General features: G+C 56.2%; 103 protein-coding genes and 1 pseudogene (1 of these 104 only partly in view). 50 read left to right on the top strand and 54 right to left on the bottom strand.

Annotated features, from left to right (window positions below; genetic code table 11):
- The first annotated feature begins 194 nt into the window (after positions 1-194).
- Complete coding sequence (fumA, locus tag KOSB73_RS17735; RefSeq protein ID WP_024357995.1) at positions 195-1,841, top strand: class I fumarate hydratase FumA; 1,647 nt, start codon at positions 195-197, stop codon at positions 1,839-1,841.
- 142 nt (positions 1,842-1,983) lie between these two features.
- Positions 1,984-3,384, top strand: coding sequence for a class II fumarate hydratase (fumC, locus tag KOSB73_RS17730; protein ID WP_098140756.1), 1,401 nt, complete (start codon positions 1,984-1,986; stop codon positions 3,382-3,384).
- Here the strand turns inward: fumC and tus are convergent.
- From tus to iraM, 5 genes are all read right to left on the bottom strand, one after another.
- Positions 3,374-4,306: a DNA replication terminus site-binding protein gene (tus, locus tag KOSB73_RS17725; protein ID WP_049088919.1), complete on the bottom strand. Its 933-nt coding sequence runs from the start codon at positions 4,304-4,306 to the stop codon at positions 3,374-3,376. The genes fumC and tus overlap by 11 nt on opposite strands.
- Positions 4,307-4,380: 74 nt before the next feature.
- On the bottom strand, positions 4,381-5,682 hold the full coding sequence (gene rstB, locus KOSB73_RS17720) for a two-component system sensor histidine kinase RstB (protein WP_098140755.1): 1,302 nt from the start codon (positions 5,680-5,682) through the stop codon (positions 4,381-4,383).
- A gap of 479 nt (positions 5,683-6,161) precedes the next feature.
- Positions 6,162-7,934, bottom strand: coding sequence for a bifunctional diguanylate cyclase/phosphodiesterase (locus tag KOSB73_RS17715; RefSeq protein WP_098140754.1), 1,773 nt, complete (start codon positions 7,932-7,934; stop codon positions 6,162-6,164).
- A 251-nt stretch (positions 7,935-8,185) separates the two neighbouring features.
- Positions 8,186-8,902, bottom strand: a complete 717-nt coding sequence (rstA, locus tag KOSB73_RS17710; RefSeq protein ID WP_004134406.1) for a two-component system response regulator RstA — start codon at positions 8,900-8,902, stop codon at positions 8,186-8,188.
- A gap of 337 nt (positions 8,903-9,239) precedes the next feature.
- Positions 9,240-9,587, bottom strand: a complete 348-nt coding sequence (gene iraM / locus KOSB73_RS17700; protein ID WP_049085423.1) for an anti-adapter protein IraM — start codon at positions 9,585-9,587, stop codon at positions 9,240-9,242.
- Between the two features lie 992 nt (positions 9,588-10,579).
- Here iraM and KOSB73_RS17695 point away from each other — a divergent pair.
- Positions 10,580-10,915, top strand: a complete 336-nt coding sequence (locus KOSB73_RS17695; RefSeq protein WP_004119621.1) for a GlpM family protein — start codon at positions 10,580-10,582, stop codon at positions 10,913-10,915.
- Here KOSB73_RS17695 and folM read toward each other — a convergent pair.
- The 3 genes from folM to ydgH form a co-directional block, all read right to left on the bottom strand.
- Positions 10,912-11,637: a dihydromonapterin reductase gene (folM, locus tag KOSB73_RS17690; protein ID WP_004134410.1), complete on the bottom strand. Its 726-nt coding sequence runs from the start codon at positions 11,635-11,637 to the stop codon at positions 10,912-10,914. The genes KOSB73_RS17695 and folM overlap by 4 nt on opposite strands.
- A 36-nt stretch (positions 11,638-11,673) precedes the next feature.
- The gene (locus KOSB73_RS17685; protein ID WP_004134411.1) at positions 11,674-13,056 is read right to left on the bottom strand and encodes an amino acid permease; all 1,383 of its coding nucleotides are present in this window, start codon (positions 13,054-13,056) and stop codon (positions 11,674-11,676) included.
- Positions 13,057-13,235: 179 nt separating this feature from the next.
- Positions 13,236-14,186, bottom strand: coding sequence for a DUF1471 family protein YdgH (gene ydgH, locus KOSB73_RS17675; RefSeq protein WP_024358001.1), 951 nt, complete (start codon positions 14,184-14,186; stop codon positions 13,236-13,238).
- A gap of 522 nt (positions 14,187-14,708) precedes the next feature.
- On the opposite strand from ydgH, the gene pntA reads away from it, so the two are divergent.
- From pntA to KOSB73_RS17655, 3 genes are all read left to right on the top strand, one after another.
- Complete coding sequence (pntA, locus tag KOSB73_RS17665; RefSeq protein ID WP_004119626.1) at positions 14,709-16,238, top strand: Re/Si-specific NAD(P)(+) transhydrogenase subunit alpha; 1,530 nt, start codon at positions 14,709-14,711, stop codon at positions 16,236-16,238.
- Positions 16,239-16,248: 10 nt separating this feature from the next.
- Positions 16,249-17,637, top strand: a complete 1,389-nt coding sequence (gene pntB, locus KOSB73_RS17660) for a Re/Si-specific NAD(P)(+) transhydrogenase subunit beta (RefSeq protein ID WP_098140753.1) — start codon at positions 16,249-16,251, stop codon at positions 17,635-17,637.
- Positions 17,638-17,782: 145 nt separating this feature from the next.
- Entirely contained in the window at positions 17,783-17,971 is a 189-nt protein-coding gene (locus KOSB73_RS17655) for a YdiH family protein (RefSeq protein ID WP_004102581.1), read from the top strand.
- Positions 17,972-18,098: 127 nt separating this feature from the next.
- Here the strand turns inward: KOSB73_RS17655 and uspE are convergent, their stop codons facing one another.
- The 6 genes from uspE to KOSB73_RS17620 all read right to left on the bottom strand — a co-directional run bounded on the left by uspE (position 18,099) and on the right by KOSB73_RS17620 (position 25,482).
- The gene (uspE, locus tag KOSB73_RS17650; RefSeq protein ID WP_024358004.1) at positions 18,099-19,049 is read right to left on the bottom strand and encodes a universal stress protein UspE; all 951 of its coding nucleotides are present in this window, start codon (positions 19,047-19,049) and stop codon (positions 18,099-18,101) included.
- 138 nt (positions 19,050-19,187) lie between these two features.
- Positions 19,188-19,940: a fumarate/nitrate reduction transcriptional regulator Fnr gene (fnr, locus tag KOSB73_RS17645; RefSeq protein WP_004102577.1), complete on the bottom strand. Its 753-nt coding sequence runs from the start codon at positions 19,938-19,940 to the stop codon at positions 19,188-19,190.
- Between the two features lie 193 nt (positions 19,941-20,133).
- Positions 20,134-20,649 carry a methylated-DNA--[protein]-cysteine S-methyltransferase gene (ogt, locus tag KOSB73_RS17640; protein ID WP_064342792.1) on the bottom strand — a complete coding sequence of 172 codons (516 nt, stop codon included), beginning with the start codon at positions 20,647-20,649 and terminating at the stop codon, positions 20,134-20,136.
- A gap of 439 nt (positions 20,650-21,088) precedes the next feature.
- Positions 21,089-22,615, bottom strand: a complete 1,527-nt coding sequence (gene abgT, locus KOSB73_RS17630; RefSeq protein ID WP_049085797.1) for a p-aminobenzoyl-glutamate transporter — start codon at positions 22,613-22,615, stop codon at positions 21,089-21,091.
- A gap of 111 nt (positions 22,616-22,726) precedes the next feature.
- Positions 22,727-24,172, bottom strand: a complete 1,446-nt coding sequence (locus KOSB73_RS17625) for a M20 family metallopeptidase (protein ID WP_098140751.1) — start codon at positions 24,170-24,172, stop codon at positions 22,727-22,729.
- The gene (locus KOSB73_RS17620) at positions 24,172-25,482 is read right to left on the bottom strand and encodes a M20 family metallo-hydrolase (protein ID WP_049131885.1); all 1,311 of its coding nucleotides are present in this window, start codon (positions 25,480-25,482) and stop codon (positions 24,172-24,174) included. The genes KOSB73_RS17625 and KOSB73_RS17620 overlap by 1 nt, the downstream gene beginning before the upstream one ends.
- A gap of 166 nt (positions 25,483-25,648) precedes the next feature.
- Between KOSB73_RS17620 and KOSB73_RS17615 the strand changes: the two genes are divergently transcribed.
- Both KOSB73_RS17615 and smrA read left to right on the top strand, forming a co-directional pair.
- Positions 25,649-26,557: a LysR family transcriptional regulator gene (locus KOSB73_RS17615; RefSeq protein WP_098140750.1), complete on the top strand. Its 909-nt coding sequence runs from the start codon at positions 25,649-25,651 to the stop codon at positions 26,555-26,557.
- Positions 26,558-26,658: 101 nt separating this feature from the next.
- Complete coding sequence (smrA, locus tag KOSB73_RS17610) at positions 26,659-27,222, top strand: DNA endonuclease SmrA (protein ID WP_004135568.1); 564 nt, start codon at positions 26,659-26,661, stop codon at positions 27,220-27,222.
- On the opposite strand, the gene KOSB73_RS17605 is transcribed toward smrA, so the two are convergent.
- Positions 27,219-28,025: an IclR family transcriptional regulator domain-containing protein gene (locus tag KOSB73_RS17605; protein WP_004135569.1), complete on the bottom strand. Its 807-nt coding sequence runs from the start codon at positions 28,023-28,025 to the stop codon at positions 27,219-27,221. The two genes, smrA and KOSB73_RS17605, sit on opposite strands and share 4 nt — an antisense overlap.
- Before the next feature lie 167 nt (positions 28,026-28,192).
- Between KOSB73_RS17605 and KOSB73_RS17600 the strand changes: the two genes are divergently transcribed.
- Genes KOSB73_RS17600 through pcaC form a run of 6 tightly spaced genes read left to right on the top strand, consistent with a single transcriptional unit; the run spans position 28,193 to position 33,251 of the window.
- Positions 28,193-28,879 (top strand): 3-oxoacid CoA-transferase subunit A, encoded by a 687-nt coding sequence (locus KOSB73_RS17600; RefSeq protein WP_024358011.1) that lies wholly within the window; start codon positions 28,193-28,195, stop codon positions 28,877-28,879.
- Positions 28,880-28,889: 10 nt separating this feature from the next.
- Entirely contained in the window at positions 28,890-29,546 is a 657-nt protein-coding gene (locus KOSB73_RS17595) for a 3-oxoacid CoA-transferase subunit B (protein WP_064411761.1), read from the top strand.
- Between the two features lie 10 nt (positions 29,547-29,556).
- A complete protein-coding gene (gene pcaF / locus KOSB73_RS17590) occupies positions 29,557-30,759 on the top strand; it encodes a 3-oxoadipyl-CoA thiolase (protein ID WP_098140749.1) in 1,203 nt (400 codons plus the stop codon).
- A 9-nt stretch (positions 30,760-30,768) separates the two neighbouring features.
- Positions 30,769-32,121: a 3-carboxy-cis,cis-muconate cycloisomerase gene (locus tag KOSB73_RS17585; RefSeq protein WP_098065843.1), complete on the top strand. Its 1,353-nt coding sequence runs from the start codon at positions 30,769-30,771 to the stop codon at positions 32,119-32,121.
- Complete coding sequence (gene pcaD / locus KOSB73_RS17580; RefSeq protein ID WP_024358014.1) at positions 32,111-32,878, top strand: 3-oxoadipate enol-lactonase; 768 nt, start codon at positions 32,111-32,113, stop codon at positions 32,876-32,878. The genes KOSB73_RS17585 and pcaD overlap by 11 nt, the downstream gene beginning before the upstream one ends.
- Complete coding sequence (gene pcaC / locus KOSB73_RS17575) at positions 32,868-33,251, top strand: 4-carboxymuconolactone decarboxylase (RefSeq protein ID WP_004135574.1); 384 nt, start codon at positions 32,868-32,870, stop codon at positions 33,249-33,251. The genes pcaD and pcaC overlap by 11 nt, the downstream gene beginning before the upstream one ends.
- Before the next feature lie 83 nt (positions 33,252-33,334).
- Here the strand turns inward: pcaC and fumA (KOSB73_RS17570) are convergent, their stop codons facing one another.
- Together fumA (KOSB73_RS17570) and KOSB73_RS17565 are read right to left on the bottom strand one after the other, a co-directional pair.
- Positions 33,335-34,990 carry a class I fumarate hydratase FumA gene (fumA, locus tag KOSB73_RS17570; RefSeq protein WP_064342768.1) on the bottom strand — a complete coding sequence of 552 codons (1,656 nt, stop codon included), beginning with the start codon at positions 34,988-34,990 and terminating at the stop codon, positions 33,335-33,337.
- A gap of 52 nt (positions 34,991-35,042) precedes the next feature.
- On the bottom strand, positions 35,043-36,548 hold the full coding sequence (locus KOSB73_RS17565) for an anion permease (RefSeq protein ID WP_024358016.1): 1,506 nt from the start codon (positions 36,546-36,548) through the stop codon (positions 35,043-35,045).
- 627 nt (positions 36,549-37,175) lie between these two features.
- Here KOSB73_RS17565 and KOSB73_RS17555 point away from each other — a divergent pair.
- Together KOSB73_RS17555 and KOSB73_RS17550 are read left to right on the top strand one after the other, a co-directional pair.
- Positions 37,176-39,953, top strand: a complete 2,778-nt coding sequence (locus KOSB73_RS17555; RefSeq protein ID WP_049088950.1) for a flavocytochrome c — start codon at positions 37,176-37,178, stop codon at positions 39,951-39,953.
- Positions 39,954-40,020: 67 nt separating this feature from the next.
- Complete coding sequence (locus KOSB73_RS17550; RefSeq protein ID WP_024358018.1) at positions 40,021-40,971, top strand: FAD:protein FMN transferase; 951 nt, start codon at positions 40,021-40,023, stop codon at positions 40,969-40,971.
- Here the strand turns inward: KOSB73_RS17550 and dcuR are convergent.
- The 3 genes from dcuR to KOSB73_RS17535 all read right to left on the bottom strand — a co-directional run bounded on the left by dcuR (position 40,952) and on the right by KOSB73_RS17535 (position 44,291).
- A complete protein-coding gene (gene dcuR / locus KOSB73_RS17545) occupies positions 40,952-41,671 on the bottom strand; it encodes a two-component system response regulator DcuR (RefSeq protein ID WP_004119659.1) in 720 nt (239 codons plus the stop codon). The two genes, KOSB73_RS17550 and dcuR, sit on opposite strands and share 20 nt — an antisense overlap.
- Entirely contained in the window at positions 41,668-43,287 is a 1,620-nt protein-coding gene (locus KOSB73_RS17540) for a sensor histidine kinase (protein ID WP_049086138.1), read from the bottom strand. The genes dcuR and KOSB73_RS17540 overlap by 4 nt, the downstream gene beginning before the upstream one ends.
- A gap of 107 nt (positions 43,288-43,394) precedes the next feature.
- Positions 43,395-44,291: a LysR family transcriptional regulator gene (locus KOSB73_RS17535; protein ID WP_024358020.1), complete on the bottom strand. Its 897-nt coding sequence runs from the start codon at positions 44,289-44,291 to the stop codon at positions 43,395-43,397.
- 107 nt (positions 44,292-44,398) lie between these two features.
- On the opposite strand from KOSB73_RS17535, the gene KOSB73_RS17530 reads away from it, so the two are divergent.
- From KOSB73_RS17530 to KOSB73_RS17515, 4 genes are all read left to right on the top strand, one after another.
- Positions 44,399-45,139 (top strand): SDR family oxidoreductase, encoded by a 741-nt coding sequence (locus KOSB73_RS17530; RefSeq protein ID WP_049088930.1) that lies wholly within the window; start codon positions 44,399-44,401, stop codon positions 45,137-45,139.
- 222 nt (positions 45,140-45,361) lie between these two features.
- The gene (locus KOSB73_RS17525; RefSeq protein ID WP_082237099.1) at positions 45,362-46,267 is read left to right on the top strand and encodes an N-acetylmuramic acid 6-phosphate etherase; all 906 of its coding nucleotides are present in this window, start codon (positions 45,362-45,364) and stop codon (positions 46,265-46,267) included.
- A gap of 286 nt (positions 46,268-46,553) precedes the next feature.
- The gene (mqo, locus tag KOSB73_RS17520) at positions 46,554-48,209 is read left to right on the top strand and encodes a malate dehydrogenase (quinone) (protein ID WP_004135591.1); all 1,656 of its coding nucleotides are present in this window, start codon (positions 46,554-46,556) and stop codon (positions 48,207-48,209) included.
- A gap of 215 nt (positions 48,210-48,424) precedes the next feature.
- Positions 48,425-49,351: a LysR family transcriptional regulator gene (locus tag KOSB73_RS17515; protein WP_004135593.1), complete on the top strand. Its 927-nt coding sequence runs from the start codon at positions 48,425-48,427 to the stop codon at positions 49,349-49,351.
- On the opposite strand, the gene mdcH is transcribed toward KOSB73_RS17515, so the two are convergent.
- The 9 genes from mdcH to KOSB73_RS17470 all read right to left on the bottom strand — a co-directional run bounded on the left by mdcH (position 49,341) and on the right by KOSB73_RS17470 (position 57,864).
- The gene (mdcH, locus tag KOSB73_RS17510; RefSeq protein WP_098140748.1) at positions 49,341-50,243 is read right to left on the bottom strand and encodes a malonate decarboxylase subunit epsilon; all 903 of its coding nucleotides are present in this window, start codon (positions 50,241-50,243) and stop codon (positions 49,341-49,343) included. The two genes, KOSB73_RS17515 and mdcH, sit on opposite strands and share 11 nt — an antisense overlap.
- A complete protein-coding gene (locus tag KOSB73_RS17505; protein WP_049086384.1) occupies positions 50,240-50,860 on the bottom strand; it encodes a malonate decarboxylase holo-ACP synthase in 621 nt (206 codons plus the stop codon). The genes mdcH and KOSB73_RS17505 overlap by 4 nt, the downstream gene beginning before the upstream one ends.
- Before the next feature lie 2 nt (positions 50,861-50,862).
- Positions 50,863-51,822 (bottom strand): AEC family transporter, encoded by a 960-nt coding sequence (locus tag KOSB73_RS17500; protein ID WP_024358025.1) that lies wholly within the window; start codon positions 51,820-51,822, stop codon positions 50,863-50,865.
- Positions 51,823-51,951: 129 nt separating this feature from the next.
- A complete protein-coding gene (gene mdcE / locus KOSB73_RS17495) occupies positions 51,952-52,752 on the bottom strand; it encodes a biotin-independent malonate decarboxylase subunit gamma (protein WP_049086383.1) in 801 nt (266 codons plus the stop codon).
- The gene (locus KOSB73_RS17490) at positions 52,752-53,585 is read right to left on the bottom strand and encodes a biotin-independent malonate decarboxylase subunit beta (RefSeq protein ID WP_024358027.1); all 834 of its coding nucleotides are present in this window, start codon (positions 53,583-53,585) and stop codon (positions 52,752-52,754) included. The genes mdcE and KOSB73_RS17490 overlap by 1 nt, the downstream gene beginning before the upstream one ends.
- Entirely contained in the window at positions 53,578-53,877 is a 300-nt protein-coding gene (gene mdcC / locus KOSB73_RS17485) for a malonate decarboxylase acyl carrier protein (RefSeq protein WP_004135606.1), read from the bottom strand. The genes KOSB73_RS17490 and mdcC overlap by 8 nt, the downstream gene beginning before the upstream one ends.
- 17 nt (positions 53,878-53,894) lie before the next feature.
- Positions 53,895-54,737, bottom strand: coding sequence for a triphosphoribosyl-dephospho-CoA synthase (locus KOSB73_RS17480; RefSeq protein WP_098140747.1), 843 nt, complete (start codon positions 54,735-54,737; stop codon positions 53,895-53,897).
- Positions 54,737-56,392, bottom strand: a complete 1,656-nt coding sequence (gene mdcA / locus KOSB73_RS17475) for a malonate decarboxylase subunit alpha (RefSeq protein ID WP_004135607.1) — start codon at positions 56,390-56,392, stop codon at positions 54,737-54,739. Before mdcA ends, KOSB73_RS17480 begins: the two co-directional genes overlap by 1 nt.
- A 437-nt stretch (positions 56,393-56,829) precedes the next feature.
- Positions 56,830-57,864, bottom strand: a complete 1,035-nt coding sequence (locus tag KOSB73_RS17470) for an AI-2E family transporter (RefSeq protein WP_004135610.1) — start codon at positions 57,862-57,864, stop codon at positions 56,830-56,832.
- Positions 57,865-58,086: 222 nt separating this feature from the next.
- Between KOSB73_RS17470 and KOSB73_RS31575 the strand changes: the two genes are divergently transcribed.
- The 4 genes from KOSB73_RS31575 (at position 58,087) to KOSB73_RS17450 (ending at position 61,330) form a co-directional block, all read left to right on the top strand.
- Positions 58,087-58,272, top strand: coding sequence for a protein YdgV (locus KOSB73_RS31575; RefSeq protein WP_071830662.1), 186 nt, complete (start codon positions 58,087-58,089; stop codon positions 58,270-58,272).
- Positions 58,273-58,389: 117 nt separating this feature from the next.
- Positions 58,390-58,752: a multidrug/spermidine efflux SMR transporter subunit MdtJ gene (gene mdtJ / locus KOSB73_RS17460; protein WP_004135616.1), complete on the top strand. Its 363-nt coding sequence runs from the start codon at positions 58,390-58,392 to the stop codon at positions 58,750-58,752.
- Complete coding sequence (gene mdtI, locus KOSB73_RS17455; protein WP_004119685.1) at positions 58,739-59,068, top strand: multidrug/spermidine efflux SMR transporter subunit MdtI; 330 nt, start codon at positions 58,739-58,741, stop codon at positions 59,066-59,068. The genes mdtJ and mdtI overlap by 14 nt, the downstream gene beginning before the upstream one ends.
- A gap of 105 nt (positions 59,069-59,173) precedes the next feature.
- On the top strand, positions 59,174-61,330 hold the full coding sequence (locus tag KOSB73_RS17450) for a putative bifunctional diguanylate cyclase/phosphodiesterase (protein WP_064342757.1): 2,157 nt from the start codon (positions 59,174-59,176) through the stop codon (positions 61,328-61,330).
- A gap of 4 nt (positions 61,331-61,334) precedes the next feature.
- Here the strand turns inward: KOSB73_RS17450 and KOSB73_RS17445 are convergent, their stop codons facing one another.
- The gene (locus KOSB73_RS17445; RefSeq protein WP_004135618.1) at positions 61,335-62,147 is read right to left on the bottom strand and encodes a trypsin-like serine peptidase; all 813 of its coding nucleotides are present in this window, start codon (positions 62,145-62,147) and stop codon (positions 61,335-61,337) included.
- Positions 62,148-62,724: 577 nt separating this feature from the next.
- Complete coding sequence (locus tag KOSB73_RS17440; protein WP_224231483.1) at positions 62,725-62,898, bottom strand: hypothetical protein; 174 nt, start codon at positions 62,896-62,898, stop codon at positions 62,725-62,727.
- Between KOSB73_RS17440 and KOSB73_RS17435 the strand changes: the two genes are divergently transcribed.
- The gene (locus tag KOSB73_RS17435) at positions 62,882-63,193 is read left to right on the top strand and encodes a hypothetical protein (protein ID WP_224253814.1); all 312 of its coding nucleotides are present in this window, start codon (positions 62,882-62,884) and stop codon (positions 63,191-63,193) included. The two genes, KOSB73_RS17440 and KOSB73_RS17435, sit on opposite strands and share 17 nt — an antisense overlap.
- Here the strand turns inward: KOSB73_RS17435 and ydgU are convergent.
- The 3 genes from ydgU to KOSB73_RS17420 form a co-directional block, all read right to left on the bottom strand.
- Positions 63,190-63,273, bottom strand: a complete 84-nt coding sequence (gene ydgU, locus KOSB73_RS31570; RefSeq protein ID WP_049250231.1) for a small membrane protein YdgU — start codon at positions 63,271-63,273, stop codon at positions 63,190-63,192. The genes KOSB73_RS17435 and ydgU overlap by 4 nt on opposite strands.
- Positions 63,274-63,342: 69 nt before the next feature.
- On the bottom strand, positions 63,343-63,711 hold the full coding sequence (asr, locus tag KOSB73_RS17425) for an acid resistance repetitive basic protein Asr (RefSeq protein WP_098140746.1): 369 nt from the start codon (positions 63,709-63,711) through the stop codon (positions 63,343-63,345).
- Between the two features lie 176 nt (positions 63,712-63,887).
- Positions 63,888-65,375, bottom strand: coding sequence for a carboxypeptidase M32 (locus KOSB73_RS17420; RefSeq protein WP_004135623.1), 1,488 nt, complete (start codon positions 65,373-65,375; stop codon positions 63,888-63,890).
- Between the two features lie 291 nt (positions 65,376-65,666).
- On the opposite strand from KOSB73_RS17420, the gene KOSB73_RS31165 reads away from it, so the two are divergent.
- Positions 65,667-65,759: a KPN_01571 family protein gene (locus tag KOSB73_RS31165; protein ID WP_004119695.1), complete on the top strand. Its 93-nt coding sequence runs from the start codon at positions 65,667-65,669 to the stop codon at positions 65,757-65,759.
- A gap of 35 nt (positions 65,760-65,794) precedes the next feature.
- Here the strand turns inward: KOSB73_RS31165 and KOSB73_RS17415 are convergent, their stop codons facing one another.
- Positions 65,795-67,045: an MFS transporter gene (locus KOSB73_RS17415; protein ID WP_004135626.1), complete on the bottom strand. Its 1,251-nt coding sequence runs from the start codon at positions 67,043-67,045 to the stop codon at positions 65,795-65,797.
- Between the two features lie 118 nt (positions 67,046-67,163).
- Here KOSB73_RS17415 and KOSB73_RS17410 point away from each other — a divergent pair, with 118 nt between their 5' ends.
- The 3 genes from KOSB73_RS17410 (at position 67,164) to bioD (ending at position 70,234) form a co-directional block, all read left to right on the top strand.
- Entirely contained in the window at positions 67,164-68,057 is an 894-nt protein-coding gene (locus KOSB73_RS17410) for a LysR family transcriptional regulator (protein WP_004135628.1), read from the top strand.
- 133 nt (positions 68,058-68,190) lie between these two features.
- The gene (mlc, locus tag KOSB73_RS17405; RefSeq protein ID WP_004135633.1) at positions 68,191-69,411 is read left to right on the top strand and encodes a sugar metabolism global transcriptional regulator Mlc; all 1,221 of its coding nucleotides are present in this window, start codon (positions 68,191-68,193) and stop codon (positions 69,409-69,411) included.
- Positions 69,412-69,538: 127 nt separating this feature from the next.
- On the top strand, positions 69,539-70,234 hold the full coding sequence (gene bioD, locus KOSB73_RS17400) for a dethiobiotin synthase (RefSeq protein ID WP_024358032.1): 696 nt from the start codon (positions 69,539-69,541) through the stop codon (positions 70,232-70,234).
- Here bioD and clcB read toward each other — a convergent pair.
- The 6 genes and pseudogenes from clcB to KOSB73_RS17370 form a co-directional block, all read right to left on the bottom strand.
- Entirely contained in the window at positions 70,187-71,482 is a 1,296-nt protein-coding gene (clcB, locus tag KOSB73_RS17395; RefSeq protein ID WP_024358033.1) for a voltage-gated ClC-type chloride channel ClcB, read from the bottom strand. The two genes, bioD and clcB, sit on opposite strands and share 48 nt — an antisense overlap.
- Before the next feature lie 139 nt (positions 71,483-71,621).
- Positions 71,622-72,230: a Tat proofreading chaperone DmsD gene (gene dmsD / locus KOSB73_RS17390; RefSeq protein ID WP_004135636.1), complete on the bottom strand. Its 609-nt coding sequence runs from the start codon at positions 72,228-72,230 to the stop codon at positions 71,622-71,624.
- 41 nt (positions 72,231-72,271) lie between these two features.
- On the bottom strand, positions 72,272-73,129 hold the full coding sequence (locus KOSB73_RS17385) for a DmsC/YnfH family molybdoenzyme membrane anchor subunit (protein ID WP_098140745.1): 858 nt from the start codon (positions 73,127-73,129) through the stop codon (positions 72,272-72,274).
- A gap of 1 nt (position 73,130) precedes the next feature.
- On the bottom strand, positions 73,131-73,748 hold the full coding sequence (locus KOSB73_RS17380; RefSeq protein ID WP_049103351.1) for a DMSO/selenate family reductase complex B subunit: 618 nt from the start codon (positions 73,746-73,748) through the stop codon (positions 73,131-73,133).
- A 10-nt stretch (positions 73,749-73,758) separates the two neighbouring features.
- Positions 73,759-76,193 (bottom strand): annotated as a pseudogene (ynfE, locus tag KOSB73_RS17375) (selenate/tellurate reductase subunit YnfE).
- Positions 76,194-76,341: 148 nt separating this feature from the next.
- Positions 76,342-76,593, bottom strand: a complete 252-nt coding sequence (locus KOSB73_RS17370; RefSeq protein WP_004135639.1) for a DUF1161 domain-containing protein — start codon at positions 76,591-76,593, stop codon at positions 76,342-76,344.
- A gap of 102 nt (positions 76,594-76,695) precedes the next feature.
- Here KOSB73_RS17370 and KOSB73_RS17365 point away from each other — a divergent pair, with 102 nt between their 5' ends.
- The gene (locus KOSB73_RS17365; RefSeq protein ID WP_098140744.1) at positions 76,696-77,406 is read left to right on the top strand and encodes a YnfC family lipoprotein; all 711 of its coding nucleotides are present in this window, start codon (positions 76,696-76,698) and stop codon (positions 77,404-77,406) included.
- Here KOSB73_RS17365 and speG read toward each other — a convergent pair.
- The gene (gene speG / locus KOSB73_RS17360; protein ID WP_024358037.1) at positions 77,400-77,960 is read right to left on the bottom strand and encodes a spermidine N1-acetyltransferase; all 561 of its coding nucleotides are present in this window, start codon (positions 77,958-77,960) and stop codon (positions 77,400-77,402) included. The genes KOSB73_RS17365 and speG overlap by 7 nt on opposite strands.
- A gap of 60 nt (positions 77,961-78,020) precedes the next feature.
- Positions 78,021-78,362 (bottom strand): DUF1283 family protein, encoded by a 342-nt coding sequence (locus tag KOSB73_RS17355; protein ID WP_004135642.1) that lies wholly within the window; start codon positions 78,360-78,362, stop codon positions 78,021-78,023.
- 136 nt (positions 78,363-78,498) lie between these two features.
- Here KOSB73_RS17355 and KOSB73_RS17350 point away from each other — a divergent pair, with 136 nt between their 5' ends.
- The 6 genes from KOSB73_RS17350 to KOSB73_RS17325 all read left to right on the top strand — a co-directional run bounded on the left by KOSB73_RS17350 (position 78,499) and on the right by KOSB73_RS17325 (position 85,097).
- Positions 78,499-78,825, top strand: a complete 327-nt coding sequence (locus KOSB73_RS17350; protein ID WP_098140743.1) for a YnfA family protein — start codon at positions 78,499-78,501, stop codon at positions 78,823-78,825.
- A gap of 208 nt (positions 78,826-79,033) precedes the next feature.
- Positions 79,034-80,248: a starvation-sensing protein RspA gene (gene rspA / locus KOSB73_RS17345; RefSeq protein ID WP_098140742.1), complete on the top strand. Its 1,215-nt coding sequence runs from the start codon at positions 79,034-79,036 to the stop codon at positions 80,246-80,248.
- Between the two features lie 14 nt (positions 80,249-80,262).
- The gene (locus KOSB73_RS17340) at positions 80,263-81,279 is read left to right on the top strand and encodes a Zn-dependent oxidoreductase (protein ID WP_024358039.1); all 1,017 of its coding nucleotides are present in this window, start codon (positions 80,263-80,265) and stop codon (positions 81,277-81,279) included.
- Positions 81,280-81,325: 46 nt separating this feature from the next.
- On the top strand, positions 81,326-82,702 hold the full coding sequence (locus tag KOSB73_RS17335; RefSeq protein WP_098140741.1) for an MFS transporter: 1,377 nt from the start codon (positions 81,326-81,328) through the stop codon (positions 82,700-82,702).
- Between the two features lie 223 nt (positions 82,703-82,925).
- Entirely contained in the window at positions 82,926-84,389 is a 1,464-nt protein-coding gene (locus KOSB73_RS17330) for a mannitol dehydrogenase family protein (protein ID WP_024358040.1), read from the top strand.
- Between the two features lie 276 nt (positions 84,390-84,665).
- Positions 84,666-85,097, top strand: coding sequence for a universal stress protein (locus KOSB73_RS17325; protein ID WP_004119728.1), 432 nt, complete (start codon positions 84,666-84,668; stop codon positions 85,095-85,097).
- Positions 85,098-85,148: 51 nt separating this feature from the next.
- Here KOSB73_RS17325 and KOSB73_RS17320 read toward each other — a convergent pair whose 3' ends face one another.
- Positions 85,149-85,835 (bottom strand): GntR family transcriptional regulator, encoded by a 687-nt coding sequence (locus KOSB73_RS17320; protein ID WP_004136262.1) that lies wholly within the window; start codon positions 85,833-85,835, stop codon positions 85,149-85,151.
- A 90-nt stretch (positions 85,836-85,925) separates the two neighbouring features.
- Positions 85,926-86,675 carry a bifunctional NADP-dependent 3-hydroxy acid dehydrogenase/3-hydroxypropionate dehydrogenase YdfG gene (ydfG, locus tag KOSB73_RS17315; RefSeq protein WP_004119732.1) on the bottom strand — a complete coding sequence of 250 codons (750 nt, stop codon included), beginning with the start codon at positions 86,673-86,675 and terminating at the stop codon, positions 85,926-85,928.
- 172 nt (positions 86,676-86,847) lie between these two features.
- On the opposite strand from ydfG, the gene dcp reads away from it, so the two are divergent.
- Positions 86,848-88,890: a peptidyl-dipeptidase Dcp gene (gene dcp / locus KOSB73_RS17310; protein WP_098140740.1), complete on the top strand. Its 2,043-nt coding sequence runs from the start codon at positions 86,848-86,850 to the stop codon at positions 88,888-88,890.
- Positions 88,891-89,319: 429 nt separating this feature from the next.
- Here the strand turns inward: dcp and KOSB73_RS17305 are convergent, their stop codons facing one another.
- The 3 genes from KOSB73_RS17305 to KOSB73_RS17295 all read right to left on the bottom strand — a co-directional run bounded on the left by KOSB73_RS17305 (position 89,320) and on the right by KOSB73_RS17295 (position 91,387).
- Complete coding sequence (locus tag KOSB73_RS17305) at positions 89,320-89,931, bottom strand: transporter (protein ID WP_098140739.1); 612 nt, start codon at positions 89,929-89,931, stop codon at positions 89,320-89,322.
- Between the two features lie 325 nt (positions 89,932-90,256).
- Positions 90,257-90,733 (bottom strand): cold-shock protein, encoded by a 477-nt coding sequence (locus KOSB73_RS17300; protein ID WP_004136265.1) that lies wholly within the window; start codon positions 90,731-90,733, stop codon positions 90,257-90,259.
- Between the two features lie 114 nt (positions 90,734-90,847).
- The gene (locus KOSB73_RS17295; RefSeq protein WP_004136266.1) at positions 90,848-91,387 is read right to left on the bottom strand and encodes a DUF2058 domain-containing protein; all 540 of its coding nucleotides are present in this window, start codon (positions 91,385-91,387) and stop codon (positions 90,848-90,850) included.
- Between the two features lie 163 nt (positions 91,388-91,550).
- Here KOSB73_RS17295 and KOSB73_RS17290 point away from each other — a divergent pair, with 163 nt between their 5' ends.
- On the top strand, positions 91,551-91,862 hold the full coding sequence (locus KOSB73_RS17290) for a hypothetical protein (protein WP_098140738.1): 312 nt from the start codon (positions 91,551-91,553) through the stop codon (positions 91,860-91,862).
- 62 nt (positions 91,863-91,924) lie between these two features.
- Here KOSB73_RS17290 and KOSB73_RS17285 read toward each other — a convergent pair whose 3' ends face one another.
- Positions 91,925-92,197, bottom strand: a complete 273-nt coding sequence (locus tag KOSB73_RS17285; RefSeq protein ID WP_004136268.1) for an ElaB/YgaM/YqjD family protein — start codon at positions 92,195-92,197, stop codon at positions 91,925-91,927.
- A 380-nt stretch (positions 92,198-92,577) separates the two neighbouring features.
- On the opposite strand from KOSB73_RS17285, the gene KOSB73_RS17280 reads away from it, so the two are divergent.
- The 3 genes from KOSB73_RS17280 (at position 92,578) to KOSB73_RS17270 (ending at position 94,312) form a co-directional block, all read left to right on the top strand.
- On the top strand, positions 92,578-92,832 hold the full coding sequence (locus KOSB73_RS17280; RefSeq protein WP_004136271.1) for a hypothetical protein: 255 nt from the start codon (positions 92,578-92,580) through the stop codon (positions 92,830-92,832).
- A 28-nt stretch (positions 92,833-92,860) separates the two neighbouring features.
- Complete coding sequence (locus tag KOSB73_RS17275) at positions 92,861-93,121, top strand: hypothetical protein (protein WP_004136273.1); 261 nt, start codon at positions 92,861-92,863, stop codon at positions 93,119-93,121.
- 102 nt (positions 93,122-93,223) lie between these two features.
- Positions 93,224-94,312: an AAA family ATPase gene (locus tag KOSB73_RS17270; RefSeq protein WP_049086495.1), complete on the top strand. Its 1,089-nt coding sequence runs from the start codon at positions 93,224-93,226 to the stop codon at positions 94,310-94,312.
- A gap of 62 nt (positions 94,313-94,374) precedes the next feature.
- On the opposite strand, the gene KOSB73_RS17265 is transcribed toward KOSB73_RS17270, so the two are convergent.
- Positions 94,375-95,625: an MFS transporter gene (locus KOSB73_RS17265; protein ID WP_024358042.1), complete on the bottom strand. Its 1,251-nt coding sequence runs from the start codon at positions 95,623-95,625 to the stop codon at positions 94,375-94,377.
- Between the two features lie 55 nt (positions 95,626-95,680).
- Positions 95,681-98,788 carry a beta-galactosidase gene (locus KOSB73_RS17260; RefSeq protein ID WP_098140737.1) on the bottom strand — a complete coding sequence of 1,036 codons (3,108 nt, stop codon included), beginning with the start codon at positions 98,786-98,788 and terminating at the stop codon, positions 95,681-95,683.
- Between the two features lie 209 nt (positions 98,789-98,997).
- Between KOSB73_RS17260 and KOSB73_RS17255 the strand changes: the two genes are divergently transcribed.
- The 3 genes from KOSB73_RS17255 (at position 98,998) to KOSB73_RS17245 (ending at position 102,246) form a co-directional block, all read left to right on the top strand.
- Positions 98,998-100,068, top strand: a complete 1,071-nt coding sequence (locus KOSB73_RS17255) for a LacI family DNA-binding transcriptional regulator (RefSeq protein ID WP_024358044.1) — start codon at positions 98,998-99,000, stop codon at positions 100,066-100,068.
- Between the two features lie 386 nt (positions 100,069-100,454).
- Positions 100,455-100,889: a GNAT family N-acetyltransferase gene (locus KOSB73_RS17250; protein WP_004136283.1), complete on the top strand. Its 435-nt coding sequence runs from the start codon at positions 100,455-100,457 to the stop codon at positions 100,887-100,889.
- Between the two features lie 139 nt (positions 100,890-101,028).
- Positions 101,029-102,246: a diguanylate phosphodiesterase gene (locus KOSB73_RS17245; RefSeq protein WP_098140736.1), complete on the top strand. Its 1,218-nt coding sequence runs from the start codon at positions 101,029-101,031 to the stop codon at positions 102,244-102,246.
- A 195-nt stretch (positions 102,247-102,441) separates the two neighbouring features.
- Here the strand turns inward: KOSB73_RS17245 and iraP are convergent, their stop codons facing one another.
- Positions 102,442-102,753 carry an anti-adapter protein IraP gene (gene iraP / locus KOSB73_RS17240; protein WP_004136287.1) on the bottom strand — a complete coding sequence of 104 codons (312 nt, stop codon included), beginning with the start codon at positions 102,751-102,753 and terminating at the stop codon, positions 102,442-102,444.
- Between the two features lie 593 nt (positions 102,754-103,346).
- On the opposite strand from iraP, the gene KOSB73_RS17235 reads away from it, so the two are divergent.
- Together KOSB73_RS17235 and KOSB73_RS17230 are read left to right on the top strand one after the other, a co-directional pair.
- Positions 103,347-104,324, top strand: coding sequence for a DUF1852 domain-containing protein (locus KOSB73_RS17235; protein ID WP_049085583.1), 978 nt, complete (start codon positions 103,347-103,349; stop codon positions 104,322-104,324).
- A gap of 27 nt (positions 104,325-104,351) precedes the next feature.
- Entirely contained in the window at positions 104,352-105,383 is a 1,032-nt protein-coding gene (locus tag KOSB73_RS17230; protein WP_004136288.1) for a methionine synthase, read from the top strand.
- Positions 105,384-105,528: 145 nt separating this feature from the next.
- Here KOSB73_RS17230 and KOSB73_RS17225 read toward each other — a convergent pair whose 3' ends face one another.
- Positions 105,529-105,807: a hypothetical protein gene (locus tag KOSB73_RS17225; RefSeq protein ID WP_049087272.1), complete on the bottom strand. Its 279-nt coding sequence runs from the start codon at positions 105,805-105,807 to the stop codon at positions 105,529-105,531.
- Between the two features lie 144 nt (positions 105,808-105,951).
- Positions 105,952-106,440, bottom strand: coding sequence for a DinB family protein (locus tag KOSB73_RS17220; RefSeq protein WP_004136292.1), 489 nt, complete (start codon positions 106,438-106,440; stop codon positions 105,952-105,954).
- A gap of 413 nt (positions 106,441-106,853) precedes the next feature.
- Between KOSB73_RS17220 and KOSB73_RS17215 the strand changes: the two genes are divergently transcribed.
- The 4 genes from KOSB73_RS17215 to KOSB73_RS17200 all read left to right on the top strand — a co-directional run.
- Positions 106,854-108,530, top strand: coding sequence for a ShlB/FhaC/HecB family hemolysin secretion/activation protein (locus KOSB73_RS17215; RefSeq protein WP_049087271.1), 1,677 nt, complete (start codon positions 106,854-106,856; stop codon positions 108,528-108,530).
- A 53-nt stretch (positions 108,531-108,583) separates the two neighbouring features.
- Complete coding sequence (locus KOSB73_RS17210) at positions 108,584-113,704, top strand: DUF637 domain-containing protein (protein ID WP_098140735.1); 5,121 nt, start codon at positions 108,584-108,586, stop codon at positions 113,702-113,704.
- A 48-nt stretch (positions 113,705-113,752) separates the two neighbouring features.
- Positions 113,753-114,085: a hypothetical protein gene (locus tag KOSB73_RS17205; protein ID WP_074168743.1), complete on the top strand. Its 333-nt coding sequence runs from the start codon at positions 113,753-113,755 to the stop codon at positions 114,083-114,085.
- Between the two features lie 88 nt (positions 114,086-114,173).
- On the top strand, positions 114,174-114,406 hold the 5' portion of the coding sequence (locus KOSB73_RS17200; RefSeq protein WP_004136297.1) for a hypothetical protein. Its footprint extends 103 nt past the window's final position; only the first 233 of its 336 coding nucleotides appear in the window; the start codon lies at positions 114,174-114,176; its stop codon lies off the right edge, out of view.

Raw genomic sequence — 114,406 nt, 5'->3', positions numbered from 1 at the left:
CAATCCCTGTTTCCACTTAATAGTCATGGCACTATTAAACCAGCAATCGACCGATAAGCAACCGGCGCGAAGAAAAAGTCGTCCTTGTCTCAGTTTTTGTTAAAAAATTGTGTAAAATCGATCGACTCGCTTTTCCACGGGCAAATGGAGTGTCTGCCTGAAATATAATCAGCTAAGCAGTAAGTGAGAGCACAATGTCGAATAAACCGTTTGTATATCAGGATCCTTTTCCACTGAAAAAGGACGATACCGAGTATTACCTCCTCAGCAGTGATTACGTCTCCGTCGCCGAATTCGCCGGCCAGGAAGTGCTGAAAGTTGAACCTCAGGCGCTAACTTTACTGGCACAACACGCTTTCCACGACGCCTCCTTTATGCTTCGCCCGGCGCATCAGCAGCAGGTCGCCGATATTCTCAACGACCCGGAAGCCAGCGAAAACGATAAGTACGTGGCGCTACAGTTCCTGCGTAACTCGGATATTGCCGCTAAAGGCGTGCTGCCGACCTGCCAGGATACCGGCACGGCGATTATTACCGGCAAGAAAGGCCAGCGCGTGTGGACCGGCGGCGGCGATGAAGCCGCGCTGGCGCAGGGCGTTTATAACACCTATATCCAGGATAACCTGCGCTATTCGCAGAATGCGCCGCTGGATATGTATAAAGAGGTCAACACCGGCACTAACCTGCCTGCGCAAATCGACCTCTACGCTACCGACGGCGAGGAGTACAAATTCCTCTGCATCGCCAAGGGCGGCGGCTCGGCGAATAAAACCTATCTGTACCAGGAAACCAAAGCATTAATTACGCCGGCGAAGCTGAAAAACTACCTCGTCGAGAAGATGCGCACTTTGGGAACCGCCGCCTGCCCGCCGTACCATATTGCGTTCGTCATTGGCGGCACTTCGGCGGAGTCCACCCTGAAAACCGTTAAGCTGGCCTCAACCAAGTATTACGACGGCCTGCCGACCGAAGGCAACGAGCACGGCCAGGCCTTTCGCGATATTCAGCTAGAGCAGGAACTGCTGGTGGAGGCGCAAAACCTCGGTCTTGGGGCGCAGTTCGGCGGCAAATACTTCGCCCACGATATCCGCGTTATCCGCCTGCCGCGCCACGGCGCGTCGTGCCCGGTGGGCATGGGCGTCTCCTGCTCGGCGGATCGTAATATCAAAGCCAAGATCAACCGCGAAGGGATCTGGCTGGAGAAACTGGAGAGCAACCCGGGCAAGTATATTCCCGAACATCTGCGTCAGGCCGGTGAGGGCGAGGCGGTCAAGGTCAACCTCAACCAGCCGATGAGCGATATTCTGGCGCTGCTGTCGCAGTACCCGGTGTCGACGCGTCTGTCGCTGAGCGGTACGATTATCGTGGCCCGCGATATTGCTCACGCGAAGCTGAAAGAGCTTATCGATAGCGGTGAAGAACTGCCGCAGTACGTCAAAGATCACCCGATCTACTACGCGGGTCCGGCGAAAACGCCTGACGGTTACGCTTCCGGCTCTCTTGGTCCCACCACCGCTGGCCGTATGGACTCCTACGTCGATTTACTGCAATCCCACGGCGCAAGCATGGTGATGCTGGCCAAAGGCAACCGCAGCCAGCAGGTCACCGACGCCTGCCATAAGCACGGCGGTTTCTACCTCGGCAGCATCGGCGGTCCGGCGGCGGTACTGGCGCAGCAGAGTATCCGTAGCCTGGAGTGCGTGGCGTATCCGGAGCTGGGGATGGAAGCTATCTGGAAAATCGAAGTGGAAGACTTCCCGGCGTTTATCCTTGTGGATGACAAGGGCAACGATTTCTTCCAGCAAATCCAAAGCTCGCAGTGCGCCCGCTGCGTGAAATAATCCCAGCCGCCCTTCGGGGCGGTTTTTTTATGCCGCTTAGCGGCACGAACGACTAAAACAACATATAAATCTGACCCATACTTTACGCTTTAAGCAGGTGAGCTTTGTCGCGATTTCGCACTTTGAATCCAAGGAGACAGTCATGACAACGTATCGCAGTGAAAAAGACTCAATGGGCGCCATCGACGTGCCTGCTGACAAGCTATGGGGCGCGCAAACCCAGCGCTCGCTGGAACATTTCCGCATTTCGACGGAAAAAATGCCGGTCGAGCTTATCCACGCGCTGGCGCTGACCAAGCGCGCGGCGGCGAAGGTGAATAACGATCTCGGCCTGCTGGCCGCGGAGAAAGCGCAGGCGATTATTCAGGCCGCGGATGAAGTGCTGGCAGGCCAACATCCGGACGCCTTTCCGCTGGCTATCTGGCAAACCGGCTCCGGCACGCAAAGCAATATGAATATGAATGAGGTGCTGGCCAACCGCGCGAGTGAGCTGCTGGGCGGGGCGCGCGGGATGGAGCGTAAGGTGCACCCGAACGATGATGTCAACAAGAGCCAGAGCTCTAACGACGTTTTCCCGACGGCGATGCACGTGGCGGCGATAATTGCCCTGCGGGAGAAGCTGATTCCGCAGCTCAACGTGCTAAAGCAGACCCTGAACGATAAAGCCGTTGCCTTCAGCGACATCGTCAAAATCGGCCGCACCCACCTGCAGGACGCCACGCCGCTGACCCTCGGCCAGGAGATCTCCGGCTGGGTAGCGATGCTGGAGCATAATTTAAAACATATCGACCATAGCCTGCCGCATCTGGCGGAGCTGGCGCTGGGCGGGACGGCGGTGGGAACCGGGCTCAACACTCATCCGCAATACGCGGTACGCGTCGCCGCCGAGCTCGCGGCCTTAAGCGGCCAGCCGTTTGTCACCGCGCCGAATAAATTTGAAGCGCTGGCGACCGTGGATGCCCTGGTGCACGCCCACGGGGCGCTGAAAGGCCTGGCCGCCTCGCTGATGAAAATCGCCAACGATGTACGCTGGCTGGCTTCCGGCCCGCGCTGCGGGATTGGCGAAATTGCGATCCCGGAAAATGAACCGGGATCGTCGATTATGCCCGGCAAAGTCAACCCGACCCAGTGCGAAGCCCTGACTATGCTGTGCTGCCAGGTGATGGGTAACGATGTCGCGGTAAATATTGGCGGCGCATCGGGCAACTTTGAGCTCAACGTCTACCGCCCGCTGGTGATCCACAACTTCCTGCAATCGGTGCGGCTGCTGGCGGATGGGATGGAGAGCTTTAACGAGCACTGCGCGGTGGGGATTGAACCGAATCGTGAACGCATCAGCCAGCTGCTCAATGAGTCGCTGATGCTGGTCACCGCGCTGAACACCCATATTGGCTATGACAAAGCGGCGGAAATTGCCAAAAAGGCGCACAAAGAGAGGGTGACCCTGAAGGCATCCGCGCTGGCGCTCGGCTACCTGACGGAGGACGAGTTTGACCGGTGGGTTCGCCCGCAAGAGATGGTGGGCAGTCTGCCTACTCGCTAGCCAGCCACAGGTGCAGCCGCGGGATCAGAAGCCTGAGCGACTGCGCCTGCGGTTTATAGCGATACTGTACGTTCTCGGCGTCATAGTTCAGTAACTCACCGAGGTCCGGCACGCTGACCCCCTTCGTGCCGGATATCAGCGCAATCATCGGTCCCGGACAGGCGTATTGCACCTGTTTTTGTTCGCCGCTGTACCAGACCCGGGCGATGGGCTGCACCTTCACCGGCCGCTTTATCTTCAGCTTTGCCCGCTGCGGCAGGGCGGCAATATCCTGATACTCTCGCTCCAGCTTGCTTTGCCACTGCTCGCGCGTCCACGGCGGCACCGCCCGCGGCGACTGCAGGCTTTTTTCCAGCTGCATCAGCACCCGGTCACGGGTGAGGTTTTTAATCACGTGCTTATTGGCCCAGCCAAAGCGAATGGTGCTCGGATCGAGCAGCGGGGTCAGGGTACGGTAGGCGCTAAGCGTGATAAGCCCCGGCAGGTGGCGATGGACCCACTCAAACCGCGCGGCGGCAGGCAGGCCGGAATCGACGGTAATAATCTTCTCAAAGGTTGCTTTGAGGGCGTTGATATGGGCGATTTTGCCTGCCAGCTCAGCCTGTTGGTTGGCGTCAGTTTGCAGGCAAATCGCGCCGGGCAAGCGCACGGCGGCCTTACTGCTGCGGGTTTCCGACTGCTGCTGGATAAACAGATGGCTGTAGTGCCTGAGCGCCATCTCCAGCGCGGTTTTGCCGGTATGCTGAACCACATTGATGCTGTCGAGCGGCTGGTGTTCCGCATCCTTGCTTACCGGCGGCAGCTCAAAGACGCGGGCGGCCAGCAGGCGGCATTGGCTCAGGGACTGTTTCAGCTCTTGCAGTTCGCGCTCGAGCTGGCGAAAGGTGCCGTTCAGACGTTCAACGAGGTCATAGCTGGCCATATTTCCCACCTTAGTTACAACATGCTTGACGTTTTTTTAACTATAGCAGACCTCAGCATCTGCGCAAAGGCTCGTCAGGCGGAGGTAAAATTCGGCAGCTGATGATACACCGGCCAGCTAAAGCAAAAACAGGCTCCGCCCAGCGCGCTCTCTTCGCAATGGACTTCCCCGGCCATAGCCTGGGCGATACTGTGAACGATAGCTAAACCGAGGCCACAGCCGCCGGTGGCGCGATCGCGGCTGGGGTCGAGGCGTACGAAAGGCTCGAAAACTCTCTCGCGCTCAGCAGGCGCGATACCGGGACCATCATCTTCGACCCGCAGCGTCGCCCGCGAACCCTGCAGCGTCAGGCCGACCTGAATACGCCGATTGCTGTAGCGCAGGGCGTTGTTCACCAGATTATCCAGCACCCGTTCCATCAGGCGCATATCCAGCGCGCCGTAATTGCCGGCCAAAATGTCGCCTGGCGCGACCTCGCGCTGGGGATTAACCGTTTGAATATCTTCCACATGATCGCGGATCCACGCCGGGAAATCGGGGGTCGTCAGCTTCAGTTCGTTCTGCGGACGGTCAAGCCGCGCGTAGGTCAGCAGCTCTTCAATCAGCGCTTCCAGCTGGCCGATGTCGCGGTTCAACGCCAGAGATTCGGCTTCGGTGAGGTTCTCGCTCATCTCGAGACGATAGCGCAGACGCACCAGCGGGGTTCGCAGCTCATGGGCGATACCATCGATCAGCTGTTTTTTGCTGGCGATAAGCGCGTTGATATTATCGGCCATCTGATTAAACGCCACGCCCAGCCGTTCGAAGCTGGACATGCTGTCGAAATGAATGCGTTCGCTAAGATGTCCGTCGCCGAAGCGCTGGGCGGCGGTCTCAATACGCAGCATGTCCTGCCAGTGCGGACGCATCCAGATAAATACCGGGAAGGCCAGCGAGATGGCGATAAAAGCCATCAGGGCCAGATCGAGCAGGCGCATCTCGTGCAAAAAATAGAGATAGGGCACCGGGCCGACGGAAAGCACGTAGTGGCTGCGCGGGATGCGCTGGATAAAGGTGTACTGATCGTCGAGAGCGACGATATCCCCGGCACGCAGATGCTGCATCGAGTTCTCCGACAGCTTGAATTTGCTGATGGGTTCGATATGCAGATCGAAAGAGAGATTGAGATCCAGCTCTTTAAGCGTTTTGCTCCAGTCGCGCGGCGGGATCTCCCGCAGCTCGCTGCGCATCAGATAGAGCGAGCTTTTCATTAAATCGTCCAGAGACTGACGCCCGGCGCGTTCGGCGGTGAATTTGTACACCAGGCCAACCATCATAGTCATCACCAGGAAGCAGACGAACAGCAGCAGGTAAAACTGCACAAACAGCTTTTTCATTAAATCTCACTTAAAAAAGGTTAAATGCCTTTCTCATACCCTCAGAGGCATCATGAGGGCATTTTCCCCGGCAGAAACTTCGTGAAAACCCCTTTCTGCATTTTCATCCGCCGCTGGATTCGCTATGAAAGCAGGGTTCGCACCGGCTGACAACATCCGCTCTGCATAAGTTATGCGGCGGGCAGTCGACACACCCGGCAATCTTGATTGCGCACACTCGAGGAGCCCATAGCAAGCGAGTGCTGACGCCGTCGCGTAAGCTTGTCAAAAAACCATTATAAGAAAGTGGTTATAGGTGAGGAGGGTTCAACTTGATATAACACCTTTTCTCATCTCTGCTGGACGTTATATGGCAATTTCGGCTAGAAACCAGCTGGCTGGTACGGTTAGCGCGACTGAACGTGGGGCATTTTGGTCAGCAAGAACCTTGCGTAACCGCCGATGCGTCCGATCATTTGCTACGAAAACGGCGATGCCCTTCAGGGGTTTATTTCCGGCGCTGCGTTTCTGGCGCGGGACCATGCTGCAAAATCTGCAGAAACCATTGGCCTGGCATAGAAATAGCCCTGAACCTCATCGCAGCCGAGGCTTCGCAAGATCTCGACCGTTTTGCGATCCTCGACGCCTTCGGCCAGGACGATGTAATCGAGCTGCTTGAGAAGCTTGATAACGTTACGCACAATAATGCGGCTGGCTTTTTCGTCGACAATATGACTCACAATAGACCGGTCGAGTTTGATGATGTCCAGGGGCATTTGCCGCAGGTAATTAATGTTGCTGTATCCCGAACCAAAGTCATCCAGAGAAATTTTAAATCCACGTTTTTTAAGCATGTTCAACCCGTTAAGCGCGGCCGGACTTTCAAGCATCTTCTCGGTTTCCAGACACTCCAATCCCAGCAGCGCCGGCTCAAGAGACGCATTCCGCAGTTTCTGTTCAAGCTCCTCAGCGAAATCGGGCCGAGAAAAGTCACTGGCGGCCAGATTAATTGACACCGGCAGAGTCAGTCCCTGGTCCCGCCACTCGCTCAGCTGCGCGATAGTGCGATCGATAACCCAGGCCGTGAGCTCACGCATCAGGCTGGTCTTTTCGACCAGCGGGATAAATTCGCCGGGCAGGATTTCGCCGTTTGTCGGATGCTTCCATCTGACCAGCGCTTCAGCACCCGTCACGCGCCCGGTCGCCAGCGAGATTTTCGGCTGATAGACCAGATATAAGCCCTGGTTTCCCTGCAGCGTTTGTCTGAGTTCGGTCAGCAGGCTGAAATCCCTCTTTTTGCGGGTATCCAGGGCGTCATTATAGGTGGTAAAACGGTGCCCCTGGCTTATCGCCTCATGCAAGGCGCTCACCGCACGACGCAGAATTTCATTCGGCGTCAGGGTGCTGTCGCACAGCCCGGAGTCACCCATGTGAATATCCAAATCCAGGGGAACTTCCGGGCCAATCCTGGCCTGGGTTCCCTGAAGGTTTTGGGCAATGTTTTCCAGCGACAGAGCCGTTGGCTCAGGCGTTAAAAAAGCAAATCGTCCGACCGCCACGGCGTAAAGCTGGCCCGCGAGAGGCAGACGTGCCTGCAGCTGAGCGGTCATGTCGCGAAGTAAGTTTTCTACGGCAATCATCCCCAATGAGCGGGCCATCTCGTAGGCAAAGGGCATATCAATGCAGTCAATGATGACCAGCCGGAAAGCGCTCACCGCCGACACCTCAATGTCCTTCAGCAGGCGCTGACGATTGGGTAATAGCGTGACGACGTCGGTATAGCCTACCGAGTGCCAGGAGGCTAAGAAGTCCGATACCAGCTCGGCCAGCGTGTTAAAGATAGCGACCTGCTCGTCGGAAAGTTCCCTGGGTTGCGTATCAAGGATACTCAAGGTACCCACGGCCACCCCATCCCGGGTTGTCAGCGGGCATCCCGCATAAAAACGAATGAACGGCGCTTCTCTGACGGCGCGATCGCGCTGAAAAACCGGGTGCTGATGCGTATCACGACAAATGAACGTTTTACCCTGTTTCAAGGTCTGTTCGCAAAATGCGTCGCCCAGGCGGGTTTCCGTGGCGGCGATATTCTGAGCGGATTTGATATATTGCTTTTCATCATCCAGCACCGAGACAAAACTCATCGGCATTTTCAGCAACTGGCAGACCAGATGCGTATACTTCTTTAATGCTTCGTCCCGTCCCTCGTCGGGATTTTTTAACAGGTCAATCGCCGCGCGTCTTTTACTTTCATCGTTGCTGAGATCGCTCAACATTTAAATACCCCCGTACAGTAGATATTTCGGTCATCCCAACCCACTCATGGTGTGAAGCTCTATACTCGCGGCGGGTATCGATAGTGGCACAATCGCCATGGTTACCACCACATTAGAATGTTTTGCGCCGATCGGTTCCGGATTCGCCAGTTTTGCATTAAGCGCAACGCTTGTTTTAAGAATAGTTAATCATTAACAGGAGGGTGCAGTGACTGTGGCGACTTAACCTGCACTCACAGCTGACCCGTGAATTAATTGTCCCAGGCGTGGGGGGCGAACAGATAGCCTTTATTGCGTACCGTTTTGATGCGATAGGGCTCGGTCGCATTGTCGAGAAGCTTTTTGCGCAGCCGCGAAATGGCAACGTCGACGCTGCGGTCCATACCATCGTAGCTGACGCCGCGCAGGTTTTTTAATAACGCGTCGCGATCCATAATTTGTCCGGCGTGCGTCGCCAGCTCCCACAGCAGATCGAAATCCGCGGTGGATAACGCGACGCTTTCGCCGCTGAGCATGACCTGGCGATTGACCGGATCGATGCTCAGGGAGCCAAAGGTGATGGCTTTATGCGGGGTGAGGGAGGAGGGGACGCTACCTTCCGGCACGGCGACGTGCTGACGCAAATGCAGGCGCAGGCGGGCTAACAGCACCGCGGGCGGCGTGGTTTTCAGGATATAATCGCTGGCGCCCATTTCGAGAGAGAGAATATGGTTCATATCGCTGTCCAGCGAAGTGAGCAGGACGATGGGGCCCTGCCATTGGCCGCGCAAATCGCGGCACAGCGTCATACCGTCTTTACCCGGCAGCATGATATCCAGCAGCACCAGATCGGGCTTTTCGCGCGCGATAACCTCTTCCGCCCGGTCGCCGCGCGGTTCTACCACCACGTCCATATCGTGTTTGCCAAGGTAGGCGGCAATCAGTGCGCCGACCTCGGCATCGTCCTCAACGAAAACAATTTTATTCATATTGTGTATGCTTGTACTCATCTATCATCGTTTGAATCGCTTTGCCAGAATCGCGGCTGAGACGGCGCATGAGGCATCATAAGGTCAGCAGCCCATTCATCGCTATCGCCATTGTAAACCATTCGGGCATTAATATGAGCTATGTATTGGTGACGAAATTCGCTATGCTTCCCGGACTTGTGGTTCAGAGCTATGCTTTCACGTGACCAGACAATGATTGCGTTAATGATGAAAGCTCTGCGTATTATGCTCACGGGGTGCGGCAAAGGTGGGCAGCGTCTGTCAGAACAGCCTCTGCCCGTAGAGAAATAGGCTGAGCTTGAGCCAGGAGAGAGCCTTATTCTGGCCTCTTTTGCCTCGCACCGTAGGGGCACAAGGCGAATTTGCAGAGACTTCTTCGATGGCAGATGAGCAACATAGGATCCTCATTGCCCGGACAATCGATATACCGGGCAAACGTTGACCACAGGATTTCCGTATAGGGGAAAGCGTGAATAACCTGTAAATCGCCGGGCTCGCCGTTAATGAGCACTTCATTTTGAGTGATGTTAATAACCGAACCAGTGTTCAAAAAATAATCACCATTATACCATATGATTAATTTGAGATTTTTAGCACTTGCCGCAACTGAAAATCCTGTTCCGGTTACAGGACATACAAGGCTATTTTCAATATTCCACTGCATGCTTAATGCGCTCCAGTAATTTATGAGCATTTTCGCGTTGATGTATATAGTTTGATAAGGTTTAAGGGGCTTTTTATTGTGCCTGAAGCGGGTCCAAACATGGAGGTTCCTTTAGCTGACGCTGACTTAGTTTAATATGGGATAATTGCACTTACATGAGTGTCTAATACTGATATTGATAATAGCAACAAGTAAAAGATTCGAAAAACCGACCGGAGATGAACTAATAAGCTGCATTGTTGGTTGTGAATAGAATAAAATTCCGCGCTGGATATCAAGATTAGATCGAAAGATCGTAAAATCATATAATTACGATCATATCTACTACGCTGCATGTCATTAATGGCAAAGTATGCTTCTTTATGAAATCGGTTTTATTTTGATATAAATCAATATAACGGACTTTATTCTGCTGTTTTTCTAAAAAGTGTCTACGCGCGCTTATTGCGAATGAGTGCAGAAAGAATAGATTTAAAGTCATCAGTTATGCTAAAAACCGCCTATATCAATTAACCGTTGTCAGGCTATTTTATCAGTATTGATTTGCATCACTTACTGCGGATTAATGGTGCGAGTAAACTGATGAGATTATTGAGTTAACATCTGCTAAATATCATTCAGGCGTTCATGTTGCGCTTTAAAATATGTGTAAACCCTTAAAGGTGATGTGCAGGAAAAATATACTGTGGTGATAACGTCAAAAATAACGATATAAAAAATGTTATACGTATAACCAGGTAATTAGAGCATGCAGATGCTTTTCGCAGTAAAAACAAATGCGTTTGTGCAAAAGATGTTCAAAATAGGGTTGATTGATTTCAAATAGCACGGTCTTTGTCAGGGGATATCATCACCTGCCATAACCACCGTTATGGAGTAGTCAAATAGGTCTTTCGCCTGTTCAGTCTGCTCGCCGTTTTTGCGCATTTATAAATTCCCGCGCTTCCGTTATGCTGCGAATACATGTTGTTTAAATGTTAAGGCAAAAAGGAATGGGGCTGTTGATAAAAGCGCTGCTCGGGGCACTGGTTGTCGTCCTGATCGGCGTGCTGTCCAAAACGAAAAATTACTATATCGCCGGGTTAATTCCGCTTTTTCCCACTTTCGCCCTGATTGCGCACTACATCGTCGCCAGCGAGCGGGGTATCGAAGCGCTACGCACCACCATCGTCTTTGGGATGTGGTCTATCATTCCGTACTTTATCTACTTGCTTTCGCTATGGTATTTCACCGGCGTTATGCGCCTGCCGTTTGCCCTGGCAGGCGCAGTGGTGTGCTGGAGCTTATGCGCGTGGCTACTCATTATTGGCTGGAGCCGTTTCCACTAGCGCAGATGGCGGCCGCCGTCGACGGCAAATGAGCGCCCGGTCACGTAGCTACTGCTGAACAGGTATTCAGTCAGGTCAATGATCTCTTTTTCGCCTGGGGCGATTTTCATCAGCGATTTATCGAGCGCCTGCCTGCGGTACTCCGCGTCATCCCCTTCATTAAATAAAATCAGCGAGGGGGCGATGGCGTTAACCTTAATTTCCGGCGCCAGCTTGCGGGCGAACGAGCGGCTCATATTATCCAGCGCCGCTTTGCTGGCGGCGTAGGCGATATGTTTGTCGCTGCCGCGCTCCACGACGTAGTCGGTGATATGGATAATATCACTGGCGGCATGACCGTGGCCGCGCAGCAGGCTCTCCAGGGCATGGTTGAGCAGGTAGGGGGCGTTGACGTGAATTTGCATCATGCTGGCGAGCACCGTGGTTAACGGGATCCCGGGCTTTTCCGCCATCCAGCCGCTGGCGTTATGAATGATGGCGCGCAGACCGCCGCTGGCGTGCGCTTCCACCTCTGCGGCGAACGCCAGAATGCTTTCATCCGTGCTGAAATCCGCGTGCAGGCAAACGGCTCCCGCTTCACGCAGCGCGTCGATGGCCGGATACCAGGTGCGATAGCTGATGATAACGGGCTGCTGGCGGGCCACAAAATGGCGGGCCAGGGCGAGGCCGATGCGACGGCCCCCGCCGGTAATCAGGATCGGGCGAGGCTGGATGTCAGCCATGGAGATCTCCTTTGAGTTCAGCGGCAGGGTAACCGCTTACCCTACCAACATCCACGTTGCCGGTACGGCGGCAACCAGCAAAAAACCAATTAATGCCAGGTCACGGCGTTTGAGCGGGCGATCGTGCTGGTGTGTACGACGGGCATACAGGAAAACCAGAAGACCCGGAGCGTAAAGTATCACCGACAACAATAAATGCACAGGGCCGGACGCATATAATAACCATAAGCCATAAATGCAGGCGCCGACACCGACCGCCTTGTGCAGCGGGCGCCGGGCAATCTTCAGCAGAAAGGCGCCGACGAGAAAGTAGGGGACCAGGATCATCTCTGAGGCGATGGTTAGCAGCGTGCTGTAATCTGAGCCGGTAAGCCAAATCAACACCAGCGAAGCCTGTACGCTGATATTGGTGAGCCACAGCGAAGACGACGGCGCGTTGTTTTTATTGGTTCGGGCAAACAGGCGCGGGAATGCTTTATGCGTCGCTGCCAGATAGGGCACCTCCGCCGCCATAATCGTCCAGCTCAGATACGCGCCGCAGACGGAGATAATCAGCCCGGCAGCGATCACAATTTCGCCCCAGGAGCCCATCATGTTGACCATCAGGCCGGCCATTGACGGGTTGCGGATTTCCGCCAGTTCGCTACGCGGCACAACCCCTAACGAGAGAAGCGTCACCAGCAAATAGACCGCCAGCGCGGAGAGTACCGCCAGCAGCGTCGCGCGCCCGACATCCTGTTTATTACGCGCGCGGGCGGAAACCACGACCGCGCCTTCGACGCCGATAAACACCCACAGGGTGATCAGCATGGTGTTTTTCACCTGCTCCCATACCGGTACGCCCAGCGCCAGGCCGCTAAAATCGAGGCGAAATGTCTCCATACGAAACGCCATAGCGGCCAGCGCGATAAACGCCCCGAGAGGCAGCAGCTTGGCCAGCGTCGCGGCCAGGTTGATACCGGCCGCCGTTTGAACGCCGCGCAGAACCAGGAAATGGACAATCCACAGCAGGACCGAGGCGCCGATGATGGATTGCCAGGTATTGCCATCGCCGAACAGGCGCAGTTCGGGCGTATCGGTAAAGAAGCTGAGCGCCGAGAAGACGATAACCAGGTAGGAGACGTTGGCGACAACCGCGCACAGCCAGTAGCCCCAGGCGGAGCAGAAGCCAATCAGCTCGCCGAAACCTTCCCGGGCGTAGGTGAAAATACCGCCGTCGAGGTCGGGGCGAATCCGCGTGAGCAGCAGCATGGCAAAGGCGAGGAACAGGATCCCCACGCCGGTGATGCCCCAGCCGATAAGCAGCGCGGAAGGGCTGGCAACGGCTGCCATGTTCTGCGGCAGACTGAATACACCCGCCCCCAGCATCGAGCTAAGTACCAGCGCGGTCAGGGCGCTAAGGCCCAGTTTCTTTTCCATTGCATTCCCGAGGTGATAATCATCAAGCTAAGAATATTTATTTGGCGAAATCGCATAAAAATGGAGGATTGCGCTAAGGCGCGGGATTTTACGGAGTGTTTTGTATGCATGCAATGGAGAGAAATGAAAAAAAGAAAAAAGGCGACTAATCGCCGCCTTTTTGTTCAGCTCAGCTACCGTTATTTATACAGGTCGGCGCTGATGGTGATGTTGCCGCCTCGTTCCTGCCACTGACGGGTAATGTGGTAGTACTTCGCGCCTTTCTTCGCGGCGCGCTTAGCCGTCTGGTAGGAGATTTCCGTCATGTTACCGTAGTTACCGGTGAACTTGATGCTGTCGTAAGGAACCATCTGCGCGGCGGTGATTTTATTCACTTCCTCGACCCTGGTGCCGTCCGGCAGCGTGACGGTGTAACGCCCGCCTTTAGACGATTGCGTTTCAAAGAAACGGCCTACGCCGGTGCCGGAACCGACCGCTGCGGTCGTTGCCACGCCAGGAATTTCAACTTTCTTAGCAGCCTCTCCGCCTTCGGCCAGCGCTGCGCGACCGGCTTCTGAATCTGCCGGGATCGCATCCGGGCTTTGCAGAACGCGTTTTTTGGCATCCGCTTTGTAGATATAGGCGGTGATGCGCTGGTTGCCGCCCTGGTTGGCATCAACCTGGCGTACGATAAAGAAAGAGGCTGCGCCCTTGGCTTTCGCGGCTTTGGTAATGGCGTCGTTGACTTCCGGCTGGCTGCGGTAGAAGCCCTGTACGGTGACGGTATCAAACGGCTCCAGCTCAACGGCCTGATCCTTCGGTAATTCCATTATGCCGTTGATAATGCGGTTTTTTGGCGCGTCGGCCTGCGGGGCATTTTCTTTATAAAAATCGGCCGTTACGCGCAGGTTGCCGCCGCTGCCAAAATCGGAGGTGTCGACAACATAAAAGGAAGCTGCGCCTTCTTTGTCCGCTTTACGGGAAACTGCCTGCACCGCATCGCCAATGGCGTTAAAACGACCGGTCACCTCAACGCGATCGTAGGGCTTCAGCGCTGCCGCCTGCTCCGGAGTCAGCTCGGTCGCTGCATGGGCAGACAACGCGGTGGTAGCCAGAAGAGCAGACGCCAGGAGTGAGTTCTTAAGCTTCATAAAAATAATCCTTTGCCTTGCGCAAACCATGTACGGGTATTGTTGTTGACTGAAAACATTTGATTATTGCATTTATCGTGAGTGACTGTCTGCGTCAATTTTCACTTGCCGCTCTAAACGTATACTGCAGAAATATAACATTTTTCGATATGTTGAAAAAACAGCCGCTTGACCAGCAAAATCGATAATCGATATCACTTTCATAAGTTAACATAATGTTAACGTGCTGATCCAGACGGCGATAAATGGTGAATTAACCCTTCTGCCAAGCGGATTATCAGGCGCTGGCATAAAAATAAGGTAAATATTGCTGCCTGACACGGTAAGCCGGGCGTTTTACCAATAAAATCAAAATTTCTGTTTTATTGCTGTAGATCACAATCGGTATTTTCAGTAGGTTATAAAAAGTTTGTTACTGTTTTATTTTTTCAGACATATGTTGGGGGGCGCGTTCATCCGCCTTTGCGACGGTCGCTTGTAAGAAAAGTAAACCATCATCAAAAACCGATGGAAGGGAAAACTATGCGTATTGGTGTACCAAAAGAGAGACTCGCCCAGGAAACCCGGGCCGCCGCCACGCCGAAAACGGTGGAGCAGCTGCTAAAGCTTGGGTTCAGCGTCGCGGTAGAAAGCGGTGCCGGTAAGTTGGCCAGTTTCGACGATGAAGCCTTCGTTCAGGCTGGAGCGGAGATCGTGAGCGGTGATGACGTATGGCAGTCTGACGTCATTCTGAAAGTGAACGCGCCCGATGACGATGAAATCCTGCTGCTTAATCCCGGCACGACGCTTATCAGCTTTATCTGGCCGGCGCAAAACCCGCAGCTGATGGAAAAACTGGCGGCGCGCAACATCAACGTGATGGCGATGGATTCGGTGCCGCGTATTTCGCGCGCGCAGTCGCTGGATGCGTTAAGTTCAATGGCTAACATCGCCGGCTACCGCGCGATCGTGGAAGCCGCCCACGAGTTTGGCCGTTTCTTCACCGGGCAGATCACCGCGGCAGGTAAGGTACCGCCCGCGAAGGTGATGGTGATCGGCGCCGGGGTTGCTGGTCTGGCGGCCATCGGCGCGGCCAATAGCCTCGGGGCAATCGTCCGCGCGTTTGATACCCGTCCGGAAGTGAAAGAACAGGTGCAGAGTATGGGCGCCGAGTTCCTTGAGCTGGATTTTAAAGAGGAAGCGGGCAGCGGCGACGGCTATGCCAAAGTCATGTCTGAAGCCTTTATTAAAGCCGAGATGGCGCTCTTTGCCGCCCAGGCGAAAGATGTCGACATCATCGTCACCACCGCGCTGATTCCGGGTAAACCGGCGCCGAAGCTGATTACCCGCGAAATGGTCGACTCCATGAAGCCCGGCAGCGTGGTGGTTGATCTGGCGTCGCAAAACGGCGGCAACTGTGAATACACCGTGCCGGGTCAGGTAGTCACCACCGCCAACGGCGTGAAGATTATCGGTTATACAGATCTCCCTGGCCGTCTGCCAACGCAGTCTTCGCAGCTGTACGGTACCAATCTGGTCAACCTGCTCAAGCTGCTGTGCAAAGAGAAAGACGGCAATGTCGTTATCGATTTTGATGATGTCGTTATCCGCGGCGTTACCGTGGTTCGCGAGGGTGAAATCACCTGGCCCGCGCCACCCATTCAGGTATCTGCTCAGCCGCAGGCGGCAGCGAAAAAGGTTGAAGCGCCAAAAGCAGAGGCGAAACCGAGCTCGCCGCTGCGCAAGTATGCGCTGATGGCGCTGGCGATTATTCTGTTTGGCTGGCTGGCCAGCGTGGCGCCAAAAGAGTTCCTCGGCCACTTTACCGTCTTTGCGCTCTCCTGCGTGGTCGGTTACTACGTCGTCTGGAACGTATCCCACGCGCTGCATACGCCGCTGATGTCGGTCACTAACGCCATTTCCGGCATTATTGTGGTCGGGGCATTGTTACAGATAGGCCACGGCGGCTGGGTCAGCTTTCTGAGCTTTATCGCGGTGCTGATCGCCAGCATTAATATTTTTGGTGGTTTCACCGTCACTCAGCGCATGCTGAAAATGTTCCGCAAAGGATAAGGGGTAACAAATGTCTGGTGGATTAGTTACAGCTGCATACATTGTTGCCGCGATTCTATTTATTTTTAGCCTGGCGGGGCTTTCCAAACACGAAACCTCGCAACAGGGAAACTACTACGGTATTGCCGGGATGGCGATTGCCCTGGTGGCGACCATTCTGGGGCCGGACAGCAGCAACGTCGCGTGGATCCTGCTGGCGATGGTTATCGGCGGCGCTATCGGTATTCGTCTGGCGAAGAAAGTTGAAATGACCGAAATGCCGGAGCTGGTGGCGATTCTGCACAGCTTCGTGGGCCTGGCGGCGGTGCTGGTAGGCTTTAACAGCTATCTGCAGCATGAAACAGAGATGGAACAGATTCTGGTCAATATTCATCTGACCGAAGTGTTCCTCGGCATCTTCATCGGTGCGGTGACCTTCACCGGCTCCGTCGTGGCGTTTGGCAAACTGTGCGGCAAGATGTCTTCAAAACCGCTGATGCTGCCGAACCGTCATAAGCTGAACCTGGCGGCGCTGGTGGTTTCTTTCCTGCTGCTGATCGTTTTCGTACGTACCGACAGCATCGGCATGCAGGTACTGTGCCTGCTGGTGATGACCGTTATCGCCCTGGCGTTTGGCTGGCACCTGGTGGCCTCCATCGGCGGCGCGGATATGCCGGTCGTGGTGTCAATGCTGAACTCCTACTCCGGTTGGGCGGCGGCAGCAGCGGGCTTTATGCTCAGCAACGACCTGCTTATCGTAACTGGCGCGCTGGTAGGTTCTTCCGGTGCGATTCTGTCGTACATCATGTGTAAGGCGATGAACCGTTCGTTCTTCAGCGTGATTGCCGGTGGCTTTGGTTCTGACGGCACGGCCTCCACGGCGGATGAAGAAGTGGGCGAGCACCGTGAAATCAGCGCCGAAGAAACCGCAGAGATGCTGAAAGGTTCGCAGTCGGTGATCATCACCCCGGGCTACGGCATGGCGGTGGCGCAGGCCCAGTATCCGGTCGCGGAAATCACCGAGCGACTGCGCGCGCGCGGAATCAAAGTGCGTTTCGGTATTCACCCGGTTGCCGGGCGTCTGCCGGGCCATATGAACGTACTGCTGGCGGAAGCGAAAGTCCCGTATGACATCGTGCTGGAGATGGATGAGATCAACGATGATTTCTCCGATACCGACACCGTGCTGGTGATCGGCGCTAACGACACCGTTAACCCGGCCGCGCAGGACGATCCGGGCAGCCCGATCGCCGGTATGCCGGTGCTGGAAGTGTGGAAAGCGCAGAATGTGATTGTATTTAAGCGTTCGATGAACACTGGCTACGCCGGCGTACAGAACCCGCTGTTCTTTAAAGAGAACACCCACATGCTGTTTGGCGATGCCAAAGCCAGCGTCGATGCGATTCTGAAAGCACTGTAGAGCCTGGTCTTTTAAAACCTGTGCTTCTTAAGCCGTCTCCTGTGAGACGGCTTTTTTATATAGGTTATCAAGTGATTATTTGCTCATAAAATAATCAGGCGAGGGTGTTATAATAAGCCCGTTTTTCACTCAAACTGAGGATATTATGGATACCGAGTTAACCCCCACGCAACTGGCCATCGAATTTCTGCGCCGTGACCCCGCTGCTTTAACCCCCGCGCAGTATCTGAAAAAGCTGAAACTACTGGAACTTGAGTTTGCTGACTTAATGGCGCTTTCGTCCATGGAGCTGAAAGAAGAGATCGATCACGCCTGGCGTTTAGGTATCCACTAACGTTTTCGTTACCGATAAAGCGATAGAAGATAAGGGCCGGGCGGCCCTTTATTTTGTTTATAAAATGCAAAAAAATCCCCCGCGCTGGCGGGGGATGAAGTTTTTTACTCTTACTGAAGGCGAGTGACTAATCGTCTTCTTCGTCGTCCAGCTCAACCGGCGTCTGGTATTGATCCGGCTTCAGCGCCAGCAGGTCGCAGCGCAGGTGGTCAATCACCTGCTCGGCGGTATTGCCGAGGAAGGCCGCCGATAGGCCGGTACGACCCACGGTGCCCAGCACCACGATGCCCGCCTGCAGATGTTCAGACAGATCGGGGATCACCTCTTCAGGAAGACCTTTTTCAACGTGGGTGCGGCCTTCATCGATGCCGAATTTCTGCCGCAGCGCTTTCATGGCCAGCAAATGCTGACCGCGAATGGCGTCGTTATAAACGCTGGGGTCAAAATCAGGGAGCTCAATCGCGATATTGATGGGCGTGACGGGATAGGCGCCCACCAGATGGACCTCGGTATGGTTAACCTGTTCCGCCAGCTCAATCGCTTCGCGTACCAGCTTTTCATTGAGCGCGTTGTGGTAGTTCTCTTCGCTGGCGAGATTGACCGCCACCAGCGCTTTACCCCCTTCCGGCCACGGCTGATCTTTGACCATCCATACCGGGCACGGGCATTTGCGCAGCAGGTGCCAGTCCGTTGGGGTGAAAATCACCGCTTCCAGCTTGTCGTGCTGGTGCGCCATTTTCAGCACTAAATCATGCTTGTCGCTAATGATTTCCTGGATAATGGCTTCGAAGGGACGATTGTGCCACACCACTTTGATATCAATGGGCACGCCGGATTCAATATAAAATTTTGCCTGCTCGCGGATCCAGGCGGTACGCTGGCCGATGACGCCCTGGCGCATGGCCGTGCGTTCGTCAGGAGACAGCAGGGTGGTCATTTCATAAGAAAAATCATAGATCGGCAAAAAGGCTTTGATGCGTCCACCAATCCGTTGGTGCAGATACACCGCGCGCCGCAATGCAGGCTGGTCGTCCTGATTGGGGTCGATTACTACCAGCATGTTCTGATACTTCGCCATACAGGGTCTCCTTACAACTGTAACTACAGTTTGTCCTTAAAAAGATAACCTATATGGATGAAATGAAACAGGGGAGGAGCCTGGCCAGATCAACAAATTAGAAAAAAATTCGCGATCCGGCCGGATACAGAGGGACTATCAGGCGACGTTGCGGGCCTGGCCAGCAAGCTGCGCCAGCAGGTCGCTGTTTTCAATGGTGATATATTTACCTTTAACCGCCAGCATACCGCTTTTCTGGAAACGCCCCAGCAGGCGGCTGATGGTTTCCACCGTCAGGCCCAGATAGTTGCCGATATCGCCACGGGTCATGGTGAGGCGGAACTCACGCGGAGAGAAGCCGCGCTGCGCAAAACGGCGGGACAGGTTGTAGATAAAGGCCGCCAGGCGCTCCTCTGCGTTCTTTTTGGAAAGCAGCAGGATCATATCCTGATCGCCTTTAATCTCGCCGCTCATCAGACGCATCATCTGCTGACGCAGATTCGGCATCTTACCGGAGAGATCGTCCAGCGTTTCAAAAGGAATCTCGCAGACCATTGAGGTTTCCAGCGCCTGGGCAAAGCTTGGGTGGTGGCCGGTGCCGATGGCGTCAAAGCCGACCAGATCGCCCGCCAGATGAAAACCGGTGATTTGCTCATCGCCCTGTTCGGTGATGGTGTAGCTTTTAATGGTGCCAGAACGAATTGCATACAGCGATTTCAGCTCATCACCGGCTTTGAACAAGGTTTGTCCTTTCTGGATAGGCTTTTTCCGCTCGATAATGTTATCAAGCTGATCAAGCTCATGCTCGTTCAGAGTAAAAGGGATGCAAAGCTGGCTAATGCTGCAATCCTGGCAATGGATTGCACAACCGCCAGACTGAATGCGTCGTATAATTCGCTTTTCCGGGATCATAAGTCTGCTCAGGCTTTAATTGATATTGGTCAATTTTAACATCTTTTTGGTGAGCAGGTAAGTCTCGAACCCCTGAAACACGTAATATTAAAAGGGTAAATCAGTTACTTGATTTATCCAATTGATTATAATAGGTTTATCTGGCGAGAAATGATTGTAAAATTACCGGAAGATTCCAAAAAAGCACTTACAGTCAAAGGAGCAGATAGCCTTCGTGGCGCAACAGCCACTCTTTACGCTGCACGCCGCCGGCATAACCGGTCATGGTGCCGTTACGCCCGATCACGCGATGGCAGGGCACCACAATACTGACCGGATTTGAACCGTTGGCGGCACCCACGGCGCGCGCGGCGCCCGGACGCCCCAGCGTCTCCGCGAGCTGACCGTAGTGCATGACCTGGCCGCAGGGGATGGTGCGCAGCGCTTGCCAGACCTGCCGCTGAAATGGCGTGCCGCCAGTGGCGGTCGGTAAGGTGTCGATAATGGCGAGATCCCCGGCGAAGTAATCGCTGAGCTTACTGCTCAGCCCTCCCGGGTTACTGGAATCAACGCGTTCGTAGCCTTCACTCCGATAATGGATATCCAGCAGTTGCTCCATGCGGTCGCGGTGCTGATCCCACTCAACGGCCCGCAGGTTGAACTGCTCATCACAAATTACCCACAGCGGCCCCAGCGGGGTGTCAATTTTATCCTGCAACAGCGTCAGCATCGGTAATCCTTCATCGCGGTTATATTGGCAGGGCATCACCATACCACGACGCGAGGTTAGCAAACTATACCCCGAAAAGGTCAACAAACCGGGCCAGCATGGACTATTAATTATGGAGTGGGGTAGCGATGTTTATTTTTGTATTCACTCGCAGGCGCGGCGGCAAAGCGATTTTGCTACCTTCAACCGGCGGCGAATTCAGCGGTAAGCATCCGACGCCGCAGATAACTTGAGTCAATGATTTCCCGGCGTTGCTGTGCGGGTTCTTACCAACAAAGGTGGTGATATGCAATATATGATGACTGGCGTTGTAATCGTGATTATCAGCGGCTTAGTGATTCATCTGGTCTCTTTGGCGATTGAAGGGTTGTATAAAAAGATCAGTAACCGAACGACATGGCGTTAACGGTTTCATGGCCTTCCCTGGCCGGTGGCGACATTATGGTAATCGTGGATAAATACCCGGCCCGATAGGCAGCCCCACCAGATACCAGCCCACCAGCAACAGTAGCCAGACGGCCAGGAATATTAACGGATAAGGCAAGACCAGCGAGTAGTAGGTTCCCAGTTTAGCCTCGGGCCGGTAGCGCTGTAAGAAGCCGAGAAACAGCGGCACAAACGGCGATACCGGCGCCAGCGGCAGCACCGATGAATCGGCGATACGGAACAGAATCTGCGCAAATGCCGGGTGAAAGCCCAGCAGCATAAACATCGGCACGAAAATCGGCGCCAGAATCGACCAGATTGCCGAGCCGCTGGCGATAAACATGCACAAAAAGGCGGATAGCAGCGCGAGGCCGACAAACGCCGGTACGCCGTTCATTCCCGCGCTCTCCAGCAGATCCGTCAAGCCGACGGCCATAAATTTCCCCATGTTGCTCCAGTTAAACATGGCGACGAACTGGGCCAGCGGGAAGACCATCACGATAAAGCCTGCCATCTCCTTCATCGGCTCAATCATCAGCTGCGGCAGATCGGCCTGACGGCGAATTTTGCCGGTGGCAATGCCGTAAGCCAGTGAAACGACAAAGAAGAAAAAGATAATGAGCGGGACGATCCCTTTTATAAACGGCGAAGGCATCACGGTATGCTTGATGGGATCGCGCAGGATACCGTTTTCCGGTATGACCATCAGCGCGATAACCGCCACGAATAACAGCGCGGCCACACCGGCCACGCGCAGGCCGAAGCGCTGTTCAGCCGTCAACGTCTGCAGCGTTTCATCGCTGCCGCCTTGCCACTGACCTAATCGCGGTTCCACCAGTTTATCGGTAATCAATCCGCCAACCAGCGTGAGAACGATCACCGAGGTTGCCATAAAATACCAGTTATCAATCACGCTGACGTGGAGCGAGGCGTCAAGGGTTTTGGCTGCTTCGGTGCTGATGCCGGAGAGCAGGACATCGGTGGTGACGATGAGCAGATTGGCCGTGAAGCCGCAGCCGACGCCGGCGATGGCCGCCAGCAGCCCGGCAACCGGGTGGCGGCCGACGGCGAGAAACATCAGGGCGCCCAGCGGCGGCATAATCACCAGCGCGGCATCGGAGGAGATGTGGCTGAAGAAGGCGATAAACAGCACCATATAGCTGGCGTAACGGGCGCTAACGTGCGATGACATTTTCACCATCAGCGAAGGCAGCAGGCCCACGCGTTCCGCAAATCCGGCCCCCAGCACCAGCGCCAGAATGGCCCCCAGCGGCGCGAAACCGCTGAAGTTCTTAATGACGTTCGGCAAAAACCAGTGCAACCCTTCGACGCTAAGCAAATTTTTCACCACCACTCGCGAGCCATCGGTGGGGTTCTGTACGCCAACGTTCAGCGCCGACAGGATGGCGGTGGCGGCCATCAACGCCACAATCAGGTAGATAAACAGTAAAAACGGATGCGGGACCTTGTTACCTATTTTTTCAACCCAGCCATAGAGCTTACCGCTGGGGGAAGGCGAGGGTATGGATGACATACTCATGGGCGTTCCTCAGTTGTCGTTGTTGTGTTGGTTGTCTCTTGACCCCAGGGCGTGTCAGCCATTGTTTTTTGGCGATGACCGCGTTGCTGTACTCCGTCCAAAGGGCTTTTATTATTTTAAAATCGAAGGCTTGACGTCCTGCGGGATGGGGCACCGGTAGGGCCTTTCGGCTAAGACCTGCGCCAGTTCCCGCCGGCTGGCTGTCAGTAACGGTCTGTCGCTGAACAAACGAATGGCCGTTGCCGCCAGTATTTTCCCGGCCAGAAGCATCCCTTTGTGAGCGATGGAGGTTCTGCCCTGGCTCACCAGTTGCCAGCTATGCAGCGGCGTCCCGACGGCAAAGCAGGGGCTGAAGCATTGGGCTACGGGAGCTTTCCAGCTTACGTCGCCGACGTCGGTAGAGCCCGCAAGGATGTTATCGGTAGCCGACCAGGGCGCCACTTCATCGATCAGGATCGTCTCGCGGTGGCGGCGGGCGAACGCTTTCCCTTCTTCGTCACCGGTGCCGGCAATGTTTTTCAGGCCGTTATTGATATCGTTCGCGCTCAGGGTGGCGCGAATTTCGGCGGCGAAAGCGCGCTCTTCCTCGCTCCAGTGCGGCGTGCCGTAATGGCATACCGCCTGATACATCGCCGCTTCCAGCGTGCGGTTGGGGAGATAGCTGGAACAGGCCTTTTCGAAGCGGCAGCTAACGCTGGTCTCGGTCATCAACGCGGCGCCCTGGGCGATTTTTTCGATCCGGGCGAAGATTTGCTGGGCGTCGGCCATTTCCGGGGCGCGAATGAGATACAGCACTTCCGCCTGCGCCTGGACAACGTTAGGAGAGACGCCGCCGGTATCGGTGATGGCGTAGTGCACCCGCGCCTTTTCGATAATATGTTCGTTAAGGAAGTTGCTGCCGGTGGTCATCAGCGTCACGGCATCCAGCGCGCTGCGGCCCAAATGCGGCGAGTTCGCCGCGTGCGCCGCGGTGCCGGTAAACCGCCATGCCGCCTGAATGTTGGCAAGGGTGCTGGTGCTGAACATCCCGGCCCAGGCTTCCGGGTGCCAGGTCAGGGCGGCATCGACGTCGTCGAATAATCCCTCGCGAACCATAAAGGTCTTGCCGGAGCCGCCTTCCTCACCGGGACAACCGTAGAAGCGCAGGGTGCCGGTGCCGCCGTGCTGCTGCAGCCAGTTCCTGGCGGCGACCGCGGCGGCGAACGCCGCCGTACCGAGCAGATTATGCCCGCACCCGTGGCCGTTTTCCCCCGGCGTTGGAGACGCGGGCGCTGCGCAGTGAGCCTGCTGGCTGAGCCCCGCCAGGGCGTCAAATTCGCCGAGCAGGGCAATCACCGGCTGGCCTGCGCCGAAGCTGGCGATAAAGGCGTTGGGGATCCCGCCGGCATTGCGGGTCAATTGAAAACCTTCCGCTTCCAGCGCATCGGCCAAACGCGCGGCGGACCAGAACTCCTGGAAGCGGGTTTCCGGATGATCCCAGATATCATCGGCAATGGCGCAAAAATCGTTGCGCCGCCCCTCAATAACGTCATCGACAAATTGATAAACCTGTTCCATTACACACCTCGCTGCCAGGGAAAGTTCATGGCGATGCGCGCTAACGTGGCGACGGCCTGGGTCATCACGCTTTCGTCGAAATCGAATTTTTCGTTGTGGTGGCCGGCGCTCAGTTCGGTGCCGAAAATCATGTATGAAGCGAGACCGCCGCGTTCCTGGACCCGGGCCATCATCAGGGTGGCATCCTCGGAGCCCGCCGGGGCAGCGATACGATCGACGGCCTGTTTAACGCCGGGGACCTGGGCCGTCTGCTGGCGCAGATAGTCCACCCACGCCGGCGACGGGGCGCTGGAGGTGGCTGCGCCCATCAGGTGCAGCTGGTAGCTGGCTTCATACATCGTCGCCGCGCCGGCGATCGCCTGTTTGGCCCGCTCAAAGACGTACTGGTTAATAGCGTCGGTTTCGCCCCTGGTTTCGACTTTTAATAGCGCGGAAGAGGGAACCACGTTACGCCCGGTACCGGCCTGCATGACCCCGACGTTAACCCTTGACGCCCCGGCGCTGTGCGGCGCGATGGCATGCAGGGCAAGGGCGGCCTGGGCCGCTGCCAGCAGCGCATTACGTCCATCTTCAGGTTTACCGCCAGCGTGGGCGGCGACGCCGCTGAACTGCACATCGAATTTGGTGGTGGCCATAAAGTTATCGCCACCGCAAACGACGGTGCCGGCAGGGACGCCGGTACCGATATGAATGGCGGTGAAGTAGTCCACGTCATCAAGTACGCCCGCAGCCACCATGGCGCGCGCGCCGCGGGTACCTTCTTCAGCCGGCTGGAAAATCAGCTTGATCGTCCCGTTGAGCTGCGCGGCATATTCCTTGAGCACGTGCGCCAGCCCCAGGCCGATTGCGGTATGACCGTCGTGGCCGCAGGCATGCATCATGCCTTCGTTGCAGGAGGCAAAACGATCGCGATGCGGACGGTGACTATCGTCATGCTGCTCGTTGAGATCGAGCGCATCCATATCGACGCGAAACGCCAGCGTCGGCCCCGGCCGCCCGCTGTCGAGCGTCGCCACTACCCCGGCGAAGCCCCCTTCAAACGCCGGCAGCCAGCGCTCCGGCGCACCCTGCGCGCGGGCGCGCTGGAACGCCTGCGCCAGGGTCTCTTCATCAGGCAGGCCCATACGGCTATCGGCATCGATAACGTCGCGACCCAGCGCCAGTTGATAACCCAGATCGTCAAGTATCTCCGCCACCTTGCTGGCGGTGCGGAACTCCAGCCAGCCGGATTCCGCATGCAGGTGAAAATCGCGACGCCATTCGGTCATTTTTGGCGCCAGCTGGTTGATGAAATCATAAAGTTGCGGCATAACCTTTCCTGTCATAATCAAAAACTGTGATGGTGTTCACGAAGTGATAGCTTTTACTTATCACTGCCGTATTTCATGCGCTCTCATCCTTAACCTGCCACAGCACGATCGATTACAGTAGATGTCATTTTCTTCTGTCTGATAAACACTGGTTATCACTTGCGATATGTCATTTCAGATCAAATTTCATCACATTCGCGCCTTCGTTGAGGTTGCGCGTGAAGGGAGCATTCGTGGCGCCAGCCGGGCGTTGGCGATTTCGCAGCCGGCGTTGGCCAAAGCGATCAAAGAGCTGGAAGAGGGCCTCTCCGCGCAGCTGTTTGTGCGCCGTAGCCAGGGGGTGGCGCTGACTGAAAACGGCGAAAGCTTTTATCAACATGCGAGCCTGATCCTCGAAGAGCTGCGGGCGGCGCAGGATGAATTGCTGCAGCGTCAGGGCGAGCAGGCGGGGCAGATTAATATCGGTCTTGGCGCCAGCGTAGCGCGCTCGCTGATGCCGTCGGTCATTTGCCGCTTTCACCAGCAGCATCCGCTGGTGAAGGTGCGGATTATGGAAGGACAACTGCTGGCGATGATTAATGAACTGCGCCAGGGTGAGCTGGATTTCACCATCAATACTTACTATCCCGGCCCGTACGATCATGAATTCAGTTTTGAAAAGCTATTTGAGAAACCCTTCGCGGTATTCGCCCGCGCCGGTCACCCGGCGGCAAAAGCCACTTCACTGACGGCATTGCTCGATCGCCACTGGACGATGCCGACGCCGCGCGGCAGCTACTTCAAACAGCTGCAGGAGATGTTTAACCAGGCCGGACTGGCGCCAAAGGTGGATATCGTTTGCGAGACCTTCTCTTCGTGTATTAGCCTGGTGGTGAAAAGTGATTTTCTCAGCATTTTGCCGGTCGAACTTGGCAATGACCCGATGATGGCGGATAAGCTGGTGATGATCCCCATTCGCGAAGCGTTACCCAAAGCCACCTATTATCTGATTCAGCGCCGCGATACGCGGCAGACGCCCTTAACGGCGTCATTAATCACGCTGTTTCGTCGTCAAAGCCGTCAACTGTTTCCCTGATCGCGTCGACGCCCGATTTACCGGCGGAAGGTGTTAAACGCGTTGAGGGGTAAGCGCGAGGCGGCTATAGTAACTTCCCGGTTGTAGCTGGAGGAGCGCGCATGAACCTTGACGACAAATCCCTATTTCTTGGCGCCATGGAGGACGTTCAGCCTCTGAAACGTCATAACGACGTTCACTGGCATCCCGAGCGCAAGACCCGCGCCGTGCAGCGGGTTGACACCCTGCAGCTTGATAACTTCCTGACCACCGGCTATCTCGATATCGTGCCGCTGGCAACCGCCCTGGAATTCAAGCGCGAAGGCCTGCAAAGCGGCGTGCTGGAGAAACTCCGGCGCGGCAAGTACGGCCAGCAGGCAAGCCTCAATCTGCTGCGCCAGCCGGTCGAAAAGTGCCGACAAATGCTGTTTGCTTTTGTGGTTCAGGCGCGAAAGGAGGGGCTGCGCAATGTGCTGATCGTTCATGGCAAAGGGCGCGACGATAACGCCCACGCCAATATTATTCGCAGCTACCTGGCGCGCTGGCTGGTGGAACTCCCGGAAGTCCAGGCGTTCTGCGCAGCGTTACCGCACCACGGCGGCAGCGGCGCCTGCTACGTGGCGCTGCGTAAATCGGCGGAGGCTAAGCAGGAAAACTGGGAGCGCCACGCTAAACATAGCCGCTAGCGCATCAGCAGCGTCAGTTCCCGGGCTGCTTTTTGTAGCTCGGGTAACACCCGCGCCAGCATCTCTTGCGCGGAAACCTGTCCGGCATGCACGCCGACGTTAAGCGCCGCCTGAATCTGCCCCTGGGGATTAAACAGCGGCACCGCCAGCGAGCGCAGCCCCATCTCCAGCTCCTGATCGTTAAGCGCGTACCCCTGCTGATGGACGCGTTTAAGCTCGGCGCGCAGCTTCGCGACGGAATCGACGGTTTGCGGGGTATAGCGAATCATGGTGACCCGGCCCAGCATATCGTTCAGCTTCTCCTCCGGCTGATAGCTCAGCAGTACGCGCCCCATCGAGGTCGCCCAGGCGGGCAGACGGCTGCCGATATCGAGATCGATGGTCATAATGCGCGAGCTGGATGCGCGAGCGATATAAAGAATATCGTCGCCGTCGAGAGTGGCGATTGAGCAAGACTCATTGAGCATTTCGCTTAAATGCTTCAGCACCGGCTGCGCCGAGCGCGCCAGCGGCGTGGAGGCCAGCCACGCGTGGCCCAGCGCCAGAATTTTCGGCCGCAGCTGGAAATTTTTACCATCTTCGGCGTACACAAAGCCCAGTTTGCTCAGCGTATACAGGCAGCGGCGCACCGCCGCGCGCGGAATGCCGGTCTTTTGGCTGATTTGCGAAATAGAGAGCAGCGGGCGCTGCGGCGTAAACGCCTGGATCACCTCCAGCCCGCGCGCCAGCGAAGCCATAAAGTTCGGATCGCCCTTAAACGGATCGCTATCGCCCGTCAGTAAATCGTCTGGATGTTTCTCCATGCTCTTCTCCATATTTGCCGCCGATCACATTCTTTCGCTAAACATACACGATGTTCGATTATCGCACCATATTTCGATTATCGCCCTTGACCGACATCGTTAAGCGGGTCACATTTTGTGCGAACAACGAATAAAAGTGCGATTACCGCACATACAGGAGCGACCTGATGATTGATAAAAGCGTGTCGACGCTACGTGATGCCATCGCTGGGATCCACGACGGAGCGACCATAATGATTGGCGGTTTTGGCCCCGCCGGGCAGCCGACGTACCTGATAGATGCTCTGATAGAACAGGGGGCCCGCGATTTAACCATTATCAACAACAATGCGGGCAACGGCGAAGTTGGCCTGGCGGCGCTGCTGAAGGCCGGGCGGGTGCGCAAAATGATCTGCTCGTTCCCGCGTCAGGTCGACTCGCAGATTTTCGACGATCTCTATCGCCGCGGCAAAGTCGAGCTGGAGCTGGTTCCGCAGGGCAACCTCGCCGCGCGTATTCAGGCGGCAGGGGCTGGCCTTGGCGCGGTTTTCACTCCAACCGGCTACGGTACGCCGCTGGCGGAAGGGAAAGAGACCCGCGAGATCGACGGGCGTCACTATGTGCTCGAATATCCTATCAAGGCCGACTTTGCGTTGATCAAAGCCCATCAAGGCGACCGCTGGGGAAACCTGGTATACCGCAAGGCGGCGCGCAACTTCGGCCCGATTATGGCGACCGCCGCGAAAACCACTATCGTGGAAGTCTCGCAGCTGGTGCCCCTCGGTAGCCTTGACCCGGAGAGCATCATTACCCCGGGCATTTTTGTTCAGCGCGTCTTCTCCCTGGAAAACCTGATTGCCGCTAAAAGCGCCTGAGGACCCCATTATGCAAAAACTGACTCGCGATGAGATGGCCCAGCGCGTGGCTCGCGATATACCTGAAGGCGCTTATGTCAATCTGGGGATCGGCTTGCCTACCCGCATTGCTAACTATCTTCCCGCTGATAAAGAAATCTTTCTGCACAGCGAAAATGGCCTGCTGGGAATGGGGCCAAAGCCACGGCCTGGCGAAGAGGACCCGGAGCTGATTAACGCCGGAAAAGAGTATGTGACTTTGCTTGAGGGGGGCTGCTATTTCCACCACGGCGACTCCTTCGCCATGATGCGCGGCGGCCATCTCGATATCTGCGTGCTCGGCGCCTATCAGGTTTCCGCCAGCGGCGATCTGGCGAACTGGAGCACCGGCGCGCCCGACGCGATTCCGGCGGTTGGCGGGGCGATGGATCTGGCCATTGGCGCTCGTCAGGTCTTCGTGATGATGGATCACCTGACCCGCGACGGGGAATGCAAGCTGGTAGAGCACTGCACCTATCCGCTGACCGGCGTTGGCTGCGTCAGCCGGATTTACACCGACCTGGCGGTCATCGATATCAGCGAAAGCGGCCCGGTGGTGCGGGAAATCTTCAACGGCCTCTCTTTTGAGGAACTGCAGCGCATCACTCCGGTGGCGCTGACTTTTGCACAACTGGCGGAAAGCGCGTAAGGAACCTATGATGAATCAGGCATTTATCTGTGATGCGGTGCGCACGCCGTTCGGTCGCTTTGGCGGTACCCTGGCCACCCTGCGCGCCGACGATCTGGCGGCGCTGCCGCTGAAAGCGCTGCTGGAACGCAACCCGGGACTCGATCCGGCGCGTATTGATGATGTGATTTACGGCTGCGCCAACCAGGCGGGGGAAGATAACCGCAACGTCGCGCGTATGGCGCTGCTGCTGGCCGGACTGCCGGAAAGCGTACCGGGCAGTACCGTTAACCGCCTGTGCGGTTCCAGCCTTGATGCGATCGGCATCGCAGCGCGCGCGATTAAAAGCGGCGAAACTCAACTGATGATCGCCGGCGGCGTGGAGAGCATGTCGCGGGCGCCATTTGTGATGGGCAAGGCCGAAAGCGCCTTTAGCCGCACGATGCGGATGGAAGATACCACCATCGGCTGGCGCTTCATTAACCCGCAGATGAAAGCGCTGTACGGCGTGGATTCGATGCCGGAAACGGCGGAAAACGTGGCGGACGATTTCGCCATTTCGCGGACGGATCAGGATGCGTTTGCGCTGCGTAGCCAGCAGCGTACGGCGGCGGCGCAGGAGGCGGGGCGTTTTGCCGACGAGCTGATCGCCGTCTCGGTGCCGCAGCGCAAGGGCGAACCGCTGCTCTTTAGCCGCGATGAGCATCCGCGCAGCACCACGGCGGATGCGCTGGCCAGGCTTCGCGGCGTGGTTCGCCCCGACGGTACGGTGACGGCGGGTAACGCCTCCGGGGTTAACGACGGCGCCTGTGCGCTGCTGCTCGCCAGCGAGCAGGCGCTGGCCGCCAATGATTTACAGCCGCTGGCGCGCGTAGTGGGCGTCGCGACGGCAGGCGTTGCGCCGCGAATTATGGGATTTGGCCCGGCGCCGGCGGTACGTAAGGTGCTGGCGCAAACCGGGCTAACGCTTGGGCAGATGGACGTCATTGAACTGAATGAAGCCTTTGCCGCTCAGGCGCTGGCGGTGACGCGCGATCTGGGCCTGCCCGACGATGCGGCGTACGTCAACCCTAACGGCGGCGCGATTGCCCTCGGGCATCCGCTGGGGGCTTCCGGCGGTCGTCTGGCAATGACCGCAGCGTATCAGCTGCGCCGTACCGGCGGGCGCTATGCGCTGTGCACCATGTGTATCGGCGTCGGTCAGGGGATCGCGCTGATTATTGAACGCGTTTAAGGAGCCACAATGAGTTTGTTGACCCCGATGATGCGCACCAGTCCGCTGACCGCCTGGTTCAGCGACGCGCAGCGGGTGCAGGGGATGCTGGATTTTGAAGCCGCGCTGGCGCGCGCCCAGGTCGAATGTGGCCTGGTGCCGCAGGCGGCCCTGACCCCGATTCTTGAGACTTGCCGGCACGAAAACATCGATTTTGCCGCGCTGGGGCAGGCCGCCGCCAGCGCGGGAAATCTGGCGATCCCGCTGGTCAAACAGCTGACCGCGCGGGTCAGGGAACGGGATGAAGCGGCGGCGCGCTACCTTCACTGGGGGGCGACCAGCCAGGACGCTATCGATACCGGCTTTATCCTGCAGCTGCGCGGGGCGCTGGCGGAAACGGAGTCCCTGCTGCAGCGTCTGCTCGACGCGTTGGCCAGCCAGGCACAGCGATATCAGGATACGGTGATGCCGGGCCGGACCTGGATGCAGCACGCGCTACCGGTGACCTTTGGCCTTAAGCTTGCCGGGACGCTGGATGCGCTGCTGCGCTGGCAGACGCGCCTGCGGGAGATGCGCTCGCGGGTGCTGGCCCTGCAGTTTGGCGGCGCGGCGGGTACCCTGGACTCCCTTAAAACCCAGGCGCCGCAGGTCGCCATCGCGCTGGCGAAAACCCTCGACCTGCAGCTGCCGGACACACCCTGGCACAGTCAGCGTGACCGGCTGCTGGAGGTGGGAGCGTGGTACGCGGGGGTCTGCGGCACGCTGGGTAAATTCGCCAATGATTTTTCGCTGCTGATGCAAAGCGAAGTGGCGGAAGTGGCGGAGCCGGTCGCTGAAGGGCGCGGCGGGTCGTCCACCATGCCGCACAAACGCAATCCCATCGCCTGCGCCGCTATTTTGACCGCCGCCCAGCGTACGCCGGGGCTGGTGGCGACGCTATATACCGGGCAGATCCAGCAGCATGAGCGGGCGCTGGGCGGCTGGCAGGCGGAGTGGGAAACGCTGCCGGAGCTGATGACCCTCGTCGGCGGCGCGCTGGCGCAGAGCGAAGCGCTGGTGCGCGATATGCAGGTCTTCCCGCCTAAAATGCGCGCCGACCTTGAGATCACCCATGGCCTGATTATGGCGGAGGCCGTGACCCTGGCGCTGGCGGAGTTTATCGGCAAAGCCGATGCTCATCATCGCATTGAGGCGCTGTGTCGTCAGGCGCTGGATACGTCATGTTCGCTGCAGAGCGTACTGGAAAACGATCCGCAGGTCAGTGAACATCTCTCCGCCGACCGCTTAACCCAACTGCTGGATCCGACGACGGCGACCGGCAGCTCGGCACTCTTCGTGCGCCAGGTTGTGGCGCGCTATAAGGAACAACTTCATGAATGTTGATTATCAGATTGATGGGCCGCAAGACGCGCCGGTCATCGTGCTCTCCAACTCGCTGGGCACCACCCGGGCGATGTGGCAGCCGCAGCTTGAGGCGTTGACGCAGCATTTTCGCGTGCTGCGCTACGATACCCACGGTCATGGCGCCACGCGTAAAAACGGTAAAGTGACGCTGGCGCAGCTCGGCGAAGATGTGGTTGCGCTACTCGATCATCTTAATATTGCCAAAGCCTGGTTTTGCGGAATTTCTATGGGCGGTCTGACCGGTCTGTGGCTGGGACGCTTTGCTCCGGAACGTTTTTACGGGCTGGTCGTCGCCAACACCGCCGCGCGTATTGGCGACCAGGCAAGCTGGCTGTCGCGCGCCCGCGCGGTGCGTCAGGAAGGTATGGAAGTGGTGGCCGCAGGCGCGGCGGATCGCTGGTTTACCCACGCGTTTCGTCAGAAGACGCCGGAAGTGGTGGCCGCGCTCTGTCACCAGTTGACCCATATCGATGCGGAAGGCTATGCGGCCTGCTGTGAAGCGCTGGCCGCCGCCGATCTGCGCGCAGAAGTCGCGCAGATCCCGATTCCGGTGCTGATTGTCGCCGGGGAAAGTGACCCTGTCACAACGGTGGCGGATGCCGATTTTCTGCATCAGCAGATCCCGGTCTCTGAAGTGGTTGTACTGGCGGCATCGCATCTATCGAATATCGAAGCGCCGAAAGCGTTTAGCTCGGCGCTGCTGGGTTTTGTTCAGGGGGAAAAGCATGGACGATAAGCAGCGTTATCAGCGGGGAATGGAGGTACGGCGCAAGGTGCTCGGCGATGCCCATGTCGATAAGACGCTGCAAAAGCTGACGCCGCTGAATGAAGAGTTCCAGGATTTCATTACCCGCTACGCCTGGGGAGAGACCTGGACCCGGCCGGGGCTCGATCACCATACTCGCAGCATGATCACCATCGCCATGCTGATCGCCCTGAACCGCGAAGCTGAGCTAAAAATGCACCTGCGCGCGGCGTTTAACAACGGCGTCACCCGCGATGAGCTAAAAGAGCTGATTATGCACTCCGCGCTCTACTGCGGCCTGCCCGCCGCCAACGCCACGATGCACCTGGCGCAGCAGGTATTTGATGAGATGGATGCTGTTTAGCCGCCACCCGGCAGGTTTGTCGCTCATCTCAGGCCGTCATGCGACGGCCTTCGACAGTGACCCGCCGCCAGGGGCGGTTAATATCACCCTCTTTGCTGTGAACAGCCCGCGCACTGCTTATTCTGGATCTGTTGGAAGAAGTCATTGCCTTTGTCATCCACGAGGATAAACGCCGGGAAGTTTTCCACTTCGATTTTCCAGATGGCTTCCATCCCCAGTTCAGGATAGGCCACGCACTCCAGGCTCTTGATGCTCTGCTGCGCCAGCACCGCCGCCGGGCCGCCGATGCTGCCGAGGTAAAAACCGCCGTGCTTATGGCAGGCGTCGGTGACCTGCTGGCTGCGGTTGCCTTTGGCCAGCATCACCATGCTTGCGCCGTGGGATTGCAGCAAATCGACGTAAGAGTCCATGCGGCCAGCGGTGGTGGGGCCAAGGGAGCCGGACGCATAGCCTTCCGGGGTTTTCGCCGGACCCGCGTAGTAGATCGGGTGATCTTTGACGTACTGCGGCAGTTCCTCACCGTTATCGATAAGTTCCTTCAGCTTCGCATGGGCGATATCGCGGGCCACAATAATGGTGCCGTTGAGGGTCAGACGCGTCGAGACCGGGTGGGCGGAAAGCTGGGCCAGAATCTCGCTCATCGGCTGATTAAGATTGATGCTGACGACCCTGCCTTCACCCTGCTGGCGCAGGTGTTCAGGGATATACTGTCCCGGGTTGCTCTCCAGTTTCTCAATCCAGATACCGTGGCGGTTGATTTTGGCTTTGATATTGCGATCCGCCGAGCAGGAGACGCCCATGCCCACCGGGCACGACGCGCCGTGGCGCGGCAGGCGGATGACGCGGATATCGTGCGCGAAGTATTTGCCGCCGAACTGCGCCCCAAGACCGAGGTTTTGCGCCTCCGCCAGCAGTTCCTGCTCCAGCTGAATATCGCGGAAGGCCTGACCGTGCTCGTTACCTTCGGTCGGCAGTTCGTCGTAATAGTGGGTAGAGGCCAGCTTAACCGTTTTCAGGGTGGACTCCGCCGAAGTGCCGCCAATGACGAACGCGATATGGTACGGCGGGCAGGCGGCGGTTCCCAGGGTGCGCATCTTCTCGACGAGGTAGTTTTTCAGCTTCGCCGGCGTAATTAATGCTTTGGTTTCCTGGTACAGATAGGTTTTATTCGCCGAGCCGCCGCCCTTGGCGATGCAGAGGAATTTGTACTCCTCGCCGTCGGTAGCGTAGAGGTCGATTTGCGCAGGCAGGTTAGTGCCGGTGTTGACCTCTTTATACATATCCAGCGGCGCATTCTGCGAATAGCGCAGGTTGTCCTCGGTATAGGTGTTATAGACGCCGCGGGCGAGGGCCGCTTCATCGCCGCCGCCGGTCCACACGCGCTGGCCTTTCTTGCCCATAATAATCGCCGTGCCGGTATCCTGGCAGGTGGGCAGCACGCCTTTGGCGGCGATGTCAGAGTTGCGCAGGAACTGCAGCGCCACATACTTATCGTTATCGCTGGCTTCAGGGTCGAGAAGGATCTGCGCGACCTGTTTCTGGTGGGACACGCGCAGCATAAACGCCGCATCGTGGAAAGCCTGCTGCGCCAGCAGGGTAAGGGCCTGAGGGTCTACTTTGAGGATCTCCTGGCCTTCGAATTCGGCGATGGAGACGTGCTCTTTGCTTAGCAGATAGTATTCAGTCTTATCTTTTGCCAGCGGAAACGCTTCCTGATAGACAAACGGTTTAGTCGACATTGCTTTGCTCCCTAAGAGTAAAACCGCCGGGGTTCAGCCCGACGGTTATGAATCAGAACATCATGGACATCCACGGATAGCCAATCAGCAGCAGGGCGGCCAGGAAGATGGCGCCGAAAATCGTGCCGAGACGCCAGTAGTCTTTGGTCGGCAGATAGCCGCTGCCGTAGTAAATTGGGCTGGGGCCGGTGCCGTAAGGGGTGATGATCCCCATCACGCCGAGCGAAGTCACCATCAGCAGCACGAAGACCTGCATATTCATCCCCGGAATGGTGGAGGCGATAGTCAGCATCGCCGGCAGCAGTGCGGTGGTGTGCGCGGTGGTGCTGGCAAACAGATAATGCAGCAGATAGAACGCCAGCAGCAGGACGACGGTCGCGACGCCCGGGGAGATGCCGCTCATCAGCGCGCCGCCCTCTTTACCCAGCCAGGCGATAAAACCGGTGGAGGAGAGGCCGTCGGCCAGCGCCACCAGAGTGGCGAACCAGGCAAAGGTATTCCACGCCGCTTTGTTGCTGGTGATATCGTTCCACGAGAGCACGCCGGTCCACAGCATCAGCACGATAACCAGCAGGGCGGCCAGCGCTGGTTCAATCCATTCGGCGGCGAAGATCCACATCATCAGCGCGAAGCAGACGAAGACCAGCAGCAGGATTTCATTGCGCGACAGGCGGCCCAGTTTTTCCAGCTCGCGGGCGGCCCACAGCGGCACTTCATCGTTGACCTTTACTTCCGGCGGGTAGAACCAGTAGGCCAGCAGCGGCATCGTCAGAATCAGCAGGATACCCAGCGGCAGGAAGGCGATAAACCAGGTGCCCCAGGAGATATTAATGCCGACGATGCTTTTCACCAGCGCCAGCGCCAGCAGGTTCGGCGCGAGCGCAGAGAGAAACATCGAACTGGTGATACAGGCGGCGGTGATCGCCACCCACATCAGGTAGGAGCCGATGCGGCGCGCGCTTGGGTCGTTAGGTTTAGAGCCGTACAGCGGCGGCAGGTTAGCGATAATCGGGTAGATGGTCCCGCCGCTGCGCGCGGTATTGGACGGCGTGAACGGCGCCAGCAGCAGGTCGGCGAAGGTAATGGCGTAGCCCAGCGTCAGGCTGCGGCGGCCGAGATATTTCACCAGAATCAGCGCCAGACGGCGGCCAAACTGGGTTTTATCGTAGCCGGCGGCAAACATGAAAGCACCGAAGATAAGCCATACGGTGGAGTTACCGAAACCGCTCACCGCCCATTTGAAGGAGGCGCCGGCAAGCTTAAAGTTCGGCGCGGCCAGCTGTTCAGGGCTAAAGAGTAGCCATTGGCTGCACAGGGCGATGACCACGACGCCGGTAATACCAATCACCGCGCCGGGCAGCGGTTCGAAGATCAGACCGACGATCACGCCGACGAAAATGGCAAAGTAGTGCCAGGCGTAAGGGGGGAGCCCTTCAGGCACCGGGACGAATAAGAGTAAAACGGCAACGATAATGGGCATCGCCATCATCAGCAGACGTTTATAAGCAGCATTTTTTGCTGCACCGGCAGGCGGTATGGTTGTCTTTTTCTCTTTCATAATGAGTATCTGCAAGTAGTTAAAAATAAGGTTTTGTCACCGGTTAACCGTCCGATTTCTTTAGTTTCGAAAGTTTCTTTAATTATTAATTGTCGGTTGTGGTTATTGCGCTGACCGTTATTTAACGCAGTTTACTGAGCGCTAAATTAAAATATTTGGTTATTTATATATTGCGCTTTCATGCGCCGTTGCAATTGATTGAGATCAAGAAAAGCGGGTTGTCAGACACTTTTTTATTATTGCGGATAACCCTGTTTAGTGAGGTGTTAATTTGTGGGAAATATGACTAAATGTTAAATTTTAATTGATTTGCATAATGAGTTTTAATTTTATCTATTTGAATTGTAATATTTTTATTTCCTTTTGCTTGAACTGGATGTGTTAACAATGGTTTCCGGTTTGTTATCGTTTATCTCTGTTGTGTGAATAAAATATTTTTAATTAATAATACAAAGGAGGTAGTGATGTTATTGCTGGTATTAAATAGTTTTTTAACTAACGTAATTACTTTGGTAACTAAAAATAGCGTTATATTATTGGCATGACTTAAGGGATTACTAAATACAAGTATAAATAATTCCGTCACCCAATTCTGAATTTTCAATATTTAAAATCTGGAGCGTCATGATGACCAGTAACCAACGAATTTTACACCCTTTTACTTTACCGAACGGCACCGAGCTAAAAAACCGCCTGTTGATGGCGCCGATGACCACCTGCACCGGTTATTTTGACGGTACCGTGACCAGTGAACTGGTGGAGTACTACCGCGCTCGCGCCGGCAGCATCGGCGCCATTATCGTTGAATGCTGCTTTATCGATGATTACGGTCTGGCGTTCCCCGGCGCTATCGGTATCGATAATGATGAGAAAGTGGCCGGTCTGGCGAAAATCGCCGCGGCGATCAAGGCCGAAGGCTCAAAAGCGATTCTGCAGATCTACCACGGCGGCCGGATGGTCGACCCGCAGCTTATCGGCGGACGCCAGCCGGTCGCCCCGAGCGCAATTGCCGCGCCGCGCGATGGCGCAGCCACGCCGCGTGCTCTGAGCGGGGAAGAAGTTGAAGGTATGATCGCGAAGTTTGGCGAAGGCGTACGCCGCGCCATTCAGGCCGGTTTTGACGGCGTCGAAATTCACGGCGCGAACACCTATCTGATCCAGCAGTTTTATTCACCAAACTCTAACCAGCGCGACGACGAGTGGGGCGGCAGCCGCGATAATCGCGCCAGGTTCCCGCTGGCGGTGCTCGACATCACCCACAAAATGGCCCGCCAGTACGCCGATGACGCCTTTATTATCGGCTACCGTTTCTCCCCGGAAGAGATGGAAGTCCCCGGCATCCGTTTTGCTGACACCATGTACCTGCTGGAAAAACTGGCCGCCCGCGGCGTGGACTATCTCCACTTCTCGGTTGGCGCCACGCTGCGCCCCTCTATCGTGGATACCAGCGATCCCACGCCGCTGATTGAAAAATACTGCGCCATGCGCTCTGAAACCCTGGCGCAGGTGCCGGTGATGGGCGTGGGCGGCGTGGTTAACGCGGCCGATGCCGGGCAGGGGCTGGATCACGGCTACGACCTGATGGCGGTTGGCCGAGCCTGTATCGCGTATCCTGACTGGACCGCGCGCATTGCCGCTGGCGAAGAGCTGGAACTATTTATTGACAGCACCCAGCGCGAAGCGCTGAACATTCCGGAACCGCTGTGGCGCTTCTCGCTGGTGGAGGCGATGATCCGCGATATGAGCATGGGCGACGCCAAATTCAAACCGGGGATGTTCGTCGAAACCGTTCAGGACGACGCCAACGAACTGGTGATCAACGTCAGCCTGGAAAACGACCGCATCGCCGATATCGCCCTGGCGGCGAGCCCGGTACAGACCATCGAGTTCACCACCAGCTTTGAAGAGATCCGCGAGCGGATCCTCAGCGCCAACACCCCGCATGTGGATGCGATTTCCGGCGCGACCAGCCAGAGCGAAGCGGTGAAAAAGGCGGTTTCCAAAGCGATGCTGAAGTCCAGTAAAGCGCTGGCCGCCGAAGAGGGCGCGGGCGATGCGGCGCCGAAAAGCTACGATGTGGTGGTGGTCGGCAGCGGCGGAGCCGGTTTGGCGGCGGCGATCCAGGCGCACGATGAAGGCGCGAGCGTTCTGATCGTTGAAAAAATGCCGACCATCGGCGGCAACACCATCAAAGCCTCTGCCGGGATGAATGCCGCAGAAACCCGCTTCCAGCGCGTAAAAGGCATCGAGGACAGCAAAGAGCTGTTCTACCAGGAAACGCTGAAAGGCGGCAAAAACAAAAACGACCCGCAGCTGCTGCGCCGCTTCGTGGAGAATGCGCCGGAAGCCATTGAGTGGCTGGCGCGTCGCGGCATTATGCTTAACGATATCACCACCACCGGCGGGATGAGCATCGACCGTACCCACCGTCCGCGCGACGGGTCGGCGGTCGGCGGCTACCTGATCAGCGGCCTGGTGCGTAATATCACCAAACGCGGTATCGATGTCCTGCTGGATACGTCGGTGGAAGAGATCCTGATGAGCGGCGATGAGGTCAGCGGCGTGCGCCTGCTCACCGATGAAAACGAATCGGTTGTGGTACAGACGAAGAGCATTGTGGTGGCCACCGGCGGCTTCAGCGCCAACAGCGCGATGGTGGTGAAATACCGCCCGGATCTGGCGGGTTTTGTGACCACCAACCATAAAGGGGCCACCGGCGGCGGTATCGCGCTGCTTGAACGCATCGGCGCGGGCACCGTGGATATGGGCGAAATCCAGATCCACCCGACCGTCGAGCAGCAAACCTCGTATCTGATTTCCGAATCGATTCGCGGCGGCGGGGCGATTCTGGTGAACCCGCAGGGCAACCGCTTCTTCAACGAAATGGAGACCCGCGATAAGGTCTCCGCCGCGATTATCGCGCTGCCTGAACACTTCGCGTATATCGTCTTTGACGAGCACGTGCGGGCGAAAAACAAAGCCGCCGACGAGTACATCGCCAAAGGTTTCGTCACCAGCGCCAGCTCGCCGCGCCAGCTGGCGGAGAAACTGGGGATGGATTACCATGCTTTCCTCAATACGCTGGAGCGCTACAACGGCTTCGTTGAAAAACAGCATGACGATGACTTTGGCCGTACCACCGCGCTGCGCGCGCCGATCAATGAAGGCCCTTACCATGCGATTCGTATCGCGCCGGGGGTTCACCACACCATGGGCGGCGTGACCGTTAACACCGATACCGCGGTGCTAAACGCCGGTCATCAGGTGATTGCGGGCGCTTTTGCCGCGGGCGAAGTGGTGGGCGGCATTCACGGCGGTAACCGCATCGGCGGCAACGCGGTGGCCGATATCATTATCTTCGGGACCCTCGCGGGCCATCAGGCGGCGAAACGCGCCAGAAGTTAAGCGTCAGCGACCCCCGCCGGGCTGGCAAATTGACGGCCCGGCTTCTTATCTCTCTGAGGAGGGCGATATGTCCGACAACCGCGTCTACAGCTACTCCGCCGTACTGATGGGGTCGCCCATTCTCCTCAAGCTCTACGTTCACGATGAACCGCTCGCCTCCCGCGTCTTTCAGCTGATTAAAGGCTATGAAGATCTTTTCACCGTTAACCGCGCGCAGTCCCAGGTGATGGATATCAACCATGCCGCCGGGCGGCATCCGGTGACGGTGAGCCGCCCGGTGTATGCGCTGATTAAATGCGCCAAAGCCGCTAGCATGGTACGGGACAGCGCCTTTAACCTGGCGATCGGTCCGCTGGTGAAGCTGTGGCGCATCGGCTTCCAGGGGCAGAGCGTGCCCGCCGCACAGGACATTGCCGCTCGCCTGACGTTAACGCGTCCGCAGGATGTGATCCTCGATGACGCCGCCGGCAGCGTCTATCTTGCCCGCGCGGGAATGGAGATTGACCTGGGGGCCATCGCGAAAGGCTATATCGCCGACCGGGTGCGCGATTATTTGCGGCAACAGGGCGTGAGCGCCGCGCTGATTAATCTCGGCGGCAACGTCCACACGCTGGGCGAATGGTCTATCGGGTTGAAAAAACCGTACTCGGCGGCGGATGCGCTGATTGGCAGCATTGCGGTGGCGGGGCAATCGGTGGTGACCTCGGGCATTTACGAACGCTACTTTGAGCAGGACGGCAAACGCTGGCACCATATTCTCGACCCGCGCAGCGGCTACCCGCTGGATAACGAGCTGGAAAGCGTAACGATTATTTCCGCCGACTCGCTGGACGGCGATATCTGGACCACCCTGATCTACGGCCTCGGCGTAGAGAAGGGATGCGCGGCGCTGCGCCAGCGCGAGGATATCGAAGCGATTTTCGTCACCAAAAACCGCGACGTTATCCTCTCTTCACAGCGCCGTTTCCGCTTTCAACTGCTGGATGACGGCTACCGGCTTACTGGCTGTACTGCTTAAGCAGGCCGTACTGCTCGGCTATCAGGTGGTAGCGATACACCGGGCGTCCGGTGGCGCCATAGTGAATGCTGGTATAAAGAATGTTAATTTGCGCCAGCCAAATCAGGTATTTACGGCATGATACCCGGGATATATTTACCGCTGCCGCCAGCTCGTCGGTGGAGAACTCCACATCCGGATGGGCATCAATCCACTGACAGAGGGTACGCAGCGTCTGCGGCGTCAGGCCTTTTGGTAACTTGCGCGAATCGGCGGCTTCCGGCACGCCGCCGTGGAGCAGCCGGTCGACGTCCGCTTGTTCATAATAGGGTTGACCGGTCATCAGCTTGCGTTTTTCGCGCCAGGCGGTCAGCGCCTCTTCAAAACGCGGAAACTGGAAGGGTTTGATCAGATAGTCCACCACGCCGTAGCGCATGGAAGCCTGAACCGTCGCGGCGTCGGCGGCAGAGGTAATCATTATCACGTCGATAGCCCGCCCGGAAGCGCGAATGGCGGGCAGCAGATCGAGACCGCTATCCTGCTGCATGTAGACATCCAGCAGCACCAGATCGATCTCCAGATCCTTGTCGTTAACCATCTCCCTGGCTTTACTCAGCGTCGACGCCGTGCCGCTGCAGCGGAAGCCGCTGACTCGCCCCACGTACAGGCGGTTCAGTTCGGCAACCATGGCATCATCGTCAACAATTAATACATTTATCACGCACTTTTCCTTTTACTGTCCCACGGGAGATGAACGAAAAATTGGGTAAACACGCCGGGTTCGGATTCTACGGCCAGCGACCCGCCGAGTTCGCGAAGCTGCTGGCTGGCGAGAAACAGCCCGACGCCGCGGTTTTCGCCTTTAGTCGAGAAGCCCTTATTAAAAATATCATCGATAAAGGCTTCCGGGATACCGGGACCATCATCGCTGACTTCGCCGCTTAGCCAGCCGTTCTGATAGTGCAGCAGCAGGCTGACCTCGCCTTCGGCCTGGCCGCTCATGGCATCCAGCGCGTTCTCGATTAAATTGCCCAGTACCGTGACCAGCACGGTGATCTGTTTTTCATTCGGGCAGTCGGGCACCAGGCTCTCTTCGGCGAGAGTGAGGGTAAAACCCCGCTCCTTAGCGCGCTGAATTTTGCCGATCAAAAAGCCGGCCACCACCGGTGATTTAATCCGGTGCTGGATTTCGCCGATATCCGCCTGATAGGTGTGGGCGGTCTGCAGCACGTACTCCTCCAGCTTGTCGTAGCTTTTCATATTCAACAGGCCGAGAATCACGTGCAGCTTATTCATAAATTCATGCGACGTGGTGCGCAGGGCATCGACATAGTTCACCATCCCGTCGAGCCGCTGCAGCAGCTGGCTAACTTCGGTTTTGTCACGAAAGGTGCTGATCGCGCCGACCACGTCATCCTCGTCGCGAACGGGAACCGTGTTGCTGATCAGCAGCAGACCGTTGCACCCCAGCTCGCGATCGTAAATCGGCTCGCCGGTTTGCAGAACCTCCTGCAAATCCGCCAGCAGCGGCGTTTGCGCGATGTCGCTATCGGGGCCGCTGAACAGGATATCGCGCGCGGCGGGGTTAATCAGCGTCACCTGGCCGTCGGCGTCCACCGCCACCACGCCCTCTTTTAAAGAGTGCAGCATCGCCTGGCGCTGCTGGAACTGCGTTGAGATCTCCTGCGGCTCGAGGCCCAGCAGAACACGCTTCAGGCCGCGGACCAGGCTCCAGGTGCCGACGGCGCACACAACCGCGCTGAACAGCACGGTCAGGATCACGTCCCAGCGGCTGGCGGCGATCTGTGTATCCACTTTGCTCAGCGAAATGCCAATCGCCACCACGCCGATTTGCCGGCGGCTGTCGTCAAACACCGGGGTGAAGACCCGCAGCGCCGGAGCCAGCACGCCGTGGTTGACGGCGACGTTCTCCTTGCCCGCCAGCGTGGGCCGGATGTCCTCGCCGATAAAGGGTTTGCCGATAATCTGGCTATTGGGATGCGAGTAGCGAATACCGTCCATATTGGTGACGACGGCAAACAGCAGGCCATTGCGTCTGGCGACGGCCAGCGCCAGCGGCTGGATAATACCGCTCTCCGGCGGCAGCGTCAGGCCGCGCTTGACTTCCGGGGCGTCGGCCAGCGTCCGCGCCACCGCCAGCGCCGTATCTTTGACGCCGTCGCGGGTTGCGCCGCTAATCTGCATAAACCACAGGGCATAGACCAGAATCAGTACTGAACCGATGACGCTGCCGATCATTAAGGTCACGGCGGTGCTCAGCTTCATACTCATTGCGCGTTTACGCGCGGGCGATGCCGGCTGCGCGAATTCATTCATACCCACCCCAGGACAAAACGTTTAGACAGGTATTATCGCTGAACCAGCACCTTTCATAAAGCCGTGTAATAAAAGCAAAATCAGCCTGATCGCCAAGCAGGCGGTCGCTATCTGCCGCCGACGGCCAGCAGATAGTCGATAAACGCCCGCAGCGGCGATGCCATTTGCCTACGGCTGGGGTAGTAAACGTAAAAACCGGGGAAAGCCGGGGTCCACTCTTTTAATCGCTGAACCAGCTGGCCCGTCGCCAGCCAGGGATCAACCTGATGGGCAAACTGATACGCAACGCCTGCGCCTGCGAGCGCCAATGGCGTCAGCATGGCCGGCTCATCGACCACGATGGGGCCTTTGACCGCAATCTCGCAGCTTTCGCCGTCGCGCTGAAACTCCCAGCGATACACGCTGGCGTCGCTTGGCCTTCGATAGGTCAGGCAGGGATGCTGCAGCAAATCCTGCGGTTTATGAAGCTGCGGCGCCTGCGCCAGGTAGCGCGGCGAGGCGACGACTTTCATTTCGAGGTCACCGCTCAGCCTGACGGCAACCATATCCTGATGGAGCTTTTCACCGAGACGAATTCCGGCATCGAAACCTGCCGAAACGATATCGACCAAAGCGTCATCAGTGACGATATCCAGCTCAATTTTGGGGTAGCGCTGCATAAAGCCCCCCAGTACCGGCGCCAGATAATGAATCGCGGCGATGCGCGAAACATTGAGGCGCAGGCGGCCCGCAGGCGCGCTGGCCGTCTGGGCATCGGTCACCGCGTCTTCCAGTGCCGCCAGCGCAGGGGCCAGCCGCTGCATCATGCGTTTACCGGCCTCGCTCGGCGCGACGCTGCGCGTGGTTCGGTGTAATAAACGTACGCCGATGCGCTCCTCAAGTCGGCGGATGGTTGCGCTTAAGGTGGAGGTCGTAACGCCGAGGTGCGCCGCCGCCCGGGTAAAGCTGCCTTGCTCAACGACCATCGCGAAGGCTTTTAATTCCGCAAAATCACTTCCCCGCATTATGGCGATTTCCCCAAACAGTCTTGTTGATAATAGGCATATTATCAAATAGTCCCCCGCTGGTTACCATCCTGATGAATATCATTTAACGGACAGGGGAAACGACGATGGCGAGATTTAGCGCAAAAAGAGTTCTTATCACCGGCGCGACCAGCGGGATCGGGCTTGCCGGAGCACAGCGTATCGATCGCGAAGGCGGTTGGGTGATTGCTACCGGGCGCGATCCCCGGCGGCTGGCGCTGCTACGCCGACAGCTCTCGGATCGGGCCAGGGTCATCGACAACGATGCCAGCGATCCCCTGACCGGCGCGGCGCTGGCCGAGGAAATTCACGCCTCCGGCGGGCTTGATGGTCTGTGGCTCAATGCTGGATATGCCGCCGTTGGGGAGCTATCGCAGATTGATGCCGCGGCCTTTGATCACATGATGGCGACCAACGTGCGCGGGCCGGTTCTTCAGATGGCGGCGCTCGCCGGGAAGCTTAATCCGGGGGCCTCGGTGGTGGTGACGGCATCCACTTCCGCTTATGAGGGGGCCGCGGCGGCGAGCCTCTATTCGGCGACAAAAGGGGCGCTGATTTCATTAACCCGCTGCTGGGCATCGGCGTTAGGGGAAAAAAATATCCGCGTCAACGCCCTGGTTCCCGGTCCGATTGATACCGATTTTCGTCATTTTATGCGCGATGAGGCGCGCCGCGAGTTTGAAGCCTCGGTGGTCAGTCGCCTGGCGCTTCACCGTCAGGGGACGGCGGCTGAAGCGGCTGAAGTGGCGCTGTTTCTGCTTTCCGACGCGGCGTCATTCGTCAGCGGAGGCCAGTACGCCGTTGATGGCGGGCTGACCCTGCGCTAATTCATCCTTGACGTCTTAGCTTAACCTCGTCGCGCCTGTGGTTGGATAACGACCAATCGGCAGCTGAATGGCTTCAGGGGGGCGAAAACTGTGACTTCGGTGGCGGTAAAGCGCGTCGCTTAAGCTTTACACTGCCATTAATAGCCATGGTCAATGAAAGGGTTTGCCTCAGGCCTGCGCTTTCGTCCCAGAAGGTTCTTTCGCGTTTAAATGGAGGTTTTTATGAGCAGTAAGCCAACCGCTTCAATGATGGAACGACGCCACCCTGAAACCACCCATATTGATAGTCTTGCCACCCTCGATATGCTGACGCTGCTGCACAAGGATGATAAGCGGATTGCCGATGCCATTGAGGCCTGTTTGCCGGCGATCGCGCGCCTGATTGATAACGCGACGGCGACGCTCAGCCGGGGAGGGCGGCTGGTGATTGTGGGGGCCGGGGCATCGGGCCATGCCGCCGTGCAGGCGGTGAGTGAATTTACCCCGGAGGGAAAACATTCGCTGGTCGGGCTGATTGCCGGCGGGCCGACCGCCGCCCGCCAGGAGCGGGACGCCGCGGCGAATAACTACAACCTTGGGGCTTTTGAACTTCAGGCGCTGCAGTTCAGCAACCAGGATATGCTGCTGGCGCTGACGGTCAGCGGTAAAACGCCATGGGTCTGGGGCGCGATGCGCCACGCCTGGTCGCTGGGCGCGCCGATTGCGGTTGTGACGCAGCAGGCCGCGAGCGAAGCCGCGCAGCTGGCGGATATCATCATCGCCCCGCAAACCGGGCCGGAGGCGGTGGCGGGCTTTGGTAATCCGAAAGCGCAAATCGCGCAGCGGCAGATCCTTAACATGCTGACCACCGGGCTGGCGATTCGCGCGGGACGGGTATATCAAAATCTGCGGGTCGATCTGCAGGCCAGTACCCCGCACGAGGCCGAGCGGCAGATAGCCATCGTGATGGCGGCGACGGCGTGCTCGCGCAGCGAGGCCAAAGCCGCGCTGGCCAGCTGCAATCAGCACTGCCGGACGGCGATATTCATGTTACTCAGCGGGCTGGATGCCTGGCAGGCGCGCGAGCGGCTGGCAGAGCATAACGACCATCTGCGGATTGCGCTGCGCGCGGCGCAGACGGTCGCCTGAATGAACGCACCCGGCGCGTATTCGCGCCGGGTGATAATTTAATTCGCCTATAGCGCTGGCGTTATTCCCCACCTTTTATCCTTTTATTTTTTTTATTCCTGCGCGGGTAAATCGCTATTGCTTTCCCTATTCTCCATGTCGGCGTTGTTTTTACTTTTTTAAGTTAAAAAACCAGGTTAATGGTAATTAGCTATGTGTGCGAAAGTGTAAATGATATTTTAAAATAAAGTAAAAGTGCGTTAATATGTCCGCTCTTATTACACTTGTGCTATGTGATATTTCTATTATGCCTGCAATTAAAAATACGATTATATCTATGACCGCATTAGCGATGTTCGTCAGTACGGCGACTTTCGCAAACGACGATACCTCGAAAAAAACCGATTTCCTGCTGATTGGCGGCGGCATTATGAGCGCGTCGCTGGGGACCTGGCTGCATGAACTCCAGCCGGACTGGAAGCAGGTCATGGTTGAGAAGCTGGATGGCGTCGCGCTGGAGTCCTCTAACGGCTGGAACAACGCCGGTACCGGACACTCGGCGAATATGGAGCTGAACTATACGCCGGAACGCCCGGACGGCACCATTGACGTCAGCAAAGCGCTGGATATTAACGAACAGTTTATGATCTCCCGCCAGTTCTGGACGGCGCAGGTCAAACGCGGCATTTTGCACGATCCGCACTCCTTTATTAACTCCACCCCGCACATGAGTTTCGTCTGGGGAGATAACGTCGATTATCTGCAAAAACGCTACGCTGCGCTGCAGCAGACTACGTTATTCCAGGGGATGAAATTCTCTACCGACCACGCGCAAATAAAAGAGTGGGCGCCGCTGGTGATGGAAGGGCGCGATCCGCAGCAGCGCGTTGCGGCGACCTGGACCCCGGTGGGTACCGACGTTAACTATGGGGAAATAACCCGCCAGCTGATCGGTAGCCTGAAGAAAAATAACAACTTCACGCTGCAAACTTCTTCAGAAGTCACCGATTTTAAACGCAACGCCGATAATTCCTGGCACGTCACGATTAAAAACGTGAATAGCGGCGAGGAGCAGGCGATCGATGCGAAATACGTATTTATCGGCGCCGGCGGCGGCGCGCTGAAATTACTGCAAAAAACCGGTATTCCGGAAGCGGATAATTACGCCGGCTTCCCGGTAGGCGGTTCCTTCCTGATGACCGAAAACCCGGCGGTGACCAAAGCGCACCAGCAAAAAGTTTACGGTCAGGCCTCGGTGGGCGCGCCGCCGATGTCGGTTCCGCACCTTGATGCCCGTTTCCTCGACGGCAAGCGCGTGGTGCTGTTTGGGCCATTCGCCACCTTCTCGACCAAATTCCTGAAAAACGGTTCGTTCCTTGACCTGCTGAGCACCACCACCACCGATAACGTGCTGCCGATGACCCACGTGGGTCTGGACAACTTCGATCTGGTGAAATACCTCATCAGCCAGGTGATGCTGAGCGACGACGATCGTTTTGCGGCGCTGAAAGAGTATTACCCAAGCGCGCGTAAAGAGGACTGGAAGCTGATTCAGGCCGGTCAGCGCGTACAGATCATCAAAAAAGACGCAGAGAAGGGCGGCGTGCTGAAGCTGGGCACCGAAGTGGTGGTCGACGAGCAGAAAACCATCTCCGCGCTGCTGGGCGCTTCGCCGGGGGCTTCTACCGCCGCGCCGATTACCCTGAACGTGATTAAGCAGATGTTCCCTGAGCAGTTTAATTCGGCGGAATGGCAGCGCCGTATTCACGATATCGTACCGAGCTACGGTCAGAAGCTGAACGGCAACGTCGCGCTGACCCAGCAGGTTTGGGATGACACCGCGGCTGCGCTGCAGCTGACCAAACCGCCGGTAATTGAGATGAACGCCACCGCGCCGGTGATGACCGCCAAACCGGCAGAGCCGAAGGCGGAAACGTCGCCGCAGCACGATATGGCGCTGTAAGCCCGCGCCGTTGACATTGCCCGGTGGCGGCTGATGCCTCACCGGGCCCACGGGCCTCCCTTCGCCGTCCCGGCGAAAACGATACATTGTCATTATCCCTCTCCTCGCGCTGATATCCCCCTTCCGGCTAATCCTTCATTCGTTAATTGCGGTTATACTGTCTTGAAATTACGAAAGAAAATGCAGGTGAAGACCGAAATGCGGAGCGCAGGGCAATGAAAGACGACATTAATCAGGACATCACCTTCCGCAAGCTGTCGGTATTTATGATGTTTATGGCTAAGGGCAATATCGCCAGAACCGCTGAAGCTATGCAGCTGAGCGGCGTTAGCGTTCACCGGGCGCTGCATACCCTGGAAGAGGGCGTCGGCTGTCCGCTGTTTATTCATAAAGGGCGCAATCTGCTGCCGCTGCCGGCGGCGTGGACGCTGCTGGAGTACTGCCAGGATGTGATGAGCCTGATGACCCGCGGGCTGGAGGCGACGCGCAAAGTAGCCGGCGTCGGGCAGGGGCGGCTGCGGATCGGTACGCTGTACTCGCTGACCCTTGAAACCGTGCCGCGCATTATTATGGGCATGAAGCTGCGTCGTCCGGAACTGGAGCTCGATCTCACCATGGGCTCCAATCAGATGCTGCTGGATATGCTCGAAGATGACGCGCTCGATGCGATCCTGATCGCCACCAATGAAGGTGAATTCAATAATTCGGCGTTTGATGTGGTCCCGCTGTTTGAGGATGATATCTTCCTCGCCGCTCCGGCGACGGAGCAGCTCGATACCACCGCCCCCGCCGAGCTACGCGATTACGCCAGGCGTAAGTTCGTTTCGCTGGCGGAAGGTTTCGCCACCTATGCCGGATTTCAGGACGCTTTTCAGGTGGCCGGATTTGAGCCTGAAATCGTCACCCGAGTGAATGATATCTTTTCGATGATTAGCCTGGTGCAGGCGGGGGTAGGCTTTGCCCTGCTGCCGGGCCGCATGAAAAAGGTCTATGAAAACGATGTTCAGCTGCTGAAGCTGGCGGAGCCGTATCAGATGCGCCAGCTGATCTCCATTGTCTACTCGCACCATCGCGAGCGCGACGCCGACCTGCTGGCGCTGGCGGCTGAAGGGCGGATGTACGCCCGCAGCCTCAGCCGTTAAGCCGGTTCGCCAGGTGACGGGCGACGTCGATACCGCTGCGCTCCAGCGAAATGCACTCTCCCTGCCAGCCCGCCTGGCGGGTGAGGCAGGTCAGCACGCCGCCGGGGGGCATCTCGATCGCCAGCCGCGCGTCCCGTTCATCGGCGGCGATCGTGGCCTCCTGCCAGCGCACGGTTCGCGCCATATTCAGCGCCAGATCGTCGGCTATTCGCAACGGGTCCCATAACACGCGCGCCGTGGAGCCGCTCAGATACGCGCAGCGCGGTCGTTGCAGCGTGACGTCAGAGAAGGCTTTTGCCAGCTTAGCCGCCGGTTCATTCAGCAGCGCGCAGTGGGAAGGGACGCTAACCGCCAGCCGCTGAGCTTTACTGGCCCCAGCCGCCAGCGCCAGATGGGCCACGCGCGCCATCTCGTCGTCGCGTCCGGCAATCACAATCTGCGTTTCGGCGTTAAGGTTGGCGATATAGAGGTCGCTGTCGGCAATCAGCTGTTCCACGCGGTCGAGCGTCAGGCCCATAATGGCGGTGAGCCCGTAGCCGTGGGGATAAGCCTGCTCCATTAAATCGCCGCGTAGCGCCACCAGCCGCAGGGCGTCGCTAAACGCCAGCGCATCGGCAATCACCGCCGCCGGGAAAGCCCCAATCGACAGGCCGCTGACCATGTCCGGATTCACTCCGTGACGCCGCAGTTCTCGCGCCCAGGCGACGCCTGCGATCAGCAGGCACAGCTGCACCGCGCGCGTGTGTTTTAACGCGGCGGCGCTATCTAAATGGTCTACTTCTTCGCCGAGCACGGTCCGCGCTTCGGCGAGAATATTCTGGCGGTCGGGAAGGTCGGCCAGCATATCCGGCCGCTGGTTTCCCTGACCGGGAAAGGTAAAGAGAATTTTCATGCTTCCTCCCTGTTCCACGGCGACGCGGTCAGGCGCGCGCCGCGGGACGTTTTCAGCAGGACGCGGCCATCGCGCAGCCACTCGTTTAGCGCAAACGCCCCGACGGGCGTTTCGACCTGGGTATCCGCCCGGCACGGCAGCTGCGCGACGCGGGACTGCCAGGCGAGCAGCGCCTCGCGGGGAAGCGGCAGCGGCGCGCGGATCAGCAGATCGAGATCGCTGGCGGCGTGCAGCACGGGAATTTCGGTGGCCAGCGCGTAGCCGGTACCGCCGGTAATGCCCCAGCGCCACGGCCAGGGATGTAAGGTCAGTGATATCGCCGCCTGAACCGGCGGCTGAGAGACAAACGGCGAGCGCAGGAGCAGCTGGCGGTCGGCGAGGGCTTCCGGGCTGACGGTACGGACGATATTTTCCCTCTGTACCCAGCCTGCGGCCCGCTGCTCGCGTTTCATACCCCGTACGCCCACCGGAACGCGGGCGTCGGCGTCAACGTCGCGTCGTACCACCACCGGCAGGCTAATACGCCAGTGCTGTGCGACCCAGGGCTCCTCAATCGCCTCGAGCGCGGCGGCATTATTCAACCAGATTAAATCGTGAGGACGCGGCGTTAATGACATCGTTAGATCCCTGACGTTAAAGTGATAAACAGCGGCAGCGACAGGATACACAGAACCGAGCTTAACAGCAGCACCGCTTCCGCATCCGGCGACTGCACGCCAAAGCGGTTGCCGAAGACCACGCCGAAGAAACCGGCCGCGAGGGCAATCATCAGAATCGCGGTAATGGCGATTGAACCGTGCAGCCCCAGCAGCATCACCAGACCCCAGGCGATAAACGGCTGCACCAGCAGTTTAACCACGGTAGAGGTGGCAATCAGCGTATTGAGCTGCAGCTTGCGCGCTGACAGGATTACCCCGGTGAGGAACAGCGCGGCGGCGGTCGCCGCCAGGCCCAGCGGCTTGATAGCGGCCAGCAGCAGATCCGGCATTTTGATACCGATCGCCGAGAGCACAACCCCCAGCAGCGGACCCCAGACAATCGGTTTTTTCACCGAACGCCACATCAGTACCGGCAGCATCGCCAGCGTCGAACCGCTGTTCTCTCCGGCGGCGAGCGCTTTTTCACGCTCCAGAATCAGCAGGCAGAACGGCGTCATCAGTACCGAGCCGCAGGCGATGGAAACGGCCACGGAGAGGGAGGTTGACGCGCCTTCGCCGAGCACGCTGCCCAGAATCGGCAGGCCAAGGGCGGCGTAGTTCGGCAGCGCGACGGTCAGGGTTAGCACGGCGGCATCCTGCGGCGAGCGCTTGAAGACGCGGGTGGCGAGGAAGTAGATGGCCGCATAGGTAATCCACATCGCTCCGGTGAGCACCAGCACCAGCGGCGATTGCGCGACAATACCGCTCCACGGCGTTTGCACCGTGGCGCTAAACAGCGTCGCGGGCAGGGCGAAATCCATTACGAAAATGTTGAGTAACGAGACGTTTTTGTTGTCGACCATTTTGGCCTTACCGGCCCAGAAGCCCAGCAGCATAATGACAAAAATCGGCGCGAGGGCATGAATAATCACATAAGTCATAAATCACCTGTTAATAAAATAGAGTACTGGCGCGATTGTTATAATTTCTAAAAGCGGTCTCTTCCTGAGGCACGCTATCGGTGCCTCAGGCGGCCGCTTCCGGCAGGTTTTCTTCTACTTAGGGACTGACTACCAGCTGGCGCGCATGCGATCGCGCACCTGTTGGGAACTACGGCGGTTCGCCGCGCCAAGGCGGCACTTCAGCGAGGCATCCCGGCGGGCGTCAGCGATGGCGTCGCGCAAGGTGTCGGTGACCAGCGTCAGATCGCGGGCGTCCGGCGCGTCAGGATTGCTGATATCCAGCAGGGCGGAGAGCAGGCCGAGCGTCGCGTAGTTGCTGACGTCATAGGCCATCGGCGGAATGGTGGCCGCCAGTTTCTCCAGCGCCTCAACGCTACGTAGCGTGATACGCGCGGCGGATTCTTTGCCCATGGCGTGCACCAGTACGCCGGCGTCGTTAAAGGCGATCAGGCGATTGGCCTGGTAGCCGTGGGCCAGAAACGCCCCGGACATCGCTTTGCCGACAATCAGGCCAATCACCGGATGCCCGGCAAGACGCGCCTTCGCATACGCGCCCGCCGCGCCGGCCAGCGCCTGATGAATACCAAAGGCTTCTTCACGACGGCCGTAGGCCTGGCTGGGTACATCAATGACCGCAATAATCGGGCGCTTTACCGTTTTATCCGCATCGGCGTCGATGGTTTCGTTGACCACTTTCGCCAGCGTCCAGCCTTCAAGCAGGCCGACTTCGCCGTTGGCGGCGCGCGGGTAATGGTTGTTAGCATCCGGCACCACGGCGATAAAGCGCGCGGTTTCACCGTTAAAATCGGCGTCGGCAACCTGCACCGAGGGGCACAGACCGGTCATTAGTGGGGCGTTCGGCGCCAGCTGGTTTAGCCATAGCGCGGCGCGATGAGTGAACTGGCTCATTATTTCTCCTCCCGGGCGAATAGCCGTTTGATCTGCGCGGTGTCCGCCTGCTGGCGGGTATCGAAGTGGGTCAAACGGGTCAGGAAATCCTCATATTTGTCGCTGCGATGCTGCGCGGGAACGCCTTTAGCAATGGCTTCGTTCATCGCGCTTTTCACCGCGTTAACGCCGTCGCCGACCAGGGCATCCACCAGGCCGCTGGCGTAGCGAATTTCGCCGCCGGTCATGCTCCAGATAAACGGACGGTCGCGGGAGTCGTACTCTTCAATCCCCGCCTCCTGTTCGATAACCTGCGGTCCGTTGAGCCCCAATCGCGCTTCGCGGGTGACAATCAGGTAACTGCACAGCGCCGCGGCGATGGACATCCCGCCGAAGCAGCCAACGGTACCGGCGACAATGCCGACCACCGGGGTATAACGGCGCAGGTCGACAATCGCGGCATGAATATCGGCGATGGCGGCAAGCCCCAGGTTGGCCTCCTGCAGGCGCACGCCGCCGGTTTCCAGGCACAGCACCGCCTGGGTAGGAATACCGTTGCGGTTATCTTCCGCCGCCAGCTCAAGGGCGGCGGCCATTTTCGCGCCGGAGACTTCGCCCATGCTGCCGCCCTGGAAGGTGCCTTCGATGGCGATAACCACCGCCGGCTGGCCGTTAATGGTGCCTTTCGCAACCACCATGCCGTCGTCAGACTGCGGGACGATGCCCTGCGCGCCCAGCCACGGCGACATGATGCCTTCGAACGGGTCCAGCAGTTCGCGATAGCTGCCGTCATCCAGCAGGAAACGGGCGCGTTCGCGGGCGCGGAGTTCAATAAAGCTGCGATCGTTACGCATGAGCCACCTCCTCAAATACCTGTTCAATGCGGATCCGCGCGACGCCGGGGGTGGCGCCAAAGTCGTGGATCACCAGATCTCCGCCGGGCAGACCGTTAATCAGGCTCAGCCGTTCGAACAGCGCGCTCCAGCGCGCCTGGCTGTTGTCCACGGAGGTGGTGATCTCCACATTGAGCGTATTGCTCTGCCCGGCGGTATAGAGCACTTCCATATCGCCGGAGCCTACTACGCCTGCCAGCGCTTTGCCGCTGAGGGCGCGGTTGGCAGGGAATGACAATTTAATCTGTTCCATAACATCCTCTGAATGCGTTAAGCGGAAACCCGGTCGAGAAACAGGGTGGCGGCAAGCAGGTCCGCCGCGCCACCCGGCGAGGCGTTCTGCGCCAGCATCTGCGCATCAAGGCGCGCCAGCGCGGCCCGACCCTGAGCGGTCGCGCATCCTCCTGCCACCAGCACCTCGCCAGCGCCTTGTTGCATTGCGATAAGGCCCGCCATTCCGGCGCGGGAGAGCACGCAGGTATCGCTAAGCGAGGTCATAATCGCCATCAGCGCGTCAAGACGGGCCTGCTCCTCGCTGGCCCCCGCGGCCCGGCTGCGCAAAAGCTGCGGCAGCGCCAGGGTGGTGATATGCGGAAAAGCGCGCTGCGCTTCTTCCCGCGCGCCCGGAACCTGCCAGCGGCGGCTGGCGCGCAGGCCTTTACTAAAGGTCTTCGGCGCGCCGGCGTCCGGCAGACGGGCGAGGGCGGCGGCGGTTTCCGTAATCTTCTGTGCATGACTTTCTCCCCCCAGCATCGCCGTCGCGCTCACCAGCAGGCCCAGCGCCCAGATAGCGCCGCGGTGGGTATTGACCCCCGAGGTCGCCTGCATCATCTGCGCTTCGCCTTCGCGGCCCAGACGGCCGACGGTTTCGCGCAGGGCGATGTCCGCTGGCCGCCGCCAGCTCTGCTGTGCCAGCGCATGAAACGTTGGCTGCAGGCTACGGGCGGAGCGCTCCATCAGCGCCAGGTTCAGGTCCTGATGCGCGCCGTTGCCGCGACTGTCGACCAGACCCGGTTTGGGGCTGAGTCGCGCTTCGTCAACCAGGCAGGCGCTGGCGGTCTGGGCCAGCCAGCGGGCGCGGGTTTCGGCAATTTGGGGAGAGAGTTTTTTCATTACCAGCTCCGGAATTTTGCCGGTGGGTTGTAAAGCCCGTCGGACCACTCAACCAGGTCGGCTACGCTGCCGGCGGCGAGCAGGGAGCGGGTGGCGTCGCTGCGGCGGATACCGATATCTTCCGGATAGACGACTTTGCCGCTTTGGCGCAGTTCGGCCACGCGTTTGGCGTCCACGCCGAGGCCGATGTCGGTGATCCCCGCTACTGCTGCGACCATTGCCCGGCGCTCTTCGAGACTTTCCGCGCGGTAGAGGTAAGCGATACCTTCTTCGGTCAGCACGTGGGTGACGTCATCGCCGTAAATCATTACCGGCGCCAGCGGCATGCCGGAGGTTTTGGCCACCTCAACGGCGTCGAGTTTTTCCACGAAGGTCGGTTTCACGCCCGCCTGGAAGGTTTCCACCATTTGCACGACCAGCTTTTTACCGCGCTGCATCGGGTCCGGTTCGGTAATCATGTTGAGCCATGCCGGGGTGGCGTGGCGGCGACCGTGCGGGTCGTGGCCCATATTCGGCGCGCCGCCGAAGCCGGAAAGACGACCACGGGTGACGGTAGAGGAGTTGGCATAGCCATCCACCTGGAGGGTTGAGCCGATAAACATATCCACCGCATACTGCCCCGCCAGCTGGCAGAACGCGCGGTTGGAACGCATGGAGCCGTCGGCGCCGGTAAAGAAGATATCCGGGCGCGCGCGAATGTACTCTTCCATCCCCAGTTCGCCGCCGAAGCAGTGCACGCTCTCGACCCAACCGCTTTCAATGGCCGGAATAAGGGTCGGATGCGGGTTCAGCGTCCAGTGTTTACAGATTTTGCCCTTCAGGCCGAGCTGTTCGCCGTAGGTCGGTAGCAGCAGTTCGATGGCGGCGGTGTTAAAGCCGATCCCGTGGTTGAGGGATTGCACCTGATGCTCGGCGTAGATGCCTTTAATCGCCATCATCGCCATCAGGATATGTTCCTGCTTAATCAGGCGCGGGTCGCGGGTAAACAGCGGCTCGATAAAAAACGGTTTATCGGCGACAACGATATAGTCAATCCACGAACCGGGGATATCCACGCGCGGCAGATCGCACTCGTCATCAACCAGTTCGTTGACCTGCGCAATGACGATGCCGTCGTGGAACGCGGCGGCTTCCACCAGCGCCGGAGTGTCTTCGGTGCTCGGCCCGGTGTAGAGGTTGCCCTTGCGGTCGGCTTTATAACCGGCGATCAGCGCGACGTTCGGCGACAGGTCGACGTACAGACGAGAGTAAAGCTCGATATAGGTGTGAATCGCGCCGATTTCCAGCAGGCCATCTTCCAGCAGCTGCGAAATGCGCAGACTTTGGGTGCCGGAGAAGGAAAAATCGAGCTTGCGGGCGATGCCTTTTTCGAAAAGGTCCAGGTGCTCGCTGCGCCCGACGCTCGGCATAATCATATGCAGGTCGTGAATTTTTTGCGGGTTAACCTCCGCCAGCATCCGCGAGAGGAAATCTGCCTGTTTCTGGTTGTTGCCTTCCAGTACCACCCGGTCGCCGGGGGCCAGCAGATGTTCCAGTACGGCAACCAGCTGGTCAGTGGGGATCACTTTGCCCGAGATTTTCGCCTCGGCCAGTCGCCGCTGTTTTTCCGTACGGCGACGGTTCCAGACTCGCCCCGTCGTTTGTTCGGCATTCATTATTAACCTCCTGATTCGACAAATCGTTTTGATTGCCCTGGTGTGGGAGTAAGTGTGCGTCCCGAGGTGGCGGGCATCAATTAAGGCCGATGGCGAATCGTTAGCGTAAGAGTAATGATTGGCGGGGCAGAGATGTGATGACGATCAATAATGATTGCGAATGATTGGTCTACGAGTGGGGGACGTACCGGGTTGAGGCATTGACGCGGCTTCCCGGCTCGCACTGCGTTTAGCCGGGCTACAGGTTAAAGGTCGTCTGCGGGCCGGTAGCCGGGACAGATGCGTCAGCATCGCCTCCGGGAAGTTCAGCCGCTCCGCGCTCTGCTCCCGGGGGCGGCGCAAAGCGCCTGCCCGGGTACAGGTTAAAGGTCGTCTGCGGGCCGGTAGCCCGGACAGATGCGCCAGCATCGCCTCCGGGGGAACTGCGAGCAATCTCGTTAGTTTTTACTTAAATCACTCAGCAGGAAGGCGATGCTTTGCCCGGCCACCGTCTGTTCGAGGGCGATTTTGACAATAATCGTCAGCGGTACCGAGAGCAGCATCCCCACCGGCCCCAGCAGCCAGCCCCAGAAAATCAATGACAGGAAGACCACCAGCGTCGATAGCCCCAGCCCGCGGCCCATAATGCGCGGTTCAAGGATATTGCCGAACACCAGGTTTATCGCCAGATAGCCCGCCAGCACCACCAGCGCTTCGTACAGACCGCCAAATACCAGCACCTGCAAAATCGGCGGGATGGCCGCGAGAACCGAACCGATATTGGGAATGTAGTTGAGCGCAAAAGCCAGCAGTCCCCACATAAAGGCAAAGCGGACGTCCAGCAGCACCAGCATTCCCCAGACCACCAGCCCGGTCACCAGGCTGATGGCGGTTTTGAGCACCAGATAGTGAGAGACGCTATCCAGCGCGCGCTGAATCGCGCCCATTCCCTCCACCGGCCGCGACATCAGCTGCTGCAGCTTCGCGGGAAGCTGCGGTACTTCCAGTAGCATAAACACCACCGTCAGCAGCAGCAGGAAGATAGAGGACATCGCGTTGGAAAGCTGGGTAAGCAGCCCGGTTACCAGGGTCATCACCGCGTTGGGGTCTATATATTTATTCAGCTCCACCACCGACACGGTAAAGCCGAAGCGCTGCAGCCACGGCGCGACGGTCTGCATCGGTTCATAGAGATAGTTGCGATACTGCGGCAGGGTGCGCGCAAGCTCGTTAAGCGAGGTGCCGAGCGAGGCCAGCAGCACCACGGCCAGCAGGACAATCACCCCGACCAGGAGCGAAATCGCCAGTACCCGCGGCACCCGGCAGCGCACCATCAGCTGAACCAGCGGGTTAATCACCACCGCCAGAAAGATCGCCAGCACAAAAGGCACGATAATATCCGCCGCGAAGCGGATGCCTGTAAGGATGATAACCAGCATGCCGAGCATGATGACTATTTTTAAGCCGTTAAGCGTGATGATGGGTTTGGCCATACCGCTCCCTGCGCGAGAAAAAATGGGGTCTAATAGGAGTCATTGTAGACGTTGGCAAAGTCGGCGTCTCAACGCGTCGCCTCAGTTAAAATGAAAAAAACCGACCCATTAATAAATAATGACTGGAACGATATCATAATGGCGTTTGCTATCGGAAAAAACTAATCCAAATCAAATAGCAGAGGTAAAGAACTGCAAAGTCTTTGAGTTAAATGTGGTGTTATGGTACAAATCTGCGTGTGTATAACTACAGAGGACAATTTTCATCCGCAAATGATGAGAAGCAATACCGCGGATAATTGTAATTTTATGGACAATCAGTTCAGGATGTATATTTCGCTTCACCCTGCAGTCTCCCACTCCAACTCCCGCTTCCTCGGCGAGCAGCACTGGCGCTCGGCGCTTTAGTCTTCTTCTCTCTGCCTGAGCTGGCGCGCTGCGCACGGCTAAAATAACGTCAGAATTTTTCCGGTTTACTTCGCTGTAAGCCGTAATGGATTATATTCTCAAGCAGGAGAAGGGATCATGTTTTATTGGATTTTATTAGCTTTAGCAATCGTTGCTGAAATTACCGGCACTTTGTCGATGAAATGGGCAAGCGTAAGCGGCGGCCACACTGGTTTTATTTTAATGCTGGTGATGATTGCGCTTTCCTATATTTTCCTGGCTTTCGCCGTGAAAAAAATCGCCCTCGGCGTGGCCTATGCCCTATGGGAAGGGATCGGCATTTTACTGATCACGATTTTCAGCGTTCTGCTGTTTGATGAAACGCTGTCGACGATAAAAATTGCCGGTCTGGTCACCCTGGTCGCCGGGATTGTATTGATTAAATCGGGAACGCAGAAAACGGTGAAACCGGGCAAGGAGAAAACTCATGCAACAGTTTGAGTGGGTCCATGCCGCCTGGCTGGCGCTGGCTATCGCGCTGGAAATTATGGCCAACGTTTTTCTTAAGTTTTCCGACGGTTTTCGACGTAAGTTCTATGGCCTTATGTCGCTGGCGGCGGTTCTTGGCGCCTTCAGCGCGCTTTCGCAGGCGGTCAAAGGGATTGACCTGTCGGTGGCCTATGCGCTGTGGGGCGGTTTCGGCATTGCGGCGACCATTGCCGCCGGCTGGGTGCTGTTTGGCCAGCGTCTGAATCATAAAGGCTGGGCCGGCCTGCTCCTGCTGGTGGTCGGCATGGTGTTAATTAAACTCGCCTGATATGATGCCGCCTGTGGATGCGGGCGGCAAATTCTGCTCTCTGTATTACTCTTAAAAAAGAGCCAGTTCGGCGTATTTCGCTACCGGCCGACATGAGGGCAGAACATGATCCATTTGCCAGGCTGGCGCAATATTCCCTCCGCCAGAACGCTTTCCATCATGATTGTCCTCGCCGGGATTGGCTTAATCGTGTCCATTATTTCGCTCCTCTACCTCAGCCAGCACCTGATCGGCCTGAAAGCAAACGAAATTGATAAGCATCGTTCCGTGCTATCGGTGGATGGCGCGGTGCAAACCTCGGTGAATCGCGTGCTGTCGCTGGTGATGGATAACGCTATCTGGGACGATGCGGTGCATCAGACCTATACCGACCGGCTCGATCCGCAATGGCTCTATAACTCCTGGGGTTCCGGCTTTAAGATCAATAACCTTTATGACGGCACTTTCGTGCTCGACCAGCACTATCGCGTGCTGTGGGGATCGTTTCGCAGTGAGAGCTTTACCGAACAGGATACCCAATTTCTCGGCAACGGTTTTCATTCGCTCATCTCGCAGCATGCCGCCGCCCTGCGCAGCGGCAAAAGCGCTTATGCCGGCATCACCCGAACCCGCGCCGGTATCGCCTTTATTGCCATTGGCCTGATTCGCCCGACGACAGGACGGCTGCAGGTCTATGATGATACGCGTCGCTATCTGGTGATCACCCGTCATATTAACCCGCAAATGCTTGAGCGGCTGGGCGATACGTTTCAGATCCGCAACCTCCACGTCACGCCAGGCGGCGGCGAATACAGTATCCCGCTCCGCACCCAGTCCGGGGAAATCGTTGGCTATCTGAGCTGGCATCCGGGGCTTCCCGGCGCTGAAGCCGCGCGGGCGGCATCAAACAATATTCGGCTGATCGCCGTCGTGGCAGCGGGGCTGATCCTGCTGTTTATTCTCTTCAGCTGCCTCGGGCTTTACAAGCTGGCGCGCGGCGAAAAGCTGGCGCGCAATATTGCCATGACCGACTGGCTGAGCCGCTTGCCAAACCGGCGGGCGCTGATCGAACGTCTTAATCAGGTATGCGAAAATGCGCAGTACCAGACGCAAAGCGTGGTGTTTATCGATCTCGACGGCTTTAAGGATGTTAACGACAACTACGGCCACGATGTAGGCGATGCGTTGATTATTCATATTGCTAAAGAGCTTCGGCAGCGCGTGCCTCCCGAAGGGATGCTGGCGCGAATGGGCGGCGACGAGTTTGCGATGACCGTAAGCGGCGAACAAGCGGTAAATCAGGCGTTGGCCTTTGCCTGGGCGGTGCTGGAACTGTTAAAAGCCCCCGTTATCCTCAACGAACGAAAAATTTATATCAGCGCCAGCATCGGCATCGCCAGCGGCGTCCCGGCGAGCTGTTCCAGCACCGAGCTTTTTCGCCGCGCCGATATTGCCATGTACCACTCGAAAAAAACCGGTAAAGGGCGCACCACCTGGTATGACGAAGCGCTCAGCGACGCGCGGCAGTATCAGCTGAATATCGAAAACGGCATCCGCCAGGGGCTGGAGAACGAAGAGTTTGATGTCTGGTACCAGCCGATAGTCAACGCCGATACGCTGGTTATGGAGGGCGTGGAAGCGCTGCTGCGCTGGCCGCGACGTCCGCAGGGGGCGCTGCCGCCGGACACGTTTATCGGTATTGCCGAAAGTAGCGGTTTGATCTACGCGCTTGGTCAGTTTGTTCTGCAACGCGCCTGTAGCGAGCTGCAGCCTTTAGACGATTTGCTGCTGTCGGTGAATATCTCTCCGGCGCAGTTCCGCGACCCGGAGTTTGAGTCGCGGGTGGTGCAGGTGCTGGGCCGCTGCCATTTCCCGGCCCGTCGGTTACAGCTTGAGGTTACGGAGAGCTACGTTCTGGAGAATCCCGAGCGTGCGCGGGCGGCGATTGAAAATTTAAGGTCGCTGGGGATCGCGGTGGCGCTCGATGATTTTGGCACCGGCTACTCCAGCATCGGCTATTTACGCAGCTTTAGCTTCGACAGTCTCAAAATCGATAAATCACTGGCCGGGCTGGTGGATGTGGATACCCAGGCGGCGGAGCTGGTGCGCGGTACCGTGCGCATTGCCGGGGCGTTGGGGATTACGGTTGTGGCGGAAGGCGTTGAAAATCAGCAACAGCTGGCGCTGCTGCGACGGGCGGGATGCGACAAATTGCAGGGCTTCTTCTTCAGCGAGCCGATGCCCGTCGCATCGTTATTGCAGCTGCGCCAGCAGCAAGGCTGACCGCTTACTGGGCGGCCAGCGCCTCAAGCTTATCGCGAAAGCCGGTCACCGAGATGGCGCGGTTGTCCGCCCGCCAGCGATCTTTTGCCCCCGGCGCCGAACTCTGTACCGCGATCACCTGCCAGCCGTCGTCGGTTTTCAGCAGCAGCGGCGAGCCGCTATCGCCGGGTAGCGTATCGCATTGATGGGAGAGCACCGATGTTTGCGCCCAGCCGGTGACCACGCAATCTTCGTGGGTGTAGAGATTATCCAGATGATCTTCCGGATAGCCTGACTGAGTCACTTTTCGTTCTGCGGTCTTGAGCGCCGCGGTCAGATCGGCTTTGCTGCCGCTAAAAATCGGCACCGGCGTAATACCGGAAGGGGCGTAGCGCAGCACGATCAGGCCAAAATCCCACGGCGCCGCGGCGCTGGGAACTATCCAGCCATCGCCGTCGGCCTTAAGCCGTTTGCCCAGCGAAGGGTCCACGCGGCCTTCAATACCGTGAATTTCGTACACCCAGCCACCTTTGCGCGAGATAAAGCGCAGCGCGACGGGTTTATCCGGCTTGCCTTTGGGCGGCGTCAGCAGGCAGTGACCGGCGGTGAGCGCCAGGTTGGGGGCGATCAGCGTCGCGGTACAGAGATTACCGCTGGCGGTTTCCAGTTGCCCAATCGCATCCCAGGGATCGTCCGTGGGGTTGCTGACCGGTTTTCGGTCGTCATGACCAAAAAACAGCGTCTTAATATCTTTTGCACTCATGCCATCATCATCGGCCTGGACCAGCGCTGGAAACAGGGAAATGGAACACAGTAATAACAGGACGTCTCTACGCATATCACTCTCTGGGGAGATAATTATGTCTATTGAAAGTAGCAGCAGATTTAAGTTTATGAAAGTTAAGAATAATTTTAATTAAGCCAGACGGCGGGCGGAATCAGCTAAAATCGCCAGTCGCTTACGGATGAATGGTGTGTATTCAATATGTTAACACCATTTTCCTGCGGCGTTATTTCCGCAGAAAAGGGCAACGGAAGCAACAGAAATCGTGTATCCGAACGTACAACCAGCGGGTAGCGATAAAATGATTCCCGCTTCAGCTTTTTCTCAAGTCCCTAATGACTAAACAGCGCCAATATTGCGGGAAAAAAGAGATTTCTTTGCAGGATAAGCGCACTTCTTTACCTGTTTATCAATTACTTTCAAAGCGAAACATTTTCTCACCGTAAACGTTGTTATTGCTACCACCTTGTTGAGCAAACAGAGATGTTATCCCGGCGATGATATCTGCAATATCAAACACCCGATATACGGGAGGATTTATGTCTAAGCAAGGTATTCGCGCATTAGTTTACGTTTCGCTGGTGTCAGCAATGATTTGGGGCGCCACGGGCTATCTGCTGGTGACGGCGGTTCACGTACTGTAATCCGGGGCCGCGCCCTGGCGGATAACGTCAGCGGAGAGCGGACCGGGAATATGCTGGTTTAAAAAACGCTGCAATAGGGCGATCGGCTGCGGGCTGAGCGTATTTTTCGGCCAGACAAAATAGTAGCCTTCGCCGGTGGCTATCGTGGTAGAGAAGGGCAAGGCCAGCAGTCCCGCGCGGATCGCGGGCAGATTAGGCAATCCCAAAGATATTCTCTTTTTTGCCGCTTTTTTTCCGCAGCTTATTCATCTCACCAACAGTTTCGGCTGCAGTCTGGGGATATTGACGGCGGTGTGGGTGCCGATCGATCTGAGCGTGCTTTCGCTTTTCATTCTGGCGGTTCGTCGTTGGTTAACGGCGCGTTGCGCCAAACGCTTGACGAGGGTCTCGGCGCTTTTTCTGCTGCTTCTGGCGATCTATGGGTTGGGATATAACGTGTGGCAGCTACATCTTTAGTAAAGGAAAAAACGGCTGGCGACCAGCGCGCAGATAATCAGCAGGATCAGGATGAGCTCAAAACGATAGCGCCGCAGCATGGTGCTCTCCAGAAAAAAACGGCGCTGAAGACAGCGCCGATATCATATCACACAACTTAACCCGGGAGATTAAGCAGCCGGTTGTGCAGCTGGTTTAGCGGTATGATGTTTAGTGGTTTTGTGGTGTTTTTTAGCTGCCTGCGCTTTCTGAGCTACAGGTTTAGCAGCGGCTTTTTTGTGTTTCTTAGCGGCCTGGGCTTTCTGGGTTACAGCTGGTTTAGCTGCGGCTTTTTTGTGCTTTTTAGCCGCCTGCGCTTTCTGCTCAGCAGCCGGTTTGGCAGCGGCGGTATGGTGTTTTTTATGGTGGGTCGCTTTAGCGGTGGTGCTGTGAGTTGCAGCAGCCGGCGCCGGAGTTGTGGTGGTGGCAGCATCGGCAGCGAAAGCAACAGAAGACAGACCCATAGCAGCGGCAACGACCAGAGCTAATACTTTTTTCATTCTGATATCCTCGGAAAGGTTTCTTGTTTCAACCCCACTGCGGGGCCGTTGAAAGAACTATATGCTTGTCTTATCGAGGTTTCCGTGAGTGTTTGGTATCGGCGTGTAACCGTATGTACAACGTGCTGCGGCCAAGGTGGAACACGGCGTCGGGAGCGGGGCCCGACGCCGGTGATTTACAGATAACGCGAGGTAAGGTGCTGGCGGAAATAGGCGCTGTTAAGGTCTTCTCCGGTAGCATGCTGAATCAGCTGCGAGGTGGTAAAACGGCTACCGTGCTGCCAGATATTTTGCCGCAGCCAGTCAAACAGGGCGCTGAAGTTACCGTTGGCGATATCGCTTTCCAGCTGCGGTAGCGCCCGTCTGGCGGAAGCCATCAGCTGAGCGGCGTACATCGCGCCAAGCGTATAGGAAGGGAAATAGCCAAAACCGCCGTCGGTCCAGTGGATATCCTGCATACAGCCGTCGCGGTAGTTGCCGGTGGTGGAAAGTCCCAGCCAGTGCTGCATTTTTTCGTCCCACAGCGCCGGAATATCATCGACCTCGATGTCGCCATCAATCAGCGCGCGTTCAATTTCATAGCGCAGAATGACGTGTGCCGGATAGCTCACCTCATCCGCGTCGACGCGGATAAAGCCCGGCTTGACGCGCTGATTCCAGGCGATGAAGTTTTCGCGGCTAAAGGCCGGCTGTTCGCCAAAGTACTGGCGTACCGTTGGCAGCAGGCGCTGCAGAAAGGCGTCGCTGCGGCCAAGCTGCATCTCGAAAAACAGGCTTTGCGACTCATGGATCGCCGTAGAACGGGCGAGGGCAATGGGCTGATCGAGCCAGTTACGCGGCAGATTTTGTTCATAGCGCGCGTGGCCGGTTTCGTGAATCACGCCAAACAGCGCGCTGAGCAGGTCGTTTTCGTTGTAGCGCGTGGTGATACGCACATCCTCGGGGACGCCGCCGCAGAACGGGTGGGCGCTGATATCCAGGCGTCCGCCGTCAAAATCAAATCCCAGCACGCGCATCGCTTCCAGTCCCAGCTCGCGCTGGTCGGTAATCGGAAACGGCCCCTGAGGTTCGATGAGCGGCGTCTGTGCCTGCTTCTCAACCGCTTTTTCCAGCAGCGAAGGAAGCCAGGATTTCAGGTCCGCGAACAGCACGTCCAGACGGGCGCTGGTCATATCCGGTTCAAAAATATCCAGCAGAGCGTCATAGCGGGAGCCGCCTTTCGCCGCCGCGCGAATCTGCGCCTCCTCGCGGCTCAGTTTGACGACTTCACGCAGGTTCTCGGCAAAACCCTGCCAGTCGTTCGCCGGACGCTGGCTGCGCCAGGCGTGCTCGCAGCGGCTACCCGCCAGCGATTTCGCTTCCACCAGGCTTTCCGGCAGCAGCGCCGCCTGTTGGTACTGGCGAGTCATTTCGCGCAGGTTTGCCTGTTCCACATCATTTAGCTCTTCCTGAAGCGCGTTCTGTAGCCATTCACCCACTTTCTTGTCGGTGAGGATCTGATGCTGCAAAACGCCGAGCTCGGCGAGCGCTGCGCCGCGGGCCGCGCTGCCGCCGGGCGGCATCATGGCGAACATATCCCAGCCGGCGATGGCCGAGAGATGCGAGAAGCGGGAGAGTCGCTGAAAGGTGCGGGTAAGCTGATGATAATTTTTGTTTTCGGTCATGTTTACACTCTGACGGTGGCAAGTGAACAAAAGAGGTTTTCGTTGGCCTCTACACTATCGTGATACGCCGATGGGGTCGAGGGATGCGGGGCCTTCCGCCACAAATCTCCTGAGGCAATCGGACATCGCCGCCCGCATCGGCTCGCCGGCCATTAGCATAATGTAGGGATTAATCGATTGCGTATTTTATGTTTGGCTCGAAATAATCCGGATGTGCGTAAAGTAACAGACGCTTTCTCTGAACCGCGGCTAAACTTAATGCAGGCACAGCCCGCCTATGCGAGGTGGATTATGAATCCGTTTACCTGGCTGTTTATTGCTCTGCTTTCTATCGATGCCGTTAGAGAGGTGTTAGGAATGTCGTCGGTACTGGGGATGTGGTGAATAGCGTGGCCCGCGACAGGCCACGTTAACCCGCGTTATTTCAGCCGTTTATGCAAACACGCGCCGGTGAGCAGCGCCGCCAGCAGCATCAGCGCGATAAACCCGCCGACGCCGTTCCAACCGTAGTGATGCCAGAACACGCCGCCTAACGTCCCCGCCATGCTGGAACCCAGATAGTAGCTAAACAAATAGAGCGATGACGCCTGACCGCGGGCGCGACGGGCGCGCGGGCCGATCCAACTGCTGGCTACCGAGTGTGCCGCGAAGAAGCCCGCGGAGAACAGCAGCATGCCGATAAAAATTAGCCATAGCGACGAGAACAGGGTCAGCAGCAGGCCGCCGAGCATTACCGCCGTGGAGAACAGCAGTACCGGGCCGCGACCGTAGCGAACGGTCATCGCCCCGGCTTTCGGCGAACTCCAGGTTCCGGTCAAATAGGCCACCGACAGCAGACCAACCACCGCCTGGCTGAGCGACCACGGCGAGAGCATCAGACGATAGCCGATATAGTTAAACAGCGTTACGAATGCCCCCATTAATAAGAAACCTTCAAGAAACAGCAGCGGCAGTCCGCGATCGCGCCAGTGCAGGCGGAAGTTGATCAGCAGCGATTTTGGCCGCAGCGACGTTGGACGGAAGTGGCGCGACGCCGGCAGGATGCGCCAGAACATCAGCGCGGCTGCGAGGGCGAAGCCGCTAATGACCGCCAGCGCGATACGCCAGCCGAAGAAATCGGTGAATACCCCGGTCAGCAGACGGCCGCTCATGCCGCCAATCGAGTTTCCGCTGATATACAGCCCCATTGAGAACGCCACGACGCTGGGGTGGATCTCTTCGCTCAGATAGGTCATGCCGACCGCCGCCACGCCGCTCAACGACAGGCCGATCAGGGCGCGCATAATCAGGATCCCATGCCAGCTGGACATCATCGTCGACAGCAGGGAGCAGCAGGAAGCCAGCACCAGCGCGGTCACCATCACCTGTTTGCGGCCGATGGCGTCGGATAGCGGACCGGTAAACAGCAGGCCGACCGCCAGCATCGCCGTGGAAATCGACAGCGAGATACTGCTGCTGGCCGGCGAGACGCCGAATTCGCTGGAGAGCACCGGCAGAATCGGCTGAACACAATAGAGCAGCGCAAAGGTCGCCAGTCCGGCGGAAAAGAGGGCGAGGGTGACGCGAATAAATTGCGGGGTACCGCGTTTGATAAACTGGTTTGGCTGAGGAGCGATAATGTCGCTGACGTCGTTTGCCGGGACGGTGTCAGCGGTAGTTGTACGACTCACGGAAAAATCCTTGGTGATAAACAGAGAGTTGAGCGACCGCAATGGCCACTTATTCAGAGTAGGAAAATGTAAATATTCTGTCTAATATATTAATAATCTCAAATAAGACGTTTTAGATATGAATATTGAACTACGTCATCTGCGCTATTTTATTGCCGTGGCGGAAGAGCTCCATTTTGGCCACGCGGCGGCGCGGTTAAATATCTCTCAGCCGCCGCTTAGCCAGCAGATTCAAATCCTTGAGCAGCAAATTGGCGCACGTCTGTTTGCCCGGACGAACCGCAGCGTCAGCCTGACGGAAGCCGGGAGGCAGTTTCTCGCCGATAGCCGGCAGATCCTCTCCCAGGTGGACGATGCCGCCGCGCGGGCAGCCCGTCTTCATCACGGCGAAACCGGCGAACTGCGCATTGGTTTTACCTCCTCGGCCCCCTTTATTAAGGCGGTATCGGACACGCTATCGACCTTCCGACGCCGCTATCCCGATGTGCATATTCAGACGCGGGAAACCAACACGCGCGAGCAGATTGTGCCGCTGAACGAGGGGGCGCTGGATCTGGGGCTGATGCGTAATACCCAACTGCCGGAAACCCTTGTCTGGGAAAGAGTGCTGCGCGAACCGCTGCTGGCGATGGTGCCGCGCGATCATCCGCTGGCGAGCCAGCCGCGCGTCAGCCTGCGGGAACTGGCGCGGGAGCCGTTCGTGTTTTTCGATCCCCATGTCGGTACCGGGCTGTATGACGATATTCTCGGCCTGCTGCGCCGCTACGATCTGACGCCAACGATCGCCCAGGAAGTGGGGGAAGCGATGACGATTATCGGCCTGGTTGCCGCCGGGCTTGGGGTGTCGATTTTGCCGGCGTCGTTCAGACGGGTTCAGCTATCGGAAATGTGCTGGCTGCCCATCGAAGAGCAGGATGCGGTATCGGAAATGTGGCTGGTGTGGTCGAAACATCGTGAACAGGGGCAGGCGGCCCGGCGTTTTCGCGAATCGCTGCTTGCCAGCGCCACGTGAGTTATTTAGGACAAATAACGGCTAAAAATGTGCGGTAAATCACAAGGCTAAGCAAAAATTTGACGATTACCGTTGAAGTGCTTCACCATAGCCGTCAGTTTATTTCGAAGCGCGAAAATAAAGGGAGTCAACGGTGGTAGCGGACAGTCAGCCAGGCCATATCGATCAAATTAAGCAGACCAACGCGGGCGCGGTTTATCGCCTCATTGATCAGCTTGGCCCGGTGTCGCGCATCGACCTCTCGCGCTTCGCGCAGCTGGCGCCTGCCAGCATCACCAAGATCGTCCGTGAAATGCTGGAAGCGCATCTGGTCCAGGAGACGGAAATCCAGGAGCCGGGTAGCCGGGGAAGGCCTGCCGTTGGCCTAATGGTGGAAACGGAAGCCTGGCACTATCTCTCTATCCGCATCAGCCGCGGCGAGCTCCACCTCGCGCTGCGGGATTTAAGCAGCGCGCTGGTGGTGGAAGAGCAGCTTGAACTGGCGTTACAGCACGTTCAGCCCTTTGCGACCCGGCTACTCGATCATGTTGACCAGTTCTTTATTCGTCACCAAAAGAAGCTGGAGCGATTAACCGCCATCGCGGTCACCATGCCGGGGATCATCGACACCGAGCACGGTATCATCCACCGGATGCCTTTTTATGAAGACGTTAAGGATATGCCGCTGGGCGAGATCTTAGCCAACCATACCGGCGTATCGGTCTATATTCAGCACGATATCAGCGCCTGGACCATGGCCGAATCGCTGTTTGGCGCCTCGAGAGGCGCGCGGGATGTCATTCAGGTGGTGATAGACCATAACGTCGGCGCGGGGGTGATCACCGACGGCCGTCTATTGCACGCGGGCAGCAGTAGCCTGGTCGAGATCGGCCACACCCAGGTCGACCCGTATGGGAAACGCTGCTATTGCGGCAACCATGGCTGTCTGGAAACGATCGCCAGCGTGGAGAGCGTGCTGGAGCTGGCGCAGATCCGCATGGCGAAGTCGATGAGCTCGATGCTGCACCAGCAGCCGCTGAGCGTTGAATGGCTATGTCAGGCCGCGCTGCAGGGGGATTTGCTGGCGCGGGACATTATCAGCGGCGTCGGGAACCACGTCGGGCGGATTCTGGCGATTATGGTTAACCTTTTTAACCCGCAAAAAATTCTTATCGGCTCCCCCTTCAACCTGGCCGCGGATATTCTGTTTCCGGCAATATCTGATTGTATTCGACAACAATCGTTACCGGCCTATAGCCGACATATTGCCGTGGAAAGCACCCAGTTTTCTAACCGGGGAACGATGGCTGGCGCGGCCCTGGTTAAGGATGCCCTCTATAACGGATCGTTGCTGATACGACTGTTACAGGGTTAACATTTTTTCATATTCACACCAAAAATTGCGCTATCTCAAGCTGGCTTCCGGCGGCATCGCGTAGACTTTTTCCACAGTTGATTATTTCTCTCCCGTATATTTCATCAACATAACTGTGGGGTTAGTGATGTTTAAGCGTTTCTTCATAACAGGTACTGACACTGCCGTCGGCAAGACGGTGGTTTCCCGTGCGCTGTTGCAGGCACTGGCTGCCTGCGGCAAAAGCGTCGCCGGATACAAGCCTGTGGCGAAGGGCAGTAAAGAGACGCCGGACGGACTGCGGAACAAAGATGCGCTGGTCTTACAGAGCGTGTCATCGCTGGTGTTACCGTATGAAGCTGTCAATCCCATCGCGTTAAGCGAAGATGAAAGCAGCGTGGCGCACAGTTGCCCGATCAACTACGGCCTGCTGTCGGATGGCCTCCTGCGCCTCAGCGGCCAGGTTGAGCATGTAGTGGTTGAAGGTACCGGCGGCTGGCGCAGCCTGATGAACGACCTGCGTCCGCTTTCGGAATGGGTAGTGCAGGAACAGCTGCCGGTGCTCATGGTGGTGGGGATTCAGGAAGGCTGTATCAACCACGCCCTGCTGACCGCGCAGGCGATTGCTAACGACGGCCTGCCGCTTATCGGCTGGGTGGCCAACCGCATTAATCCGGGCCTGGCGCATTATGCTGAAATCATCGACGTGCTGAGCAAAAAGCTGCCGGCCCCGCTTATCGGTGAACTGCCTTACTTGCCGCGCGCGGAACAGCGCGAACTAAGCCAGTATATCGACTTATCGATGCTCGGCGAGATGATGGCGGTAGATAGAATCTCGGCGTAGCGTCCGCGATAGCACCGATGCCAGCACGCTGGCAATCAGTAAACCGGGCAGTAAAACGTACTGTCCGGTCATTTCACAAATCATCAGCGTTGACATAATCGGCGCATGGGTGGTGGCCGCCAGAAACGCCGCCATACCGGTTAAGCCAATCACTATTGCGATCGCCTGGCCATCAGGCAGCCACAGCCCGGTCAGGCTGGCGAACAGCATACCGATCCCCAGCCCAATAAATAGCGTTGGCGTAAATACGCCGCCCGGCGCCCCGGAGCCGCTGCTGGCGAGTACCGCAAGCAGCTTGCAGACAAACACCGTAAGTATTGCGCTGAACAGCGGCGGCGACAGGAGATAGCTCTGGACAACGCTATAGCCATTCCCCCAGACGGCTGGCGCGATCAGCGACAGCAGCCCGACAATGAGACCGCCGAGCGCCAGCTGCCAGGGGGGCGACAGGCGCAGCCGGACAAAGCAGCCATGGCTATAGCCCATCAGCCAGATAAACAGCGGCCCGCAAAGCCCGGCCAGCAGAGCCGTCGCCAGCATCAGCGCATAGTGCGTCGCGCGCAGGGTTTCGTGCAATTCAACGTGATACAGCGGGGCCGAACCGCCGTTCAGCAGATTGGTCAGCAGCAGGGCGACCACCGCGGCAATCACGACCGGGCCTAGCGACGCCAGCATCAGGGTGCCGAATAAGATCTCGGCGATAAACAGGCTTCCGGCCAGCGGAGCGTGGTAGGCGCTGGCCATCCCGGCGGCGGCGCCGCAGGCTACCCACAGCTTCCACTCGTCTTTGGGCGTAAAGCAGCGGGCGAACAGCGACGCGGCCAGCGCGGCCAGCAGGATCATCGCTCCCTCGCGGCCTATGGCGCTGCCGGTGGTCACCACCAGCAGGGAAGCCAGCGATTTTACCAGGCTGGCGGGCGTATCAAACACGCCGTCGCCGGTCTCGAGGGCTTCCATATAGTCGGTTGGCGCATGGGGTCGTGCACTGGTGCGCCGCTGCCAGAGCCAGAGCAGGGCGCCAGCCGCAAAACCGCCGAGCGCGGGCGTCAATAACCGACGCCATCCGGCCATCGACTCGGCGGCGTTGACCAGGCTTCCGCTGTCATTGCTCAGAAACAGGCTTTCCAGACCGGCCATCGCGTGGCGAAACAGGGCAACCGCGAGCGCGGCGAAGACGCCGACCAGCATGGCAATCAGCAGGCGGCGAAACATAACCTGAATATCAGGATAAGCGTGAAGACGATGCATCAGCGAATACGATTAGCGGGGGACATGGCTTATTTTTACCGGGTATAAGCATAGACGCAAAAGCGATAAGTGCGAAAACGGCAGAAAGTGACGTTGTCACCGATAGGCTATGCCCGCCGGGCGGGCATAGCGTCAGGGGTTAACGGTAGAGCGGTTTATCGGCGACCGCGCAGGGGAGCTGCGCCTGCCAGCGCGCCAGCGTCTCTTGCGCCAGCTGGCCCAGAGCCTGATAAAAAGGATTTTCCGCCCCGGCGATAAACACGCTCAGAAAGCGCCCCGACCACGGGAGAAGATGCCAGGCCAGCAGCTGGTTAAATGCCTCATCCTGAGCGGATTCACAAAGCCAGGCCGCCAGCAGCAGCAGCGTCCCGAAGTGGTCTTCCGGCTCGGCTCGGCGCTCAGACAGGCTGATGCCGGTTGCCCGCATCCACTCGCGCAGCGCCAGCGTCGAGTCGCCGAACAGCACGCTTTCTTTGTCCAGCCAGACGGAGCCCCACGGCGGCGCGGGCAGCGCCCACGGGCCGATAAACAGCCGCTGCCAGGCTTCCGCCAGCGGTTCATCGCTTGCGATAGCGAACTGTGCCGCCAGGCCGTCCGCGACCGGCCAGGGCCACTGACTCTGCCAGCTGCCGTCGCGCAGGGCCGCGATTAGCGGAGCCACCTGCTCGCTATCCGGAGCAAAAGAAAACAGCGCGCCCAGCGTACGGGCGCTGAGTGCGACGGCGTCGCGGTCTTGCGCTTGCATCATACCTATTCCTTAACAGCAGAGGGTGCCGCGGCACCCGTTGATTAACCAGCAATCGCCGTACCGACGGTCATATGTAGGCCATAAAACAGGCCGCGACCGATAAACTCGCCGAGTAATACCAGGATCAGTCCGAGCAGCAGGCTGGCGATGCGCGGGTTTTTCTTTCTTGCCAGCGGGCAGATCCAGCAGCCAAGGCCCAGCGTCAAAAATACTAAACGCAGGATTTGTAGCCAGCCGTAGTTTGGCAGCAGGGCGCTGGCCTGCTGCACGGAGCTGCGGATCTCCGCCAGTTCGCTGTTCTGCAAAATGACCACCGCCAGGCTTGCCAGCAGCGCAAGGACGCTCATCGACGCGAAGAGGGTGCCGTTAAAAGGCACGTTGGCTACCCGCAGCAGCAGGGCGGCGAAAAGCGGCCCGCACAGCACCATCGTCAGAAAGAAGGCGGCGGTGGTGTAGGCATTATACCAGGTCGGCACGGTATCAATTTGATAGACCAGGGTCATCTCAAGGACGAACAGGCAGCCGAGCAGCATGGTGAGCAGGAGCCAGGCTTTGGCCAGCATATTCGGCATTTTGCCGAGTATCGTCAGCAGCCACCAGAAACCCCCCACGGCGAAAAACAGCGCGCCGCTGGCAATTTCGTTACTTAACGCCGATGCGCCTACCCGGTTAAGCGAGTTAAACGCCCGCAGCGGCGAGCCGAGGTGGATGATTGACGCCAGAAAGCCAATCCCCATCACCAGCCAGATAAAAAACATGCCGCGCACCAGGCGCTGGCGGGCTTCGGAGTTGTTATTCAGCGAAAGCCAGCCCAGCCCGCTGACGATAATCGCCCCTGCAACGCTTTGCCCCAGCACCGTAAACAGCACCAGCGGCCATTCATGCCATCCATTTCCCACGTTACACCTCCTTCGGGTTGGCCAGATAGCCGGTGGTATCACCCGTCGGACGGCTGTTGGCGTTAGGTTTAATCACAATGCTCGGTTTAGTGAAGTGCGCGGACGGCAGCGGCGCGACGGCGGCAAGCTGGCCGTGCTTTTCGCGCAGCTCTTCGATGGGGCCAAAGTCGAGCGCCCGCAGCGGGCAGGATTCGACGCAAATCGGCTTTTTATCGTCAGCAACACGGTCGTAGCAGCCGTCGCATTTGGTCATGTGGCCTTTCGCCGCGTTGTACTGCGGCGCGCCGTACGGGCAGGCCATATGGCAGTAGCGACAGCCGATGCATACCTCTTCGTTCACCACCACAAAGCCATCATCGCGCTTATGCATGGCGCCGCTGGGGCACACTTTAGTACAGGCCGGGTCTTCGCAGTGGTTGCAGGCAATGGAAAGGTAATAGGCGAAAACGTTTTGATTCCACACGCCGTTATCTTCCTGCCAGTCGCCGCCCGCGTATTCGTAAATGCGGCGAAAGCTGACGTCAGGCGTTAAGTTTTTATAATCCTTACAGGCCAGCTCGCAGGTCTTACAGCCGGTGCAGCGGGCGGAATCGATAAAAAATCCATACTGAGCGCTCATGGTTTACTCCTTAAACCTTCTCGATTTCGACCAGATTGGTGTGCTGGGGATTGCCTTTCGCCAGCGGCGAAGGACGATGCGTCGTGAGAGTATTGATACAGGAGCCGCGATCGATGCGATCGCCGTTCATATTGGCGTCATGCCAGGCGCCCTGGCCCATCGCCGATACGCCGGGCATGATGCGCGGGGTCACCTTAGCCGGAATGCGCAGTTCGCCGCGGGCGTTGAATACGCGCACCATATCGCCATTTTTAATCCCGCGCTTCTCGGCATCCAGCGGGTTAAGCCATACCTCCTGGCGGCAGGCGGCCTGTAACACATCGATGTTGCCGTAGCTGGAGTGGGTGCGCGCCTTATAGTGGAAGCCGAACATTTGCAGCGGGAATTTCTCGCGCAGCGGGTCGTCCCAGCCTTCGAAAGTCGACGCGTATACCGGTAATGGACTGATGGTTTCGTCCTTTTCCAACTGCCATTTGCCGGCGATATCCGCCAGACGGCTGGAGTAGATCTCGATTTTACCCGATGGGGTTTTTAGCGGGTTGGCGACAGGGTCTTTGCGGAAGTCGCGATAGGCGACAAAGTGGCCGTTGGGGTCTTTACGCTTATAAATCCCCATCTTTTTCAGTTCGTCGTAGCTCGGTAGCGCCGGGTCTTTCGCCAGCATTTTCGCGTACAGATGCTGCAGCCACTGCTCCTGGGTACGGCCTTCGGTAAACTTCTGGTGGATATCATCGCCAAGGCGCTTTGCGACTTCGCTGAGGATCCAGTAGATCGGCTTGCGCTCGAATTTAGCGGAGGTGACCGGCTGAATAAAGATGAGATAGCCCATATTGCCGGCGTAGTCGTTGGGAATAATATCTTCCTGCTCGACGGTCATCAGGTCCGGCAGCAGAATATCGGCGTATTTGGCCGATGAGGTCATAAAGTTGTCGATAACCACGATCGTTTCGCACTTGCTTTCATCCTGCAGGATATCGTGGGTTTATTGATATCAGAGTGCTGGTTGATGATGGTGTTGCCGGCGTAGTTCCAGATGAATTTAATCGGCACGTCCAGCTTCTCTTTGCCGCGCACGCCGTCGCGGGTCGCGGTCATTTCTGCGCCGCGATCGATGGCGTCGGTCCAGCTGAAGCAGGAGATCTGCGTTTTCACCGGGTTTTCCGGCAGCGGCATGCGTTCGATGGTAATGGTGTAAGTTGACTCGCGCGCGCCGCTGTTGCCGCCGTTAATCCCCACGTTACCGGTCAAAATAGGCAGCATGGCGATCGCCCGGGAGGTCAGTTCGCCATTAGCCTGACGCTGCGGTCCCCACCCCTGGCAGATGTAGGCCGGTTTTGCGGCGCCAATTTCGCGCGCAAGCTTAATGATGCGATCCGCCGGAATGCCGGTGATGCGTGACGCCCACTGGGGCGTTTTGGCGGTAGCATCGTCGCCCTGGCCGAGAATATACGCTTTGTAGTGTCCGTTGGCCGGGGCCCCTTCCGGCAGCGTTTTCTCGTCGTAGCCGACGCAGTAGGTATCAAGGAACGGCTGGTCGACCAGGTTTTCGTCGATCAAAACCCAGGCGATACCGGCCACCAGCGCCGCATCCGTACCCGGACGAATCGGGATCCATTCGTCCTCGCGCCCGGCGGCGGTGTCGGTATAGCGCGGATCGATAACGATCATCCGCGCATTAGAGCGCTCGCGCGCCTGTTCGAGATAGTAGGTGATCCCGCCGCCGCTCATGCGCGTTTCCGCCGGGTTATTGCCGAACATCACCACCAGTTTGCTGTTTTCAATATCGGAGGTGCTGTTGCCGTCATTGCTGCCGTAGGTATAGGGCATCGCGCAGGAAATCTGCGCCGTACTATAGGTACCGTAGTGGCTTAAAAAACCGCCGTAGCAGTTCATCAGACGCGCCACCAGCGAGGCGTAAGGGGAGGAGCGGGTGATATTGCCGCCGACAATCCCGGAAGAGTAGTTAATGTAGACCGCTTCGTTGCCGTATTTTGCCACCACGTTTTTCAGGCTGGCGGCGATGGCGTCCAGCGCCTCGTCCCAGCTGATACGTTCGAACTTGCCTTCCCCGCGTTTGCCGACGCGTTTCATCGGGTAGTTGAGGCGGTCGGGGTGGTTAATACGACGACGAATAGAACGCCCGCGCAGGCAGGCGCGCACCTGGTGATCGCCATAGCTGTCCGTGCCGGTATTGTCGGTTTCGACCCAGACCACTTCGTCATCGCGAACGTGTGAACGCAGCGCGCAGCGGCTGCCGCAGTTGACCGAACAGGCGCCCCAGACGATCCGTTCCTCGCCGTGGGTCGCTTCTTGTACAGCGGCGGCGGCGCGGCGCAGGCTGAAAGGCAGGGATAAACCGCCGGCCGCGAGAGCCAGCGAGCCGAGGGCGGATGATTTAATTAGCGTTCGACGGCTAAGGCCGCCGGTATGTTCCTGGTTAGACATAGCTCACTCCATGATTTTGTTATAATGGCGTAATGCCAACGCCTGCGTAAGGTCGGCGTGGAGAGTGAGGGATCATACTTAAAATGGAGTAGAGAGATCTTATCCCTGGTCAACCGAGGGATAAGACTTCTCCAGTCATGCGGCGAGGTTACTGCGCGCCGCTGTCGCGGGTGTAGATGATTTTAAAGGTATCGTTGGCGCAGTGGCCGACAACCTGCGCGCCGGGCTGATCGGGCTGGTCGTTCGGGACAATGGTCAGGCTGAAGCCCGATTCCGGGACGCCGTTGTTGATGATTTTCTGCTGAATATCGCTTTTTACCCGCTCGCAGGAATCCGGCGCCGCGAAAGCAGCTGTCGAACCCAGTAGCAGAGCCGTACATAGCCAGGGTGATAGTTTCATCATAAACTCCTTATTAACGTTATCCAAAGTTAAGCATAGCAGAAGTGGTGTAAACAATTGTATTTGCTAATATGATTGCACTATGCACAAAAGGAATCGCGCGTGAAAAAACGGTTTTTGCTGCTGTTGGCAGTTGGGGCGCTTAGCGCCTGTGATGAAAAGGGCGCGCCGCAGGCCTTCACCCCGGAAATGGCCAGCTTTTCTAACGAATTTGAGTTCGATCCGCTGCGCGGGCCGGTAAAAGCGTTTAGCCAGACGCTGTATGACGAACATGACCAGGTGGTGAAGTGGGTCAAAGGGCGTTTGTCCAGTGAAGGGTGCTTCGACCTGCTGGCGTTTGAGGATCTGGAGAACAAAACCGGCGCGGCGCTGGTGCTGGACGCGAACTACTACCTGGATGCGCAAAGCCACGAAAAGCGCCTGCGGGTGCAGGGCAAATGCCAGCTGGCGGAAATGCCCTTGGCGGGCGTGTCGTGGGAAACCGATGAGCACGGGTTCGTCGTCACCGCTCGCGGTAAAGAAAGCACCGCGACATACCGCTACGACAGAGAAGGCTACCCGCTGGGCAAAACGACGACCGCCAAAGGGGAACGTTTTACGGTGGCCTCAACGCCATCATCCGATCCGCGCAAAAAAATGGACTACACCGCAGTGAGCACCTTCAATGACCGCACGCTGGGCAACATCAGCCAGACCTGCGATTACGACCGCCACGACAACCCGGTAAGCTGTGAGCTTCAGGTGGTTGACGACAGCGTGCAGCCTTCGCTAACCCGGCACTACACCATCAAAAGCACCATTGAATATTATTGAGCCGTAGGTTTCAGCAGCGTCTGGCCCGGCGTTTTATGCTCGGCCAGGTATTGGTGCTGAAACAGGCACATACGGATGGTATTGCGGTATTCGCCGTTAATAAAGAATTCATGAATCAGCTCGCCTTCTACCATAAAGCCGAGCTTGCGGTAGATGTGGATCGCTTTTTCATTTTCTTTATCGACGATGAGGTACAGCTTATACAGGTTGAGCACCATAAAACCGTAGTCCATCGCCAGCTTTGCGGCGCGGGTGGCCAGGCCTTTTCCCTGATAATCAGGCGAGATAATAATCTGAAACTCGGCGCGGCGGTGCACATGGTTGATTTCAACCAGTTCCACCAGTCCGGCCTTTTCACCAGCGCATTCAATGACAAAGCGGCGTTCGCTCTGATCGTGAATGTGTTTGTCGTACAGGTCGGACAGTTCGACAAAGGCTTCATAGGGTTCTTCAAACCAGTAACGCATAACGCTGGCATTGTTGTCGAGCTGGTGGACAAAGCGCAGGTCTTCGCGCTCGAGCGGACGGAGTTTGACGTGAGATGCGTCAGTCATGGAAATACCTGTGAGTGATTGCGGAGCTTTATAGGTTGTGGCGCCCGCGGGCGCCATACATTACGGGGTAATGGTGCGTCCGGTGCGGCGGTCAAGGCAGCGCAGGGTGTTAGGTTCCCAGTAGGCGTTGACGTTCGCGCTCTTCTGGCAGTTATCCTGGGCGTCAAAAGCCACGTCGGCTTTATCCCACTCTTTTTCAGCACGGGTGTTGACCTTCTGGCGTAAAGAGCGGGTGTCGTTCCACTGCTCTTTTTCCATTGCGGCCTGCTGGCGGCTCTGGGCGCTGTCGCCGGACTCAATCACCAGCTTGTCGGTTTTGGCAAATGACGAGGCGGTAAAGACCATCGCGCTCAGCGCCAGCAGAGCGGTCAGGCACCAGCGTTTATTCAGTGTTGTGTTCATCACGATTTCCTTTAAGTGATTCCCTCGGACTAAGTTTACTACATCTCCTTTCGACGGCATACCCGACAAAACGGAGTAAACGACGGCCATTATTGCGTAGAATGCGTTAACGCTTGCTCAACTCACGACGCTTTATATGTTAAAAACGACGCTGCTTTTCTTTGCCACCGCGCTGTGCGAAATCATTGGCTGCTATCTTCCCTGGCTATGGTTAAAACGCGGGGCCACGCCGTTACTATTGATTCTGGCCGCCGCTGCGCTGGCGCTTTTTGTCTGGCTACTGAGCCTGCACCCGGAGGCAAGCGGACGGGTGTATGCCGCTTACGGTGGGGTATATGTCTGCACCGCGCTGCTGTGGCTGCGCTTTATCGATGGCGTCAAACTCAGCCACTATGATTGGGCCGGCGCGCTGGTTGCGCTGTGCGGCATGCTGATAATCGTAGCCGGCTGGGGACGCGCATAGACCTTTTTTACTGCATGGCGTCGGGATAGGCGGCGCCAGCATACCCCTGTGCGGTAAGGCATTCGCGTTCACGTTCTCTGTTTATTCCTCCTTTCTGTCCGGCGAGATAGTGTGATCTGTCGCGTCTTTTTCGATCGTTATACTTGTATGGTAGTAGGTCTGATGGTTTAATTTTACCCACTAACCGCATAGAAGTAAGGAATGAGAAATGAAGATCGTTGCCGCTGAAGTTTTCGTCACCTGTCCGGGGCGCAACTTCGTCACCCTTAAAGTCACCACCGATGACGGTATTGTCGGTCTGGGTGACGCGACGCTAAATGGTCGCGAGCTGTCCGTCGCATCCTATCTGCGGGATCACCTCTGTCCGCAACTGATTGGTCGCGATGCGCATCGCATTGAGGATATCTGGCAGTTTTTCTACAAGGGCGCCTACTGGCGTCGTGGTCCGGTCACGATGTCGGCGATTTCCGCCATCGATATGGCGCTCTGGGATATTAAGGCGAAAGCCGCAGGCATGCCGCTATACCAACTGCTGGGCGGGGCTTCGCGGGAAGGGGTGATGGTTTACTGCCACACCACGGGTCACTCCATCGATGAAGTCCTGGACGACTACGCTCGCCATAAAGAGATGGGGTTTAAAGCGATTCGCGTGCAGTGCGGCGTGCCGGGAATGAAGACCACCTACGGGATGGCGAAAGGTAAAGGCCAGGCCTACGAACCGGCAACCAAAGGTCAATGGCCGGAAGAGCAGCTGTGGTCTACCGAGAAGTATCTCGATTTTACGCCACAGCTGTTTGCCGCCGTACGCGAAAAATTTGGCTTTAACGAGCATCTGCTGCATGACATGCATCACCGCCTGACGCCGATTGAAGCGGCGCGTTTTGGCAAGAGTATCGAAGATTACCGCCTGTTCTGGATGGAGGATCCGACCCCGGCGGAGAATCAGGAGTGCTTCCGGTTAATTCGCCAGCATACCGTCACGCCGATTGCCGTCGGCGAAGTCTTCAACAGCATTTGGGACTGTAAACAGCTGATTGAAGAGCAGCTGATCGACTATATCCGCACCACCATTACCCACGCGGGCGGGATTACGGGGATGCGTCGGATCGCCGATTTTGCCTCGCTTTATCAGGTACGCACCGGCTCGCACGGGCCGTCCGATCTGTCTCCAGTCTGCATGGCGGCCGCGCTGCATTTCGACCAGTGGGTGCCGAATTTTGGCGTCCAGGAATATATGGGCTATTCCGAACAGATGCTGGAAGTCTTCCCGCACAGCTGGACGTTTGATAACGGCTATATGCATCCGGGGGAAAAGCCGGGGCTGGGTATCGAGTTTGATGAAAAACTGGCCGCGAAATATCCCTATGAACCGGCTTATCTGCCGGTCGCGCGTCTGGAAGACGGTACGCTGTGGAACTGGTAAAAAAGGAAGCCAAAATGAAAAGTATTGTGATTCGTCAGCCCAATGAACTGGTGATTGAAGAGCGGCCGATCCCGCAGCCTGCCGCGGGCGAAGTGCGGGTAAAAATTAAGCTGGCGGGAATATGCGGTTCCGATAGCCATATTTATCGCGGGCACAATCCGTTTGCCAAATACCCGCGCGTCATTGGCCATGAATTTTTTGGCGTCATTGACGCCATCGGTGAAGGGGTGACCGACAAAGCCGTCGGCCAGCGGGTTAGCGTTGATCCGGTCATTAGCTGCGGTCATTGCTACCCTTGCTCGGTGGGCAAGCCGAACGTCTGTACCTCGCTGGTGGTGCTCGGTGTGCATCGCGACGGCGGCTTCAGCGAGTACGCGGTGGTGCCGGCGAAAAATGCCTGGCAGGTTCCGGACAACGTTTCGGACAGCCACGCGGTGATGATTGAGCCCTTTACCATCGCGGCTAACGTGACCGGGCACGTTTCGCCTACCGACCAGGATATCGCGCTGGTCTACGGCGCCGGGCCGATGGGCCTGACGACGATTCAGGTGCTGAAGCGGGTGTATCGCGTTAAGCAGGTTATCGTTGTCGATCGCATTGATGAACGCCTGCAGATGGCGCAGCGTAACGGCGCGGACTGGGTGATTAACAACAGCGATGAGCCTCTGGCGGAAACGCTGAAGGCGAAGGGGATACTGCCGACGCTGATTATCGATGCCGCCTGTCATCCCGCTATTCTCCAGGAGGCGGTCAACCTGGCCTCCCCGGCAGCGAGAATTGTATTGATGGGATTCTCCACGGAACCTTCCCAGGTTGCGCAGCAGGGGATTACCGGGAAAGAGCTTTCTATTTTCTCCTCGCGTCTTAACGCCAATAAATTCCCGGTCGTCATCAAGTGGCTGGAACAAGGTTTAATTAATCCGGAGGAGTTGATTACTCACCAATTTGCGTATCAACAGGTTATCGATGCGCTGGAGCTTTTTGAAAATGACAGGAAACGGTGCTGTAAGGTTTTATTAACCTTCAGCTAATAACAACAGGTGCGGACTCTGTATTCTACAATTAGAGATAATCATTATGACTACCGTAAAAAATGAGAGAACCACTTCCGATCTCATTCGTGCAGCCGTATCTGGTTGGTTAGGCACTGCACTGGAGTTTATGGATTTCCAGCTCTATTCCCTCGGGGCGGCGCTGGTTTTCCATGAAATATTTTTCCCGGAACAATCCGCCGCGATGGCCTTGATTCTGGCAATGGGAACCTACGGCGCGGGATATATCGCGCGAATCGTCGGCGCCTTTATTTTTGGTAAAATGGGCGACAGTATTGGGCGCAAAAAGGTCCTGTTTATTACCATCACCATGATGGGGATCTGTACGACCCTCATTGGCGTACTGCCAACCTATGCTCAGGTCGGTATTTTAGCGCCGGTGTTGCTTGTAACCTTACGTATTATTCAGGGGCTTGGCGCAGGCGCAGAAATATCAGGCGCCGGTACCATGCTGGCGGAATATGCGCCGAAAGGTAAGCGCGGGATTATCTCTTCGCTGGTGGCGATGGGCACCAACTGCGGCACCTTAAGCGCCACGGCTATCTGGGCGGTCATGTTCTTCGTGCTCGATCGCGAGCAGCTCGTCGCGTGGGGATGGCGAATCCCGTTCCTGGCCAGCGCAGTGGTGATGATTTTTGCCATCTGGCTGCGTCTTAATCTGAAAGAGAGCCCGGTCTTTGAGCAGGTTAGCGAAGACAGCGGCCTACAGAATGAGATGGCAACGCAGGAAGGGACCTTTAGCGCCATGCTAAAAAGTAAATCCTTCTGGCTGGCGACGGGTCTGCGCTTCGGACAGGCCGGAAATTCAGGGTTATTGCAAACGTTCCTCGCGGGCTATCTGGTGCAAACCTTACTGTTTGATAAGGCAATTCCTACCGATGCGTTAATGATCAGCTCTGTTATTGGCTTTATTACCATTCCATTCCTCGGATGGCTGTCAGATAAGGTGGGGCGTCGCATACCGTATATTATCGTCAATATTTCAGCCATTATTCTGGCCTGGCCAATGCTGTCGATTATTGTGGATAAGAGCTACAGCGCGAGCACTATTATGGCGTCATTGATCGTCATTCATAATATTGCGGTGTTAGGGCTGTTTGCGCTGGAAAATATCACCATGGCGGAAATGTTCGGTTCGCGTAACCGCTTTACCCGCATGGCAATTTCAAAAGAGGCGGGTGGCCTCGTCGCCGTAGGATTTGGCCCGGTGCTGGCCGGTATTTTCTGTAATATGACCGGTTCCTGGATGCCGATTGTGATTATGCTGGTGTGCTATTCCATTATTGGCTTAATTTCCGCGATCCTGATGCCTGAAGTCCGCGACCGCGATCTGAGCCTGCTGAATGATGCCGCAGGCTGCGCGCCAAAGCCTAAAAGTGTCCGCAGCGGGCAATATATTTAAAACGCATCAAGTCCGCACCCTAAGATGATAGCCGTAAACAGGAAACTGCCGGGCTTTTAGCCCGGCAGTTTTACCTCTTTTGCCAGCGGTTATTGCGAAAATCTAGCCATCCAGCTTCTTGTATGGTAGTTGATGAATATCAAAGATGTCATACCAATTGCGTGAGATGGTTTATATCCACCCCCTCCGTGGGAAATCAGAAATCATAACTATGAGAGCCATCATGGAAAATATGCTTTTAACAGCTAACGCCACGCTGCCGGCATACGATCGCAACCGCCTTATTCCGCGTATCGTTCATTTGGGCTTTGGCGCATTTCACCGCGCTCACCAGGCCGTATACGCCGATATTCTGGCGACAGAACACGGCAGCGACTGGGGCTATACCGAAGTGAACCTGATCGGCGGCGAGCAGCAGATCGCCGATCTCCAGAAGCAGGATTTACTTTATACCGTCGCTGAAATGTCAGCGGATGCCTGGACCGCCCGCGTGGTTGGCGTGGTCAAGCAGGCGATGCACGCCCAGGTCGATGGTCTGGAGAGCGTGCTGGCAAAAATGTGCGAGCCGCAGGTCGCGATTGTGTCATTGACCATTACCGAAAAAGGCTACTGCCACTCTCCGGCCAGCGGTGAGCTGCAGTTGGATCACCCGCTGATTGCGGCCGATTTACAAAATCCCCGGCAACCGAAATCCGCGCCCGGCGTCGTAGTCGAAGCCCTGGCTCGACGCAAAGCGGCAGGGCTGCCGGCCTTCAGCGTGATGTCCTGCGACAATATGCCGGAAAATGGCCACGTCATGCGTAATGTCATCTGCGCCTATGCTCGCGCCGTTGATGCTGATTTGGCCGAATGGATTACGCGCAACGTCACGTTCCCCTCGACTATGGTTGACCGTATCGTTCCGGCAGTGACTGCCGATACGCTGGATAAAATTGCACAGCTCACCGGCGTGCGTGACCCGGCAGCAGTCGCCTGCGAGCCGTTTCGCCAGTGGGTCATCGAAGACAACTTTGTCGCCGGGCGTCCGCAGTGGGAAAAAGCCGGCGCCGAGCTGGTGTCGGACGTGCTGCCGTTTGAAGAGATGAAGCTGCGCATGCTTAACGGCAGCCACTCTTTTCTGGCTTATCTGGGGTATCTGGCTGGCTATCAGCATATTAATGACTGCATGCAGGACGAAAACTATCGCCGCGCCGCGCATACGCTGATGCTGGCTGAACAGGCGCCGACGCTGAGCGTGAAGGGTGTGGATTTGGCACGCTATGCCGGACTTCTGATTGAGCGCTATAGCAATCCGGCGCTCAAACATCGTACCTGGCAGATCGCCATGGACGGCAGTCAGAAACTGCCGCAGCGGATGCTGGATTCGATTCGCTGGCACCTGGCGGATGGCGGCGACTTTCCTCTGCTGGCGATGGGCGTCGCGGGCTGGATGCGCTATGTGAGCGGGGTGGATGACCAGGGGCAGGCGATTGAAATCTCCGATCCTATGCTGCCGGTGATTACGCAAACCGTTCAGAACAGCGAAGACGGCGAAGAACGCGTACGGGCGCTGCTGGGTATTGAGGCTATTTTTGGTTTGAGCCTGCCCAAGGAGAGCCGTTTCGTCAACGCGGTGGTTCGCGCTTATTTATCGCTGCAAGCGCACGGCGCAAAAGCTACCGTAGCGGCCTGGGCTCAGGCAAATTAATCTATTTCGCCCGCGTGCCGCCGATCCCGGCGGCTCTGCCATCGCGCTTTATCAGTGGGCGCTTTACCCGCCTGAAAATATTTCCCGTCTGGAATAAACTTTGATCCAGATCGTTGAATATACATAACTTTATCTAACAACAGTTAAGTATAAATAAGTGGAATTTATTTTAATCAATTAAATATTTATCTGAGTGATTATTCGTTCTCCTGCTGCAGTAAATATGGCATGATGAGTTAACCTACTAAGTTTCCTCAGAAAAAAGGAGAACGGACTATGTACAAAAAAATTTTGCTACCCGTAGACGTTTTTGAAATGGATTTAAGCGATAAGGCGGTTCGCCATGCCGAGTTTTTAGCATCAGCGGATGAAGGGGAAATTACGCTGCTCAACGTTCTGCCGAACAGCAGCAGCTCGATTTTACGCGGTTTTGCCGCCGATATCCGTAAGTTTGAAGCCTATATGCGCGAAGAGTCAGAGAAAAAGATGAAGACCCTATCCCGTCTGTTCTCGATACCCGCCGGGCGGATTCATTCCAGAGTGGTATTTGGCAACGTGCGCGATGAAATCCTGGCCATGAGCAGCAATGAGGAATTTGACGTTATTGTTATTGGTTCCCGTAAACCGGGTATATCAACTCATCTTCTTGGTTCAAACGCGGAGTCGATTTTACGTCACGCCAAAATACCGGTTCTGGTGGTCAGATAGTCCGCATAATAAACCCAGAGCGGCAGACCGTATATTCTGCCGCGACGCATTTTATTCCTCGCTAAACCAGTCGCTATTTTCCTGACGTACCAGCAGCACGGATTCGCTAATTTCTTGCAGATGTAAGCTCATCGCTTTTTCCACCGCGTCCGGGTCACGGGCGACCAGCGGCTGGAAAATATCGTAATGCTGACGCAGCATCATATCGGGAGGAGTCACATGATCGAGGCTCATATAGCGCACCCGGTCGATGGTAGCTTTAATATTTTCGACGGTATCCCAGGCTAACTGGCAGTCGGCGATTTGCGAGAGCTTCTGGTGAAATTCGTCATCCAGCTGGAAAAAATCGGTTAACTGCTGGCGTTCGACCGCCGTACGCTGCTGATTTAGATTTTGCTCAAGCTGGTAGAGCTGTTCATCGTTCACCATCCCGGCGGCGCGCCGCACCACGGCGCATTCAATGGCCTGGCGGACAAAACAGCCGTTGCGCACCTGCGAGAGAGAGATCTTATTCACGTAGCTCCCGCGCTGCGGGCGGATCTGGATCAAACCGTTCTCGGCCAGTTTAATAAAGGCTTCGCGAACCGGTTGACGAGAAACATCAAAGCGCACGGAGACTTCCTTCTCCGAAAGCGGGGTGCCTGGCGGGATCAGACAATGGACGATATCCCGACGAAGGATACGATAAATTTGCTGATTGACGGGCTGTGTCGGATTCAGTTGTGCTTCTGCGGCCATGGATAATTACTTTTTTATGAGGTATTTGCGCTATTTTACGTGTTTTTTCTCTTTCAGCCCAGACCCGGCCTGCTGGCCGGGTCACAGAGCTTAGCCCTGGCGGTGAACGTTCAGCCCGGCAAAAGTTTGGCTGACCGGCATGAGTTCCAGGGTGTTGATGTTGACGTGTTTTGGCAGGGTCGCGACCCACCAGACCGCTTCGGTCACGTCCTCCGGCGTCAGGGCCTGGGTATTTTCGTAAGCTTTCTCGGCTTTAGCGTCATCGCCTTTAAAGCGCACGTTGGAGAATTCGGTGCCGCCAACCAGGCCGGGTTCAATATCGGTCACGCGAAGGGCGGTGCCGTGAAGGTCGGTACGAAGATTGAGGCTGAACTGGCGCACAAAAGCTTTGGTCGCACCGTAGACGTTACCGCCGGCATAAGGCCAGGCGCCGGCGACCGAACCAATATTGATAATATGGCCGCGGTTACGTTCAACCATCCCCGGCAGGACGGCGCGGGTCATATAAACCAGCCCTTTATTATTGGTATCAATCATGTCTTCCCAGTCTTCAAGGCTGGCTTTATGCGCGGGCTCAAGACCCAGCGCCAGTCCGGCGTTATTGACCAGAATATCAATCGCCTGCCACTCGGCGGGCAGCCCGGCGATCGTCTCTTCAATGGCTGCGCGATTGCGTACGTCCAGTTGGGCGGTATAAAGGTTGTCGCCCAGCTCATCTTTCAACGTTTTCAGGCGCTCTTCGCGGCGCCCGGTGGCAATCACTTTGTGACCGTTAGCGATAAAACGGCGAGTAATACTTTCCCCAAAACCCGCTGTTGCTCCGGTAACCAGAATAATCATCTTACTGTTCCTCAACGCTTTTTGTGTCTTCATACCATAGCACGCGATCCCGGTGGCGGGTAATGGAAATCATCGGGCAAAGGAGGCCGATCGCGGCGGTTAACAGAGTAATCATTGCGGTCAATCAATGAGTTGCCTAATCTTACAGAATAATCGTATTCAGGAGATGAAGATGTCGGAGAACAATCCTTTTTTCAGCGTCAGCCTGCTGCCTTATCAGGCGCCGCGTTTCGATGTGATTGACGTGAGTCATTACCGTCCGGCCTTCGACGAGGGCGTTCGCCGCCAGCGCGCGGAGATTGCCGCCATCGTTAATCACCCCCAGCCGGCTGATTTTGCCAACACGCTGGAGGCCCTGGAGCAGAGCGGCCAGCTGCTGGCGCGGGTGACGAACGTCTTTTTCGCGATGGCGGGAGCGGAGACCAACCCGACTATTCAGGCGCTTGATGAGCAGTTTTCCGCCGAGCTGGCGGAACTGGCGAATGATATCTGGCTTAACGATGCGCTTTTTCAGCGGGTGAAGCGAGTGTGGGAGCAGCGGGATTCGCTCTCTCTGGATAGCGAATCCCGGCGTTTGCTGGAGGTGACCTGGCAACGTTTTACCCTTGCGGGCGCGATGCTTGAGGATGAGCAAAAAGCGGCGCTTCGCGCGCTGAATACCGAAGCGGCAGCGCTGCAAAGCCAGTTTCAGCAGCGCCTGCTGGCGGCGGTAAAATCTGGCGGTCTGGTGGTGGAGGATGTCCATCAGCTCGCGGGACTTAGCGACGAGGAGATAAGCGCAGCGGCAGAGGCCGCGCAGGATAAGGGATTAAGCGGTCGCTGGCTGCTGCCTTTACTCAATACCACCCAGCAGCCCGCGCTGCTCTCGCTGCAGGAGAGGCAGACGCGAGAGAACTTGTTTGCGGCCGGTTGGACGCGCAATCAGAAGGGCGATGCGAATGATACCCGCGAGCTGGTGCTGCGGCTGGCGGAAATTCGCGCGCGTAAAGCGCAGCTGCTGGGCGCGGACGACTTTGCCAGTTGGTCAATGGCCGATCAGATGGCGGGAGCGCCGGGGGAGGCGTTTGCCTTTATGCGACGAATCGCCCCGGCGGCAAGGGCGCGGGCCGAGCAGGAGCTGGCGGAAATCCAGCAGGTTATTGATAATGAAGGGGGCGATTTCCGCGCGGCGGCCTGGGACTGGCTCTATTACGCCGAGCAGGTGCGCAGGGCGAAATTTGCCATCGATGAAGCGCAGTTAAAACCCTATTTTGCCCTCGACCGCGTCCTGCGCGATGGCGTGTTCTGGACGGCGACACAGTTGTTCGGTATTCGCTTTATCGAACGATTCGATATTCCGGTTTATCACCCTGACGTACAGGTATGGGAAATTATCGACGCTAACGGCGAGGGGATCGCGCTGTTCTACGGCGACTACTTCTCGCGGGATAGTAAAAGCGGCGGGGCATGGATGGGCGTGTTTGTCGAACAATCGACCCTGCGAGCGCAGCATCCGGTTATCTACAACGTCTGTAACTATCAGAAACCCAAAGCCGGACACAGCGCGCTGCTTTCCTGGGATGAGGTCATCACTTTATTCCACGAATTTGGTCATACCCTGCACGGCCTGTTTGCCAGCCAGAAGTATGCCAGCCTGTCAGGAACCAATACCCCGCGCGATTTTGTGGAGTTTCCTTCGCAAATTTATGAACATTGGGCCAGCGAGCCGCAGGTGTTTGCCCACTATGCGCGGCATCATCAAACCGGGGAAGCTATGCCGGAAGCGCTGCGCGACAGCATGTTCCGCGCGGCGAAGTTTAATAAAGGCTACGATATGAGCGAACTGCTCGCGGCGGCGCTGCTGGATATGCGCTGGCACAGCGTGACGGTGGATAAGCTACCCGAGGACGTGGATGCGTTTGAAGCCGCGGCCCTGCACGCGGAGAGTATGGATCTTGCCGCGGTGCCGCCACGCTATCGCAGCAGCTACTTCTCGCATATTTTCGGCGGCGGCTACGCCGCGGGTTATTACGCTTACCTGTGGACGCAGATGCTAGCGGACGACGGCTACCAGTGGTTCGTTGAGCAGGGTGGTTTAAGCCGTGAAAACGGCCAGCGCTTCCGCGAAGCGATTTTGTCTCGCGGCAATAGCACTGATTTAGCTGAACTTTATCGCCAGTGGCGCGGACACGATCCGCAGATTGAGCCGATGCTGGAAAACCGCGGGCTGAGTTAGTCGAGCGTTTTGACGAGTAGAAGAAGACCGGGCACAGCGCCCGGTTTTATGTGTGTTTTTTCCCGAAAAGGAATGCTCAGACTCGTCAGGATTTGCGAGGTTACTCTGCAGCAGTGCCCGGGCATGCCCGGCACGCATTTGCATTTTACACTGCGGGTGAGGTTGCTCACCTGCGAACCGTATGCAAGAGCTGCAGGTGAGCAATTTGCTATGGAGGCAGTACCATAGCAGCGAAATTTTATCCTCGCGCTGCGGGCAAAACCATTAAACAGTTAAGCGCTGAGAATATTTAGGACTTACCTTACTTATGACATCAAGGCGTTACGCCTGCCATCAAGATTGGCAGAAGGAACCTGGAGTAGGGAAGCGTTCGCCCCCTCAACTCGGCAAAACCTCTGTTTTGCGGGACAGCCGTTAAGAGCGGATGGTTCAATATGATTTCTGCGCTAACGTTTCGCGAAAAGTGCAAAAATAGCCAATCGAGGCGGTGAGACAAAGCATATAACCGAATGATTCGCAGCCTTCCTCTACGACGTTTTTTACCACCCGAACGTAACCGCCATCGAGAATGGCCAGCCATAAGGCTTGCATGCCGAAGAGTCGGGAGAAGACCAGAATAGCCAACAGGCCGCTGATTAATAGGCCGTACGAGGGGGTACGAGTATATTGTGCTAGCTGGTGCAGGGTCTGACGATAATGAATAACTGGATGAATTAAGGCTAAAAGAGCTGCAATCAGCGCAAACCATACCCAGCTACCGTGAGCAATGAGATCAAAAAGGGCGTCCAGTTCGCGAATTAGCATGGCAAGGAAAAAACCGCCAACCAGAATATTACAGTAGCGCATGGCTTTATACCTCCTGGCAAGCAGGAAATGAATAAATACGATGGCTGTTAAAACGGACTCCTGCACAATTTCGGTCAGTGATAGTTCCGAAATATTATAATCCCAAAAGTATATATCGACCCATAGGCTAAGTACCACAAATGCGCTGGCGCAAGCCGCACCAAGAAAGGAGAGTAAGCTTTTAAATATAGTCATCAACATCACCAAATTTGTTTTTGGCTACGAGGATAAATGATGCGAATCTAAATGCTGTTCACTTTGTGCTGTATAATAACCCTGGTTTTAACACATGATGCGAATTAGCTTATTCTGAGGAATTTAATTTACGGAGATAGAGCGATCGCGCGCAGGAGCGTATATAAATATTGCGTTTAGCTCAGCGCTGCAATTAATTTCGCCTCCTGGGTTTCGGCGCTACCGGTTAGCCACCGCCCGGCGGAGATATGGGGCAGATGTTGAAAACGGGTGGGTCATAAGTCTCAAACCGGGCGCGGAGCCCGGTTTGGTTCACTGTATGTTGTTACACTTTAAGCAGTTTTACCGTGGCCTCAATATCAATCTCATCTTCCGAGAAAATGAGGGTGCTCCCCTGGAAGGTGGTGATAGCCAGCTTTTTCACCGAGCGCATTTCGCCGGGCTTCGCGGCGGATTTTGGCCTGATATTTCCCATCAACAGGCCCACGGAGAGTACCGCATTCTCTTTATCAATGCGGGCATCGGCGGGCTCTTCCTCGCTGTATACCAGGAAAGATTTGATCGACGTAAGCTTAATCCGCTCGCCTGCAATATAGATATATTTGCTTTCCGGCAGGACTTTCACCGCGTAAGCTGACAAACCCTTGTTATTCGTGGTGGGTTCGAACGTGACAGCCGCATCTTTTTTAATCAGTTCAGGGTTGGCAACTTTAATCACATGAAAATAGCGATTATCGCCGTTTTCATCTTTGATAAATCCAAAACCTTTATCTTTAAACCATGTTGTGATCGTTCCGTTCATCGCCGTTACCGCCTGGTTAATCGTTTATCTACTCAATTTTTGCCGCGGGTAGCGTAAAGCACAATGCCCGCATAGACTACGCCTGAATCTCCGGTCTGCGGAGGCCCGCGTTGCTTACCACATCAAATCATCGGGAACTTTAAAATCAGCATACGGATCGTCTTCGTCCTGCTCTTCCGCACTCAGCGCGCTGTTTAAAACAATGCTGCTGGCGTCGCGCTGGGCGATTTTATCCGCTACGCTCGCCGGGATAATCGCGTATTGGCTCTCACCGTCATTATCACCAGCCAGACGGGCAATGGCGAGACGACCGCTAATCAGCTGCGCCTGGGTCAGTTTATCCACGGCGATTTTTTTAATAAAGTTGTTATCCGTGAAGTTAAAATCAATATTGCCTTTGGATATATCGATTTTATTCATTTCAATAAGCTGCTTAACCTGCGCTTTATACTCTTTCGATAGCGCGGCCTGCTTTTGTTGCTCACTAAGCTGCTTATCTCGCTCAAGCTGCGCTTTTTTATTCTCTTCCACCGCCTCTCTGGCTTCACGGGCCTGAACGCGGGATTTTTTCGCCGTTCTCTGAACTTTGGCCATTTTTTTGCTGGTCACGAGTCCGGCTTTTAGCATCTGCTCTTGTAAGGTGAGTTTTGTCATCTTGGTATCTGAATCCGCTGAATAATGAGTGAGATTATACCTGCAAATGTCGGGTATGTACCATGCGGTATGGTTTGCTTGTTATGAAGTGCATAAAAATTCTCTTTTTTTGCTATTTATTTGCTATAAATGCACTTTGCGTAATTGATTATGGAGGTTGGTGATGATTGTCAGAACCTGGCACGGCTGTGTTCCCGTGGCGTTTGGCGATGCGTTTGCGCTTCATCTGCAGGCGACAGGCGTGCAACATTCTCGGGGCATCACCGGCAACGCGGGGGCGTTTGTCAGGCGGGAAACGCAGGGGGAGTGGGAACATTTTTTTCCGGCCACGTACTGGAATAATCTGGATGCCGTCATCGCCTTTGCCGGTGAAGACTATCACGTGGCGGTAACCTATGCGGATGATGAGCGGTATCAGCTGCTCTCCGACCCGTACGTTTTTCAGTTTGAGGTTGCTGACGTTGTGGCGATTTGAGTTGGCTTATGCATAAGGGGGGGCTTGAGGTTCAAAAATTAAGGCCCAAAGGGCCTTATAGGTTATTTCCTTCCCGCCAGCAAGCCAATCACCAGCCCGATGGCGCCGGCCGCCAGCAGCCCGGTTAGGGGATTTTCCCTGACGCGCTCAGAGACCTCTGAAACGGCATCCGAAGCCTGAGCGGCGTATTTCCGGGCCGCGCCTTTTAGCTGATGTTTCGGCGAATCAACCGCATCACCAAATTGCTGCTGGGCTTCCCCGGCAAATTCATTCACTTTATTACCGACTTTGTCGGCCAGATTCTGCGCGTCGTTTTCATAATCTTGTGATGACATGGGAGTCTCCTTTCGTTTGACTTATTTAAGTCTAGTGGCTGACAGGCGAAGTACCAATGCTCAGCCTGCGGTATAGCCCACTCCAGGAATTTTCTACAACGTTTGGGATATAAACCAGGCTGCTGTTTCGACCTCAGAAGCGCTAAGTTGATTGCGCAAAAACCTGGCCAGAATGAGTAGCAGCCCCATTATTTCAATTGATTAAGTTAATTCCTGGCGATAAGATCCGCAAACGCCGTTGCGGGAAAGGTGGCGATTCATAAATAAGAACTATTGATATTCACAATTCCTCTTTTTTCCTTCATCATTTGTCAGCTTTTGCTACTAATAATCAGCGCTTAGCGCAGCATAAGAAAGAAATTTTTTAACTCAAGGCCGGTATGAACTATAAGAATGTACTGAAGAACGCGATATGGCTTGCTCCCCTGGCGATCCTGAGTCTGCAAACGCCTGCGTGGGCCGCAGATGCCAGCAAAACGGCGACCTGTCGGACGGCGCCGCCAGCGGTGGACAAAGACGGTGTGCCGTTACCGCCCGTTGTGGGCAAAGAGGGCGCTCAGCCGGTCTCTGCTAAAGACAAGTCCGGCCACAGCGGCTCAACGGCCAACTGCCAGCCCAAGGCCATCGACAATTAATCATTGACCTCAACCCGGGAGGGACATGGTGCACCCGTTAATTAAGGTGATGCTGGTTGGAGGGAAGGGCGACGGCCTGATGGTTAGCGTTGCCGATAACGCGACGGAGGTTTCCGTGACCCCTGCGCAGTACGGTGCGAAATCCGGCCAGCCGCTGAGCTACAGGATCGTGTCGCAAACCATTGATGATGAATGCTATTTTTTTGGCGTTTTCAACGAGAGCCATGAGGATACGGACAAACTCAAACGCGTGGCGCTAACCCGCGGTATGAAAAAATTCTTCAGTTGAGCCGGTGCCGGGCGGCGATCTGTCGTCCGGTCGGATCATATTTCGTTTTTCTTGTGCCTCCGACACCGTAGCGCAAAACGCTTTTCTCAGTTTCGGGAATCTATGATTAACCATATCCGGATAAAAAATTTCAGATCGGTCAGGGATATTGAGCTGGAACTCGGGGCGCTGAATATCGTCTTTGGCCCCAACGGCTGCGGTAAATCCAATATCTACAAAGCCATCCACCTGTTAACCGCCTGCGCCGACGGGAAGTTCTCCGGCTATATCAGCGATGAGGGCGGTCTGGAAAATATCATGTGGTGCGGGCCGAGCGCACCGACCGACCGCTTTCCGCGACGGTTGCAGATTGGCTGTCTGACCGATGAGTTTGACTACCAGCTGCAGGTGGGTTTTCCGGAAAAACTGCCTTATCCCACCCAGTTTCAGCTGGATCCGATCGTTAAAGAGGAGTCGATCTGGCTGGCGGGATTTTCCCGACGCCCGTCATCGCGCGTGCTGGAGCGTAAAAATCAGGCCGCGTTCCTGGTCGACGTCAACGGGGAGCGCAGCACCTTTACCGACGCGATTTACGAGAACGAATCGATTTTTGGCCAGTTGGGCGAGCCGCATCGCTTTCCGGAAGTCTCGCGGGTCAGGGAAACCATGCGCCGCTGGCGCTTTTATCACGAATTCAATATCGGCAGGCTCTCGCCGCTGCGCCATCCGACGGTCGGCTATCGCTCGCCGGTGCTCGACAGCGATGGACACAACCTCGCCGCCGCCTTTCAGACCATCGTGGAAATTGGCGCCGAAGAGCTGCTGCATGAGATCCTCGGCGAAGCCTTTCCGGAGTGCACCTTCTACTGTGAAAACGAAAACTCGCGTTTCTCGGTAAAGATGCGCCGCAACGGCGTCTGGCGGCCTTTACTGGCGGCGGAGATGTCCGACGGCACCCTGCGCTTCCTGTGCCTGGCGGTGGCGTTGTTGAGCCCGCGTCCTCCGGCATTTCTGGCCATTAACGAGCCGGAAAACAGCCTGCATCGCCAGATGTTTCCCGCGCTGGCCCGGCTCATTGTCGAAGCTTCGCGCTATAGCCAAATCTGGTTGACCAGCCACTCCGCCGAGCTGGCGGAGCTAATTTCGTCCATGGCGCAAGCACGACTTTACGGGCTGGAAAATCGCGACGGGGAAACGCGGATCGCCGACTAGCGGCACGGGCCTAATCCGGCCCGGAAACGAATCGCCGCCGGAGGCTTTCCGGCGGCCTGGTGTTATGCCGTGGCCGGCAGCAGCGTTTTGCTGCCTTTCAGGGTAAACAGCGAAATAACGGTAAAGCTCAGGGTGATACAGCCCAGGATCAGATAAGCCTGATGGAAGCCGACGGTATCATACATCCGTCCTACCCACGCCGAGAGCACCACGCCTGAAAGCTGTTTCGATAAATTAAAGCCGATCAGGAACAGCGTCGCCGAGAGTTTTGGGTTAAATGCCGAGGAGATATATTTAAAGGTGCCGACCAGCAGGAACGGGATCTCAAACATATGCAGCATTTTTAATATAATGACTTCCACCGCCGAGGTGGCGAAAGACGAGCCTAAAATTCGCACTGACATAATCAACCCGGCAATTAACAGGGCATTCTTGGCGCCAATTCGGTTAATAATCGCCGGCGCGCAGAACATGATCAGCGCATTGAGTAATTCCCCTCCGGTGGTCACGAAGCCAAAGACTTCGGTGCCGCGCTGTGGGCTGGAGAAGAAGCCTTTAAAAAAGTTGGCGAACTGCTGGTCGAAAACGTCATAGACGCTGGCGACGCCAACCACGTAAATAATAAAGCCCCAGAAGCGCGGCATCCGCAAAAGCTCGGCGGCGGTACGCATTGAGAAGGCCTGACGGTTGGCGCCCAGGGCGTCAATAACCTCAGCGCTATTGCTGCTCTCCGGTTTTGAGACCCACAGCAGCACGCCGAGGATCAGCGCGAAACCGGAGGCGATCCAGAAGGTAATATTGGGGTCGATACTAAACAAAATACCGGTGATGGAGGCGCACAGCGCCCAGCCGACGCAGCCTGAGACGCGCACTTTACCGTATTCAAAACGGTTGGCGCGGCTGACGCGTTCAATATAGGCTTCTACCGCCCCGGAGCCGCTGGAGAAAACGATTCCCAGATATACTCCGCCCACCAGCGCGCCCGCGATGATATTCATCTGCAGCAATGGCGAGAAAACAAAAATAAAGAAGGGGGCAAACAGGATTAATAAAATCGTAATCGTCCACAGCAGATGCTTGCGCAGGCCGAGCTTATCGGAAATCAGGCCAAATACCGGCTGGAAAATGATGGCGAATAGCGAAATGGAGGAGAAGACGATCCCCGTCTCGGTTTTGGTTAAATGGTTAACTTCCGCCAGCCACACCGGAAAAAAAGGAAAGTAGGCTGACATAATGAAATAATAAAAGAAAAAGAACAGCATGAAATAAAAAAAGTTATGCCGTTCTCGTGGCGCGAGTTCAGAGAGTTTCATTGTGAATATTCCATATTATTATGCCTGTCAGGTTGGGGGCTTTCGCCCCCGATTATTATTGGAAGTGAATCGTTAACTGATACTGCCATTGTCTTTCAAGCAGCAGCCACTGTTGCAGCACGCTGGGTGTCCAGGAGTCGTCGCCGCCGATGCCCATGTGTTGAGCATCGAGCGCAATCCAGACGCCTTTTTCTGGCTTCATCCGGTGCCAGTGGTCGGTCTCCATTAACTGCGCGGTGCTATAGGGCTGGACGGAGAAGTGGAAATCGCCCCCTACGTGCCAGCGCCCCCAGTCCAGCGCCTTGCTATCGCAGCGCAGGCCGTTTTCCGTCGGGAAAATGTAAGGGGTGGTCATCTCTTCCAGCGGCAGCTGCCAGCGGGAGAAACAGGCGCTGGTGCGGCGGTCCGGATAGTTCTCGTGCGGGCCGTAGCCCAGCCAGCTGACCGGCTGCTGCTGGTCGGGAACCTGGAACGTCAGCCCGATGCGCGGCAGCGGCGGCAGGGTGCCGGCGCGTTCGCCATCGACCGCCAGATGCAGCTTGCCTTCGCTATCAAACGTCATCCGCCAGTGGCTGACAATCACCACTTCGTCGCCGCGCAGATAGTGCCAGCGGCTATCGATAACCACTTCATGGGCCAGACGCTGCGCGTCGCACGCTACGCAGCGGGCGCTGAGGCCGTACAGCCCGGCGCTTTTCCAGCGTTCGACCCAGGCGTTGGGGTCGATACGCTCCACTTCACTGACGCCAATATCGTTATCCAGCGGCGCGCGCGCAAACTGATCGCGCAGCGGCGTCAGCAGCTGTTCCACGCCGTCCACCTGCCAGCGGGTTAACAGGCCGCTTTCCCGGTCGACCGTCCACTGCTGCGCGCCGCTGCGCACCGTCCAGGCGGCGTTACTGCCGTCCAGCGCTGGCGCCGTGCCGGTAGGGGCAGGGCGACGCAGCGCCAGCGGGGCGGCGATCGGGAACTGCTGCCAGGCGACGCGATGCCCGGCGTCGGACCAGGCGGTGGCCTGCGGCTGGACGACCTCCAGCGTTAGCCATATCTCTTCGGCGCCGGCGGGCAGCGCCAGCGCCTCGCACAGCGTCAGCTCGCTCTGGCCTTCAGGGCTAAGCTCAAGCTTCACTTGCCCCTCGGCAAAGGTTTCTCCGGCGGCCTGAACCTGCCAGCGCAGCTCTTCGTTATCGGTGGCGCGGAACAGATATTCGCTGCTGACGCCGATCCGCAGCGGGGATTGCGCGAGCAGGGCAAACTGGAAGTACTGCTGCGCGCGTTTGGCCTCAATTAATGAAGGGTGCGGGCGACGGTCGGGGAAAACCAGTCCGTTCATACAGAACTGGCGATCGTTCGGTTTATCGCCAAAATCACCGCCGTAGGCATAGCCAACGCTGCCGTCGTCGAAGGTTTTGCTGATGGCCTGATCCGCCCAGTCCCAGATAAACCCGCCCTGCAGGCGCGGATAGTCGCGAAAGGCCTGCCAGTAATCGGCAAAGTTGCCGAGGCTGTTGCCCATCGCGTGGGCGTATTCGCAGAGGATCAGCGGTCGCTGCTCGCCCGGCAGACTGATCCACTTTTTGATCCCCCATTTTGGCACCGTCGGAATCAGCTGGTCGCGTTCAACGCGGGCGTACATCGGGCAGATAATATCGGTGGTGGTGCTGTCGGCGCCGCCGCCTTCGTACTGCACCGGGCGGGAGGGGTCGTTGCGCTTCAGCCAGTGATACATCGCTTCATGGTTGCCGCCGCCGCCGGATTCATTTCCCAGCGACCAGATAATAATCGACGGGTGGTTGCGGTTGCTTTGCAGCATGCGGCTGACGCGGGCGCTGAAGGCCGGGAGCCAGCCCGGATCGTCGGAAAGACGATTCATCGGCACCATGCCGTGGGTTTCAATATTGGCTTCGTCAACGACGTACAGGCCATAGCGGTTGCACAGCTCATACCAGCGCGGAGCGTTTGGATAGTGCGAGCAGCGCACGGCGTTGAAGTTGTTCTGCTTCATCAGCAGAATATCCTGCACCATGTCCTCTTCGGTCACCACCTGGCCGCGCTGGTGGTGATGCTCGTGGCGGTTGACGCCGCGGATCAGCAGCGGTTTGCCGTTCAGCAGCAGCAGGCCGTTTTTGATTTCAACGCGGCGAAAGCCGATATCCCAGGCTTCCGCCTCGATCGTTTCATCGCCGCGCCACAGGGAGACGACTGCCCGATAGCAGTTTGGCGTTTCCGCGCTCCACAGCGCCGGTTTTTCTACCGGCAGACGAATCGCCGCGCGTTCGGCATAGTTGCCGCGCTCATCGATAATCGGCGAACCCGGCGGCTGGCGGTGGCTGGCGACCAGACGATCCTCATCCCACAGCTCAACCTTCACCGTCAGCTCTTCCAACTGCGCGACCGGCGCGGCAACGCTTACGTTCACCAGCAGTTCGGCATCGCGGTAAAGCGCATCGAGCTGCGGCGTGAGCTGAACGTCGCTGAGGTGCAGGGTCGGTTTGTTCAGCAGCCAGACCGAGCGAAAGATCCCGCTCATGCGCCACATGTCCTGATCTTCAAGCCAGGTTCCCGCGCTCCAGCGCATCACCATGACGCAGATGCGGTTATCGCCGGGCTGAAGGAATGGCGAGAGATCGAAGGCCGCGGGCAGGCGACTGTCCTGCGAGTAGCCGACCCATTCACCGTTGCACCACAGATGAAAAGCTGAATTAACGCCGTCGAAGATTATCTGCGTCTGGCCGTTGGCCTGCCAGTCCTCATCAACGCTGAACGTCAGCGAGTAGCAGCCGGTCGGGTTCTCCTCAGGCACGCGCGGCGGCGTAGTATCGATTGGATAGCGAACGTTGGTGTAGATTGGGGCGTCGTAGCCTTGCATCTGCCAGTTTGATGGCACCGGCGTACTGCGGCTGTCCGGCAGATCGTCTTCCAGCCAGCGGGCATCCACCGCAAACGGGCTGCGGGCCAGGGAAAACTGCCACTGGCCGTCAAGCCGGCGACGAGACGCCGAAGGCCGGTTTTCCCGCGCCGCGTCGGGATCGCGCCAGCTGGCGAACGTCGGGTGGGCCGGTAAACGGTTGAGATGGGTAATGGTCTGGTTTTGCCAGTCTTCGCGGACGAGAACCTGATGAAATGTCGCTCCTGCGGCGGAGATTGAGTCGTGTTGTTGCATACGCATACCTGACGGATAAGTGAGAAAAATGTCATTCGCTAGACAATGTAAATTTGTTATCAGTTATTTTCGTCAGAGCCGCAATAATGGCGAAAATGAAACCCACCGGCGATCACGAAAAGCTGGGAAAAGGGCTGATTTTTGTCGTCCTTTAAACATAAAATGTTAGCGAGCGACATTGAGGGTTCAAAATAGGGAAGGAGCGCGCTATGCAGCGTCGATCGGCAACGCTAGAAGATGTGGCCCGCGAGGCCGGGGTATCCCAGCAGACGGTCTCCCGGGTGCTGAATAATCCGGACGTGGTGTCTGAAAAAACCCGCGATAAAGTGATCCGCGCGATGCAGGCGCTGCGCTATGTGCCGAACCGTTCTGCGCAGCTGCTGGCGGGTAAATCCGCGCCGTCGATTGGGCTGATTACCGCCTCGCTAACGCTGCATGCGCCTTCGCAAATCGCCGCGGCGGTGAAAAGCTATGCGGGTTTGCATCAGCTTGAAGTTTCCATTGCGATGCCGGTGCAGATCGATTATCCGTCGCTGCAGGCCAGGCTCAATGAGTTTCGCGCCCAGCATATTCGCGGCGCGATTATCAGCCTGCCGCTGGAAAGCAGTCTCGCGGAGCGGCTGGTGGCGGAGAATCCCGATATTGCCTGTCTGTTTCTTGACGTCTCGCCGGAGGCCGACGTTTGCAGCGTGCGTTTCGATCACCGCGACGGCTGCGGCGCCTGCGTGCGTCATCTCTGGGACGCCGGGCACCGCGAGTTCGGCCTGCTCGCCGGGCCGGAAAGCTCGATCTCCGCGCGCATGCGCCTGAGCAGCTGGCGCGAGGCGCTGCACCGGCTGGGGGTCAGTAATGCGGTGACGGTATTTGGCGACTGGAGTGCCGCCAGTGGCTGGCACAAAACTTTTGAGCTGCTGCATCACCATCCGCGCATCAGCGCCATCGTGGTGGCTAACGATCAGATGGCGCTTGGTGTACTGAGCGCGCTGGCGCAGCTTAACCGCACCGGCAGCCAGGCTATCTCGGTCACCGGCTATGACGACACGGCGGATAGCCTCTATTTCCAGCCGCCGCTGACCACCGTCGCCCAGGATTTTAATGTTCTCGGGAAGCGGGCGGTAGAGCTGCTCATCCAGCTCATGGCCGCTCCGCAGATAAAAATTCGCGAGCTGCTGCCGACGCACCTGATTATCCGTCATTCCACTTGGCCCTATGCGGGAGATGAGGAGAGGGAGAAAGGCGAGCTCATTGCGCAGCTCAAAGCGCTGGTGGAAAAGCTGTAAGCAACGGGCCGTTTAGCTTTCATTGATGTTGCGTGTGATAGCTTATTCAACAAACGTACTCAGGGGATTTATCCCCTGAACGTAAAAATGCAAAACACAATCTATCCATGCAAGCATTTATTCACCGCCAGTCACATGGCGGTTTTTTTTGGCCTTTTTTTGCCAACGGGAAATGACGTTATTTTATTTAATTCTGCTGGTTGCGCGTTAAATCGGCTGGGTAAAGCATAAATACGCTGTTTTGTCGCCCGCGTGTCAAAAAGTTTCCCGGGGCTATAGTTTCTGCCCCAGCATAAAATGCTGTAGCGCATGAAGCGACAGAATGCTCTTCTTTTAGCACCATTCGGCTATGCTGAAAGCCAATAGCGGCGAGTAAAGGCAAGGTCATGATGATATTAAAAGGAAAAGAGCACGTTGACTCGGTTGACTGGCTGACGGTGGCGGAGACCATCGCCGCCGCAGGGCTTAATCAGCGGGACGTTGCGCTGGTTGAACGCGCGTTTCGCCATAGTACCTTTTGCTGGTTCGGCTATGAAAACGGTCAGCTCATTGCCGTTGCCCGGGCAATTAGCGACCTGACCTGGTGCAGCTATCTGGCGGATGTCGCGGTGCACCCGCGCTGCCAGGGTAAGGGATACGGCCAGCAACTGATGCGGGCGGTCAGCGATGAGCTGCGGCCGTACGGCAAAACCTTTATCTACTCGGTGGTGGATAAAATAGATTTCTATCGCCGCTTCGGTTTTGAAATGCTGGCGACGGGCATGGTTTGCGCCAGCGAAGAGACGATAGCGCGTATGCGGGAACAGGGCTTTGTTGGCTAGCAAATACCGCTTAAAAAAATGCATATACCAAACCTGAGTCGGCTATAGCCGGCCCAGTTAATGATGACAGATAGCCTGGGTTAAAAGGGTAAACTGTGTTACACAGTCTCATTCTCCTGGCAAACATCTGGATGGGATTATGCTGACCACTCTGATTTACAGAAGTCAGATGCATTTAACACAAGAAACCGATCTCATACTGCTGGTTGAAAAAGCGAATGCTGAGAACGCAGCACGCGGGATTACGGGCATACTTCTTTTAAAAGATAATGTTTACCTTCAGATACTTGAGGGCGATGAGTGCGTGCTTGAGCAGCTATTCAGCAAGATCAAGCAAGACGATCGCCACTCTCAGGTTGTCGAGCTGATGCGTGATTACGCGCCGCGCCGGCGCTTTGAAAACGTAGGGATGATGTTTTTTGACCTGAATAAACTGCAAACCGCTGACGTCCTGAGAAAGGTGCGTCAGCTTAGCCAGCTGAAAGGTTATCTTTCCACCGAAGAGCGCGTTTATAAATTTATCCATACTTTTATCAGTCAAAAAAGCGTTGCCGCGCCGTCACCCTTTTTACGGCCTGACCAATGGTCGCTTCATTCGCGTAAACATACATTTCATGTGCCGCAAGAATCGTTTTTTGCCGGTCAATGCTGTCAGTTTGCTTTCCAGCCCATTATCGAACCGTTGGCCGGGAATATCACTTCGCTTGAAGCGCTTATTCGTGATAAAGAGGGCGGCAGTCCTGCTAATTTCTTTGCCTCGATTCCGCAAGAGCAACGTTATGAAGTTGATCTCAAAGCGAAATCAGTTGCCTTTGCCCTGGCGAAAGAAATCAATATTGGCGACCATAAAATATCCATTAATATCCTTCCGATGTCGCTGGTTGTTATTCCTGACGCCATTGAATACCTGTTGCAGGAAATAAAAAAACAGGGGCTGGTACCCGAACAGGTGATCGTGGAGGTGACGGAAGATGAAATGATCTCCGGTTTTAGCCAGTTCAGCAGCGCGATAAAAAAACTGCGCGTCTCTGGTATGGGGCTGGCAATTGATGATTTTGGCGCCGGTTATGCTGGACTCTCGTTGTTGACAAAAATTCAGCCTGATAAAGTTAAAATCGATCGCGAGATTATTACCGACATCCATCAGAGCGGCCCTAAACAGGCGGTGGTAAGATCGATCATCAACTGCTGCCGTGAACTTGAGATTGCCGTGGTTGCTGAAGGCATAGAGCGGATAGAGGAGTGGTGCTGGCTCGAATCTGCGGGTATCAAACGTTTCCAGGGCTTTTTATTTGCCACGCCGAAAGTCAACGGCGTCGGTGACATACGCTGGCCTGTGAAAAAAAGTGAAGTCTGATATGCCTTAATATACTGAGCGGTTTGCCTCCAGCAGCAGCGCAGGCGAGTAGAAATGGAGTATTCAACCTGGATCATCCCTGTTTTCTGAAGCTGAACGGTATTTGCTGAACCGGCCAAGCGTTGATGATGGCCGGTAAGCTCATGCCTAACTGCAAGCTATGCCTATTCTCAATCTATAACAAACTGACCTTTGTTAATCATCGAGCCCGTCATGACTGATTTCATCTTCGTGGGTGTTTATCAACTGCGTGAGCGCTATTTGTTCCTGAAACTTGGTCAGAAGCAGTTCTGCGTCCGTCTTCAGAACGTCTTCAGATGATTCCAGTACCGAATTTATCGCTTTCGTTACGCTGCTAACTAATTCCGCGACGCCGCCTTCCTTGCCAATAGCAAGCATCAGAGCGCTAATGAGCAAAGACTGCGCCTCGACCTGGGCAGCAAGCTGCTTACTTTCGGCATCCATGGCAGAAATTTTAGCAATTATGCTGAGAATGACATTATTCATTGTATCCCTCAAATCAATCAATTAGAGCGGGTTGTTGATGGCTATATTCGACGTTGACAGTCCGAAATAACCATAGAACATAAATATGCCAGAAAAAATATCAGTAGCGATAGTCAGGTTTTAGACATCACCAAAATAAAGCATGAAAACGCGCCGCTCCCTCTTCCATTTTTCCTCCAGCGATCGCGCCCGACAGCGCGCAAGAGAGCATGAAGAGAGCGGTTGTTGACAAGAAAGACGGCAGACTTGAAGTTGTGTTAAGCCCGGCCGACCTCTGATGTTTCTTGCTTCAGCATCAACGCGTAGCGGGCGAAGCGGAAAATTTTAGGATGTTTGGCCGGAAGGATAAACGCGTTTGCAAGAGCGGCTATCTCTGTCCATCAAGCTGCGGCATGGTCTGACGCCCGACCATGAATATGGCTCATGTTGTAATGAAATTAACTCGCTTTTACTCATCTAATGACTCTGGCATAACATGCTGTATTCGATATAGATAATATGAAGATGAAGACCGCTTATGGAAGCGTGCGCCAGCCTGCAACCATCAGAAAGGACTGCGGTTTTTCTCTCAGAACTTAGGATGCACATCTGCGATGAATCAACAATTTACCTATACTATTAAACGCACTTTGTTTGATGAAAACTATAACCCCTCTGAAAATACGCGTATTACAACCAACTTTGCTAATTTAGCCAGAGGGGAAAATCGCCGGGAGAATCTGCGCAACACGTTAGCCATGATAAACAACCGTTTCAACAACCTGGCGCATTGGGATAATCCCAAAGGCGATCGCTACGCGGTTGAGCTGGAAATTATTTCAGCCGAAATGAAGATCAACGCCACCGGCGATACTTTTCCGGTGATTGAAATATTGCAAACCGGCATTATTGACAAAAAGACGGATAAACGCATTGACGGTATTGTCGGCAATAATTTCTCCTCGTACGTTCGCGATTACGACTTTAGCGTAGTGTTGTTAGAACATAATAAAGGGCGAGCAGGTTTTAGCATTCCCGCGGGGTTTGGCGATTTACACGGCAATATATTTAAAGATTTCGTCAATTCAGCGCAGTACAAGGCCAATTTCAAAAAAACACCGGTCATCTGCCTTAGCGTCTCCAGCAAAGACACCTATCACCAGACCGGAAATCAACACCCGGTGTTGGGCCTCGAATACCGGCCTACCGCCTCATCGTTGACTGAGCAATATTTTGGCAAAATGGGCCTGCAGGTTCGTTATTTTATGCCGAAAAACAGCGTCGCGCCTCTGGCATTTTATTTTTCGGGGGATTTGCTGAGCGATTATACGAGTCTTGAGCTGATTAGCACCATCAGCACGATGGAGACTTTCCAGAAGATATACCGCCCGGAGATTTACAATGCGAACTCTGCTGCAGGACTCTGCTACCAGCCCGATCTGCATCATCAGGACCATTCGTTAACAAAAATTGTTTACGACCGTGAAGAGCGCAGCCAGCTGGCGGTAGAGCAGGGGAAGTATACCGAAGAGCATTTTATTAAACCGTATAAAAATATTCTGCAGCAATGGTCTGCTCATTACGCTCTTTAAGACATCGCATAGATAAGGTTATCGATAATGAAAAAATTATTACCAACTTCAACGGCTGGCAGCTTACCGAAACCCTCCTGGCTTGCTGAGCCGGAGAAACTGTGGTCTGCCTGGAAATTACACGATCAGGAATTAATCGACGGCAAAAAAGATGCGCTGAGTTTGTCCTTATTCGACCAACTGCGCGCCGGTATCGATATCGTCAGCGATGGCGAGCAAACGCGTCAGCATTTTGTCACCACGTTTATCGAGCATCTCAGCGGCGTTGATTTTGAAAAACGCGAAGTCGTTAAAATCCGCAATCGCTACGACGCGAGCGTACCAACCGTGGTAGGGGCCGTTGAGCGACAAAAACCGGTATTCGTTGAAGATGCGCGTTTTTTGCGTCAGCTGACCAAACAACCGATTAAATGGGCGCTGCCGGGTCCCATGACCATGATTGATACGCTTTATGACGCTCATTATAAAAGCCGCGAAAAACTGGCCTGGGAATTTGCGAAGATACTTAACCAGGAAGCCAAAGAGCTGGAGGCCGCCGGCGTCGACATTATTCAGTTTGATGAGCCAGCCTTTAATGTGTTTTTTGATGAGGTCAATGATTGGGGCATCGCGGCGTTAGAAAGAGCGATCGAAGGGCTTAAATGCGAAACCGCGGTCCATATCTGCTATGGATACGGCATCAAGGCCAATACCGACTGGAAAAAAACGTTGGGAACCGAGTGGCGCCAATATGAAGAAGCGTTCCCTAAGCTGCAAACATCCAACATCGATATTATCTCACTGGAGTGCCATAACTCGCGGGTGCCTATGGATCTGCTCGAGCTGATTCGCGGTAAAAAAGTCATGGTTGGAGCCATAGATGTGGCAACCAATACCATTGAAACGCCGGAAGAGGTGGCCGCGACTTTACGCAAAGCGCTCCAGTTTGTGGAAGCTGATAAACTCTATCCGTCAACCAACTGCGGCATGGCGCCGTTATCTCGCCGGGTTGCTGCAGGTAAACTGCAGGCGTTAAGCGCCGGGGCGGAGATTATCCGCAGGGAGCTCCAGGGAAAATAGCCCGCTGGCAAAGGGCAGGAAAGCATCGCCGTTGCTGGCAGATGTCTAGCGAATGCAACAGCGGCAGCGGCGCTGCTGCTGGCTCTGCTTTAATATCTCACGGAGCGGTTATCGGCAGGGAAATACTCATACGCAGCGTCGCTAGTTACTTAAAATATTTATCCAGTGGATCGTAATGGCGGTATTTTCTAAAGAAAAACAGCCAGTAGATAAAGCCCAGAATAGCGCCCAGCCCGGCAAACTGCAGATAAAGCGTTTTACGCAGGACAAGCAGGTCGACAAATGAATACGCGCTTTTCCACATATCAATAATGCCACCGTTTATCACCAGATCTGTAAACAGCGCAAGCGCCGGCAGGGCAACGGCGTACGCGGCCAGAAGGTATAAAAGGGCCGCAATCCTCATTTTGGTATTGATGTGCATGTGCCGTTCCTTGTCCGTGTTTTTAAAACATAACATAGCTTATCAAGAACCAGCCTGCGATCGGCATTAGCCGATGCGGACACGATCGTTCGCTCCGAAAGGACCATTTGGATATGAAATCCAGATGGTCCTTACTGCCTGCTGCTAGTGATTATGATCTCTGAGAAAGACGGTTAATACATCCTTAGGCGGGGTCACGCCACATTCAGAAAGCAACCAACCGACAGCGCCGCGATGATACGTACCATGAAAAAGTACATGATTGAGCATATCCAGTGCTTTCATTTCACCCTTCCCGCCATCGACAAAGCGGAATTCTATACTATGCGAAAAATCAACGGCGCTCATGGTGCTCACATATTGAATATTCCAGTCTGTACATTCGGTCATCTTTGACAAAAGTTCATCAGCAGACGGTGTCTCTGGCGTATTAAGCGCTGTGTAACCGTGTTTTTGCCCGCTAATATTAGCCCTGAAAATCATATCCACCACATAAATATGATTCATGAGCCTGAGCATAAGATGGTGTTTATGGGCATAAACCGAGGTATCAACACGTTTTATTGCTTGTAACGTTTCTGCGTCTATCCATTGCTTATACTTAAATAACGTAACTACCTGATCCGCACCCATATATCGCCTCCGTTTTACATTAAACCATCATATCAGCAACATATGCAGAGGGAAATCTTCTCATCCTGACAGGCAGCACCCTGCAGTAGAAATTATGTCATTCCTTTGAATCAGCCTGTCGTTTTTCCTGCGAATGCAATACGGCTGCTTTTTGTCACCTCGTTTTTTCATTCAAACTCGCTATCAACAAATAAAGATAAACCAACCATGTGCCCTGGCGGCGTGAAAAATCCGCTGCTTGTCGCATGCATAAGATCTATCGAGCAATACTTTGTATTTAAGGTGAAGGTTAATTTCACATCATGGAGGCTAAATTTTCGGCGCAAATATCGAATAAATGTGAAAATCAAATGGACATCAGATTACAAATCATTACATTTGATTTCACAACATTTCAGAAAACGGAGTTTTTGATGTCGTGTGTGTCATTTCCCAGGTATGGGATTCTGCTGGGCAGCCTCACTGCAACAGCCCTCCCGGCAGCGCCCCTGAGTCCTGCGGACCAGAATGCCATTGAGCAACAACAAAAGGCATTGCTGGAACAGACGCAACAGCAGCGCGATATGCTCCGCCATTCCACATCCGCGCCCTCTCTCCCGGAAGCCCCCCCTTCAGAACCAGACGGTCAGTGTTTTCAGCTCCGGTATATCCGGCTGGAGAACGTCACAGTGCTCCCGCGCTCTGCCGTGCGAAAACTGACGACCATCCCGGAACAGGGCTGTATGACGCTCCCGGATATCCGGGAGCGGGTGCGGGATGTCACCCAGGACTACCTTTCCCGGGGATTCATCACTTCACGCGCCTGGCTACCGGAACAGGATATTTCCGGAGGAACGCTGGTCATTGCCGTCACAGAAGGGAAGGTGGAAGCCGTCACGCTGGAGGGGCATGAGGAAAATGCCATCAGGATGGCTTTTCCCCGGGCGGAGGGCCGGGTACTCAATCTCCGTGACGCTGAACAGGGTCTGGAGCAGCTTAACCGCCTGAACTCACGTCCACTGACCGTAGATATTCTGCCGGGGAGCCGGGAAGGTTTTTCCTGGGTAACGCTGGTACCGGTCAGCCAGCATTTTCCCGTCAGTCTTGATGTGGGCGCAGATAACAGCGGGCAGAAAAGTACCGGCAGCGGACAGCTGAATGCCCGTCTGACAGCAGACAATCCGCTGAGCCTGGCGGACCAGTGGACGCTGGCCGCAGGCAGGGACAGTGAGTTTCACCATGACAGACGCAGCCGTAATATTCAGGCCGGCGTTTCGGTTCCTTACGGGTACTGGTTGTTCAGCGCGCAATATGCGTGGTCCGATTTTTATCAGACGCTTTCTGTTAGTGGAGCCCCGCAGCGCTGGCGCTATGAAGGCACCGTGCAGTCACAGCGGCTGGCCGCCAGCCGGACGCTACTGCGTGACGGTAAGCAACGTCTGGCGCTGGATGTCGCCTTATCCCGCCGGAAAACCGAAAACCGGCTGGGCGGCGTACGTCTTGACGTCAGCAGCCCGACGCTCAGCAGCGTGACTGCCGGACTGAGCTACAGCCGGAGTATCGGTGGAGGCTATCTCACGCTGGGTCCGTCCCTTTCTCACGGCGTCCCGTTCGCCGGCGCGACACGTGATGACCCGGCGCATCCCGGCCTGCCCCGCAGCGAATTCCGGCGCTTCAGCGTTAGCGTAAGCTGGTTTTACCCCATGACATCCTCTGTGTACTGGCTGACCTCAGCCTGGGGGCAGACCACGCCTGACAGACTCTACGCCAGTGAGCAACTGTCCGTCGGAGGGCAGTATTCGGTCAGGGGGTTTAAAGAGCAGTATCTCAGCGGTAACCGCGGCAGCTACTGGCGCAATGAACTGACATGGCAATGGATGACGGTGCCGGGCGTGGGGGCATTCTCAGCAACGGGTGCACTGGATACCGGGCATGTCATGCGCCAGGAAGGGATAACCGACGGCGGAACGCTGACAGGGGCTTCCGTCGGACTGGAGCTGGCTGGCCGCTGGTTCAGCCAGTCCCTGACGCTGGGGGTGCCGCTGTCGTACCCCGACAGACTCACTCCGGATAAACACGTGGTTTACTGGCAGGCCACCGTTTCACTTTAACTGCCGGCACACAGCAGGGGCTATGACGGCTCCTTAATACAGGATGTTCTGACATGGATAAACTCGCACATCCGCTGGCCCGTGGGGCCAGCTGGCTGCTGATATACCTCACCGCCGTTCAGCCTCTGCATCCCGCTATTGCCGCGGGTATCACTGCCGCGAATGGCAACACTCAGGTCGCGATGAAACCCGGTAATGTCCCGGTGGTGAATATCGCCACGCCCAACGCGGCCGGTATATCGCACAACACCTACCAGGATTTTAACGTGGGAACGCCGGGCGCGGTGCTGAATAACGCCACGCAGGGCGGGAAAACACAGCTTGGCGTCACCATCGACAACGGCAATGCCAGACTCAAAGGTAAACCGGCCGAACTGATTATTAACGAGGTGACCAGCGGCAACCGTTCTGAACTGAAAGGCAGGCTGGAAGTCTTCGGCAATAAAACCGGCGTGATGATTGCCAACCCGAATGGCATCACCTGTGACGGATGTGGTTTCATCAATACCCCGTCAGTCACTCTGACGACGGGCAAACCGCAGTTTGATAAACAAGGGGCGCTCGATGCCCTTGAAGTCAAAAAAGGTGCGGTGATTATCGGCGGTAACGGCCTGGATGGGGCCGGCGCTGAATATGTTGATGTCATCAGCCGGGCCACTGAACTGAACGGCAAAATTAACGCGAAAACCCTCACCCTGACTCAGGGCGCGAACCGGATCAGCTTTAAGGACGGCACGGTAAAACCCATTGCTGGTGAGGGTGCAAAGCCTCAGCTTGCTGTCGATACAAAGGCGCTTGGCGGCATGTATGCCGGTAAAATCCGCCTGGTCGCCACTGAAGCCGGGGTCGGCGTCAACCTGAGCAATGTGACCTCAACTCAGCGGGATATTTCCCTGACGACGGCCGGGAAAATCACCCTCAGTAATGTCAAAGCTCAGACAGACCTGAATATCAGCGGCCGGGAAATCGTTACGCTAGCCGGCAGCAGCGTGCGTGCAGAGCGTGATCTGACGCTGGCGGCGACCACAGTGGATAACCGCAGCAGCACCACAGCCCACGGGGATATGCGGGTATTTGCGTCGACGGTACGCAATACGGGTAACGGTGCGTCATTACACAGCCATAAAAATCTGTGGGTACAGAAGGATGCCCAGGGTAACAAAGCCACACTTGTGGAGAATCGGTCGGCTCGCATTCAGACCAATACGGGCGACCTGATAATACGTTCAGAAACGCTAAATAACATTCGTGATGTACTGACTTACGAATGGAAAGATATCAGTCCCAATTCAACAGCATTTGTTAACCTTCCCCAATCCCGTACTATCAGTGCTATCAGGCATGCTTCTGGAAACATTACCCTGGCTGATGTGATTTACTGGGATGCGACATTAGGCGGCAAATGGTTTGGTACTGCTAATTTTAACCAGTCGAACCTGGTCAATACCGCCAGAAAAGAATATCGGCGAACCGCTACATCGTCCGCAGCCGCCATTCAGGCTGGCAGAAATGCTTATCTCAATACCACTCATCTGACTAATAACGAAAGTCTTATAAAAGCAAATCAAGATCTGATTCTCACTGGAAAAACGTTTAATCATATCAGTGGAATCACCGGTACCAGGGATACCTGGTCCTCCTATAATACGGCGTATCGTCCATCTAATACTGCGTCACCTGCGGTTCCTGAAAGTCAGTTAACTATTGCCGGGAAACAAAATAGAACTTATACGTTCCAGAAAACAGGCGAGATCAATAGCTGGAAAAATCCGACGATCTCTCCAGCAATACTTTCTGCCGGCGGTAATCTGGTGGCGGATTTTTCTGAACGTATTGAGAGTAAAGAGCCCTACGTCACGAACGTTCAGTATTCGGAAGTGATGGCCCGACCGGACACGATGACAGCCAGAAATATCCTGCTGCGCGCCGGAAGCATTGTTACCACCGATGTGATGAAGGCCTCAGGGGATATTACCTTACAGTCAGACCGTGGCACAAAAATGGCGCTGGCGCTGATGACGGCCGGAAAGGATATCTCGGTTCTGGCGGGCGTAAGTGTTGAGTCCTGGCAGAGTGAGCTCAAAGGACAGAACATTACCCTGGTCAGTCGCGGCGGTGATGTCACCTCTCATACCAGCGAGTGGCCCAACTTTTTCCATTCTGACGGGCTACGCTGGCTGGGAAGCCTGGAGGCTTCACGTGATTTATCACTCACCGCAGGTGGTAATATTCTGCTCAGGAACACGCGTTTTCCTGTCCTGAGCCAGAATATTTCTCTGGTTGCCAATGGGGATATCACGTTTGATAAAAATGACGCCATGCTGTGGCACGGGCGACCTGGTGCAGTCCTGACCTACGCCCGCAAGCAGGAGCTGTTTAACCGGATGTTACCGGGAGAGCCGCTGCGTGCTTCGGGTGATATCACCCTGAGCGGCCGGCGGCTGTCTCTGTATGGTGCAGGGCTCGAAGCCGGCGGGAATATCAGCCTCTCATCGGCTGCCAATACTGACCTGAACATGCGGAGCCTGAGTGACCTCTACAGTGAGTTTTTTCCGGACAGCCGGATACCTGAATTACGCAGCAACCTGAAAGCAGGAGGTAATCTGCTCATCAGCTCAGCGGCAGATATCGGCGTGCAGGGCGCTCATATTGTCGCCGGGAAAAGCGCGACGCTGCAGGCAGGGAAACTTCTCTGGCTGGGCGCATACGGATATGGCGTAACGGACAGCAGTAATGACAATAACAGGGATGAACTCAACGTACTGACCCGCCTGCACGGTGCGAAAAGCCTGACTCTGGCGGCAAACGGAGGTATCCGGGCTGACGGCAGTACGCTGACCTCTGACGGTAACATCACGCTGACCTCTGGCGGGAATATGCAGTTTCAGTCCGCCCGGGGGACGGTATACCGTGAGTCCAGGAACAGCTGGACGGAAAGCGTTAGCCAGACAGGCGTCACGCTGAATTCAGGTGGAGCACTGACGGTTATCTCGGGTGGCAGCATTCTTTTTCAGGCATCGCGTTTACTGGCAAAAGGGGCGATGGATGTTGCAGCAAAAGGTGGCTGGCTCTATGCCCAGGCGATGGAAGAGTCCAGTCATTACGAACGTCAAACCACGAAGAGAAAGTGGTGGGGTAAGAAAACCACCGTCAAACAAACGAAACACACCACCACCAACCGGGTGACGGAGTTTATTGCGGGAGGCAATCTCAGCCTGCTGAGTCGCGATGACAGTACCTATGAAGCCAGTAAAATCGAGGCAAAAAAGAACGCCACGCTGACCAGTACCAACGGCAAAGTTAATTTCCTGGCGGTGAAAAACACCACTTTCGAGCAGACTGTCAGCACCTCGAAAGGCTTCTATATCAAACAGGCAAATAAAGGCTACAGCGAAGGTAAATGGGTGCTTCCGTCTATTCATGCTGGCGGAAAATTGACGGTCAACGCGGCAAGCGGCATCAGTGCCGATATCAAAGCGAAAAATGGTCAGGCTTTGCAGGGCGCGATTACTGCTCTGGCGGCGTTACCCGGTACAGAGTGGCTGAAGGGACTGAATTCACGCAGCGATGTTCAGTGGAATACGGTTAAAGATGCTTACGACAGCTGGAATTATAAAAGTCAGAGCCTGAATCCGGCAGTGGCGGCAGTAATCGCTATCGCAGCAGCTGCGGCCACCGCAGGCAGTTCACTGGCGGCGACAGTTGCATCTTCAGTAACTTCCACCGTGGGTGGTGGCGCAGTAACGACCGGCGCGGTTACAGCCGGGATGTCTTCGCTGGCTGCACAGGCCGCCGTGGCACTGGTGGAAAATCAGGGAAATCTGTCAAAAACGCTGTCGGCGCTGGGAAGCAGCAGTTCGGTCAAATCGCTGGCCACCTCTATGGTTATCGGGGGCGCGCTGGCGGGCTTTGATAAGGTCATGAATATTGATGTTCCGCCCGACAAGGCCCAGTTACCGGCGCTGGTCAAAAACGAGGGATGGGGAAAAATCGTCCAGCGCGTGGCCGGCCAGTCGGTTATCAGCTCAAGCCTGAACACCGCCATCAATGGCGGCAGTTTTAAGGATAACCTGACTAATGCCCTGCTGGCGAATATTGGCAACCAGATTAATGCCGAAGGGGCCGGGCTGATTGGCGATAACGGCGAGGTTCTGGGTATACCGGGCAAGTCGCTGAGTCATGCGGTGGTTGCCGGTATCAGCGCTGAAATTGGTCGTGGTGACGGGAAAGGGGCCGCTGCCGGAGCGTTAGCGGCGGAGCTGGCAGCAATTACCCTCGGTGAAATATTCGTTGAACCCGCTACGCGGAATAATCAGATTCAGTCTGCCGGTAGGATTATTGGAGCAATCACAGGGGCTGCTGTAACAAACTCATCCGGCGGCGCCAATAGTGGGGCTAATGCCGCAGAAAGCGTCCTGCGATATAATTTTTTGATGCACGATGAGCCTGCAAGGATGGCGAAAAAGCTGGCTGACTGTAAAGGGAGCGGCGGTTGTGAAGCTGGTGTGCGCAAGGAAATGGCACAATTGTCAGCCAAAAATGAGAAACAGTTTGAAAGCTGCAGGGCTGCTGGTAATGGTGACTGTATTAATGAAATGCTGGCCGGAATAGCTGGCGCAAGTGGTTACAGAGAGCTGGGGATCCAGATTGGATTTGACATCGCCGGACAGTATCAGCAGATGGGGGAAAATGCATATGACCGATTCGATACCTGCGGATGGACTGCTGGCACGGGTTGCGGATTAAAGTTATGGGGTAAGGATGCTCTGGCTGATGCTGCGATGTGGGCCGCAGGTTGGGGCGTTGGTAAGGTTGTAGCCCCCGCTATCGGGAAATATCTTACTGAAGTCGGCATTCTGTCACAAAAAGGTGTTCCCGCGTACATAAAAAGTACACAAGTTGGTTTAGGGCAACCAGCAAAGGTTGATTATTACAAAAAATTGATGAAAGATGGGACATTTAAATTTGATAAAGACGAATTTATCGTTGCTGGGTTTAGAGATTTAAAAGGGATATATTATGTGTCAGAGGGAAACCATCGCATGGTAGCGGCAATTGAGCTATATAATGAGACAGGGAGTACAAAATATATAGAAGGTCTGATAAAAAATGGTCGCTGGAATTATGATGCTAATTATTCAGGTAGTAAGTTCCGGATTCCGATGAGAAAATAATTTTTTCTCCATGGCCTCCGAGGAGGCCATGGAGAGGTGGAGAGCAAAATGGATAAAAGTGAAGTCTATTTAGATATGCTTTTTTGGTCGTTGCCTCATATAAGGAATATAGCAACGCATAACCCTCTAGCCAGGCTTAAAGACAGGTCTACCTATTATGAGTCAGAACTTGTTTGCCAATTTCACTTATTGCTCAAGTATAAAAGTTTTACTAAAAATGATATAAGTTTTTTAAATTCCCGGGCTAGATGGTATTATGAAAACTGTGACAAAAATAAGAGTATTCTTTATCCTTCTCAGGTGAAAAGGATTTCTTTGTTATTTGCTATGGTTCCCGAAGAAATGAAAGGGTTGCTTGAATGGAATGGCCCTTGCTGTTAGACGTTTTAAGTGTTTAATGCTAAAGATTGTTTAGGCTCTCAGGGGTGAAGCAATTAGAGTGTAATTCAAGTGTGAAGGCATAGGAAGTATGGAAAAAAAAGACGTATACCTTGAGATTTACCAGAGTTCTATACAACAAATAAATCGTGTTGCAACCAAGAGTGGGTTATTAAAATGTTTAGATAAATCAATATATTATGAGGCCCAGCTTATTCATAAGTTTTCTTTTTTACTTAAGAATGAGTATTTTAATGATATGGACATTGATTTTTTAAATTGGGGGGCGAAGAACTACTATGAAATGTGTGATGTGAAAAAGAG

Source organism: Klebsiella grimontii (assembly GCF_900200035.1).
GTDB lineage: Bacteria > Pseudomonadota > Gammaproteobacteria > Enterobacterales > Enterobacteriaceae > Klebsiella > Klebsiella grimontii.
This window is presented reverse-complemented; position numbering and strand designations above follow the sequence as displayed.

Coding starts and splice junctions, on each gene's coding strand:
- fumA (WP_024357995.1), top strand. CDS start 195: ATGTCGAATAAACCGTTTGTATATCAGGATCCTTTTCCACTGAAAAAG.
- fumC (WP_098140756.1), top strand. CDS start 1,984: ATGACAACGTATCGCAGTGAAAAAGACTCAATGGGCGCCATCGACGTG.
- tus (WP_049088919.1), bottom strand. CDS start 4,306: ATGGCCAGCTATGACCTCGTTGAACGTCTGAACGGCACCTTTCGCCAG.
- rstB (WP_098140755.1), bottom strand. CDS start 5,682: ATGAAAAAGCTGTTTGTGCAGTTTTACCTGCTGCTGTTCGTCTGCTTC.
- KOSB73_RS17715 (WP_098140754.1), bottom strand. CDS start 7,934: ATGTTGAGCGATCTCAGCAACGATGAAAGTAAAAGACGCGCGGCGATT.
- rstA (WP_004134406.1), bottom strand. CDS start 8,902: ATGAATAAAATTGTTTTCGTTGAGGACGATGCCGAGGTCGGCGCACTG.
- iraM (WP_049085423.1), bottom strand. CDS start 9,587: ATGCAGTGGAATATTGAAAATAGCCTTGTATGTCCTGTAACCGGAACA.
- KOSB73_RS17695 (WP_004119621.1), top strand. CDS start 10,580: ATGGGGCTGTTGATAAAAGCGCTGCTCGGGGCACTGGTTGTCGTCCTG.
- folM (WP_004134410.1), bottom strand. CDS start 11,637: ATGGCTGACATCCAGCCTCGCCCGATCCTGATTACCGGCGGGGGCCGT.
- KOSB73_RS17685 (WP_004134411.1), bottom strand. CDS start 13,056: ATGGAAAAGAAACTGGGCCTTAGCGCCCTGACCGCGCTGGTACTTAGC.
- ydgH (WP_024358001.1), bottom strand. CDS start 14,186: ATGAAGCTTAAGAACTCACTCCTGGCGTCTGCTCTTCTGGCTACCACC.
- pntA (WP_004119626.1), top strand. CDS start 14,709: ATGCGTATTGGTGTACCAAAAGAGAGACTCGCCCAGGAAACCCGGGCC.
- pntB (WP_098140753.1), top strand. CDS start 16,249: ATGTCTGGTGGATTAGTTACAGCTGCATACATTGTTGCCGCGATTCTA.
- KOSB73_RS17655 (WP_004102581.1), top strand. CDS start 17,783: ATGGATACCGAGTTAACCCCCACGCAACTGGCCATCGAATTTCTGCGC.
- uspE (WP_024358004.1), bottom strand. CDS start 19,049: ATGGCGAAGTATCAGAACATGCTGGTAGTAATCGACCCCAATCAGGAC.
- fnr (WP_004102577.1), bottom strand. CDS start 19,940: ATGATCCCGGAAAAGCGAATTATACGACGCATTCAGTCTGGCGGTTGT.
- ogt (WP_064342792.1), bottom strand. CDS start 20,649: ATGCTGACGCTGTTGCAGGATAAAATTGACACCCCGCTGGGGCCGCTG.
- abgT (WP_049085797.1), bottom strand. CDS start 22,615: ATGAGTATGTCATCCATACCCTCGCCTTCCCCCAGCGGTAAGCTCTAT.
- KOSB73_RS17625 (WP_098140751.1), bottom strand. CDS start 24,172: ATGGAACAGGTTTATCAATTTGTCGATGACGTTATTGAGGGGCGGCGC.
- KOSB73_RS17620 (WP_049131885.1), bottom strand. CDS start 25,482: ATGCCGCAACTTTATGATTTCATCAACCAGCTGGCGCCAAAAATGACC.
- KOSB73_RS17615 (WP_098140750.1), top strand. CDS start 25,649: ATGTCATTTCAGATCAAATTTCATCACATTCGCGCCTTCGTTGAGGTT.
- smrA (WP_004135568.1), top strand. CDS start 26,659: ATGAACCTTGACGACAAATCCCTATTTCTTGGCGCCATGGAGGACGTT.
- KOSB73_RS17605 (WP_004135569.1), bottom strand. CDS start 28,025: ATGGAGAAACATCCAGACGATTTACTGACGGGCGATAGCGATCCGTTT.
- KOSB73_RS17600 (WP_024358011.1), top strand. CDS start 28,193: ATGATTGATAAAAGCGTGTCGACGCTACGTGATGCCATCGCTGGGATC.
- KOSB73_RS17595 (WP_064411761.1), top strand. CDS start 28,890: ATGCAAAAACTGACTCGCGATGAGATGGCCCAGCGCGTGGCTCGCGAT.
- pcaF (WP_098140749.1), top strand. CDS start 29,557: ATGAATCAGGCATTTATCTGTGATGCGGTGCGCACGCCGTTCGGTCGC.
- KOSB73_RS17585 (WP_098065843.1), top strand. CDS start 30,769: ATGAGTTTGTTGACCCCGATGATGCGCACCAGTCCGCTGACCGCCTGG.
- pcaD (WP_024358014.1), top strand. CDS start 32,111: ATGAATGTTGATTATCAGATTGATGGGCCGCAAGACGCGCCGGTCATC.
- pcaC (WP_004135574.1), top strand. CDS start 32,868: ATGGACGATAAGCAGCGTTATCAGCGGGGAATGGAGGTACGGCGCAAG.
- fumA (WP_064342768.1), bottom strand. CDS start 34,990: ATGTCGACTAAACCGTTTGTCTATCAGGAAGCGTTTCCGCTGGCAAAA.
- KOSB73_RS17565 (WP_024358016.1), bottom strand. CDS start 36,548: ATGAAAGAGAAAAAGACAACCATACCGCCTGCCGGTGCAGCAAAAAAT.
- KOSB73_RS17555 (WP_049088950.1), top strand. CDS start 37,176: ATGACCAGTAACCAACGAATTTTACACCCTTTTACTTTACCGAACGGC.
- KOSB73_RS17550 (WP_024358018.1), top strand. CDS start 40,021: ATGTCCGACAACCGCGTCTACAGCTACTCCGCCGTACTGATGGGGTCG.
- KOSB73_RS17540 (WP_049086138.1), bottom strand. CDS start 43,287: ATGAATGAATTCGCGCAGCCGGCATCGCCCGCGCGTAAACGCGCAATG.
- KOSB73_RS17535 (WP_024358020.1), bottom strand. CDS start 44,291: ATGCGGGGAAGTGATTTTGCGGAATTAAAAGCCTTCGCGATGGTCGTT.
- KOSB73_RS17530 (WP_049088930.1), top strand. CDS start 44,399: ATGGCGAGATTTAGCGCAAAAAGAGTTCTTATCACCGGCGCGACCAGC.
- KOSB73_RS17525 (WP_082237099.1), top strand. CDS start 45,362: ATGAGCAGTAAGCCAACCGCTTCAATGATGGAACGACGCCACCCTGAA.
- mqo (WP_004135591.1), top strand. CDS start 46,554: ATGCCTGCAATTAAAAATACGATTATATCTATGACCGCATTAGCGATG.
- KOSB73_RS17515 (WP_004135593.1), top strand. CDS start 48,425: ATGAAAGACGACATTAATCAGGACATCACCTTCCGCAAGCTGTCGGTA.
- mdcH (WP_098140748.1), bottom strand. CDS start 50,243: ATGAAAATTCTCTTTACCTTTCCCGGTCAGGGAAACCAGCGGCCGGAT.
- KOSB73_RS17505 (WP_049086384.1), bottom strand. CDS start 50,860: ATGTCATTAACGCCGCGTCCTCACGATTTAATCTGGTTGAATAATGCC.
- KOSB73_RS17500 (WP_024358025.1), bottom strand. CDS start 51,822: ATGACTTATGTGATTATTCATGCCCTCGCGCCGATTTTTGTCATTATG.
- mdcE (WP_049086383.1), bottom strand. CDS start 52,752: ATGAGCCAGTTCACTCATCGCGCCGCGCTATGGCTAAACCAGCTGGCG.
- KOSB73_RS17490 (WP_024358027.1), bottom strand. CDS start 53,585: ATGCGTAACGATCGCAGCTTTATTGAACTCCGCGCCCGCGAACGCGCC.
- mdcC (WP_004135606.1), bottom strand. CDS start 53,877: ATGGAACAGATTAAATTGTCATTCCCTGCCAACCGCGCCCTCAGCGGC.
- KOSB73_RS17480 (WP_098140747.1), bottom strand. CDS start 54,737: ATGAAAAAACTCTCTCCCCAAATTGCCGAAACCCGCGCCCGCTGGCTG.
- mdcA (WP_004135607.1), bottom strand. CDS start 56,392: ATGAATGCCGAACAAACGACGGGGCGAGTCTGGAACCGTCGCCGTACG.
- KOSB73_RS17470 (WP_004135610.1), bottom strand. CDS start 57,864: ATGGCCAAACCCATCATCACGCTTAACGGCTTAAAAATAGTCATCATG.
- KOSB73_RS31575 (WP_071830662.1), top strand. CDS start 58,087: ATGGTACAAATCTGCGTGTGTATAACTACAGAGGACAATTTTCATCCG.
- mdtJ (WP_004135616.1), top strand. CDS start 58,390: ATGTTTTATTGGATTTTATTAGCTTTAGCAATCGTTGCTGAAATTACC.
- mdtI (WP_004119685.1), top strand. CDS start 58,739: ATGCAACAGTTTGAGTGGGTCCATGCCGCCTGGCTGGCGCTGGCTATC.
- KOSB73_RS17450 (WP_064342757.1), top strand. CDS start 59,174: ATGATCCATTTGCCAGGCTGGCGCAATATTCCCTCCGCCAGAACGCTT.
- KOSB73_RS17445 (WP_004135618.1), bottom strand. CDS start 62,147: ATGCGTAGAGACGTCCTGTTATTACTGTGTTCCATTTCCCTGTTTCCA.
- ydgU (WP_049250231.1), bottom strand. CDS start 63,273: ATGCTGCGGCGCTATCGTTTTGAGCTCATCCTGATCCTGCTGATTATC.
- asr (WP_098140746.1), bottom strand. CDS start 63,711: ATGAAAAAAGTATTAGCTCTGGTCGTTGCCGCTGCTATGGGTCTGTCT.
- KOSB73_RS17420 (WP_004135623.1), bottom strand. CDS start 65,375: ATGACCGAAAACAAAAATTATCATCAGCTTACCCGCACCTTTCAGCGA.
- KOSB73_RS31165 (WP_004119695.1), top strand. CDS start 65,667: ATGAATCCGTTTACCTGGCTGTTTATTGCTCTGCTTTCTATCGATGCC.
- KOSB73_RS17410 (WP_004135628.1), top strand. CDS start 67,164: ATGAATATTGAACTACGTCATCTGCGCTATTTTATTGCCGTGGCGGAA.
- bioD (WP_024358032.1), top strand. CDS start 69,539: ATGTTTAAGCGTTTCTTCATAACAGGTACTGACACTGCCGTCGGCAAG.
- clcB (WP_024358033.1), bottom strand. CDS start 71,482: ATGCATCGTCTTCACGCTTATCCTGATATTCAGGTTATGTTTCGCCGC.
- dmsD (WP_004135636.1), bottom strand. CDS start 72,230: ATGATGCAAGCGCAAGACCGCGACGCCGTCGCACTCAGCGCCCGTACG.
- KOSB73_RS17380 (WP_049103351.1), bottom strand. CDS start 73,748: ATGAGCGCTCAGTATGGATTTTTTATCGATTCCGCCCGCTGCACCGGC.
- KOSB73_RS17370 (WP_004135639.1), bottom strand. CDS start 76,593: ATGAAACTATCACCCTGGCTATGTACGGCTCTGCTACTGGGTTCGACA.
- speG (WP_024358037.1), bottom strand. CDS start 77,960: ATGACTGACGCATCTCACGTCAAACTCCGTCCGCTCGAGCGCGAAGAC.
- KOSB73_RS17355 (WP_004135642.1), bottom strand. CDS start 78,362: ATGAACACAACACTGAATAAACGCTGGTGCCTGACCGCTCTGCTGGCG.
- KOSB73_RS17350 (WP_098140743.1), top strand. CDS start 78,499: ATGTTAAAAACGACGCTGCTTTTCTTTGCCACCGCGCTGTGCGAAATC.
- rspA (WP_098140742.1), top strand. CDS start 79,034: ATGAAGATCGTTGCCGCTGAAGTTTTCGTCACCTGTCCGGGGCGCAAC.
- KOSB73_RS17340 (WP_024358039.1), top strand. CDS start 80,263: ATGAAAAGTATTGTGATTCGTCAGCCCAATGAACTGGTGATTGAAGAG.
- KOSB73_RS17335 (WP_098140741.1), top strand. CDS start 81,326: ATGACTACCGTAAAAAATGAGAGAACCACTTCCGATCTCATTCGTGCA.
- KOSB73_RS17330 (WP_024358040.1), top strand. CDS start 82,926: ATGGAAAATATGCTTTTAACAGCTAACGCCACGCTGCCGGCATACGAT.
- KOSB73_RS17325 (WP_004119728.1), top strand. CDS start 84,666: ATGTACAAAAAAATTTTGCTACCCGTAGACGTTTTTGAAATGGATTTA.
- KOSB73_RS17320 (WP_004136262.1), bottom strand. CDS start 85,835: ATGGCCGCAGAAGCACAACTGAATCCGACACAGCCCGTCAATCAGCAA.
- ydfG (WP_004119732.1), bottom strand. CDS start 86,675: ATGATTATTCTGGTTACCGGAGCAACAGCGGGTTTTGGGGAAAGTATT.
- dcp (WP_098140740.1), top strand. CDS start 86,848: ATGTCGGAGAACAATCCTTTTTTCAGCGTCAGCCTGCTGCCTTATCAG.
- KOSB73_RS17305 (WP_098140739.1), bottom strand. CDS start 89,931: ATGACTATATTTAAAAGCTTACTCTCCTTTCTTGGTGCGGCTTGCGCC.
- KOSB73_RS17300 (WP_004136265.1), bottom strand. CDS start 90,733: ATGAACGGAACGATCACAACATGGTTTAAAGATAAAGGTTTTGGATTT.
- KOSB73_RS17295 (WP_004136266.1), bottom strand. CDS start 91,387: ATGACAAAACTCACCTTACAAGAGCAGATGCTAAAAGCCGGACTCGTG.
- KOSB73_RS17290 (WP_098140738.1), top strand. CDS start 91,551: ATGATTGTCAGAACCTGGCACGGCTGTGTTCCCGTGGCGTTTGGCGAT.
- KOSB73_RS17285 (WP_004136268.1), bottom strand. CDS start 92,197: ATGTCATCACAAGATTATGAAAACGACGCGCAGAATCTGGCCGACAAA.
- KOSB73_RS17280 (WP_004136271.1), top strand. CDS start 92,578: ATGAACTATAAGAATGTACTGAAGAACGCGATATGGCTTGCTCCCCTG.
- KOSB73_RS17270 (WP_049086495.1), top strand. CDS start 93,224: ATGATTAACCATATCCGGATAAAAAATTTCAGATCGGTCAGGGATATT.
- KOSB73_RS17265 (WP_024358042.1), bottom strand. CDS start 95,625: ATGAAACTCTCTGAACTCGCGCCACGAGAACGGCATAACTTTTTTTAT.
- KOSB73_RS17260 (WP_098140737.1), bottom strand. CDS start 98,788: ATGCAACAACACGACTCAATCTCCGCCGCAGGAGCGACATTTCATCAG.
- KOSB73_RS17255 (WP_024358044.1), top strand. CDS start 98,998: ATGCAGCGTCGATCGGCAACGCTAGAAGATGTGGCCCGCGAGGCCGGG.
- KOSB73_RS17250 (WP_004136283.1), top strand. CDS start 100,455: ATGATGATATTAAAAGGAAAAGAGCACGTTGACTCGGTTGACTGGCTG.
- KOSB73_RS17245 (WP_098140736.1), top strand. CDS start 101,029: ATGCTGACCACTCTGATTTACAGAAGTCAGATGCATTTAACACAAGAA.
- iraP (WP_004136287.1), bottom strand. CDS start 102,753: ATGAATAATGTCATTCTCAGCATAATTGCTAAAATTTCTGCCATGGAT.
- KOSB73_RS17235 (WP_049085583.1), top strand. CDS start 103,347: ATGAATCAACAATTTACCTATACTATTAAACGCACTTTGTTTGATGAA.
- KOSB73_RS17230 (WP_004136288.1), top strand. CDS start 104,352: ATGAAAAAATTATTACCAACTTCAACGGCTGGCAGCTTACCGAAACCC.
- KOSB73_RS17225 (WP_049087272.1), bottom strand. CDS start 105,807: ATGCACATCAATACCAAAATGAGGATTGCGGCCCTTTTATACCTTCTG.
- KOSB73_RS17220 (WP_004136292.1), bottom strand. CDS start 106,440: ATGGGTGCGGATCAGGTAGTTACGTTATTTAAGTATAAGCAATGGATA.
- KOSB73_RS17215 (WP_049087271.1), top strand. CDS start 106,854: ATGTCGTGTGTGTCATTTCCCAGGTATGGGATTCTGCTGGGCAGCCTC.
- KOSB73_RS17210 (WP_098140735.1), top strand. CDS start 108,584: ATGGATAAACTCGCACATCCGCTGGCCCGTGGGGCCAGCTGGCTGCTG.
- KOSB73_RS17205 (WP_074168743.1), top strand. CDS start 113,753: ATGGATAAAAGTGAAGTCTATTTAGATATGCTTTTTTGGTCGTTGCCT.